The following is a 115343-nucleotide window of genomic DNA, read 5'->3' on the forward strand; positions in this document are numbered from 1 at the left end:
CCAGCAGACCTTGTCCCGATGAAGAGGGAACTGAAAGTGTTCTCAAAGCGGGAGGATTATTAGGACAAGCCTGCCCAGCAGACCGTGTCCCGATGAAGAGGGAACTGAAAGTTGATGGGAAAGCGGCTGGACGTGATGGGCGGTGACCAGTAGACCTTTGCCTAGGGACAAGGCCAAGGACATAGCAAACAACCTCGGGACAAGCCAAACCCCGTGCGATGGATTCATCGCCACTTTGGTCTTGATGCATAACGGTCGCGAGAAGGTTCTTACCCCTTCAATGTGGATAGAGGTGAAGGCAATATGTTGTCTCTAATGATACCTCCATTGCCATCAGACGCACAAACGCATCGTGACAATGATCGGATCAGCATCCAAGTAATCAGACAGTTGTGAAAACGAACCAACCCTCCATCTTGCCCCCATAAATGCCAAGCCACGCTTGGAAACGCCCTCCCCAATTCACCACAGCAGGTTTCGATGCATCCTTGGTCACATCACAAGAAATGCGCGCTTCACGATTTCCGTCATCCACAATCATGCGGTCAATACCAGCGACGACCACCTCTACATGAGGATCCTTCTCAGCGCATGCCAGTATGTGGGCGCCGCCCGCAGTCGTCAAAACCAGACTACCCATACCGATAACCTTGAGAAAACCTCCGCGAGATCATATGTGCGTGTTCGTCCCATTCTCTCGATCCATACCCAATAGGGTGCGGTAGGCATTCCGCGAACACCACGTGCACTCGGACTCGGGCTGCTGAGATTTTTTATCAGCCTTGAAAGTCCTCCTTTATTTTCGGCTCAATGTGACCAAAACCGGCACTGTCAGCCTGAAAACCATCGTAAAAACAACCACATCCACAAAAGGCGAACCAAGGATTCCACCCCCAGCATCACCAGGAAGGGTTTCACAGGGGTCCTTAACAACCCAAACAAAACTCCCGACACCACAACAGACACCCAGGGGACAGCCAAAACGCCGCCCGGTATTCATAGCCGAGGGCTCCGCCATCTGGCGACGGAACGACACCATCCCAGAACAGGTAAAAAATCACCCAAAAACAGCCAAGGAGCACTGGCCGAAACTCAAAGTGCTATAAAAATTCCAAGAAAACTCATAGCCCATCCAAGGGGGACCCCACAAGCCTGCACCGTCGCTTGGACAAGAAGCCTAGCATGGAAAGGCAATCGAAAAACCTGAACAATCGTAATCGGAAGGCCAGGCAGGAACAGGACGGGAGCCCCAGTCTACACCAGCATGTAAATCAAAGGAGCCAAGGCGCCATAGCTTTCAATCCATGCCTCAAGGATGTCCCGTTCCAGATAACGGCTTAGCTCTACGGCGTGAAGACCAAAGACCGCCACGGTCAGTACGGCCGCAAGCACTAGGGATTTCCACCAGGAAAAGCCGCTTTTCGGAGCCTCCCCTTGATCGGTCCGCTCCCGTAGGTGGGCGCCGGTGTACCTTCGCCTCAAGGTTTCTTTGAGCCGCAGCCTTTTCCAATAAGTAAAAGGTGAGCGGGACACCCGAGCCCGTCCCGCTAAGGCTGCATCACCATCGAGCAAAAGGTCCATGATATGGATGGCATTCATGGTACGGCGCAATTGCCCGACACAGCCCGCACAGTACGTGACCACAGGGCGTTTTCCAGCTTGCTCGCGCCGCTCCACCCTCCATTGACGCGCGAGTTCCGGCGCGACAGAACCCACACCTCCTCCCTCTCCACAGCACAGCGTGCGCTGCCGACTGCCGGGCATTTCCTCCACCTCAAGCCCAGCTGTGTCCACCAAGGTTCGAACAGCCTTCTGAACCGCCGCTTCATCGCGCATGACGCAGGGATCATGAATGGTGACCGTTCCCTTAAGATGCACCTGCGGCAGCGCCCTGTCCTCAGCAAAGACCTCATAGATGGTCCGAACCTGTAGTGGAGCCCCGTAGCGTCGAAAGACCTTATAACAATTGGGACACGCCACCAGCACGGTGCTCACGCCCTGAGCCATCAAATAATTCTTCATCTCGCCAAACATGGCCAGAAAATAGGCATGGCGTCCAAGGTCGTGGGAGGGTTTGGTGCAGCAATCCAGCACAACACCTAGATTGGGAATGATGCGGTGCACGTGTTCCTGAATGGCAAGTACCGCCTCGGATCGGGTCCCGGCAAAGGTGCATCCGGGAAAAAAGACCGTGGTGCACCCATCAGGAATGGCATAAAGGGAATAGCGTCGAGACGTGCCTTTGCGCTCATAGGCTAAAAGTCCCCGATGTTCGGGAAGATTTGCCACTCCTCGAAGGACCGCTTCCCGGCGCAGTTCCAAAAAAAGCTCCGACGGACGCACTCCAAAGGGGCAAACCGCCTGGCACAGACCACACAAGCTGCATTCAAAAGCCTCCACCAAACCACGAATGTTTCCTCCATGACGACTGGAGGCGATGGCCTTGGGCGTTCCGTACCGCTGAAGAAAGACGCAACGCTTCACGCACAGGCCGCATTCCGTGCAATCAGCTTCGATGGCTCGAAGGATCTCTTGCAGTTCTCGGCGTGCCCACGTTTCAGGGGTGCACCCCTCTTTGATTTCTTTTGGGCGCCTGAATTTGATCTTCAGCGTCACTTTACGCCTTTGTCTCTATTCACACGTCCGCGCGCTTTCTTTTAACATGTTTTTGGACTAACGATCGCAGCCGCTAACACCCCTTGCCAAAGGGGCAGTGGGGAAAGTGGCATTGAGGGCAGTCTCGGCACAGGCCGCCGTGTCCCATAAGCGCCAGTTGGGTCTTGCCGACCTCTTCCCCAGCGAGGATTCTTGGCAGCACCAGATCCAAAACGGTCACCTTATGATGCAAAGCGCAAGCTGGAACCCCCAAGACCGGCACCGAGCCAATCCAGGCCGTAAGGAACATGGCCCCCGGCAAAACGGCCGAGCCGTAATGCATGGCACGGGCCCCCGCCGCCGCAATGCCCACTCGTGTCACGTCGTCGGGATCCACGCTCATGCCCCCCGTAAGAAGCAACAAATCACAGCCTTGCTCCAAAGCATCATGAATCGCGGCACAAATTTTTTCTGCATCATCGGGAAGGTAGCGAAGAAATCGAACACTGGAGCCCAAGTGTTCCAGTTTGCTTTGTAAAATAGGTGCGAAGCGGTCTTGGATCAGGCCATGATAGACTTCGCTTCCTGTGATGATCAGGGCAGCGGAAGCCGCACGCAGGGGTCGCACGGACACCACGCCCCCATGGGCCGAGGCAATGGCTGCCGCTTTTTCAATAACGCCCCGTTTCATGACCAATGGAATGGCTCGAGTGGCCGCCACCAAGTCGCCTCGGCGCACAAGGGTGCCGTTATGCAGTGTGGCACACATGACCTCGTCGACCATGTTAAAGGCAGCCAGAGCGGCTACATGAACGCGAAGGAGCCCATCGACGGCGGCGACCAGTTTGATTTTTCCTTCTCGAGGGGCGTTGTCCCAGGTCACATTGTCTCCGGCCAACGCGTGGGCTAACACAGCGGCCGCTTCATCTTCGTGAATCTCATCCTCTTCCAATTCCAAAACGTACAGGTGGCTCTTGCCCAGCTTCTGCAAATGGCAGACGTCCTGGGCACTCACACGGTGCCCGCGGTGAAAAGCCGCCCCTTTAAATTCTCCGGGACGGATTTCAGTGATGTCGTGAGCTAGTTCTGTTCCCACAGCCTCTTCTACGGGAATGATTTTCACCCTCATGGAATCCCCCTTATTCCGTATTAGTCCTGAACCGGGAACACGGCAATCCCTCGACGTGTTGAAGCGCGGCCGCAACTGAGATCTGGCGCACGAGCTGAAAGTACCCGCCCGTTGCGCACGGAACACATAAGGGTCCTTGAGGGCCGGTCATTTCCTTGCCGTCTCGAACCACCTGACCACAGCGCACACACACGACCTTGCGCCGTGTCGGCCCCGGCAGATCCCATTCCCGTAGGGGCACCACGACTTCCTGCACATGAAACAGGACCTCATCGGGCATGCGACGATAGGCGACCAGCTGCTGAGCGCTCTTGCCGTCGATTTCCGGAGCGTACACGGCGGCGAGATTCCGAGCCTCTTCCGTGGAAAGGACGCGAAAGGCTCGGCCGCTGTCCAGGTTCACAAACGTAGCCGCCATGATGCCGTAGTCCATAAACTTCAAGCTGCGACGCCCAAGCTTGACCCCCGTCACGTGGGCCACGGCATCCGCGGCGCATCGGTCCATCTCCACATAAACCAAAAGTTTCTTAATTTGCGAGGGATGGCTCGGGTCGTCCAGTCCAATGAGCCGACAGCCCAGCATAGCCATGCGCACACCGATAACCTGGCCCGGACACAGATGGCCGTGGGCTTTGACCGATTCTTGCAAAAGGGTCTCAAAGTCCTTCATGGAAGCCCGTCTGAACGTTTTTTTGGTTACCGTCGAGTGGAAGCGCCGCATGGGCGAACCCATGAGGGCGCCGACCTAATGTGGGGCTCTGACCCTTTAAATTCTGCCCGCACCCGCTTTTTATTGGCGTTGGTGCAGGCCCGCATCTTTCCACGGATGGAACGCGTTCATTGCGGTTCGCACATTTCCGGATGCGTCGAAGCGTGTCTTCCCGATCCCACGCGCTCACTTGATTGCTCTTTGCGGGACCCGCTCTTGCCGGCAGACATGTCGACCGACGGCCAGTCGGCTGTCCCTCTGAAAACGTCAGTGCGAACATGCTTTCCCTGTATACAAGAACCCTTCGGCAGCGAGCTCGAACGGCCGCCTCATCAGACGCCACTCCAAGCTCACTTCCCGTAGGAGCGGCGCGAGCACGACGCCTGATCGCGCCTTGCAGCGCTCCTACAGAAGGAAATGCAATGGGCCCAAAAAGCCATTCTTGAACAGGCTCCGCAACAGGGATTTTATACCTTGATGAGTTTCACACGGCTCTGGTAAAAGACAGCGCTCCCGCCTACCGTATCCACAAGTCCCGTATTTTTCAACACAGGATCCACACGCATGCCGGCATTGCCATGAAAACCTGTGGCCCGTCTTGAATCCGCAGGAATCCGCTGACCGTCGATGACCACTTCCGTCGCGCCGTAGGCCCAGTGGCCGTGTCCCAGGGAAAACGCAATGACGCCGGGCCGAATGCCTTCCATGATGCGGACGCGGCCGATCATGGGTTTTCGAAGGCCGTGGCCCAGATTCCACTCCCCTTCCGGGTTGGTCGGGGAGACGATCCGCACGCGATCGCCTTCCTTGAGTCCCAGGCGCTGGGCGTCAAAAGTGGAGATATCCACCATGTTTTCAGGATAAATGGCTTGCAGCCAGTAATTGCCTGAGGTTCGGGACTTGGTTTGCGTGATGGTCTTGGTTGTACAGCGCGCTGCGGCTGATGCCCAGCTTTTGAGCGGCTTTTTTCTTGTTACCCTGAGCGCTTTCCAGAGCTTCGGCGATGGCCTGCCGCTCGCGTTCTTCCATGGTGGCAAGCCCTTCGGCTGAGGGGTTGGTCGATGGGCTGCGAAAGGCCGAAGGAAGATCCCAAATGTGAATGATGTCGTTTTTGGCCATCAGAACGGCGTGTTCCACGGTGTTTTCCAGTTCTCGAACGTTGCCCGGCCAAGGGTGTTCGAGAAAGAGGCGCAGCACATCACGGTGAAAATCTTTCACGTCCTTTCTGTGAATCTGGCGATATCTTTGAAGGAAATGGGTTGCGAGCAAAGGAATATCCATGGGACGGTTCCGCAAGGGAGGCAGTGTGATGGGAATGACATTGAGGCGATAGAAGAGGTCTTCGCGAAAGCGGCCGTTTTTCACTTCTTCCAGGAGATGGCGGTTCGTCGCGGCCACCACACGCACGTTGGCTGTCAGGGTCTTTTCGCCGCCTACCCTTTCGAATTGATGGGTCTGAAGCACGCGCAAAAGCTTGACTTGCGCTGCCGCCGGAATATCCCCCACTTCATCGAGAAAGACGGTGCCGCCTTCGGCTTGTTCAAAGCGGCCTTGTCGAAGGCGGTCGGCCCCTGTAAAGGCTCCCTTTTCATGGCCGAACAATTCGCTTTCAATGAGCGTGGAGGGATAGGCTGCGCAGTTGATGATCACAAAGGGAAAGCTGCTTCGCGGGCTCAGCTGATGAATGGCCTGCGCCACAAGCTCTTTGCCCGTGCCGCTTTCGCCTTGAATGAGCACCGTGGCATCGGAGGCGGCCACATTTTCCACGAGACGAAAGACATTTTGCATGGCGGGATCCCGACCTACGATGCCGCAAAAAGCGGCGCGAGGGTTTGAGAGCCTGTGCAAGGAGCGCATTTCCATTTCGTGAGCCACGGCCCGTTGAAGAACCCTGGAGGCTTCACGAATCATGGCGCCGACGAGTTCCAGGGCATCGGCAGGGCATTGGCAGCGGTTGCCACAGCGAATGATCAGGGTTCCGAAAGCCGAAGGGGCTTCGGTGCTGATGGGTACAAGGACGCAGGGGACTTTTTCGGTCCACAGCACATTAAGGATGGGTTCAGGCGGGGTTGGATGCAGTGCGGAGCGGACACCGGCGGCCTTGATGGTATCCAAAAAGTGCGCGAACCACCCCAAAGCCTTGGGGTCTCCAAGGGTTTTCAAAGTCTTTTCGTCGAGCGCGATGAGAACTTCGCGAGCATCATCAAAAAGGAGGAACACGGCCTTGTCGAAATGCAGCGCATCGCGAAAGCGGCTGATGAGAAAGGCGCCGATGTCCTGCAGCGAATGGAGCGCTCCGATGTTCTGAACGATTTCGCAAAAAGCCTTGGTCTGCTGCTGGGCTGTGGCCAATTCCTGCGCCTGATGTTCTAAACGATGGGTATAGTCCTGCAGGCGTTCCATCATAATGTTGAAAGATTGGGCCAGAACGGCAATTTCCCGATCCCCCGAGTCGGGTACGCGAACGGTGAGTTCCCCTAGACTGGCGCGTTCCACGGCGTATGTCAGGCGGCCGAGGGGCGCCAGGATTTTCTTCATCACTAGGGAGATGGCGCCGACGGCCAGCAAGATAATGATGCCTGTGATAGCGCCGATTTGGATCCACAGCTGGCGCATTTGGTGTTCGTAGGCCTTTTCGGAAAAACCCAGCCGCAGGTAACCGGCTCGACCTTCAAAAATGGGCACGGCGACATCCAAAAATCGTTCACGTGCCTCTGAAACCACTTTCTGGGCGGCGATGCCTGGAGGATTCTGGAGCCGATGCACCTGCAGAAGGTTTATGGGAAAACCGCCGTCAAAGGAATGGGCGAGAACTCTGCCGTCCTTGACCACGAAGAGGTAGGCGAGATCCGGGTGAATGGCTTTTTGGTGTTGGATCATTTTTTGAAGCGCCACGACGTCGTTGGTGAGGACGAGGTCCGCGGCTTCTGCAGCCAGGGAATGGCCCAAGAGAAAGGACTGGTCGCGCAAGGATTGCATGAGGCCCTGGCTGTATCGGTAGGTGGCCAGCGAGGCCACGGCCAAAGCGCTGATGAACACAAGCCCGACAGCGCCTGCGAGCAATTTAGTGCTGAGCCGGTTCCAGGCCATGAATGGAGATTCCGTTGTCCTGCAAGAAGGCGATCAGTTTTTCTGTTTCTTGATACCACGAGGGGTCGGGCACGACAAACCGATCCATGCCCAAGGCGTCCAGAATCCTTTGGCCTTCGGCGTTCTGGTGCATGGTGAGAAAGATCTGGCGCAAGGTTTCCTGAACTTCGGGGGAAAGCTTCGAAGAGACCACTACGGGGGGAATGCCGAAAGGTTGCGAGCGACGAAGGATTTTGGTTTGAGATGTCCAGGAGGGATTGTGCTTCTGTTCGTATTCCCAAACCAGACTGTCCACGGCGGCGCCGTCCACCAAGCCCTTGGCGACGGCGAGAATGGAATTGTCGTGGCTATAGGTGTAAAGCAACTGGGAAAAGAAGGCCTCGGGCGTGGACCCGGCCTCCACAACCCATGCCGTGGGGACCAACCGTCCTGTGTTGGAATGGGGATCCGTAAAGGCAAATGTTTTGTGGCGTAAATCCGTCAGGCTTTCGTAGGGCGCGTTTTTGTGAACGATCAAGTAGGACTGGTACGTGGTTTTGCCGTTGACCTGGGGCGCGGCCAAGAGTTCCCAACGGGTGTGATCGCGATGCAAGACGTAGGATCCGGTGCACACAAAGGCCAGATCCACTGAACCCTCCGCGAACAGCTAGCTGAGCTGCCCGTACGTTTTCTTTTGCACCAGCGACACCTCGCGATGCATGTGTCGGCCCACATAGTTGAGAAGCTCTCGGTAATGGCGAAGGGTTGCCTTGGGGGAAACCATGGCGGCAACGGCGACGACCAGGCCTTTTGAGGATGCCGGTGCCTCCTGAACGGCGGCCGTGGGTATGCGCACGGAAAAATCCACCACCACCGGGTTCCTGTCCTCGGAACAGCTCCACAGGAGCGCGAGAAAGCAAAAAAGGATGAACCTTACCTTGCCCATGGCCTTTTCCGCATCTGATATTCCCAGACGAATCGCATGTCCGAAAAAAAGCTTTATTTCCGTTCGCCCACGCCTTATTCTCGCCTGGCGGCTCGAGGATCGCGGGAGCTTCTCAGCACGCGCGTTCCCTTTTTATAAAGTGGCCTCTACAGGCGGTGGCAGGCTGCTTTCAGTAGTTAACTCATGCGAAGGAAAATTCCAATTCCGTCTCATGCTTGCCATGGTGGAGGTGTATGAATGAGCGCATGGGCGAGTTGGGGGATTAAGAACGTGCATGCATCGATGTCGGTCACGAGCCCATCTTCATGGCCGTCCATTGAGACCTCTTGGACCGTGCGTTATAGAAACCCTCGCTGTGGGCGTTCGGACCTTGGGGCAAGTCTACCGTCAAGTGATGCCTTCTTGTTGGGGTGGCGGGCGAAAAAGCCCTCGAAGTCGCTGCCGATGGCCAAACCAAGGTTTTTGGACTTTGGGGCCGACAGTGTAAAATGGGCATGACGACTGCGGCCGCTTGCGCCTTTAATTCATGGTGGCTGCCATTGGTTCGAGCGGAACACCTGGTCCAGCGCGTCAAAGGTCTGTAGGGCGCTGGTAAAGGTGGGATCGAGAAAGTAGCGGCCGTGTCGCGGAAGTTCTTTGAAGTCATAGTGAATCCGCTTGTACGAAAAGGCCAGAGCATAAGCATGAAGGTAGGTGCGCTCGGGCACGAGGAGAGAGGATGGACGGCGGCCGTAAAGAGAGTCCCCAAGAATAGGAGCGCCCAGACATTTCATGGCCACGCGGATCTGGTGGGTTTTTCCCGTTTCTGGAAAGAGGGCAAAGAGGCGCAGGCCCGGCCTCATGGAGCGGCTGATAAAGCGCGTCACGGCTGGAGCCTCTTGAGACTGGCACATTTTCCATCGGCCGTCTCGAGAGCGGGCCATGTCCCCGATGACGAGACCTTGTTTTTTGTGAGGCTTGCGATCCGAGAGGGCAAGGTAGCATTTGCGCACAGCGCGCTCTCGAAAAAGGGTGGTGAGCGCCCGAGCCGCTTCGATGTTCTTGGCCAAAAGCCATAAGCCCGAAGTGATCTTGTCCAGCCGGTGCACCGGAATCAGGCTCGAGGAATCAAGTTGGCGCCGCAGCCGAGCCAAAAGCCCTTTGTCGGAGCTGTTTCGGGTCACGGCGCAATCCGGAGGTTTGTGGACGACCAGAAAGTCTTCATGGTCGAACACCACAGAAACAGACATGTTTTCAAGCTCTGTAGCGTGCACGGTATTTTTCTTCTTTGCAAACAACTAACGGGCCTGTTTCTGAACATAGGGGCTGCACCCTTAGCGTCAGGGCCCCATCCTCTGCCGGCGAAGCACCTAAGGACGCGAGGGCCCTTGGCGGCCAAAGGTATTTTGGTGACGTGCCAGGTGCCTTCTTCCTTTGAAGCCTTTGCATTTTGCTGATCTTTAAGGTATCTGTAAACCTTAATTTCAAGGTGGATTGACAAATGGCCTTTGTCCCTACACGCTGAGACATATGCCCAAGGAGGCGTCCGAGAACTCGTTTTCGCCCCATGGCGATCTAGCAATTTCAGCTAGTTAGGGGGCGGAAACTGGTCAGAATCGGCATTGTCGGACAGGCTCCCAAGGAGCCTGTCAGAAAATGGCTTTTGGGGGCCGGGTGCATTTCATTCAGTAGGAGCGTCGCAAAGTGCGATCTGGCGTCGCGGCGTGCGCCGCTCCGACAAGCTCAAGCTGAAACGACTCGACCAAACCATTCTCGGACAAGCGCATAGATCGGCGGCCCACAAGGCGGATCGGCATGAAACGGGATCGGAACGCTGCAGCTTCTGTCGCCATAATTATCGTTCTGTGCATGCTTTTTTCCCATTCCGCTAAAGCGGCGAACCCTGAGCCTGCCGCGGCCCCTGGTGCCGAACTGAAAGCCGACGCCGCACCCGGTACACTCACCCATGCCCTGCAGACGGCTTTGTCGCAACATCCCAAAATATCCATGGTGACCTCACAAACCCAAGCCGTTGAAGCCGGCCACAGGGCGGCTCGAGCCGGGTATTTTCCCAAAATCAGCCTTTCCCATAAAATCCTTCGTAGCAACAATCCGGTTTTCGTTTTTGGTTCTCTTTTGGAACAAGCCCGGTTCGGTGTGGAACACTTCGACCCCGCCTTCTTAAATGCTCCAGCCCCCTTGACCAACGCGCGCACTGAAGCCTTAGCCGCCTTGCCCGTGTTTGATCAACTGTTCACGGCCACGCGCGTCGCCGAAAGCCAGGGGGCTCAAAGCAAGGCTCGATTCCTGGAAGAATGGGTAAGGCAGGAAATTTTTCTCAGCGTGATTCAAAGGTTTTACGGGGTCATTGTGGCGCGCGAACGGGTTTTTGTGGCCCAAGAAGCGGTCCGGGAAACGGAAGCGCAGGTGCGGCGCATTCAGGCTTTTTTTGAAAACGGCCAGGTGGTGCGTTCGGACCTTTTAGCCGCCCAGGTGCAGCACCTTGAATTTTCCCAGCAACTCGTGGAGGCTGAAGGCGAATATCACGCCGCGCAGGAGGCCTTTCAAACGGCCTTGGGCCGGCCTTTTCCGCCTTATCCCGAGCCGACCCAAAAAATGCCCAGCCTTCTGTTCCCCTTGCATTCCCTGACCCAGTACACCGAAGAGGCCCTAGCGTCTCGGCCCGATGTGGCCATGGTTCGGGAAGACCTTCACGTGGCGCGGCTGCGGTTGCGGGAGGCCCGCGCGCGTTATCTTCCCCGGGTGGATGCGTTTTCTTCCTACGGTGTGAGCGGTCCCGATTGGGAAAGCGGCAGTTCGGACTACACGCTGGGCCTGAGCTTTAGCTGGGATCTCTACGAAGGGCGGCGTCGGCCGGGCATCGACCAGGCCCTGGCCCTTGTAGCCGCTGCAGAAGCTCAGGTGCAGGAAGCCGAACACGAGGTGCGCTTGCAGGTGGTGCAGGCTTATGAAAGCCTGCAGGCGGCCCGACAACGCCTCAGTTTGTCCCAACAAGCCGTGGCGCAGGCTGGTGAAGCCCTGCGGATCGTCAAAGACCGGTACAGTGAAGGGTTGACGACCATTACAGAGGTCTTGAGGGCGGAGACGGCGTATCGCAGAGCGCAATGGATGGATCTCGGCGCCCGCTACGACCATGTGGTGCGCTATGCCGAACTCCTGTTCCGCACCGGCCGGCTGCAAGATGTTGCCCCTTTTGAAGGATGAGGGCCCATGAGCGCGTGTCATCGGAAAAGGTGTCTTCCGGTTTTCTCAAAAAGGATGAAGATCTTGTCCGTGCTCTGTGCCGTTCTGGTGGGCATGGTGACGGGGTGTCGAAAGGAGCCGCCGCTCAAAGCTAAATCATCCAAGCCTGTGAGCGCTCCCATCGTAACGGTCGCCACGGAAAGCATTCAGGAGATCCTGGAACTTTCCGGTACGGTGCGTGCGGCGCAGGTCATTGTGCTTTCGTCCAAAGTGCTCGGGCGCATCACGGCGATTCCGGTCCGTGAAGGGGATCGTAAGCCCAAGGGGCAGGTGCTGGTGCGCATCGATGATCGGGAAACGGCGGCGGGGGTGGCGCAGGCGCAAGCTTCTGTGCGGCAGGCTCAGTTTGCGGTGGAAGAAGCGGACAAGGCCCTTCGCATGGCTCAGGCCGATCGGCGCGCTGCGGAAGCCCGGTACGAAGTGGTTCACGCCACGTACCAAAGGTTTCAATCCCTGTTGGCTCGGGAGTCCATCAGCCGCCAGGAATTTGACGAAATGCAGGCAAAAGATGCGTCTGCGGCGGCCGATGCGGATCGAGCCCGCCAAGCCGTCAAAGCTGTGACAGCCAAGAAGGAACAGGCTTTGGCGGCCCTGCGTGCCGCACAAGCCGCCTTGGAAGCCGCCCAGGCTCTGCGGAGCTACGCTGAGGTGACGGCGCCCATGGATGTTCTGGTCACGGCCAAGCACGTGGAAGTGGGGCAAATGGCCACGCCCGGTCTTCCCCTGCTGACGGTGGAAGACCCTTCGGTGTATCGGCTGGAGGTTCCGGTACCCGAGGGTGTGTTGTCCAGCGTGCATGTGGGCGATGCGGTCCCGGTTTTTGTGGAGCCGAGGCAAGTTCCGGTGACGGGGCGTGTGGTGGACGTTCTTCCTTCCGTGGATCCCCAGACCCGGTCCGGACTCGTCAAGATGCACCTACCTTCACCGCCCGTCGACCAAGGCCGAAACGTTCAGTGGCGCACGGGCACATTCGCTCGCGCCCGCTTTACAACGGGGTCTCGAGAAGCCCTTTTGGTTCCTGCTGCCGCCGTGGTTCAGCGAGGCCAACTGACGGGCGTCTTTGTAGTGGACGAGCAAGAGGTATGCCGATGGCGTTTGGTCCGCACGGGGCGTTCCGTGAACGGTCGGGTGGAAATCCTTTCCGGGTTGCAACCTGGGGAACGCATCGTGGCGCAGGTGGTTCCAGAACTACAAGACGGTTCCCGCATCACCGCCGACTGAGAGGGCCTTCATGACAAGCCCGCATCTTGGACTGGCTGGTCGTGTCGCCAGAGCCTTTATCGATTCCAAGCTGACTCCTCTGGTTATTGTTGCCTCCCTGCTCCTGGGCATAGGCTCCGTGCTCTTGCTGCCTCGGGAAGAGGAGCCCCAGATCGTCGTTCCCATGTTGGATATTTTTGTGAGCATGCCCGGTGCTTCAGCCAAGGAAGTGGAGGAACGCGTCACCAAGCCCATGGAAAAGCTTTTATGGGAAATTCCCGGCGTGGAATACATTTATTCCACCTCCTCGGCCGAACGTTCTTTCGTAGTGGTGCGTTTCAATGTGGGGGAAGATGAAGAAAAAAGCATTGTTCGCCTCAATCAGAAGATGTTCGCCAATTTCGACCTCATTCCTTCCGGTGCAAGCCCGCCCTTGATCAAACCCCGTTCCATCGACGATGTGCCTATTCTGGCCGTGACCCTATGGAGCAAGGAACTGGATCACTTTGCCTTGCGCCGCCTGGCGGCTCAATTGCACGACCATGTCAAGCAAGTGCCCGATGTATCCGAAGTGCATTTAATTGGAGGGCAGCGCCGTCAGATGCGCGTTCTGCCGGATCCTGCCAAAATGGCCGCTCACGGCCTAGCCGCCGACGCGCTGCTCTACCGGCTCAGCCAAGCGAACCGCTCTCTAGCTTCCGGCCGCATGGTGGCCAACAATCGGGAAATCCTTGTGGAAACGGGTGAATTTTTGAATTCGGCCGAGGATGTGGCGGCGGTGGTCGTTGGCGTTCATGCAGGACGGCCGGTGTTTGTGAGGGATGTGGCCGAGGTGGTGGACGGTCCGGAGGAGCCCGCGGATTACGTTTTTTTCGGGGCTGGCCCGGCCTTTAGCGAGGAGGCGTCATCGGAAGTGTTTCCCGCCGTGACCTTGTCCATCGCCAAGCGCAAAGGAACGAACGCCATTCACGTGGCCCACGCGGTGCTTCGGAAAATCGAAAGCCTCAAAGGCCGCCTGATTCCCGACAATGTCCAAGTGACGGTCACACGAAATTATGGGGAGACCGCTCGGGAAAAGTCCGACGAGCTTTTGTGGCATATGACCATTGCCGTCATTTCTGTGACCCTTTTGATCCTTCTGACCTTGGGGGTGCGCGAATCCGGTATTGTGGCCATCGCCATTCCTGTGACGTTGGCCCTTACCCTGGCTGTGTTTTACCTGGCGGGTTACACGCTGAACCGAGTCACCCTTTTTGCTCTGATTTTTTCCATCGGTATTCTCGTCGATGATGCCATCGTGGTGGTGGAAAACGTGGTGCGCCATTACCGCATGCCACAGAATCGCGGCCGCAATCCTTTGGAAGTGGCTGTTGAAGCCACAGCCGAAGTGGGCAATCCCACGATTTTGGCCACCTTTGCTGTTATTGCCGCCATTTTGCCCATGGCTTTCGTGCGAGGCCTCATGGGCCCGTACATGCGCCCCATTCCTGTGGGAGCGACGGCGGCCATGTTGTTTTCTTTGGGCGTGGCCTTTGTGGTAACGCCGTGGGCCAGCGTGCGCCTGATTCGCCCGGAAGCGGAAGCGAAACACGAAGCCGAAGGCTGGACTACCCAGCTGTATCGCCGTGCCATGCGACCCCTCATTCATCGTCCTTTATGGCGCTACGGATTCTTGGCTTTTGTGGTGATCCTGCTGTTGGGAGCCATAAGCCTGGTGGCTTTGAAGGCCGTGCGGGTCAAGATGCTGCCCTTTGACAACAAGAGCGAACTGCAGGTGATCATTGACATGCCGGAAGGAAGCACGCTGGAACAGACGGCGGCGGCCACGCGGCACATGGCTCAAGTGATTGCCGAAGTTTCGGAAACCGTTCATTATCAACTCTATATCGGCACGGCGGCGCCGCATAACTTCAACGGTTTGGTGCGCCATTATTTTCTGCGCCGAGGTCCCAACGTGGCCGATATTCAGGTAAATCTCGTACCCAAGGGAGATCGCACTGCGCAAAGCCACGACATTGCCAAAAGGCTGCGGCCGGCCGTTCAGCAGGTGGCCAAGCTCTACGGAGCCAATGTAAAGATCGTCGAAATTCCTCCGGGACCTCCCGTGTTGCAGACCTTGGTAGCGGAGATCTACGGCCCAAACGAGGCCGGCCGACTGGCGGTGGCTCGACAGGTCAAGGACATTTTTGAAAAGACCGAGGGCGTAGTGGATGTGGACTGGTATGTGGAAGACGACCAACCCAAGATCATCATCACGGTGGACAAGGAAAAAGCCGCTTATCACGGCATTTCCACGGCCACTATCGCGGAGACCGTCACGGCCTTGGTCCAGGGGAAGGGGGTGGGGCTGGTGCACATGAGCGAAGAAAAGGAAGATGTACCCATTTGGGTGCAACTTCCTCTGGCGTCGCGATCCCGGTTGGAAGACCTTTTGGCTTTGAAGGTCGCCGGTGCGGACGGTCGGCTGGTTCCTTTGTCAGCCCTCGTTCAGGTTCGCGGGATGATGCAGGACAAAAGCATCTATCATAAAAACCTTATGCCTGTGGTCTATGTCACAGGAAATGTGGCGGGAAAAGAAGAAAGTCCCGTGTACGCCATTCTCATGATGAACAAAGCTCTGGACCAGGTAGCGGTTCCGGAAGGGTTTCGTCTGGAACGTTACGTGGCGAACCTGCCGCCCACGACGGAGCGCTACGCCATGAAGTGGGACGGGGAATGGCACATCACCTATGAAGTTTTTCGGGATCTGGGCACTGCCTTTGCCGCGGTTCTTGTTCTGATTTACATACTCGTTGTGGGATGGTTTGAATCTTTCCTGACTCCCTTGACCATCATGGCCGCCATTCCTTTCTCACTGGTGGGAATTCTGCCTGCTCACGGACTTTTCGGCATCTTTTTCACCGCGACCTCCATGATCGGTTTCATTGCGGGGGCCGGCATTGTCGTGCGCAATTCCATCATCCTTGTGGACTTTGTGGAACTGCGCCTCAAGGAAGGCATGCCCTTGGAAGATGCGGTGGTGGACGCCGGTGCGGTGCGGTTTCGCCCTATGGTGCTCACGGCCGCTTCACTGATCGTGGGTGCCGCCCCCATGCTTTTGGACCCCATCTTTCAGGGGCTCGCCCTGGCGTTGATGTCCGGTGAAGTGGCTTCCTTGCTCTTGTCTCGTGTGGCCGTGCCCATTATTTATTTTCTGAGCCGCCGCAAAACGCTCTAAAAAAGTTTCTTTCGCCATGGGCTGTGCCTTTCCTTTCCGTTCTCTCGGGAATGATCCTCATGAGCCCCCCGCGGAAACGGAAAAAGCCCCGAATCGGTATGGCGTCCGCGGACAGACATGCCGCACGGCACCCTGAAGGCGCCGTTCCCCCCTGGCGGCCGCCGCTACAAAAGGCTTTCCAGAGGAACATGCTCCAGTCCATGGGCTTCGGCAACACCGGCGTGGGTGACCCGGCCTGCGATGACATTGGCGCCTCTGGCGATTTCCGGATTTTCTTTCATGGCTCGGCGCCAGCCTTTGTTTGCGATTTCCAGGGCATAGGGAAGGGTGGCGTTGGTCAAAGCCAAGGTGGAGGTTTTGGCAACAGCCCCGGGCATATTGGCCACGCAGTAGTGCACGATGCCGTCCACAGTGTAGATGGGCTCTTTGTGGGTGGTGGGTTTGGAGGTTTCAAAACATCCTCCTTGATCGATGGCCACATCCACGAGAACCGCCCCTTTTTTCATGGTAGACAACATGTCGCGTGTGACCAGTTTTGGTGCCTTGGCACCGGGAACGAGCACGGCACCGATCACCACGTCGGCTTTTTTGACAAGGTCACGAATGGCGGCCGGAGAGGAAGCCAAAAGAAAGCAGTTGGAAGGCATGACATCGCTCAGGTAACGAAGCCTTTCTAGGTTCTTGTCTAGAACGAAAACCTTGGCCCCCAAACCGCAGGCCATCTTGGCTGCGTTGGTCCCCACGACGCCGCCCCCAAGAATCACCACCGTGGCTGGTTCCACGCCGGGCACTCCCGACAACAAAAGGCCCCGGCCGCCGTAAGTCATTTCCAAGTACTTGGCGGCTTGCTGCACGGCCATTCGTCCGGCCACTTCACTCATGGGGGTGAGCAGCGGTAGAGACCCATCGACTTTCTGAATCGTTTCGTAGGCAATGTTGATGGAGCGACGGTCCACAAGCGCGCGTGTCAAGGTGGCATCAGCGGCCAAGTGAAGGTAGGTGAAGATGATTTGATTTTCTTTGATGAGATCGTATTCGGGGGCCAGAGGCTCCTTCACGTGCATGACCATGTCCGCTCGAGCATAGATTTCAGCGGCATCGTCCACCACTATGGCGCCCATACGCTGGTATTCTTCGTCGGAAAACCCACTGCCTACGCCGGCACTCTTTTCCACAAGCACGGTATGGCCATGCTGAGAGGCGACTTCGGCACCCGATGGGGGTCATGGAAACGCGGTTTTCTTCGGTTTTGATTTCTTTAAGGACTCCGATGATCATCCGTGCGGCTCCTTTCGCTCTCAGCTAAGGGAAGCCAAAGGTCACAGGGTTCGGTAAAGGTCATGGGCCTGGTAAGAACTGCGCACCCACGGTCCAGAAGCCACCTGGTGAAAACCCATGGACAGGGCCTTGGCCCGCCAAGCGTCAAATTCTTCAGGGGGCACATAACGTGCCACGGGAAGCAGGTGAGAGGCCGGCTGCAGGTATTGGCCTAAGGTCAGAAGACGGCAGCCGGAGTCCAAAAGCTCGTCCAGGGTGTGCAGCACTTCGTCGTGGGTTTCTCCAAGACCGAGCATGATTCCGGATTTCAAGGGAACATGTGGTGCCATGGTGAAGGCGGTCCGCAGGAGAGCCAGGGATCGGCGATAGTCGGCTTGAGGCCGAACGGTGCCGTACAGTCGAGGGACTGTTTCGATGTTGTGGTTCAAGACGGCCGGACCGGCCTGCAGCACCACTTCAAGGGCCGCGAAGTCCCCCTGAAAATCGGGAATGAGCACTTCCACGAGAGCGCCGGCAACGGCTTTCCGGACCGTGTGAATGGTGTGTGCGAAGACCGAAGCCCCACCGTCGGAAAGATCGTCTCGCGTCACGGATGTGATGACCACGTAGCGAAGCCCCAGCCTCCGAACCGTCTTAGCGATGCGGGCGGGTTCTTCAGGATCCACCGGCTGCGGCACGCCGTGTCGCACGGCGCAGAATCGGCATTGACGAGTGCACACATGGCCGAGGATGAGAAAGGTGGCGGTCTTTCGAGAAAAGCATTCCCAATGATTCGGACATCGAGCTTCCTGGCAAACCGTGTGGACGAGCGCAGTGCGCAATAGAGCGCGCACTTCTTGGTACGGTTCCAAAGGCGGCAAGCGCTTTCGCAGCCAAGGAGGTTTTGGCAGCTTAGGGGCTGTGGGAAGTTCAAGGACGGCCATGAAGAGTCTCCCCCCTGTCGAGTTGCAGCGCCGATAGATCCATCCGCTCGAAGCACACACCAAGCACAGCCTGGGCGCATGCCGTGAACACCTCTTTGACTTCCTGCATATCTAACATGGTTCGTGCTTCCAAAGCCAGAGATGTGACGGCCACATCGGCAAGGCCGCAGGGATGGATCCATCCGAAAGGTTCTAGGTCGTTGATGACATTCAAGGCCAGACCGTGAAAGCTGATGCCGGAGCGCACGGCAATGCCGATGCTGCCCAGTTTCTTTCCGCGGACCCACACACCGCGGTTGCGAGGGTCTCGCGCGGCCTCAACGCCGAAACGGCGGGCCGTTTGAATCATAACCTCTTCCAAAGCGGAGACCCATGCCACCGCCTTCCATCCGGCCGAGTGCAGATGCACAATGGGATAGGCCACCAGCTGCCCCGGCCCGTGGTAGGTGATGGATCCCCCGCGTTCCACCGAAAAGAGGGGGATGCCTTGAGCGTCCAGTATGCTTGGCGGGACACACAGGTGTTCTGCGCCGCCTCGGCGCCCGCATGTGAACACGGAAGGATGTTCCACAAGAAAGAACACGTCATGGCTCCACAGACCTCGCCGGCGTTGTTCCACACACGCGTGCTGAAGGCGCCATGCGTGGGCGTAGTCGAGAAGACCCAGATCCACGAGTTTCCAGGAACGCACCATAGGGCTGAAGACCCCCTCAAAAAATGAGAGGCGCGGCACGCCGCGCCCCTCATTTTCAGCGCTTTTAAGCAGGAAAGGCGATCATGTTTAGAGAAGATACACCAAACGGAAGGAGGACTGCCGCCTTAGGCGCGGATTTCCTCCTTGACACCGATAGCCACCTTGTAGAGCACCGCCATGATGAGAAAACCTGTCGCCCACACACCCAGCGTGATGGCCAGTTCCGGAGCAGTCGGCACATAAGGGGTGACCTTGTCAAAGACATTGGGAATGAAGCCCGTGACCACCAGCCCCACACCTTTTTCCAGGTAAAGACCAAAGAAAACGGCTAGACAGGCGAGCTTAAGCAGTTTCTCGTTGTTTCGATACTGGGGCGGCACCAGAAGGATCAGCGCCGTGACTGAGAGAATCACCGAAAGCCACATGAAAGGCACCAGCTCGCCGTGGCCTTCATAGCCGGCAAACTGGTAGATGAACCCATGCATGTGTCCGGGGACCTTGCTGTAAAAGGCGGTAAAGATTTCCAACAGCAGGAAGAACACACTGGTGATCATGGCATAGGTGACAATCTTGGAGAGCTTTTCAATGGCCGACGGACCTGGATCGAAGTTGGTGCGTTTGCGAATGAGGAAGCACAGGAGGATGAGCAGGGACGGGCCCGAAGCAAAGGCCGAGGCCAAGAACCGGGCGGCCATGATGGCCGTCAACCAGAAATGCCGCCCCGGCAGGCCGGCGTAGAGAAACGCCGTAACCGTGTGAATGCTCACAGCCCAGGGGATGGAAACGTAAATGAGCGGTTTGACCCATTTGGGGGGAGGCATCTCCTTGCGCTCAGCGCTCAGCACGGTCCAGCCGATGACAGCATTGAGAAAAAGGTATCCGTTCAGGACCACCATATCCCAAAACAGAATCGAGTTGGGTGTGGGGTGCAGCAGCACGTTCAGAAGCCGCATGGGTTGGCCGAGATCCACGATAATGAACAAAAGACACATGGTCACGGCACTCACCGCCAGGAATTCACCCAAAATGGTGATGCGGCCGAACTCCTTGACGTGGTGCAGGTAGTAGGGAAGCACCACCATGACCGCCGATGCGGCCACACCGACCAGGAAAGTGAACTGGGCGATGTAAAAACCCCACGACACGTCTCGGCTCATGCCGGTGATTTTTAGGCCTTGGTTGAGCTGGAGCATGAAGCAGGCAAAGCCGACCCCCGAAAGGATTGCCAGGCCCAGCAGAAGGCTCCAATACTTTTGTCCGCCTTTGAATGCCTTTTCCAGCATGTCGTCCCCTCATTAGATCAGGTAGTAAACATTGGGCCCAGTGCCCAGCTCGATCTTTCGGCGCAAGCTGTAATGGCCGGAGAGAATCTTGCGCACTTCGGACTGAGGATCCGTCACGTCGCCGAAGATCAAAGCCTTCACTGGACACGCTTCCACACACGCCGGCGGAAGCCCTTCATCGATGCGCTCGTAGCAGAAGGTGCATTTTTCCACCACGCCTTTACGCCGGGTCGGGTACGTCATGTTGATGTCTTCGGTCTTGAGATAAGGTCGCGGATCTCCCCAGTTAAAGCTTCGAGCGCCGTAGGGGCAACCCGCCATGCAGTAACGGCACCCGATGCAACGGTGAAAGTCCATCATGACAATGCCGTCTTGGGAGCGTTTGAACGTGGCCTTGGTGGGACACACGCGCACGCAGGGCGGATTGGTGCAGTGGTTGCACAGCAGCATAAAGGGGCTTTCCTTGACCTTTTCCGGAGCGTATTCGTGAGCCTGGTCCGGAAAGGCGTGCTTGTATTCTTCCAGCCAGATCCATTTGATTTCCCGTTTCGGGTCGGGAATGTCGGGAACATTGTGGGTCTTGTGACACGCGAGAATACAGTCCTTACACTGGCGTTTTTCCTGCTGTTCCCAGCACTTCTTCATGTCCACGATCATGGCCCACTGAGCCCCCTTGAGGGCCTTGGGGTCGGGTTTGTATCGAGGCCCTTGTTCTTGGGCGAGCGCCTGAAAGACAGGCAGAGCACTCAGCCCCAGGACGGATATTCCGCCTATCTTCAGGAATTCACGGCGATCTCTTTCCATCACATGTTCTCCTTAGGCTCGATGTGGCACTGCCAGCAATAAGGCTTGACCCCGGCATAGTTGTGGCACTGGTCGCAGAACTTGACCTTGCTGGAATGGCATTTCATGCAGGAGTTCTGTAGACTCATGAAATGCTCTTTGCCGTCGGGTCCCACCCAGAGTCTGTTGGCGTCACGAACCACCAGATCCCGCCACTGGTTGAGTAGTACCATGTGTTCCGTCTTCATAAAGGCCGTGTCCATGACACAGACTTTTTCGGTCTTGGGCAGCTCGGGTTTGGGCGCAGGGGCCGCCTTCCCCAAGTTGGACCACAGGGGGAAGGTGAACAGCACCACGAAAATGAGAATTCCCGGAATGATCTTTTTTGCGTCATACATCTTCAGCCTCCTCCTCTTCTTCCATCCCCGGCAGGGGTTCATAACGGAGGTCGGTGGTTCTCTTCTTTTCGCCCTTCATGACCAAGGCGTTCCCGACGAGTTCATGAAGCCCGGTCACATCCACGCCGGGCACCCAATATTTCATAAGTGGGGGTAAGACCGCACGGTCAATGGCGCAGATGCAGGCCAACATGTTGACACCGTATTTTTCATGAACATAGCGGACGGCGTTGGCTCGAGGCAATCCACCGCGCATGCGCATTTCCATGAACTCGTCGGTGTTCAGGCCGGATCCCGAGCCGCAACAGAAGGTTTTTTCCCGAATGGTGTTTTCCGGCATCTCGTAGAAATGATTGCACACGGCCTTGAGCACATATCGGGGTTCTTCAAAAAATCCCATGCCGCGAGCGGTGTTGCAGGAATCGTGAAATGTGACGATTTTGTTGTCATTTCGGCTGGGATCCAGATTGAGTTTGCCGTGGCGGATGAGGTCCGCCGTAAATTCGGCGATGTGGACCATCTTGGTGCTCCTGGCGTTTTCAAAGACGGTCCCGGTGATGGGGGACTTGGGCACTTCCAGAAAGTCCGCAGGCCCGTTCATGGTGTCCATGTACTGGTTGATGACGCGCCACATGTGGCCGCATTCGCCGCCCAAAAGCCATTTTACCTTGAGGCGTTTGGCTTCGGCGTACATCTTGGCGTTCAAGCGCTTCATCATTTCATGAGACGTGAAGAGGCCGAAGTTGCCGCCTTCCGAAGCGTAGGTGCTCCAGGTGTAGTCCAGCCCGATTTCATGGAACAGCATCATGTAGCCCATCAGGGTATACGTGCCGGGGTCGGCAAAGACGTCCCCCGAGGGCGTGATGAAAAGTACCTCAGCGCCCTTGCGGTTAAAGGTGGGCTCCACGCGCACGCCCGTGACCGCTTCGATCTCGTCCACGAAGAACATGATCATGTCTTTAAAGGCGTGAGGCTGAATGCCTAAGTGGTTGCCGTTCAGGTAACAGTTGGCCACAGGGCCCATGATCCAGTCGATGCCGCAGCCCAGTTCATTGAGGAGCTCACGGCCCATCATGGTGATCTCCGCCGTGTCGATGCCGTAGGGACAAAACACAGAGCAGCGCCGGCATTCGGTGCACTGATAATAGTAATAAAACCATTCTTTGATGATCTGTTCCGTCAAGGCTCGGGCCCCGGCGTATTTTTTCAAAACCTTTCCGCTGCCGGTAAAATAATAGCGGTAAATGGAGCGAATGAGCTCCGCGCGCAGCACCGGCATATTCTTGGGATCCCCGGACCCGATGAAGTAATGGCACTTGTCGGCACAGGCACCACATCGGACGCAAATGTCCATGAAGAGCTTAAAGGAGCGGAATTTGTCCAGGCGGTCCTTCATGCCCTTCAGGGTGATGTCTTTCCAGTCGTCGGGCAACTTCCAGTCTTCATCCGTGGGGTTCCATTCGCGGGGGTTGGGCAGGCCCACCACTTCAAGGTTCTTGGCCTTGGCAGCGTAACAAAACGTGCCGGGCCGAAACTCCGGGAACGTCTCGGTCCACGGCCTCTGCGGCGGCCGATGGTCCACCTTGCCAAGTTCGCTGGGTTTCGGGACGGTAGCCATGTTTACTCCTTCTTTTCCACTGGAAGACCAGCTTCAATCATCTTTTCCCTGAACTCATCTTCATATTCTTCATAGGTGTGCACCTTGACCGGGTAATTCCACGGGTTGATATGGCGCATCATGCGGCTGTTGTTGGGAAGGTTCCTTGTGGGGCTGAGAAAGACTCCCGCCATGTGCACCAGTTTGCTGAAGGGGAAGTAGGCAAAAAGCATACTGACCAAGAAAAGATGGATGTAGAAAATAACGCCGATTCCTTCGGGTACAACCGGATGAAAGGTGGCCAGCCCCATGGTCAGTTTCTTGACCCCGACGATGTCGACTTTGTAGATGTAACGCATCAAAACGCCCGTCGCGGCGATGGCAAAGATGAGAAACAAGGGGAAGTAATCGGAGGGCAAGGAGATGTATTTAAGCTGCGGAATGGTGACGCGGCGCAGGAAAAGGTAAGCCACACCGGCCAGTAGCGCGAGTCCGGAAATGTAGAGCCGAGGCAGCCCCACTTCCAGAAAACCGTCCACGCCTTCCAAAAGTGTCACCAGGGGCGTCACGGGCTCCGTAAAGAACCGCAGATGCCTCAAAAAGACCACCAAAAAGGAGTAGTGAAAGACGATAGCGCCCAGCCACAGCCATTTGGCTGAAGCGTAGCGAATCTTAGGCCCGTCGTAGAATTCCAGGCGGGTGTTGCGAAACAGGGATCGGAACAGCAGGACTTCAAGGATCATGCGCAAGACCACACCCTTGGTGTCTGTTGGATTGTCCAGGGGGTCGGCCTTGATCCAAGGAAAGCTCTTCTGCTGTCCACAGGTGGTCGGAATGCGAAAAGGGACCGGAGACCGGGCCCACCGCACCACGCGCGCCACAATCCCCACAAAAAACAGAGCAACGGCCACATAAGGGATGATGACCCCAAAGAGCGACGTCATTCCGGCCGTCACGCCGATCAGGGGAAGGCACACGAGGATCCCGACGGCGACAAGGGAAAAAACCATGGCTTGTGATGCGTTCATAACCACCCCACCTCGTTTTGGTTAATAAAATGGTTAGGATTCCTCCGGGGAGCCGTCTTCCTTACGGCGACTCTCCCATATGGCATTGGCCCGTTCCAAAAGCCGTCCGGTCCGGTTCTTGATCTCATCCACCCGCAGCTGATAGAGTTTTTCACGGCATTCCATGTAAATGTTAAAGGCCATGAGGGCTGCTCGATCCACCGTGCGCTCGAAGCCGACCAGGTCGGCTGCATACTGGGCCGTGAGGCCGTCCTTGTCCGTTTGGGACCGCACCACGTCTTTTAAGGCAAACATGAAAGCCACCGCCTGAGCCGGGGTGAAGTCCTGGACGGCACGCACGCGCACGATGCGGTCCAAAAAAGGCAGCACCTCGTCTGAAGGCAAGCCTCCAAGAATCTGCATAAAAATCCCCTCAATTCCTTCAAGAATGGAGCTTCCCACAGGATTGGTAAAGGGATCTCTTTCTTTTTTCAAAAACCTGGCGGTTTCTTCCGGATACGTTTCCACCACGGCCTGAAACCACTCTTTGAGGATGGCCTTTTGATTCCGCTGCAGGTACTGGTCAAAGCTCATGGCGCCACCGTCTGTGCTCAAGGCTGGTTTGGCCGAAACAAACCCCACCCCCTCAACGGGCGACTCCAAGGCCGCTTCGGCACTCATCTTGTGAAGTATCTCACTTTAAAAAAAAACACAAGAGCGTGTCAAGCTTTGGAAAAGCCCCGGCCCCCGATCACTAGGGGAACCTGAAGGCTTCCTTTCCATATCCTTGTGCGGCAAGCACCAACGAGCTTGTCCGAGAACTCAATTTTGACAATTGGCGCCCTTGCAATTTCAATAAGTTGCAAGGCTCCATTGGCACGAAATCAGCATTGGCAGACATGCTCCTACGAGCGTGTCCGCGAGAGGCTTTTCGAGGCCGTTTTCGTTTCATTCTCTCGGAGGGCCGCAAGGCGCGATCAGGCATGGCGGCTCGCGCCGCTCCGACGGAGAGTGTTCTTGGACATGCTCCTCTGGAGGTGTTGGCTCCGGCATCGTCATGGCGAATAAAGAGAAGAGCGCTGCGCTCATTTTCCGCCAAACACGGCTTTTCGCCCGTTCTCTGCAGATCGCAAGATGCGGGAACCTTTAGCGGGCAGCGAAAAGGCCCCGCCCCTTTGAAAAACCTGTGTTCCCTTTCAACGCAGGACTCGCGGATTATAGGAACCGGGGTCTATAAGGGTCAAGGATTTTCCGGCGTTTTGTGAAAAAAGGCGCGACATCATCTGGCCCTCATAAAGGCCGCTGTGTTCGTTATCGGAATAAGGCCCCCAGAGCGCGCTCAAAGAGCTCCACAGCGCAGTCCACCTCGTCGGCCGTCACGGTCAAAGCCGGGCAAAAGCGCACGGTGTTTTCGCCGCATCCCAAAAGCAACAACCCCCTTTGAAAGGCTTCCTGAATCAGGCGGTTCCGCCACTCGACGGCCCTTTCCTTGGTGTGGCGGTCCTTGACCAGTTCCACGCCCACCATGAGTCCCAAGCCGCGCACATCGCCCAGACATTCCCATTCCTGTTGCAGTCGGCGCAGACCCTCCAGAAGCCGACGGCCCATGAGGGCGGCATTGTCCATGAGATGGGATTCCACCAGGGCCAGCGTCTCCAAAGCCGCCTGGCACGCCAAGGGGTTTCCGCCGAAGGTGGAAGCATGGGAGCCGGCCTCCCAGGTCATGATGCTCGTTGGGGCCATCATGGCTCCCAAAGGAAGCCCGGAGGCGATCCCCTTGGCCAAAGCGAAGATGTCCGGCACCACGCCGAAATGCTCCATAGCGAACATCTTGCCCGTGCGACCGATGCCCGTCTGGACTTCATCGGCCACGTACAAAATGCCGTATCTGTGGGCGATGGCGTGCAATCGCCGGTGAAATTCCGGCGGGGGCACAATGTAGCCCCCTTCGCCTTGAATGGGTTCCACAAAGAAGGCAGCCACCTCCTCCGGAGGCATGGTGGTGCGAAACAGAGTGTCTTCCACCCAGCGCACGCACTCCAGATCGCAGGACGGATAGACGAGGTTGTACGGGCATCGGTAGCAGTAAGGGTAAGGAATGTGCGTGATCCCTGGAACGAAGGGATGGTAATGGCGCTTTTGAATGGTTTTGCTGGCCGTCAGGGACAAAGCTCCCATGGTGCGTCCGTGAAAAGCGCCGAAAAAGGCGATGTTCAATTCCCGACGCGTGTGCCACCGGGCCAGCTTAAAGGCCGCTTCCACGGCTTCGGCGCCCGAATTGCCGAAATACACCTTGAAGGGGTCTTCCTGGGGCAAAAGCGAAGAAAGTTTTTCCGCCAGCCGAATTTGGGGAGTGTAATAAAAATCCGTTCCCGACATGTGCAGCAGCCGCTGCGCCTGCTCTTGCACAGCGCGGACCACTTGCGGATGACAGTGGCCAGTGGCGCACACGGCAATCCCCGACGTAAAATCCAAAAACCGATTGCCGTCCACATCCTCCACCCAAACCCCTTGACCCCGTTCGGCCACAAGGGGGTAGATGCGCGTATAGGACGGAGACACATACAGATGGTCCTTAGCGATAAGGGCTTGGGCTTTGGGCCCGGGAAGGGGCCCGCAAATCGTGGGGCGTCGCATGCCGCACCTCCTGCCTTGGGTTTTCTTGGCTCTATACCCTCGGGTGCCGCCCTTGGGCAAGGGATCGGTTGACAAGCGGCCCTCAGATTCTGTAAAAGTGACCACCTGGTCATTATTGCGCAGAAGGTGTTGCCCAAGGGGGTGGGCGATGGGTATGGATCGTTTCATGAGGCTCCAGGCGCCGAAGCGGGAAAGGATCGTGGAGGCTGCGGTTGAGGAATTTTCCCGCCATGGCTTTCGCCAGGCGAGCCTTAACCGACTGGCCGAATCCCTCGGTATCTCAAAGGGATCCTTGTTTCAGTACTTCGGCAACAAGGAAGGTCTTTTTCTTTTCATCTTTGACCATGCGGTGGATTTAGTGCGCCAGAGGCTGGCTCAGGTGAAGCAGCACACGGCGGAAAAGGATTTCTTTGAAAAGATCCGTCAAAGCCTGCTGGCCGGCGTTGACTTCATTCAGAGGCATCCTCGGGTCTACCGCATTTATCTCAAGATGCTGTTTCAGGAAGATTTTCCGCTGCGGGATACGCTCTTGCAGCGCGTACGCTTCTTTTCTGCCGAATATTTGCGCCCGATCGTCCTTCGGGGCATGGCTCGAGGCGAGCTGCGTTCGGATGTGGACCCGGATTGTGTGGTGTTTTTTTTGGATGCCGTCATGGATCGGTTTCTGCAGGCCCATTGCGTGTCTTTTTTAGACGGCGGCACAGGCTTGTACGAAGGGGCTCGAGACGTGACGGAGCGGGTCATTGACGACTTCATCAAGGTGTTGCACGGCGGATTGGCGGGGGATGGTGTGACTTCGCACGCAGAGGGGACCGCACATGCTTCCCATATCGGTGTACCGGCATTTGGGTCTTGAAGATGTCGTGCACAAGGTGATGGACAGGCGGCGCTTGAGCCTGGAAGACGGGCTTCGGCTCTTTCAATGTCCGGATTTGGTGGCCGTCGGGGCTTTGGCCCATGAGGTGCGCCGCCGTTTGCACGGGCTAAGCACTTACTACGTTATCAACCAGCACATCAACTACTCCAACATCTGCGTGAACGGGTGCCTGTTTTGTGCCTTTCGGCGTCGAAAGGGTGAACCCGGCGCCTTTGAACTCACGGTGTCGGACGTGGCGGCCAAGGTGCGGGAGCGGCTTTCGGATGGCGTCACGGAGGTGCACATTGTCGGGGGGTGTCATCCGGAACTGCGACTGGAAACCGTTGAAGCGATGGTTCGGGCCGTTCGGCGGGTTCGGCCGATGGTGCACATCAAAGCCTTTACGGCGGTGGAAATCGCCCATTTTGCGCGCCTGGAAGGCCTTTCCATTCGAGATGTGCTTGTGCGGCTCAAGGCGGCGGGTGTGGAAATGCTCCCCGGCGGAGGTGCCGAAGTGTTCAGCCCTCGTGTGCGTGCCCTTTTGTGCCCTCAAAAGCTGAGTGGTGAAGGGTGGCTGCAGGTGATGCGGGAGGCGCATCGGCTGGGGATCAAGAGCAATGCCACCATGCTTTTTGGGCATAAGGAAACCTTGGAAGAACGGCTGGAGCATTTGGATGCGCTGCGCCGGCTTCAGGATGAGACACAGGGCTTTGTGTGTTTCATCCCTCTGCCCTTTCAGCCAAAGCACACGGAGGTGCCGGGCGCTCTGGGCCCCACGGGTGTGGATGAACTAAAAACCATCGCTGTTTCCCGCCTCATGCTGGATAACATTCCGCACATCAAAGCCTATTGGGTCATGCTTGGCGTGAAGCAGGCGCAGGTGGCCCTTTATTTCGGCGCGGACGACCTGGATGGGACGGTGATAGAAGAAAAAATCGGGCACATGGCCGGGGCCGAATCCGAAGCGTGCCTCACCAGGCAGACCCTGGAACACCTCATTCAGCAGGCGGGTTTTGAGCCCGTGGAGCGCAATTGCTTTTTCGAGCATGCCGCGGCGTCGGCTGTGCCATGAGGTTTTGTGGGGCGGTTTCCAAGACGGGCATGAACCTTTTTTAAAAAATGGGCATGGAAGCAATGGGAGGCATTCCCAAGGTTCGGTCGGCGCATGCGGAATGGCTGGAGGCCGTGGCGGAAGGGGGCCGGCGTCTCAGTTGGCATGAAGCCCGAGAGCTTTACCTTCATGCGGACTTTCATTGGCTGGGTTATGCGGCCCATCGTGTGCGCCTCAGAAAGCACCCGGAAAATGTAGTCACCTACGTGGTGGATCGAAACATCAATTATTCCAACATCTGTGTGTGCGGTTGTCGATTTTGCGCCTTTTTTCGTCATCCTGGCCATCCGGAAGGCTATGTTTTGGAGAGAGAGACCCTTGCTCGCAAAATCGAAGAAACCCTGGCCATGGGCGGCACGCAGATCCTCCTTCAAGGAGGGCACCATCCGGATCTTCCTTTGAGTTTTTACGAAAACATGCTGCGGTTCATCAAGGACCGTTATCCCGTGCACGTGCATGCCTTTTCCCCGCCGGAAATCGTCTTTTTCGCCCGCCGGGAAGGTCTGGATGTGGCCACGGTCATTGCCCGGCTGAAAAACGCCGGACTGGATTCCATACCCGGCGGAGGGGCGGAAATCCTTGTGGACGCGGTGCGCCGCAAAGTTTCCCCCAACAAGTGTTCCGTCCAAGAATGGCTGGGGGTCATGGAAGAGGCCCATCGGCAGGGACTGCGTACTACGGCGACCATGATGTTCGGGCATGAGGAATCGTTGGAGGATCGGCTGAGCCATCTTTTTGCGCTGCGGAATGTGCAAGATCGAACGGGAGGCTTTACGGCCTTCATTCCATGGACGTTTCAGCCGGGAAAGACGCCCATGGCCAGGCCGCCGGAAACGGCGGTGGCGTACCTACGCCTTTTGGCCTTGTCACGCCTTGTCCTGGACAATTTTGACAATCTGCAAGCCTCCTGGGTCACCATGGGCCCCAAGGTGGCGCAGGCGGCTCTCTTTTTCGGCGCCAACGATTTCGGGTCCACCATGATCGAAGAAAACGTCGTGGCCGCCGCAGGGGTTCATTACCGTCTCTCTGTAGAAGAGATCCGCCGCCTCATTGAGGACGCCGGCTTTGTGCCTAAGCAGCGGACCATGGCCTATGAGTGGATTGAAGCCACCTGAAAAGGACGGCCTCGAGGGCGTGCACATCCATCGAGCGCCCTGGATATTTTCCGGCATCGGCCCGGCCGTGGCTGACGGTGCTGTGGTGGTGGCCAACGGCCGAATCCTGGCATCCGGTCCGTTTCGACACCTAAAAACTTTTTACGGCGGCGCTTCCGTGCGGGTCTGGGATCATGAAGGTGCGGCGCTGGTTCCCGGAGCCGTGAATGCGCACACCCATCTGGATTTCAGCCTTCTTTGCCCGCCCAAGCCTTTAAAGCCTCCGGGTTTTTTCCGGTGGGTGTCGGGAATGTTTGAGGCCAAAAAACAGCTGACGCCTTCGCGGCGAAGGGAGGCTCAGGACGTCGGGCGTGCCCACGCTTGGCAAGCGGGCACCCTGTGCCTGGCCAATGTGATCAATCCGCCGCTGGATCGTGATTTGAAGGTGTCCGGCCTTCCCCACGAGTACCAATTCGTGGAGCTTCTGGGATTTCACTGTCGGCATCTTCAAGAGGTCTTTTCCGGTGAGGAGGTAGCCCACACAGCTTTCGTTTCCCTGGCGGCCCATTCTCTTTACGCCACGTCCTGGAACCTCGTGGTGCAGGCGAAAGCTTGGTGCCGATCGCGCGGGTTGCCCTTTTCCATTCATGTGGCCGAACACCTACCGGAGGTCCACTTCGTGCGCCACGGCACCGGAGCGTGTCGGCTTCTTTTGGAGTCCTTGGGCCGATGGGATGCCACTTGGCGTCCCCTGGGGGCGTCTTCCGTGAGGACCTTGCAGCTTTTGGGGGTTCTGGATTCGCGAACCCTCATGGTCCACATGGTCCATGTGAACGACGAGGACTGGGACCGGGTGGCTCGAAGCGGTGCGGCCGTGTGTTTTTGTCCCCGGAGCAATCTGTGGATTCAAGGGCGGATGCCCAACATCGAAGCAGCCCTGAAGCGGGGCATTCCCTGTGGGTTGGGGACGGACAGCCGGGCCAGCAATGAAGACCTCAATCTCTTTCGAGAAGCCGCCACCGTTCTGGAAGCCGAGCCCAGCATCGACCCGGCAGCGGTCTTGCGCATGGCCACGTTGGGGGGTGCCCGCGCCCTTGGCCTGGCATCATCCATTGGTCATCTGGGTCCTGGAGCAAGCACGCCTTTCTTGGCGGTTTCAATTGGCGGCTCCTTTTCCGTGGAAAGCGATCTGGCGGAAGCGATCATTCATCAAGCAGCCCAGGAGCGATTGGCATGGGTCGGCACAGGGACGGCAGACTGAAGCTCGGAAAAATCGACTACTTGAATGTTTGGCCGGTGTATTACGCCATGGAACACGGGCATACGCCCAATCCGTGCCACATTGCGGCCCGTACGCCCTCCGAACTGAACGCCATGGTGTGTCGCGGGGAATTGGATCTCAGCGCGGTTTCTTCGGTCACCTATGCCCGGTATCCGGACTTGTTCAAAATCATTCCTGGCTTGGCGATTGCCTGCGACGGGCCGGTGCGCAGTGTGTTGCTTTTGAGCCAAAAACCTTTGGAGTTTCTGGACGGCGAAGATATTCTTTTGACGCGTCATTCCGACACGTCGGTGGTCTTGCTGAAAATCCTGGTGGAGAAATTCTGGGGATTGCTCAACGTGCGCTATCACCGCGGAGCGCTTTCGCACGCCCTGTCCAACGGATCGTCCCCCACAGCTTTTTTGGCCATCGGCGATGAAGCCTTGCTCTGGAGCCGGCACGCCCCTTATCCGTATCGTTATGATTTGGCGGAAGTGTGGCATGGCTGGACGGGACTGCCCTTTGTGTTCGCCTTGTGGGTTGTGCGCCGGGACGTGGCGGCTCGAGCGCCGGAGCTGGTCCGGGAGGCGGCGCGGTGCCTGTGGGAATCCAAGTCCTGGGGGCTTCAACATTTGGACCTTTTGTGTCGCGAAGGCGCCCGTTCGGGCTTTTTGGATCCCGTGGCCTTGCGGTGTTACTACGACACCTTCATTTTTGACCTTCATGAAAAGGCCGTGCAAGGCCTACAGCTTTTCTACGGGCTCATGGCCGACATGGGCGATATTCGAGCCTGTCCCTCTTTGGATTTTTGGACTCCAGAGGATTCGAAAGGGATTGGCGTGGACAGAGCACAAGGTGGCGAAGGAGACGACAAAGGATGGGCGGCAAGACTTTGAGGTTACGGCGCTTTTTTGCCCGAGGCGACGGACGCCTGGTGCTCTTTCCCTTGGACCATGGCGTCAGCTGTGGTCCCATACGTGGTCTGGAGGACATGGCAGCCGTCATGCGATACGGCATCCACTCGGGGGCGGACGGACTGGTGCTGCACAAGGGCATGATGGCTTACTTGAAACGTCTCTCTGGGCGTCTTCCAGGGATCTTCATGCATCTTTCGGCCAGCACACAGATCGGTCCCGCCTTTCAGCACAAGGTTCTGGTCGGGTCCGTGGAAGAGGCCATTCGCCGAGGAGCCGATGGCATCTCCGTCCATGTGAATTTGGGAGACGACAGTGAACCGCAGATGCTCAAAGATCTCGGGCTTGTGGGGGAAGCCTGCGCACGATGGAATCTGCCTCTTCTCATCATGATCTACGTGCGCGGTGCGCATGCTCCCAAGCCGGTGACCGATGACGCGATAGCTCATGCGGCGCGAGTGGCTGCCGAATTGGGCGCGGACATTATCAAGATTCCGGCTCCACAGCACGTGGAGAGTATGGAACGGATCGCGGTCGGTGTTCCTGTGCCGGTGGTCATGGCCGGTGGCCACAAGGAAGCGGATGAACGGGCTTTCTTAGGGAAAATTCAGCAGGCACTTCAGGCCGGCTTTGCCGGTGTCGCCGTGGGGCGAAACGTTTTTCAGCATCCAAATCCTGAACGCTTTCTGTCGGCCATTGTGTCTTTGGTTCATGAAGGACGAACAGTGGAGGAGGTCCGAAGCCCGTGAACACCCTTCCGGTCATCGTGGCGGTGACGGGGGCCAGCGGAGCGCCCTATGCTCAGCGGCTTCTTCAATGCTTGGCCGATGAGGGTGTTCCGGCCCACGTGGTGGCTTCTGCCGCCGGGCGGCTTGTGTACCGTCTGGAGACGGGAAGAAACCTTAAGGAAGACCTTCCGAATGGAATACCTCTTTACGGTGAAGAGGAGTTCAGCGCACCCATTGCCAGCGGTTCCTTTCGCACGCGAGGCATGGTCGTGGTGCCCTGCACCATGGGAACCCTGGCTGCCATCGCCAACGGGCTGGCCAACAACCTGATTCATCGAGCCGCGGACGTGTGCCTCAAGGAACGCCGGCCGCTCATCGTGGTGCCTCGAGAAACCCCGCTCAGCCTCGTGCACCTGAAAAACATGGTGGCGCTCACCGAAGCCGGGGGCCTCGTGCTGCCTCCGGCACCGGGTTTTTACCACCAGCCTCGTCGTGTGGAAGACCTGGTGGATTTCATCGTGGGGCGCATTCTGGATCACCTGGACCTGCCCCAGCAGCTCGTCCCTTCCTGGCAGGGTCTTTCGACGTAAGACCGCCTGGATTGCAAGCGGTCTTGCTTGCATCGCCCTGTGTAGGGTCTCTAGTGCTTAAAGGCCCTTTGGCCCGTGAACACCATGGTGGCTCCCGCTTCGTTGCAGGCTTCGATGACTTCCCAGTCCCTCAGAGACCCTCCGGGCTGCACCACGGCGGTGACCCCTTGACGAAGTCCCACGTCCACGCCGTCTCGAAACGGGAAAAAGGCGTCGGAAACCATGGTGGATCCCACAAGGCCGGCCTTGGCTTCGCGCACCGCTGCGTCGATTTCTTCCCGATCCTTTCGAGGGCGTTGTCCTGTTGCCACGGCGCGCTCCAACTCCTTGTAGGAGATACCATATTTTTCAAAGCAGAGCGCATCCCCGTAGTTGCGGTACGCCTTGTAGACGGCCAGTTCAGCCACTCCAACCCTGTCCTGTTCCCCGGTACCAATGGCCACGGTGCACAAGTCCTTGACGTAAAGGACGGAATTGGATGTCACGCCTTGTTCCACATACCAACCGAACAGAAGATCCTGCATTTCCTTTTCGGTGGGCAACCTGTGAATGCGGTAGGTTTTGCCTTCGTGAACGGCTTCCGCGGGTTTGAGATCCTGCGGGCCTTTGACGGCGCATAGCTGGGATTGTTGCACAATGAGGCCGCCGTCCATTAGGGACTTGAAATCCACGAAACGCAGATACCGATATTCTTTCAAGCGATCCATGCGCCGTACCTGAACGATGCGCAGGTTCGCCCGTTTCTTGACGATTTCCAAGGTTCCTTCCTCAAAATCGGGGGCTGCCAACACTTCAAGGTAATTCTGTGCCGCCAGTTCGGCCGTATCCTTGTCCAAAGGTCGATTCAGCACCAGACAGCCTCCAAAAGCGGCAATACGGTCCGCGCGGTTGGCCCGCTCATAGGCTTCCGCCAGAGTCTGTCCGTGCGCGACGCCGCAGGGGTTGTTGTGTTTGAGAATGACCGCGCACGGGCGGTCCATGAGATATTTCATGATGTTCAACCCATTGTCCAGGTCCGTCAGGTTGATCTTTCCCGGGTGTTTCCCCGCCTGCACCATATCCTCCTCGGTGATGGCGCTCACAAGGCCGCGTCCCGGTTCGATGAATCGACAGTCCCCAAGGGTCAGGTTTCCGGCAATGAGTTCGTAAAGGGCGGCTTCCTGCCCCGGGTTTTCGCCGTAGCGAAGGCCTTTTTCGATGAGTTCACCTGTTTTTTCGTCGGGAAATTTCCATGTTCGCTTGCGATAGACGAGTTCTTGATGACCAAAGCGGATGGAGAGCTCTTCCGGGAAATGATCGTCCATTACTGTGCGGTACATTTTCTTAAGATCCTGCGTCATACGTTTTCTCCTTTTGAAACTAGTGAAAGTCGTGTCGGTTTTAAAGCTCACCGGGCGGCAAGGGCGGGAGGGCTTGTGGTTGAAGGTCTTTGCGGTTCAAGAGCACCCGAGACTGGGAAGGGCCTCGGAGTTGCAGGGTTGAGCCAAGGTAGCGCAGGACTTCCAGATCTTGCGCATTCAGCTGGTCCAGCGCAGCAAAGACCTCGGAAATGTTAAAAAAGACGATGAGGTTGTGGGGTTGGAGAAGATTGATGTCGTCAATGAGGCGGTTATGCTGGGTATCGTACACATGCACGATGCTTTCCATAAATTTCAGAAGGCGTCCGAGGCCCGAGCTGCGCCCGTCGCTTCGGGGTTGGTCGGCGCGGGGCGGCAGTGCGATGCCACGGCGGGCGAAGTATTCCCGAATCACGCTGTAGTGAATTTTCCATACATTTTCACCCGGGCGAACCAAGCGGACGCCGTAATAAATGGTGCGTTGAGAAGGTGTTCCGCTAAGGCCGGAGGGCATGGGCTTGGGAACGTAGCCTCCAAGGGCGATGTCTTCGGTTCCGCGGGCTTGAGGGGCCCCGGGTGCATGCGGCGTTTGTGAGGCTTGAGCGCCGAGACGCCGTTGGATCTCTTCCACCGTCCATTGTCGGCCGTGTGCGCTGAAGGGTTCTTGGGCCTGCACCACATGATCCACACTGGTCTTGAGGCCAAAGGCTTCCTTGCGCTCGTGCTGCGACGCCTGTGGGGAAACTTCCGGATAAGTGGATGGAGCGGCTTCCAAGGAGGTTGGCGCCGGCGGCACCGCCTCGACAACGGGTACGGGCTTGCGCACCTGTTCGACACCCATCGAGACGGCTCCTTGGGTGAGTTCGCCGAGCCTTTGCGCCGAAGGTGAAAAGGTCTTCAAGGAAAGCCGACCCATGTTCACCAGCACGTAGATCGTACCGGCAGTGAGGACACACAGCACGATGAGCAGAATCCACAGGAATTTCTTATTTTCGGCATTGCGCTCAGGACTTTTGTAAGGGCTTGACCCCATCGTCTCCTCCACAAGCCGCGCAACCCTGTTTGACGAGGATGCCGGGCTGTGCTAGACGAGGAGAGGAAAGACGGACAAAGGAAGAAAGCCGCAGCACCCACAAATCCCTAAAGATATACGACTTATAAAACTTACACTTTGTGGAGGGACATGGCAATGGAACTTTTTGAACCAGCAGCACGGGCGACCCTGGTGGGCAGCCTGCCGCACACGGACCCCGAACGGGCTGTGCGAGTGGTTTTGGAAACCATGACGGAGATTCCCGTCTGGCCTCAGTTAACCAAGTATGCCGCCGAGCAGATGATGGTCCAGTATCTGGAGGGCCTTCCGGGTGTGCGTCGGAAGGAGGCCCGATTGTGGGTGGACACGGATGATTCGGACCAAGAGATCTTGGCCTTTTATGAGGACTATTTGGAAGTGGAAACAAAGCCGTCTCTCCTGGACTCATCCCGGTTTGTCATGGGGAAGGCGACGGGGCGGACCTTTCGACTCTTCTTGGACCGTCTGGCCCAAAAACTCGACGGCGTCAAGGCCGTCAAGGGACAGATCGTCGGTCCTTTTACGCTTTTGAGTGGCCTGACGGACCAGCATCGGCGCGCCCTGCTCTTTGACGACCGCTTTCGGGACATTGTGGTCAAGCATTTGGCCATGAAGGCTCTGTGGCAGGTGCATCATTTGCGTCGATACGGTAGACCTGTAATCCTTTTCCTGGATGAACCGGGGCTGGCGGGTTTTGGCACCTCGGCCTTCATTACCGTCTCGGCGAACGACGTCAAGGCCTTGATCACGCAGGTTGCCGAGCCTTTGAAACAGGCCGGGGCGTTGGTGGGCGTTCATGTGTGCGCCAACACCGATTGGGGACTCATGTTTGAGTGCCCACTGGACATCATCAATCTGGATGCCTATCAATTTTTCGACCGTTTCGCCCTCTATCGAAAACAATGTCTTGAATTCCTGCAGCGGGGCGGCATCGTGGCCTGGGGCATGGTGCCCACTTCGGAAGAAACGCTCATCGACATGGTGTCGGCGGAATCCCTGGCTCAGCGATGGAGGGAACACGTCAAGAGCCTGTTCGGTTCTGAAATGTCGGAAGCGTCGGTGGTGCGGCGAAGCTTGGTGACGCCGAGCTGCGGGTGCGGCACGTTGAGCGAGCGGTATGCGGAGCGCGTGGCGGAGCTCACGCGGGATCTTTCAAGAATCTTGCGAAGCTTGTGAGAAAAGCCTGAGCAAAGAGATTTCCTTGCCCCAAGGGTTCGCCGTAGGAGCGCGGCGGGAAAAAAATTCGACGGCAACAGCGGCCGGGAACCCGGTTTTGCCATTGACCTTTGAGAAGGATTCCCTTATAAGGACGCGCGCTGCGAGCCTTGGAGGGGCACATCTCGCGGTTTTCCATGTCCACGCGTGACGGAAAAATTTCATGGGGAAGAAGGTTGATTCTTCGATCAGAGTCTGTTAGGAGATAAATGTCATCAAGGCATTGTCGTCGCATCTCGAAAAATTCCCGAAATTCGTGAGCTGACAACATACTTTCAGCGACCCCCTTTGCAGGGAAGGTTCTGGCCATCAAAGGCGCCGCACAAGGGCAAAGCGCATCATGACAAGGGGATGTGCCGACGCGCCCTATTCTTTTCCCTTCGTATACGGCTGAAGTGTGTTCATGCGGTGTGGTCTTCAAGAAGGATACGGGGGTTGATCTCAAAGCTGTTCATGTGAGGAAAGGAAACCAAGGATGTTTATCAGAAAGGAACGCGCTATGGATGTCGAGTACAAGAACATTGATCCGAAACTGATCGTCAATGAAATCCGTAACGGCCGCTCCCTGGAAGCGGTGCAAAAGCTCTTTGGGCTTCGTTTGAAAAGCGAGGTTCAGGATCTGTACCTCAAGGGCCTGATGGAATTGGGTGAAATTCCCCAGTTGGGTTTTGGCAAGAACCGGGCTTCGGAGCCGGCGCCGCACCGAAACGCCCGACCGGTGACACAACCCCGCGTTCGAGAGAAGCTTCAGGAACGGCCGGAACCTGAAATCATCACCAAGCCCATGGTTCGGCGACGTCCCAAACAGCCGGAAGTCCAGGCGCCGTCGGTGGTCATCAAGACCACGAACCATCGCACCATTGGTCAGAGCGGAAGCATTACGCTCAACAAAGCCCTCCTTATTGATCAACTGGGCTTTTCCGTCGGCGATTCCTTTGAGATCTATCGTGAAGATGATCGCGTCATTTTACGCAAGCTTCCGGAGCCTCTGCTCTAGATCGCGGCGACGCTGTGATGTGCCGGAGAAGGCCTTTGGCGCCGCCTGAAATCTTCGCCATAAACATGCGGCGGCTCAAGGCTTGATGCCCGGTGCGGGTTCTGATGCCGATTCCAGGTACAGCGCCTTGAGGACGTGCCAGAAGCGCCATAGGGCGGTCAGATTGGTGCCGACAGCCAAAACAAAGAGAATGACCATCAGGAAGGCGTCTTCGGCGGAGGCGCTGAAAGGCAAGCGGGAGAGCTTGTTAAAGGCCGGGTTGGCGATACCGCCGAGTCCGAGCAGGATCACGCGCTCCCCGCGCTGCAGCAGGCCGACCAGGCATTTTTGTCCGAGTCCTTCGGCGCGCGCCCGGGTATAGCTCACCATCAGGGAGCCGAAGAGAATGCAGAGCATAAGCAGGGAAAGCACGGGTTCCGAGGCGCCTTTGCGCCAGAAATAACCCCAGATGCCTAAATAGATAAAAAACTCCGAATAACGATCCAAAACGGAATCCAGAAAGGCGCCGGCGTTACGGGCTTGGCCAGTGCTGCGCGCCAGACTGCCGTCCAGAGTGTCCACCAGGCCGGCCAGGAGTACGAGAACCCCGCCCCAAAAGGGCTGCACGAGAAACGCCAGGCCTGCCGCAACGCTCAGACCAAATCCCAAAGCGGACACCTGGTTAGGCCGAAGCTTGCACCGCACAAGAATTGGAACGAGAAAGGTCTGCAGGACCTTGTAGTATTGCTTTTCGACATATGTGCCTTTGAGCATGGATGGTATCCCCTTTGTGCTTGAGAAATCGAGCCCGCACTATACACGCTCCAGGCGTCCTTGAATAGAGTCATGTGCGCCGACATCAGAACCAGGCTCTTCAACGAGCCGGGAAAGGCGCATCTCCAGACTGCGAAGGGCGTTGCCCTAGAGTCTTGAAGGCGTTTGGACAAACTGAGGTGGGCGCGCTCACAAAGCAACGGCGACTCTTTTGGCGAATGACGTTGAAACCGACGCGCCAAGGTCATTTTCGAACATGGCGCCAGGCGTCGCAAGAAAGGTTTTGGGCGTCCGACTCCAGGGCACTGCCCATGAGGTGTCGGGCGCAAATCAAGGTTTCTGCCTCGAGGGTGCTGCCTTGTGCAGGGACCAGAGTGTAGGCGTTGGTTTTTGCAAAAGCCGCCAGAGAAAGCGAGGATTCCTGAGGTTGTGGATCAAACCACAGGGTCTCCTGACGGCACACGAGGCGCCCCGGCACCGCTCGCACCCCGCGTCCTTTTCCTGATATAGGGCGGCTGAGCTTGGCCCACATGGGAGGAAACCACGGTTCTTTCATGCCATACCAGCGGGAAAGCATCGGCATGAGAAGTTCGTGAAAAATCACCTGGGCGGCCCATGGGGATCCGGGCAAGGCCCAATACAGCACGCCCTTTCGGTGTCCCAACGCCACGCCGCCCCCGGGTTTCATGGCCACCCTTTGAAAAACGGGAACAATACCCAGTTCGGCCCAGACGTCAAAGATGAAGTCCTGATCCCCCCCTCCGGTGCCTCCGGTGGTGATCACCGCGTCCCCAGGCGGCTCATGGAGAAGGGCCGCCATACGGGCGGCATCGTCCGGAACGCATCCCATATGCACCGGCACGGCGCCGGCGCACAGCAGCAGAGCTGCCAAAAGGTATCGCGTGTCCGCGTAGGACATGGCGGATTCCAGAGGGGTTCCAGGTTCTTGGATTTCGTTTCCTGTGCTGACCAGGGCCACTCGACACCGAACGACCACGGGAACCCGATTGCAGCCCAAAGCGGCCGCGGCGGCGAGACGTGCCGGGGTCAAAAGATGCCCGGATGGAATAACCACGGCACCGGGTTGCATCCATTCCCCTTGGGAAGTCACCCACCGGCCTGGGGGCAGTTCCGTATGGATGTAAAGCGTTTCGCCGACCCTCTGCACATCCTCGTCGGGCACAACAGCGTCGGCCCCTTGAGGCAACACGGCGCCGGTAAGAATGCGGCACGCCGTTCCAGGCTCCACAATCACGGAAGGCACCATGCCCGCGGACAAGGTGGGCTCGAGGCAGCGAACGGTTCGGGGTTGTGTTTGCGAGGCCCTCCTGGTGTCCGCGGCCCTTACGGCATAGCCGTCCATGCGCGATCGCGCTTCACCGGGCAGGGGGAAAGGAGCGATGAGATCCTGAGCCAGAATGCGGTGAAGGGATTCCGTCAAGGCCACCCATTCGGCCGAAGCCGGCCGGACGCATTGAGCGGCCAAAGCAGCCGCCTCCTTGAGCGGTACGGCTCCACGGGGGCGTGTCATGTCTCCAGGGCTTTCCCAGCGGAACGGTCCGGCTCAGACTTGCTGCCCTGCTCCAGCAGGCACTGCCAATCTTCCGGCGTGTTGACGTTCCAAAGACTTCTGCCTTCGGGATCATAGCGGCGCCATTGCGATTCTTCCACGGCATGAACCCGAACGCTTCGGTAGAAACTGATGATCTGTCGTCGATCCGCTTCAATGCATCGCCGAATATGGGCCAGACAATGCCCATGGTAAAGGGCCATGAGGGGTTCGAAGTTTTCCCCTTTCTTGAGCACAATGACCTCCGCTGGCGTCGTGTGCGTCAGGGAAATCATGGCCTGTGCCAAAGAGAGGTTCAGAAAGGGCATGTCTGTGGCGCGCACGAAGACCCAAGGGTGAGGAGAAAAATACAGAGCGGTGAAAATGCCGGCAAGGGGTCCGAAGCGAGGCACCACGTCGCGCACCAAAAGAACGTCCAGGTCCGCGTAGGGTGTGAGGTCGTTGGCCACCACCATGATCGGATCGCATAGAGCCTTGAGGTTTGTGACGGCGCGATCGATGAGGCGAACCCCCTGAAAAAGTTCCAGAGCCTTATTGCGTCCAAATCGGCGGCTTTCCCCGCCTGCTAGCACAGCTCCAGCAATCACACGTCGTCTCCCAAGGTGATCGTGACGCGCAGCTGCTTCGGGCGTTTCCAGCCTCGAAGCTGGCTCACCATGCCCAAAAGACCTCCGGCGATGAAGTCTTGGACGAAATCCTTCATAGGCAGCTTTTTACCGTCCAGTTGCACCAGCACTCGAGGCCGCTTTCGATCTTTGAGGTAGCGGGATTCTAGGAAATGGGCGACACCTTCGACGTCGTCAAAACCGAAGCGAGGGACGTCCGCTTCTACCGGCGCGTCCGTGACCAAGGCGATGAGGTTGTCGGCAGAGGAGCACAAAGGCTGTGGCTCGATGGCCGATCGAAAAACTTCGATCTTTGGGAAAATGGAGCGCTTGAACCCTTCGGCAAGCACCAGGTCTTCGTCCCAGAAATAGCGCGCCACCACATCCTCCAGAGGCAGTTCGTGCGGGACGGTGCGAATGGAGGCGACCCGCTCAGGGGAGGAAATAGCAATGGTTTGAGCGCCCGCTCGAGCGTGCCGCCACGTGTCCTTGCCTTCCCGGTCCATGTCGAAGCCATGCACGTCGTGCTTGACCGTCCCGACAAGATACCCGCGCCGTGTGAGAGCGGGAATGAGTTTTTCCAGGAAGGTGGTTTTTCCTACATTGGAGGCTCCAACAACACAGACGATGGGAACCATGTTTCGCCCCTCTAACTGTAATCGAGGTAAATGGTTTTCAATTCCGTAAAGGCTTCCACGCCAAAGCGCGATTTTTCACGACCCAGCCCGCTTTCCTTCATGCCTCCAAAGGGGGCTTCCGGCAAGGCCTGGTGCACACCGTTGATCCACACGCTGCCGGCTTCCAGGCTGTGAGCCAGGCGCAGCCCTTTGGCCAGGTTTTGGGTGAACACATAAGCCGCCAAGCCGTAGGGAGACCCATTGGCCTTGGCGACCGCTTCGACTTCGTCGTCAAAAGGGATGAGAAAAGTCACGGGGCCGAAGATTTCTTCGTGAAGCGGGCTTGCATGAGGCTCCACGCCTGTCACGACGGTTGGCGGAAAATAAAATCCTTGGCGCAGTTCTTGCCGCAACGGGGCCTGAAGCACGGTAGCCCCTGCCTGCTGCAGCCGGGAAACTTGTTCGCTCACGCGCCGGCGAATGCCTTCATGGTTGAGCGGCCCCAGTTCGGTTTTCGGGTCGGCGGGATGGCCGACGCGAAGGCGCATCACCCGCGTGGTAAACTCATCGAAAAAAGGCTTCCACAAAGTTCGAGCCACATAGAAACGGGTGATGCGGTAGCAGTACTGCCCAGAGTTCTTGTAGGCTTGAGCGACCATATGGGACAGATACCTGCGCCAGTCCGCATCGTGGCACACGATGGCCGGGCACGAGCCGCCCAGCTCCAGAATGAGGCGTTTGACGCCGCCGGCGGCCCGCCTTTGAATCTCCTTGCCCACTTCCGTACTGCCGGTGAAGGTGATGCCTCGCACATCGGGGTGATCCACCAGAGCGGCTCCGGTGACGGGCCCGGGCCCGGTCACCACCTGCAGCAGGCCTGAAGGCAGGCCGGCCTCGGAGAAAAGTCTCGCCAGGGCCAGAGTGGACAGGGGCGTGTGTTCATCGGGTTTGGCCACCACGGCGCAGCCTACGGCCAGGGCTGGTGCCACTTTGCACGCTAAAGTGCTCAGGGGGTAGTTGAAGGGTGTGATGGCGCCCACCACGCCCAAAGGTTCTCTGACGACCAAGGTGTGTCTTTGGGGATCCCCCAGTCGGGGAATAAGTCCTGACAATCGATAGCCTTCTTCGGCAAAATAGTCGATCAATTGCGCCGTGTTGTCCACTTCCGCCGTAGCCGCCTGCTTCGGCTTGCCGGTTTCCCGGCTGACCAGGTGTGCCAAGGATTCCCGGTGAACTCGAACGCTTTCGGCCAGGGATCGAAGCACATCGCGCCGATGTTGCGGCGCCGTCTCTTTCCAGAGCTTCTGGGCTTTCGTTGCCCCAAGGACGGCTCGATCCACGCAGGCGGCGTCGCAGACGGGCACAACGGCTATTGGCTCTTCCGAAGCCGGATCCACAACGGCCATCCGCGACTCGGCCCATTGCTCAGCCCCGTCCATCCAAAAGCCGAACTTTTCTTTCACGTTCTCGTGTGCCTTGTTGGGACTCAAACCCACCGTGCGTCATCCCGCCGGCGTGTGCTTCAATCCAGCGCCAATCCGAAAGTGTCGCGGTCTTCACCCCTTGAAAAAACCGCTTGAACAGCGTTGACTCTATGCCACAGTGCCCCTCGAGTGTCAACGCACGTGCCCGAGTGAACCAGCAGAGCGCGCTGTAGAAAAGGCCAAGCGGCGTTGACGCCCACAGCACCCCTGTGTTTATATGGCCCTGAAAGAAAGGAAGATGCATCATGATTCCCTATCCGCAGATCCGTCCTGAAATCATCACTATCGGGCCCATCAGCGTGCGCTGGTACGGGTTGATGTATGTGCTGGGGTTCCTGAGCACGTATTATTTGGCACCAAGGCTGCCAAAAGCCAGGGATATCGGACTGACGTCGGAACGGATGCAGGATCTGATTCTTTACCTGGCCGTGGGCTTGGTGCTGGGAGCCCGATTGGGCTTTCTGGTCTTTTATCAGTACGACAACTGGTCCTTTTATTTGAGAAATCCCCTAGAAATCATCGCCACATGGCACGGCGGCATGTCCTTTCACGGCGGGTTTATAGGCAGCGTTGTTGCGGGATGGATCTTTTGCCGGCGTACAGAGCTACCCTTTTGGGGTCTGGCGGACTGCGTAGCCGTGACGGCCCCCATCGGGCTGGGATTGGGGCGTCTGGGCAACTTCATCAACGGAGAATTGTATGGCAGGCCGAGCACTGTGCCCTGGGCCATGATCTTTCCCGACGGCGGCCCCTTCCCTCGGCATCCCTCCCAAATCTATGAAGCTTTGGGCGAAGGGGTGGTCCTTTTCGCCATTCTATGGTGGATGTCCCGCCGCCCTCGAGAAAACGGGGTGGTTCTGACGGCTTTTCTCTTTTTTTACGGAGCCATTCGATTTTTTCTGGAGTTTTTCCGTGAACCCGATGAAAACCTGGGTTTTGTGTGGAGGCAATGGACCATGGGACAGGTTTTGTGCACGGCGATGATGCTGGTCGCTGTTTTCCTTTATTGGCAGCGGCGAATACGGCGAAGACCGTCGGCAGATGTGAGGAAATAAAGCCCATGAACGACACACTGAACCATATGGTGGATTCGGGCGCCAAGGATTGGCGGGAACGATGGCCGAAGAAGGTCAACGACACGCGCCAGGCTTTTCGAGCCCTAAAAAGAGGTCAAAGAATTTTCATTGGGTCGGCCTGCGGGGAACCGCAGCACCTTGTTCGGGCTTTGGAGGAAACCTTGCCCAAACTGGCGGACATTGAAGTTCTTCATATTCTCAGTTTGGGTACCCACACCTTCCTGGAAGAAAGCTACCACGACAAGTGCCGTCTGAAATCGTTCTTTGTGGCGGCCGCTTCCCGTAAGGCCGTGGCGGAAGGGCGCGCCGACTACACGCCCATCAATCTGGGGGATGTCCCGGAATTGTTTCGCAGTGGAGCACTTCCCATTGATGTGGCCCTCATTCAGGTGTCTCCCCCGGACAAGCATGGTTTCTGTTCACTGGGTATTTCCGTGGACATCGTGAAGGCGGCTGCAGAAAACGCCAAGATGGTCATCGCGCAAGTCAATAGCCTCATGCCACGCACCTTGGGCGATTCATTCATTTCTGTGGATGAGATTGATGTGCTGATTCCATGGGATGAGCCGTTGCTGGAAATGCCTCCATCTTCCATCACCCCTGAGGCTTCGGCTATCGGTATGCAAGCGGCCAAACTCATCGAAGACGGCTCCACAATCCGTGTCGGCGTAGGCTCCATTCCCAGCGCCGTTCTTTACGCCCTGGAAGACAAGACAGACCTCGGCGTTCATACGGACATGCTCACCGATGCCTACCTGCATCTGGTGGAAAAAGGGGTCATCACCAACGCCAAAAAGACGCTGCACCCGGGAAAGATTATCGCCAGCTTTTGCATCGGCACGCGAGCCCTCTTTGACTTCGTCCACAACAATCCCATGGTGGCGCTGCATCCTGTGGAATACACCAACAACTACCTGGTCATTTCCCAAAACGAAAAGATGGTGTGTGTCAATTCCGCCCTGGAAGTCGATCTGACCGGCCAAGTGTGTTCGGATTCCATGGGCTATCAGATCTACAGCGGCGTGGGGGGGGCTGTGGATTTTCTGAGGGGAGCCCGAAATTCCAGGGGAGGCAAGATCATCACGGTGCTCACATCCTTGACGGAAGACGGTCGTTCCCGCATCGTGCCGACCCTTACCCTCGGCGGTGGCGTGGTGACCACTCGAGGTGGTGTGCAATTGGTGGTGACCGAATATGGTATCGCCCAGCTCCAGGGCAAGAGCCTTCGAGAAAGGGCTTTGGCTTTGATTGGGATCGCCCATCCGGATTTTCGCGAAGAACTGACACGCCATGCCTACCGCATTCAGTTGCTGAAAAGAGAACAGTTCGCCATTCGAGCCGCCAAGGCGATTTATCCTGAGGAGTTGGAAATCACCCAGATCTTTGACGAGACCACAGAGGTCTTTTTCCGGCCGGCAAAGCCGACGGACGAGCGGATGCTGCGGGAGTTTTTCTATTCTTTACCCAAGGACGAAGCCTATATTCGGTTTCTCTCCACCATGAGAGTGTATCCTCAGGTGGACATTCATCGCTTGGTGAATATCGACTATGACAAGGAAATGACCCTGGTGGGTGCGGTGGGCCACATGGACGAGCAGAGAATCGTCGCCGTGGGTCGGTTCATCGCCGACGAAGAGTCTCCGGGAGCAGAAGTGGATTTTGCCGTGCATCCTGACTATGGCCGGCGAGGCATCGCCTCGTTTATGATTCAATACCTTTCAGAAATCGCCGTCAAAAGCGGTATCCGCCAGTTTCGGGCCTACATTCGACCGGGCAACGAAAGGGTCTTTGGCATCTTTCAACGGTTGGGATATCTTGTGGATAGTTCGTACATGGAAGGCTTCTACGAAATCCGCGTCCATTTCGACAAGCCTGTGAATGCGTGCCTCACCGAGGTGGCATCGTAATGGGGGACAAGGAGTGGGAAGCCATTCGCGAGCTGACCGAGCGGCTGGATCGATTGCAGCACGAGCTCTGGGCTCTTAAGGCGTCCCAGGCCGGGTGGGTGCACCCTGTGGAGAGGGCTTTGAGCCAGAGGGGACTTCCCGTGGTGACGCATGGGGACACCTCTCAGGTGATGGTGCCGCCCCAGGCACCCCAAGAAGCGGTGGACCGGTTTTATGCACTGTTGCGCCGTTATTCCTTTCGCTTGTTTCTTCGGGATCTCATCCGCACGTCGCCGGAAAACTCCTTGGAACCCCTCATGCGCTATTGTTCCCTCACGACAGTGCGCCGTTACCTGAGGGAACTGGAACAGATGGGCCTTGTTCGCGTGGACGCTCAGTGGCGCTGGCAGTGGCTTCAACCTCCGGTGCCCAGTTTCGGCCCGACCCTGGAATGGTTTGTGTGGCAGATCTTTCAGAGGGAATTCCTGGCCCCCGCCCTGTTCAACGTGCGTCTGGATCGCACGCGGCATGGAGGGGACTACGACGTGATCGCTCTTTTGAATCAGCGCCTGGTGGTCGTGGAAGTCAAGTCGTCTCCGCCGCGGGGTGTGGAGATGCCGGCCGTGAAGGCCTTCCTGAACCGATGGAAAGACCTGCAGCCGGATGTGGCCGTGTTTCTGGTGGACACTGAACTGCGCATGCGCGATAAGATCGCTGTTTTGTTCCAGGAAGCCCTCACCGATTTCGGTGAGGCTTCAGAGGACCGGGATGTGTCTCGGCTGGTGCACGAGCTGTTTCATATCGGCCACAGCATTTATCTCATCAACAGCCGAAGAGGAATCTACAGCAACCTGCGTGTGTGCCTTCGCGATGCCTTTCGATGGCATGCCCACTCCAGCCGATGGCCCGGCCGCGAAGGGCGTCGGCACGCGTCCGGAGTCTAGGAGCGTGGCTGAGAACACCTTGTGGAGGAGCGGCGCACGCCGCGATGCCTGATCGCGCCTTGCGGCGCTCTTACAGAAGGCAACGAAAACGGCCCCCAAAAGCCATCCTCGGACGGCCTCCTAGAAAAAACCGGTGGGATCGGCCCTTGGAGCGGCCGAATGTTTGAACGTGGAAAAGGAAACCGGAGGGTCAACGTCGCATGTCTTTGCCGAAGAACTTGTACATCTATCCTTGGGACAGCTACACGGAAAACAACTGCAACAGCTTCCTGATTGACGGGCCCGTAAGAATACTCATTGATCCCGGGCACGCCCACCTGTTGCATCACTTGGAAGCCCGCATGGTTCGGGACGGATTCAGCCTCGAAGACATTCACGTCGCACTGGCCACGCATCCCCATCCCGATCATTGTGAAGGGTTACTGAAACTCAAGGAATTGGGCGCGCTCATCGCCCTGCATGAAGAGGCCTTGGCCTTCCTGGGGAGCTTTCAAGCCCAGTGGGAGCAAATGACGGGGCAAAGGATGCCCGACTTTCCTGTGGACTTTTTCGTCAAGGAGGGTCGGTTGGAATTGGGTGCAGAAGTCTTGCAGGTGCTGGAAACGCCGGGGCACGCGCCGGGGTCGGTCTGTTTTTTTTGGCAGAAACCGGGGGTGCTCTTTTCCGGGGATGTGGTGTTCTATCAGAGCGTGGGGCGCGTAGACCTGCCCGGCGGGCATGCGGGTTTGCTGGCCCGCAGCCTGGAAAAGCTCATGGCATTGGAGACCCTGGTCTTATGCCCGGGGCATGGACCCGTGTTGGAAGGCCGCGGCGCCGTGAAAGAGAATTTTTATCTCATTCGCCAATACTTTTTCGGCCCTCAGGCGTCGCCGTCATGGCCGCAGTGACACCGTCTCGTTGCCTTTCAAGAAACGTCAAGGCCCCGAAAATCAAAGGGACCGCTTGCCCGCAGTGACCAAAAAGTTCCAAGGCATGACGTGCGCGGGGCTTGCCCCTTGCAAAGCGGCAACCACGACAGGCCCCAGGACCTCTAAGGCGCAACAGGACCGGTTTCGGCAAGGGCGGCGAGCCACTGGGCCTTGAGGGTTTGCAGGGTGTGGGCCGCAGCGTGGAGGGATTCCTGCCATTGGAGATCCAGGGCGGGGGTCACGTGCACGGCGTCACCTCGAACACCTTTTTCGGCCAGCTGGGCCAGTAGGCGATGGCGTCGTGTGTCCCATGAGCGGTCGGCATCGGCATTTTCGGCGGCGAGACGCGCCAGCCGGTCCACAAAGGGGGCGTCCGCCGCAGACGCCAAGGCATGGAAGGCGGAAAGGAATTTTTCCAGGGATGCTTCCTCGTTCAAGAAGCCCAAAAGCCTTTGAATCATGCTTCGGCGCGCCTCTTCCTGGTATTGCTCGGGCATGTTTTTCCAGGATTCCACCATCTGGTCCAGAGTCCAGGTCCCATCCATAAATCGCTGCACCATGCCGGGAACCTTTTCCAAATGTTCCCGTCGCTCCATGGCGCGTCGTTCTTCAGGGGTGAGCACCAGATGCTTGGTCTTTTCCAAAACGATATCCAATGTGCTCTTGATTTCCGCCATGAGCTCTCCTCTTTTTTTTCGATGCCCCATGCTGCCGTTGCTCGGCACATCTTTATAGCGTCTTGACAGGAGAGAAGCAATCTCCTAAGAAGAGCACGTTCTCTAAGCGATATCAAATGGATAGGCAATGCTAAAAAAACGTTCTTCATCCGCCGTCTTCTTTTATAATGACAGAGGCTGAGGAGAAGCCCTGATAGGCCCTCGTGAGCGGTGGTCTCGATCACATTTGGAGAGCCGGAAGGAATAAGCCATGCGAAAAGGGAGCAGAAAAGCGCAGTTGGTCATCATGAGCGTGTGTGTGGCCTTGGCGGGATGGATGGCGTTGAGGGCCATGGCGACGGGGGCTGAAAAGGGTGTTTACGAGCAGCTTCGGCTCTTTAGCGATGTCATGAACCTGGTGCAGGATCATTATGTGGAAGAGGTGGACTCCCAGAAGCTCATCTACGGGGCCATCAGTGGCATGTTGCGGGAACTGGATCCCCACTCGTCCTTTCTGCGCCCGGAGGACTACAAGGAGTTGGAAATTGAAACCAAGGGCAAGTTCGGCGGCATTGGCATTGAAATCACCGTTCGCAATGGTGTGCTGACGGTGGTGGCGCCACTAGAAGGAACGCCGGCGGACAAAGCCGGCATTCAGGCCAACGATCAGATCATCAAAATCGATGGCGCGCCCACCCAGGAAATGAGTCTCATGGAAGCCGTGCAAAAGATGCGGGGTCCCAAGGGCACAAAGGTCAGGCTCACGATCATGCGCGAAGGGCAGCGCAAGCCGCTGGAATTTGAGCTGACGCGGGACATCATTTCGGTGCAGAGTGTTCGAACCCGATATTTGGAAAAGGGTTACGGGTATGTGCGCATTTCCAGTTTTCAAAGCGGCACGGGGCGGGATTTGCGCAAGGTGTTGGAGAAGCTGGAAACCGAGGAAAGACCCTTGCAGGGTTTAATCTTGGATCTGCGCAACAATCCCGGGGGCTTGCTGGATCAGGCCGTGGCCGTGGCGGATGAGTTCTTGGACTCGGGCCTTATCGTCTACACGGGCGGTCGTCATAAAAATCAGCAAATGCGCTTTGAAGCCACTAAGAACACCGTGCCTCACGCCTATCCCATTGTGGTTTTGGTGAACGGCGGCAGTGCCAGCGCGTCGGAAATCGTTGCGGGTGCGCTGCAGGATCATCGCCGAGCGGTGGTGGTGGGTGAGCCGACCTTTGGCAAAGGTTCTGTGCAGACCGTGATCCCGCTCAACGATGGATCGGCGGTGCGATTGACCACGTCCTTGTATTACACGCCCAATGGACGATCCATTCAGGCCAAGGGCATCATCCCGGACATTGTGGTCAAACGCATAATGCCCAATGCGGAAAACGGCAACGAAGAGGCGGCCCGACGGCTTCGAGAAAAGGATCTTCCTCGCCACATGGAAGCGCCGGGAAAGGGTGAAGATCAAGACAAGGGGGCGCCGGAGATGCAGCCGACGGAGACGGAAAAATGGCTGGAGGGGGACAATCAGGTGCGCCATGCCTTGGAGTTGCTGAAAAGTTACCGCATCATGGCCGAGACGCGCTACAAATAGCGTCCAAGGAGCGGCATCCTCATGACGGCAACCCAGGGAAAGCGGCGATCCACAACGGGGCCTCGCACGAGAATCGGATCGAGGCGAAGGCCGCGCACGGGCGCCTCTGCATCGTCCGCTCGAAAGCCGGGGAAAGAAAGCGTCTCTGTTCCCCTTTTGACCGTATGGATCGTGGCCTTGTTTCTTCTGGTCACCCTTGTGTTGTGGACCAAGGGCAATCCTTTTCACCGGTCCGCCAAGAGCAGCAAGGAAACTCGAACGGCGGCGATTTCCCTTCCCTCTTCTCAGGGGCCGACCCCGCAGGAGAAAAAGCCCGCCATGCGGGAGCGGCCTCTCCAGGAAGAGGCTTCTCAGACCGCTCGACCCAATGGCAGGGTGCAGGAGACTACAGCGGCGGCGTCGGTGCCGAAAGCGCCCCCCGGCCCTGTGATACCTCCCACTGTTCCGAGAAAGCCTCCCATAGGCCGCGTGGCTTTAGTCATTGACGATTTCGGCTATGATCTGGCCATGGCTCGCAAATTCATTGACCTGTCTTTGCCCGTGACGTTTTCCGTTCTGCCCCATTTGCCGCACACTCGGGAAGTGGCGGCTTTGGCGGCGGCCCATGGGCACGAGGTTTTGCTGCACATGCCCATGGAACCGCAGGACTATCCCAAGACGAACCCGGGTCCAGGCGCTTTGCTGGTGGGCATGACGCCGCAGCAAATGGTGGCCGAAATTGACAAGGCCTTGAGGGAAAATCCCTATGCACGCGGCGTCAACAATCACATGGGGTCCAAGTTCACCGAGGACCTCGAGGCCATGAGGATTGTGCTGCAGCATTTGAAGTCCAAGGATTTTTACTTTCTGGACAGTTACACCAGCGGGCGCAGCGCGGCCTTATCGGTGGCTCGAGAGCTGGGGATTCCCTGCACCCAGCGGGATATTTTTCTGGATCATGAACCGACGGAGGGCTTTGTGCGCCGCCAGATTGCCGAACTCATTCGACGCGCCAAGCTGCAAGGGCAGGCCGTGGCCATCGGCCATCCACATCCCGTCACTTTAAGGGTGTTGCAGGAGGAGGCGGACAGCTTTGCCAAGGAAGGCATTGAGGTGGTGCCCTTGAAGAAGCTCCTGGAAGAATCTTCGGGAAAAAACAGCGCCGAGTCCGGGGTGTCTTAAGGGAAAGGAAGTCATGAAAACACAACGCTCGGGCATCGTGCACAAGGCGGCTGAACCCACGGGAAATGGCCGAAGGTGTGGTAAGGCGGGCCTGGGCGGCCAGGGGCGTCTGGCAGCGCGGTTTTTTTCAATAAAATGCCGTGGGTGGATTCTGGCCGCCGTTTTTCTGATGTGGCAAGCCGTCACGGCGTCGGCCGCTTCCGGTCCTTTGGCGGCCGAGGCCGCCAAGGAACAGTATGGTCCTCGAATCGCCGTTGAAAATCCAGTGGCGGATGCCGGTGATGTGATGGAAAACGGCGCTATCTCTCACGACTTTGTGGTGCGCAACACCGGCTCGGCGCCTTTGACCATCGAACAGGTTCTCCCGGGGTGAGGCTGCAGCGTGGCCCGTTTCGACCGGCTGATCCCTCCAGGTGGAGAGGGAAAAATCACATTATCGGTCAATCTTGCGGGATATCGGGGAAAGGTCACCAAGGGTGCTACGGTGTATTGTAACGATCCCCAAAACCCGAGGGTTTCTCTTGCCTTGAGCGCCAAGGTGGTTCCTTTGATCGATGTGCGCCCTGGGGATACAGTGGTGTTTCGAGGGCCGGCGGCGCAGATCAAGCCTCAGGCAGTGGAACTGGAGAGTTCAAAGGGCCCGATGCACATCGTGCGTGTGGAAAACGGCTTGGAAAAGGTAGTGCGCACTCGAGTGGAAACCCTGGCGGAGGGCAAGCGGTACCGAGTGGTCCTTGAAAATCTGGCCGAACAGGGGAGTTATTCCGGGTATGTGCGTCTGCTGACCGATCACCCCCAAAAGCCTGAGGTGCTCCTTTCCGTGCGAGGCATGGTGGAGGGCCCCATTGGGATTCGCCCCACAAGCCTTTTGGTGGGAAAAACCTCAGGAACCCCGGAGATCCGCGTGGGCCGCGTGCTGGTGGTGCACCATGGCGGGACGGCTTTTCGCATCACCAAGTTGGATTACGACGCGCAACTCTTGGAGGTGACGGCAAAGCCTCAGGAGGGTTTATCCGCGTATGTGTTGGATGTGGCGGCCAAGTTGGAGGCCGTGCCACTGGGAACTCGAAAGCTCACGGCCTTAAAAGTCCAAACGGACCTTCGCCCAGAAGACCGCCTTGAGGTTCAAGTGGTTGTGGTGCATCAGTAAGAATCGTCGGCCTTTTCACACGCGCGCTCTCGGCTTCCAGCGGTGTTCGGAATCGGCGCTTTGGGTTTGTAAAGGCAGAGGGGCTCTTCGGCCATGTAGTCGCCGGTGGCTTCATAGGCTCGAGCTCGACAGCCACCGCACACGCGCACATATTCACAGCGACCGCATTTTCCTTCCAAGGCCCTGAAGTTGCGAAGCCGCTGAAACACCTTGGAATTTTCCCAGATTTTCGGAAAGCTTTCCTCCCGAACATTGCCGCAGTTCACTTCCAAATACCCGCAGGGTTGAACGTCCCCCACGTGGGATATGAAGCAAAAGCCCGTGCCGCCCAAGCAGCCGCGCGTCATGGCGTCCAGGCCGAAGGTCTGCCTATCCACGGAGCGGCCTTCCTGACGAGCCCGTTGTCGAAGAATACGGTAGTAGTGGGGGGCGCAGGTGGCCTTGAGCTGCAAGGGCACCTTGTCGCGTTGTTCGTAGAACCAGTGCAGTGTTTGTTCATATTGTTCCGCATTGATGGATTGTTCTTGCAGGGTTTTTCCGCGCCCCACGGGAACGAGAAGAAAGATGTGATGCGCCATGGCACCGAGTTTCACGGCCAGTTCCTGAATGCGGGGCAGTTCTTTGAGGTTGGATGCCGTGATGGTGGTGTTGATCTGAAAGGGAAGATCCGCTGCCTTGGCATGGCGGATTCCCATCAAGGCACCTTCAAAAGCCCCCGGGACTTGGCGAAAGGCGTCGTGGCTGGCCGCATTCGCCCCATCCAGGCTGATGCTGATTCGCTGAATCCCCACCTCTTTCATGCGGCGGGCCGCCTCAAGGGTCACCAGTGTGCCGTTGAGGGCCATGGTCATGCGCAGACCCTTGGCGTGCCCATGGGCGGCCAGGTCAAAGATATCCGGCCGGAGCAGGGGTTCGCCGCCGGTAAGAATGACAATGGGCGACCCCAAGGTGGCGATGGCCTCCAAAAGGCGAAGTCCTTCTTCCGTGGTGAGTTCATCGGCATAGGGCCTGTCCATGGCCGCGGCGCGGCAGTGCACACAAGAAAGGTTGCAGCTGCGGGTCACTTCCCAGGCCACGAGGCGCAGAGTCCATGCATGGCCTTTTGCGTGAGGAGGTGTGGTGCCATGAGGTGCGCTGGAGGGGGCATGAGCTGAAGAGCGATCCATGAAAAGCCCTTTCTTAGGAGGCCAACAGTCTGGCGGCATCTTTGGCGAAATAGGTGATGATCTGGTCCGCTCCGGCCCTGTGAATGGCAGTGAGCACCTCCAGCATGACTCGTCCTTCGTCCAGCCAGCCGTTAGCAGCGGCGGCCTTGATCATGGAATATTCCCCACTCACGTTATAGGCGGCCACGGGCCAGTCGAACTCCTCCTTCACCCGCCGAATGATGTCCAGATAAGCCAAGGCTGGTTTGACCATGACGATGTCGGCTCCTTCCTCGATGTCCAGATGGATTTCCCGAAGCGCTTCGCGAGCGTTGGGTGGATCCATCTGGTAGGAGCGCCGATCGCCGAATTGGGGCGCCGAATCGGCCGCCTCTCGAAACGGGCCATAAAAGGCGGAACAGTACTTGGCCGAATAGGCCATGATGGCCGTGTGGTGAAAACCTTCCTCATCCAGGCTTTCCCGAATGGCTCCCACGCGGCCGTCCATCATGTCCGATGGGGCCACCATGTCGGCTCCGGCCTGCGCATGGGAGACGGCGATACGGGCGAGAAGGCCGAGCGTGGGGTCGTTGTCCACTTCTTGACCGTGCAGCACACCGCAATGGCCGTGGCTTGTGTATTCACAAAGGCACACATCGGTGACGACCACCAGATCCGGACAGGCGTCTTTGATGGCTCGCACCGCTTCCTGCACCACGCCGTTGGGGGCATAGGCTTCGGATCCTGTCTCGTCCTTCTGTTCCGGCAATCCAAAAAGGATCACGGCGGGAATGCCCAGCCCGTGAACCTCTTTGGCCTCCTGAACCACTGTGTCCCGCGACCATTGAAAGACCCCGGGCATGGACGGCACGGCCTGTCGAAGACCCCGGCCGCTGCGCACGAACAATGGATAAATGAACAGGTCCGGGCTCAGCCGCGTTTCCCGAACCAAACGCCGCAAGTTTTCCGTGCGTCTCAGCCGCCTCGGTCGGTATTCCGGAAACCACATGTGTGCAACCCCCTTGCCTCAAGCGGATGCCAGGCCGATTTCTTCGTCCGTCAGATAGCAGGCGGGATCCGGAGCCCAAAGATCCCCTGTGGCCGCTTCGGCGCGCACGCGAAAATTGCCGCCGCATACGGACAACCATCGGCATTGAGCGCACCGTCCGGTGACGTAGCGTTTTTTTTCTTTGAGCCGAGCCATGAGGGGATTGGACAGATCGGTCCAAATGGCGCTGAAGGGCCGCTGTCGCACATTGCCAAAGGAATAATGCCGCCAGAACTGATCCGCATGGACCTCCCCGTTCCAGCTCACACACCCGATACCGCGGCCGGAATTGTTCCCTTCGTTCATTTCCAGAAGTGTGAGCACATCCGGTGCTCGAGGTGACCCTTCGCGTAGCAGGCGCAGGTACACATAAGGGCCGTCGGCGTGGTTGTCCACTGTAAGCACTTCCTTGGGTTTTCCGCGCCGATGCAGATCGGCCGTGCGGTCAATGATGAGATCCACCGCGCGGCGCGTTTCTTCATGGGAAAGATCGTCTTCCATGAGCTTAGAGCCGCGGCCGGCATAGACCAGATGATAAAAGCAGACCCTGGGAATATCTTGGGATTCCAGAAGATCAAAGATGGCAGGAATTTCCGCCGCATTTCGCCGATTCATGGTGAAACGCAATCCCACCTTGATCCCCGCTTCCCGGCATGCCGCAATGCCATCCAAGGCTTTGTGAAACGCGCCCTTGACCCCTCGAAACCGGTCGTTGACCGATTCCATGCCGTCCAGGCTGATGCCCACGTAGGAAAGCCCAATGCATTTCAATTCTTGAGCCATGCGGGGTGTAATCAGGGTGCCGTTGGTGGAGATGACGGCGCGCATCCCTTTTTGTACGGCATAGGCCGCCAACTCCACGAGGTCCGGTCTCATGAGCGGTTCTCCGCCTGAGAACAGGACCACAGGGCACCCAAAGGCCGCCAAGTCGTCCAGCAAAAGCTTTCCTTCGGCCGTGGTCAGCTCATCGGGAAAAGACCGATCCAGGGCCTGAGCGTAGCAGTGGACGCATTTGAGGTTACACCGACGGGTCATGTTCCAAACCACGACGGGTTTCTTGTCCAGGGAAAATTGTAAAAGATGGGAAGGAAGTTTTCCGCTGCGGCGACCGTAGCGCAGAGCGTCCGAGGGTTCCACGGTGCCGCAGTAGAGTTTGGAGATGCCGATCATGCCGGTGATCCTTTCTGCGGGGGCACAGCCTCCGAGGACAAAGGGTGCTTGCGGTATGTGTCTCGTATGAGCTCATCCAGGTAGGCTTCCGGAGTGTCCACGGCGCCTTTGGGCAAAATGAACTGAATCTGCCCACTCCTTTCGGCCACCAGCCGAAACGCATAATCGTAGTCCCGCGAAATGTCCCGGCACACAGCCGTGGCCGTTTTGTCTTCCGCCAAGGCCTTGAACATGATGCCCGTGATGGCATGGTCGTCAAAATGGATTTTAAATCCGTGCTGTTCGTGGAATTCTTCTTCAAAGACCTTGATCTGGTTGTAGAGCGTGATCAAGACGTCAAACAATCCTTCGATGGGCTCCCCGGTCTTGACATGCTGTTCCACCAGGAGTTCCAGACGTCCCGGCGTAAACACAAAGGGGTAGTTGTGCACGTAGTGTTTCTTTTTCCTGAGCACCTGCTGGCGCACGGCGTCCTTTTCTTCACGAACCATGCGATCGTAGAGTTCCCGTTGCTGCGGCGATTCCGGATCCTTGAGAAGGGCCTCCAGGGTTTCGTGTGGGTGCAGGACCAGCTCTTTGGTCACCACCAGATGCCGAATGGAGGTGGAAGGTAAGCGTTTTTCAAATCCCATGAGCACCCGTTCGATGACACGGACCAATCCACGTGCCCCCGTCTTTTCCTCATAGGCCATTTGCGCCAGGGTCCACAGGGCTTCATCTTGAAACTTGAGGTCGATGCCGTAGCACCGAAAATCCTCTTTCTTGGCTTGAATCACCGGGCTGTTGGGATTCTTGAGAATGTGGTAGAGATCCTCCACTTCCAAAGGTTCCAGGACGGCGATGACGGGAAGGCGCCCCACAAACTCGCTTTCAAATCCGTATTGCATGAGATCTTCGGCCTTGACGTACTGCAGGAACTTGTGGTCGTCTGTGCGGCTATGAACAGCCGCCTTGAACCCCACACCCTGTTGCTGAATGCGCTTTTTGACGATGTCGGCGAGACCGTTGAAGGCGCCGCTGACGATGAACAGAATGTTTTTGGTATTGATCGTTTGTTTATCCCGCTTGCCGGTTCGGCGGTATTGTTCGATGGCCTGCAGTTGCGAGACGGGATCGTGGGGCACGCGCAAATCCACGTCCGTTTCTTCCATGGGTTTGAGCAAGGCGCGCTGCACACCGGTTCGCGACACGTCAGGCCCGATGAGGTGCGACGAAGAGGCGATTTTGTCAATCTCATCGATGTAAATGATGCCGTATTGGGCCAGTTCCACGTCGTCATCGGCGGCTCGCACCAGGTCTCGCACCAGATCTTCCACATCCCCGCCCACATATCCCGTTTCACTGAACTTGGTGGCGTCTCCCTTGACGAAGGGAACGCCGATCTTTTGGGCGATGAGCTTGACAAGGTAGGTCTTGCCCACCCCGGTGGGTCCCATCAAGATAATGTTGTTCTTAATGCGCCCGATGGATTGGGCGTGACGGTCGCCTCGTTCCATGCGCCACTTGATGCGATGATAGTGGGTACAGATCTTGGTCGCCAGAATGGCCTTGGCCTGGTCTTGCTTAACCACATATTGGTCCAGGTAGGCTTCCAACTCCTCGGGTTTCATGTCAAACTGGATCTTGCGCACGGAGTCCGAGGGTGACTTCTTGGATTCGGCTCCCTTGGGCTGGGCCACCATCAAAGGTGAAATAACCCGGACCGGACGTCCATATTTTTTGGAAAGGAATTCGCTGAGTTCTCTTTCCAGTTCTTCTTGATCGGGAAACTTTTGACACTGGTCACTCATAGAGCCCCTAACCTTACGCGTTGTCTGTATGATCGGTTTCATGTCGCGACACCCCTTGATGATAAGCTGCCGAGGGCGCTTTTTCAAGAAACGGTGCGAAGCCATCAGGACAAAGCGGTCCGAGGCCCTTTCGCCGAGCCCGACCGATCGTGTTTTGCAAAGGCCCAGCGATGGCTAAGAGAGTGCCGTTTTATTATGGCGAAAGCCCTAAATCTTATCGATCAAGGGGCAGCGCCCCCCTTGTCATATTCCAGCACCGGTTTGAAGGCCCGTTCATGGAGACCCGCGCAGTATGGGTCATGATGAAACGAAGCGGCAGGAAAGATCGTCCTTCGGGGTCATTATGTGGGGCCGGCTGCGATGGCAAAAATATTCAAGGCCGCGTACAAACATGCCGATGAATACAGTGGTTGGTACGGCGCAAGGCATGGCGACCTGGGCATGGAGGAACCATCGATGACGAACAAAGAAAATCTCCTGGAAGAACTTAAGGATCTGGAAGAAACGTTGGAACTGACAGGGGTTTTTGACGATCAGGCGGTCGTGCGAAAAACCTTTCGCGTTCCCGTGAACGAACAAACACCAGTCACCTTTTTGATCAACGGCGTTTCTTTCCGCGTGGCCAATATCAGTGAAGGCGGTATGGGGTTTTTGGCGGAGTCCGGCGATGTGGCGGAGGTGGGTCAGAGCCTGGAGGGCTTGGAACTGCACTTCGGCGGCAGGTGCCTTCAGGCGAAGGGTACTGTTCGCCACGTGACGCCCTTGGAAGATTCCGGTTTTTTATACGGCCTTTCTTTGGATCTAAGCAGCGAAGACGATCGAACCTTCATGGTGGATTTCGTGCAAAGGGCCAGAGAGCGGTTTTTTGAACAGCACTGAGGCCCAAGGCCATGAGGTCCTGTCCCTTACGGTGCGGACCTCTCGAACCGCCAAGAGTGCACGAACATGGGCTAATCCTTGTTGGGTTTCGAAACGTTGGGGTGCACAGGAGGTATTTCGGTGGCGCCGTATCGAAAGGAGGAACCGATGGACATCATGGGGGCCTTGCTCAGGGGGGAAGCGCCCCAGGTGACCACGGAAGAAAACGACATCATTGAGCGGCTGGCTTTTTATTTGAGGCGCCTGGAACACCGAAGCGCCACCGTTGAACCCGAAGAGCGCCATGGAGCTCGGACTCGGCCCAAGGACACGCGGCCGAAAAAGAAGGTCACGTATTATTTGACTAAACTCATCATCCAGCACCTGGAAAAGGCCCAGCAGGGGTTGCTTGAAGCCTTCGACGGCGAGTCCAAGCCAAAAATTTCCAAATCCGTGGTTGTGGAAGCGGCTCTTCAAACAGCCCTACAGGAATTGGACGCCAAGGGACCGAAGAGTCGCCTGTTTCAAATGCTTCATGAAGTCTGCCTCAAAACCAAGGAGCCCAACCGGGCTACCAAGACGGCATCGGGGGGAAACGTTCCATGATTATTGTATGTCCTAGCTGCAATCGACAGCACAAGGTGGATGAGACGCGCCTTTCTGAAAAGGTGAAGGCCGCGAAATGCGTCTTTTGCGGGCACCGGTTTCCCATACTACGGCCCGCGGCTGCGGAATCGGAAACACCCAAGCCTGACGAGGCGACCCAGCTCGTTCAGAGCCCGGAATGGCCCAAGCGCCGCATTGCGGTGTCCTTGAGCAAAGGGGGCGTGGGTAAAACGACCACGGCGGTCAATCTGGCGGCAGGCTTGGCATTGGCTGGCTTTAAAGTGCTTTTGGTGGACACCGACACCCAGGGACAGGCGGCCTATATGCTCGGTGTGAAACCCAAAGCGGGATTAACGGAACTCATGACCGGCGAAGTCATTTCCGACGAATGCTTAGCCAAGCCCCGGGACCGCCTCTGGCTTTTGGCCGGCGGTCGTTCCTTGGCGGGTGTCAAACGGCTTATCGCACGCAAGGATTTTCGTGGAGAAATGACTTTGTCGGAAGCCTTGACGCCCATTGATGATCGCTTTGATTACGTGATAGTGGACACGTCCCCAGGCTGGGATGTCCTGACCATTAATGTGTTGTTTTATGTACAGGAAGTGCTGATTCCGGTGAGCCTTGAGGTGATGGCCATTCAGGGCCTGTTGGAATTCAATCGCAGCCTGGCCTCCGTCCAGAACTATCATAAGGATCTCGCGCTCAAGTACGTGGTGCCCACATTTCTGGACAAGCGGGTCAAGCAATCGGAAGAGATTCTCAACCAGTTGAGCACGCATTACAACAGTCGGCTGTGTTCTCCCATTCGCTACAATGTGCGTTTGTCCGAAGCGCCGGGCTACGGCAAGACCATATACGAATACGCTCCGGGTTCTCCGGGAGCCAAGGACTATCGCGACTTGGTTCGACGCGTGGCGGGCGATGAGACGCTTTTGAGCTGAGCGGGCACGGGTCGTCGGTGGTTCATGGCGTCCCGCCCGTGGCCCCTTCGCTTTTTGAAGGCACGGCCAAAAGACGTTTGCCCGAAGAACATGGACCGTTGTTCCAACATTTCCTGCAATTTCCTGCTTCCTTTTGCCTTTTTTGGGTTTGTGCCGACTTTTCCGCTGCACCGCATCCGCTCTTTTTCGGGCCTTTTGAGATCCCTTTCAAGGCCGACATGAGGCCTTGGTGTCGGCGTTTTTCGGCAACATCACCACAGGATACCATGCAGCGCCGTGTTCTGGGCGTCGTTGCCGCTATGGCCTATTTGGGATTCCCACGACCAGGGATGGGCGCCTAGGTTCGCAAGGATGTTCCATTGCGAACGATGGACGCCTGTGTTACAAGGCAGGCGCTTTGCCAGGGAAAATCTTTACCGGCCTGAGCCGGTCGAAACGGATGCGAGGAAGAGGGTCATGGACAGCCGATACAATCCGAAAAGTATTGAAAAAAAATGGCAAGATTACTGGGAGCGGGAACAGCTTTTTCGAGCCTCGGAAGATCCTGCCAAGAAAAAGTACTATCTTTTGGAAATGTTTCCGTATCCATCAGGCCGCATTCACATGGGCCATGTGCGCAATTATTCCATCGGGGACGTGGTGGCCAGGTTCCTTTCCATGCGCGGCTATAACGTGCTGCATCCCATGGGATGGGACGCTTTTGGCATGCCGGCCGAAAATGCGGCTATCAAGGCCAAGACCCATCCGGCCAAGTGGACTTACGAAAACATCGACTACATGCGCAGCCAACTCAAGCAGTTGGGCTTTTCCTACGACTGGTCCCGGGAATTTGCTACCTGTGATCCGTCCTACTATCGATGGGAACAACTGTTTTTTATCAGAATGTATGAAAGCGGACTGGCCTACAAGAAAAAATCCTATGTGAATTGGTGCAACACCTGCCAGACCGTGCTGGCCAACGAACAGGTGGAAGACGGCGCGTGCTGGCGCTGTGATCAGCCCGTCGTGCAAAAGGAAATGGAGCAATGGTTTTTTAAGATCACCGACTATGTGGAAGAGCTCCTGGAGTGGTTGGATAAGCTTCCCGGATGGCCGGAGCGGGTCTTGACCATGCAGCGCAATTGGATCGGCAAGAGCTTCGGCAGCACCATTCGGTTTCCTCTAGCTTCAGGCGAGGGGTTTATTGAAGTCTTTACCACCCGGGCCGATACGCTGTTTGGAGCCACCTTTATGAGCGTGGCTCCGGAACACCCCATGGTGGCGGCCCTGTGCCGAGGACATGATCAGGAACAGGCCGTGCTGGACTTTGTGGAAAAAGCCAAGCAGGCCAAGCGGGGAGAACGTGCCGTGGGGCTTCTGGAAAAGGAAGGCATCTTCACGGGATCCTACTGCATCAATCCCATGACCCAGGAGCGCATGCCCATTTATGTGGCCAACTTCGTGGTCATGGAATACGGCACGGGCGCTGTCATGGCGGTACCGGCCCATGACCAGAGGGACTTTGAGTTTGCCCGCAAATATGGCTTGCCCATCAAGGTGGTCATTAAGGAAAGCGACACGGCCGAAGTGTTCCATCCGGACCAACTGCCCCACGCCTATGAGGAGGACGGTGTGTTGGTCCATTCCGGCCCATACACGGGAATGAGCTCGGCCCAAGCCCGCGCGGCCATCACGCGGGATCTGGAAACAAGGGGGCTGGGAAGCCTCACTGTCCAATACCGGCTGCGGGACTGGGGCATTTCGCGCCAGCGCTACTGGGGCGCTCCCATTCCCATCGTGTACTGTGAGCGGTGTGGGACGGTTCCCGTCAAGGAGCAAGATCTTCCCGTGATTCTTCCTTTGGATTTGGAAATGCCGGAAAATGGCGCGTCGCCGTTGCCTTTGAGTGAGGCCTTTGTGAAGACCACATGTCCTCGATGCGGAGGCCCGGGACGACGCGAAACGGACACCATGGACACCTTTGTGGAGTCGTCCTGGTATTTTGCTCGGTTTGCCTGCGCCGACTACACCGAAGGGCCTCTGGACCACGGCCGTGTGCATTATTGGATGCCCGTGGATCAATACATCGGGGGTATCGAACATGCCGTGCTTCATCTGCTCTATTCCCGTTTTTTCACCAAAGTGCTTCGCGACATGGGGTACTTGGAGGTGGACGAACCCTTCACGAACCTGCTCACGCAAGGCATGGTGATCAAAGACGGCGCCAAGATGAGCAAGTCCAAGGGCAATGTGGTGGACCCCGATGATATGATTCGCACCTACGGAGCCGACACGGTCCGTCTATTCTGCCTCTTTGCCGCACCTCCGGAAAAGGAACTGGAATGGAGCGACCAGGGTGTGGAGGGGGCCTACCGGTTTCTTGGGCGCGTGTGGCGGCTTGTGGCGGAAAATCTGGAAAAGCTCAAAGCCGTGCCGCCTTATGACGGCCGTGACCCACTGCCGCAGCTCCTTCAAAGCCTGCATCGCAAGACCCATCAAACCATCAAGAAGGTCACGGAAGATATTGAGCAGAGGTTTCATTTCAACACGGCCATTGCCGCCATCATGGAACTGGTCAACGAAATTTACGGCCTTCTGGACAAGGCCAAGGAAGATGTGACGGCCTGGCCTGTGGTTCGAGAAGCCGTGGAAGCGGTCATTTTGATGCTTTCGCCTATGGCGCCTCACATCGCCGAGGAACTGTGGACTTCCTTGGGCATGCCGGCCAGTGTGGCCAAGAGGCCGTGGCCGACCTATCGAGAAGAAGCGCTGGCGGTGGAGACCGTTCTCGTGGTCGTGCAGGTGAATGGGAAATTGCGAAGCCGCCTGGTGGTTCCAGCGGACATTTCCGAGGAGGCGTTGAAGGAGGCGGCTTTGCAGGATGCCAAGATTCAAAATTTTCTGGCCGGCAAGCCCGTGCGCAAAGCCGTGGTGGTGCCTAAGAAACTGGTCAACATCGTGGTGTGAACCGTCTCGGGGCGAAGAGCTCGTCTGAAGCGACTTGTGGGGGCCGCTTTTGTTCCATTCTGGAGGAGCGCCGCAAGGCGCGATCTTCGCATGGACCTGTATGGCCACGGAACCCCCGCGGGCCCGGGGTCGCGGCTGACGCCGCTTCGAGAGCATCGGGCTGCAAGGACGTGGCCGAACCATTGTCGAACAGGCTCTTTGAAGGCCTTTCGAGCATGTCAACTTCGGTTGATTTGGGCCCCATAAATCGCTGCAATGGCTAAAGTTCCAATGGGCCAAAACGAGTTCTCAGACGGACTCTGAGGGACGATCATGAGCCGATACCTGCGAAACCTCATTGCACTAAGTCTTTTCCTGTGCTGTGGCGCGTGCGGGTATCGGTTGGCGGGAGACGGCGCCCAACTGGATCCGCGCATTCACACCGTGGCGGTGCCCGTTTTTGAAAACATGACGGCGGAACCGGGAATCGAAGCGGTTTTCACGGGCGCCTTGCGCCAGGAGTTTCTCACAAAGAGTCCGCTTCGCGTGGTGCCGGAATCCCAAGCGGACGCCGTCTTTATCGGGCGGATTCGCCGGCTTTGGACCGCTGATGTGGCCCACCGCGCAGCCCAGGACACCGTCCTCACCCGCCTGACCGTCACCCTGGATGTGCGCTGCGTGGAGCGAGAAACGGGCAAGATTTTATGGCAAGATCCAGCCCTGACCTATTTTGAAGACTATATGCAAAACCCGAAGGCCGTGGTTTCTTTTCAGAATCGCCAGGCCGCTTTGCAGAGGGCGGCTCGGGAAACGGCCGCCAGGATTTTTGATCGTTTTATGAGCCAATTTTAGCCTGCCATGGACAGCCGCCTTTTTTTCAAACACCTGCGCGAGGCTCCTCCTAAAAATATTTATCTTTTTCGAGGTGATGAAGCGGCCCTGATGGACAAGGCGTGGGAAGCGGTGCTGCAAGCCGTGCGCGACCTCGAAGGCCCATCGATTCAGGGGGAACAGTTGAATGCCAAGGAATCGTCCGTGCATGAGGTCGTAAGCCGGGCGCGCACGGCGCCCCTGTTCGCGCCGCGGCGGGTGCTTCGCGTGCGGGATGTGGATCTCTGGCCCAAAGAGCAGCGGGAGGTGCTGGAGCGCTATGCGGCGAACCCCAACCCTCGAACCCATTTCGTCTTGACAGTGGGGTCCAAAAAGAGCTGGAAGGGCCTGGAAAAGGCCGTGGAGGCGCAGGGTGTCATCGTGGATTTTCAACCCCTTCAGGAACGCCGACTGCCAGCCTGGGTTCAAGAAAAAGCGGCGGCATGGAACAAGACTATCACCCCATCGGCGGCCTCTTTGCTAGTGGAAGCCGTGGGCACAGATCTGCACGCCTTGGAAAAGGAGATCGAGAAACTGTGCCTTTACGTGGGGGAAGCGTCACAAATTACAACGGATGACGTGGAAGCCGCCTGCAGTTCCATGCGGTCGGAGCATGTCTTTAAGCTTATGGACCATGTGGCCGAAGGGCGGTGCGCAGCTGCCTTCGCCGTTCTTCGGCAAGCGCTGCAGAGAGGGGATGCGCCGCTAGGGCTTCTTGCTTTGATGACGCGCCATGTGCGCTTGCTGTGGCAGGTCAAGGACGGCCTTGCTCGAGGAGAAACGGTGCCGACCTTGGCTAAAAAACTGAGTCTTCCTCCCTTTGTCGTGGAAAAAACCGCCCGTTATGCCCACCACTTTTCTGAAGAGGCCCTCATGCAGCTGCACGGGACCCTCATGGCGACAGATCTTTCCCTGAAAACCACAGCCTTGGACCCGGAAAGGGCCCTGGAACTGCTCGTGTACCGTATGGGCGATTTCAGGGCGCAAAAGAAGGCGGCCGCCCCTTTGGGCCCGCCTTGTTAAATCCTGGGCACGCACAACAGAAAAAGTCCGGTTGTCTTGATAAGAGCGAAAGGCGATGTCAAGCGCTTTGCGCGGCCTTGAGCATATTGACTTTCTTGCTCAGCCTGGAAATCTTGCGCGATGCCGTGTTCCGGTGAATGGTGCCCTTGGCGGCGGTTTTTGCAATGATGGACGTTGTTTCTCGAAGCCGTTGCTCAGCCTCAGCCACGGCATTGGCGCGAATGGCTTCTTCCAGCTTCCGGATCGCCGTCTTCATGCGGCTTTTGCGCGCGCGGTTGCGCATGCGGCGTGCTTCACTCTGCTTGGCTCTTTTCAGGGCGGATTTGTGATTAGCCAAAACCTTTCCCTCCTTGTGTTGATCAACCGTCATGATGCCCCGAAAGCGCTCATGGTGCCTTTGGGGAAGCGATGCTTTCTAGCCGCCTTCAGGTTTTCTGTCAAGATGGTTTGCGCCTTTCACGGACGGATTTCCACGATTTCCAACTGGCGAAGGCCTTTGGGCGTCCGCACGGAGACGATGTCGCCTTCTTCCTTGCCGATCAAGGCTCTGCCCAAAGGCGAGCTGACGGACAGCGTGCCCGCTTGAATGTCCGCCTCGTAAGGGCCGACGAGCTTATAAGTGAGTTCTTCACCGCTGTCCAAGTCTTCCAGGACCACGGTGAGTCCAAACATGACCCGTCCTCCGTTGGAACCGTTGGTTTCGACGATTTCCGAATGAGCCAGTTTTTCCTGAATGTCGGCAATGCGCCCTTCGATGAGGGCCTGCTTTTCCTTGGCGGCTTCGTATTCGGCGTTTTCCGAAAGATCCCCGTGCCCTCGCGCTTCTTCAATGGCCTTGATCACCTTGGGGCGTTCTTCCTTTTGCAGCCGCTGCAATTCTTGACGCAATTTTTCATAGCCGTCCCGCGTAATTGGAACCCTTTCCATACCATGCCTCCAGGTTCGATAATGTCTCCGTCAAAACCGTGCCGCCCGTAAAATGAAAAAACGCACCCCCTGCCCTTCGAAGGGCGTGGGCACACGTCGACCAGAAAAAAAGAACGCACGGCTCTGAGGTGCCGATTCATTTATCGGGATTGGCTTTCAGAGTCAAGGTCCCTATCGTCATCAAAGGCTTCGGATTTTTTTTCACTTTTCAGGACGAATCATGGTATCTTTTTTAAAAAATCGCATGGGGTCTTGGGAAACGCATTGAGGATGTGCACATGGCCTTTTCGAGAAAAGACCTTCTCGGCATCCGGGATTTAGAGGTGGATGAAATTGAAACCATTCTCGACACCGCTGAATCCCTCAAAGAAATCAACACACGGTCCATCAAAAAGGTTCCCACCCTTCGAGGCAAGACGGTGGTGCATCTGTTCTATGAGCCCAGCACTCGAACGCGCACGTCCTTTGACATTGCAGCCAAGAGGCTCAGCGCTGACACCTACAGCATCGCCACTTCCACCAGTTCCATGGTGAAGGGGGAAACCTTTTTGGACACACTCAAGAATCTAGAAGCCATGCACCCGGATGTGTTCATCATTCGCCATTCGGCTTCGGGCACGCCCCACCGCATTGCGCAGCGCACCACGGTGTCCGTGATCAATGCCGGGGATGGCATGCATGAACATCCATCCCAAGCCCTCCTGGACATGTTGACCATTCGCCAACACAAAGGCCGGCTGGACGGTCTGACGGTGCTCATTGTCGGGGACATCGCCCACAGTCGGGTGGCTCGATCCAACATCTGGGGCCTGACCAAAATGGGGGCTCGTGTTCTGGTCTGCGGCCCACCCACCCTGCTGCCTGCGCACATGCAAGAGCTTCCCGTGACGGTGTCCGTGCGTTTGGAACCCGTGATTCCCTTGGCGGATGTCATCATGGTGCTTCGCCTGCAGAAGGAAAGGCAAAGGCAGGGGCTGTTGCCGTCCCTGCGCGAATACGCCACGTACTACGGCATTGATCGCAAGAAACTGGCGCACGCCAAACCCGATGTGCTCATCATGCATCCAGGCCCCATGAATCGCGGCGTGGAAATCAGTCCTGAAGTGGCCGATGGACCCCATTCGGTCATTTTGGATCAGGTGAGCAACGGGGTGGCGGTACGCATGGCGCTGCTGTACCTGTTGGTGCAACGAGAGGAATCGTCCGTGGGAACGGGCTGAAATGCCTGAGGATGACAAAGGAGGGAGCTGTGAAGATCGTCCTTCGTGGCGGTCGCCTTTTGGATCCGCAACGGCGCGTGGACAGGATCGGAGACCTGGTTGTTCGAGACGGCGTGATTCAGGCCGTGGTGTGGGAACCCTGCAACGTGAGGCCTTCTGCAGAGATCCGTGTGATCGATGTCAGAGGCAAATGGGTGACGCCGGCATGGGTGGACATGCACGTGCATTTGCGGGAACCCGGCGAAGAATACAAAGAGACCATCGCCACAGGGACCGCCGCGGCGGTGGCTGGAGGATTCGGCGCCGTGGCCTGCATGCCCAACACCACGCCGGTCAACGATTGTGCGGCGGTCACCCAATTTATTCTTCGCCGCGCCTCAGAACAAGGATACTGCCGCGTTTACCCCGTGGCGGCCATCAGCAAGGGACTCAGAGGCGAGGAGATGGCCGAGTTTGGAGAGCTTCGGGAAGCGGGTGCGGTGGCCGTTTCCGATGACGGCCGTCCCGTGATGAACGCAGCTTTGATGCGCAGGGCCCTGGAATACGCCAAGGCTTTTGACCTGGTGGTCATCAGTCATGCTGAAGATTTGACCTTGTCCCATGGAGGCCACATGCACGAAGGGCTTGTGTCCACGAAACTCGGACTGCAGGGCATTCCTGCCGCCGCGGAAGCCTCCATGGTCGCCCGCGACGTGCTTTTGGCCGAACTGACCGGCGGTCGATTGCATGTGGCCCATGTGAGCACGGAAGCTTCAGTGTGGATTCTTCGCCAGGCCAAGCGCCGAGGTCTTCCTGTGACCTGTGAAACCGCGCCCCATTACTTCACCTTGACCGACGAGGCCTTGGAAGGTTTCGATACCGTCTACAAAGTGAACCCCCCTTTGAGGACGCGCCGGGATGTGGAAGCCATCAAGGAAGCTCTGGCCGATGGCACCATCGACGCCATCGCCACAGATCATGCGCCGCACAGCGTTCTGGAAAAGGACACGGAGTTTCAGGACGCGGCCAACGGCATGATCGGCCTGGAATCTGCTCTGCCTCTGGTGCTGAACCTCATTCGAGAAGGGGTTGGCGATCCCTTGAGCATCTTGGCCAAAGTCACCTGTAATCCTTTGAAAATCCTTGGTGTTCCTTGCGGCGGATTGGAACCAGGTGCGCCGGCGCATGTCACGGTCATCGACCCCGATGCCGAATGGGTCGTGGAGCCGGAAAGCTTTCTTTCCAAAGGGCGCAATTGCCCGTTTCGAGGGTGGTCCGTCAAAGGGCGGGCGGTCATGACCTTGGTGGATGGCCTCGTGCGCTATCCCGTAGCTTAAGGAGCGCAAAGCCGCATGCCACACCATGCCGATAGGCGTCGAATCCTTGTGGTGGACGATGAACGCAGTATGCGGGAGTTCCTCGAAATCATGCTCCAAAAGGACGGCTATGCCGTCCGATGTGCGGCCAGCGGCGCAGAGGCCCTGAATCTTCTCAAGGAGCAGTCCTTTGATTTGGTCATCACCGATATTCGCATGAAACCCGTAGACGGATTGGAAGTCCTCAGACAATGCAAACAACTGTCTCCGTCCACGGTGGTCATCATGATTTCGGCGTATGCCAGCACGGAAACCGCTGTGGCCGCCATGCGCGAAGGGGCCTACGACTATTTGCCCAAGCCCTTTAAGATCGATGAAATGCGCCGGGTCATTCAAAATGCCCTGAAGACCCAAGGCCGTGGAGTGCCCCCCCATGTGCGTCAGGGTCCCTTGCATTTTGGATGCATGATTGGGGAAAGCCCAGCCATGAAGAAGATCTACGAGCTCATTGAAAGGGTGTCGGCCACCACGAGCAATGTGCTGATCACTGGAGAAAGCGGTACAGGCAAGGAGTTGGTGGCCAAAGCCATTCACAAGAGGAGTCCTCGAGGGGAAAAACCTTTCGTGGCCGTCAACTGTGCAGGTGTTCCCGAAGCGCTCATCGAAAGTGAACTCTTCGGCTATCGAAAAGGCGCCTTTACAGGGGCCACCATGGATCGCAAGGGGCTCGTGGAAGCCTCCCAGGGTGGCACACTTTTCTTGGACGAAATCGGGGAATTGTCTCCCAGCCTGCAGGTCAAGCTTCTGCGCGTGGTTCAGGAAAAGACCATTCGCATGCTTGGGGATACCGCTGACATTCCTGTGGATGTGCGCATCATTTCGGCTACCAATCAGGATCTTGAGCGCATGGTCATCGACCGTCAATTTCGGGAAGACCTCTATTTCCGGCTCAACGTGATCCATCTGCACATCCCTCCTCTGAGGGAACGCCGCGAAGATATTCCCCTGCTTGCCGATTACTTTCTGGCCAAGTTTTCCAAGACCTTCGGCAAGGACATTCAAAAGATTTCCTCCTATGCCATGGATATTTTGAAGCAATATGATTTTCCGGGGAATGTGCGTGAGCTGGAAAACATTATTGAACGAGGCGTGGCCCTCGAATCTTCGAGCATCATTTTGCCGGAAAGCTTGACCATTGCCACCTCGCGCAGGAAGCGCGAGGATGACCAGGAACCGTTCTGGCCCATCCTGCCCCCCCAGGGCATGAATCTTCCCAAGTACCTGGCCGATCTGGAAAAGAGTTTGCTCCTTCAAGCACTGGAGCGGTCCGGAGGCTCCAAGCATAAAGCCGCGCAACTTCTGGGACTGACCTTTCGATCCTTTCGCTATCGGCTCTTCAAGCACGGCCTCTCCTCCGAAGAGGACGACGATCTGTCAGGGCGTAAACCCCTCTGATGCCCGACCCCACACCGAGTGCTCGCCCGTTTTTTACCGTCTTTTGCATCCTCGCGGTACCCCTGAAGCGTGTCCGAGAATGGCTTTTGGGGGCCGTTTTCGTTTCATTCTGTGGGAGTGCCGCAAGGCGCGATAAGACGTCGCGGCTTGCGCCGCTGCTGTTGATGGAGTTTTCGAAGAGGCCCCCTTGGGCCATGTCGTTTATCCGTGAAAGGAGAGCAGCAGGGCGTAGGTCCAACCGGAGACCAAGGTCAGTAGGGACGTGGCGGCGGCGGCCAGTTGCGTGTCCCCACCAAGCTCCAGGGCCATGATGTAGGTCACGGTGGCCGGCGGGGCCGCCGTGAGAATGAGCACGGGGGTGTGAAACGCTGCAGGCACATGCCACCAATGCATCAGCCCGTAAGCGATCAAAGGAAAAAGAAAAAGCTTCAGAAGCCCGATGACACTCATGGCCGGAAGCAGCTTGGTGAATGCGTGAAAGGAGAGCGAGGTGCCGATGAGCAGCAGAGCCAAAGGGAGCGCCATGCCGGAGAGGATTTTTAGGGATTGCGAGATGGCGGGATGTAGGGAAAGGGAAAGGTAGGAAAACACGGTGCCCGCGGTCACCGAAACGATGATGGGGTTGGTGGCGACGCGCTTCAGGGTCTCCAGAAAATCAAAGCGGTCGTGGCCGAAAGAGGCGGGGTTTTTCGGCTTGTAGTAGGCAAAGACGCAAACGGCCAACAGGTTCTGGGCCACAATAAGAAAGCTGCTCAGAATGGCGGTTTGCGCAAAGGATTTTTCTCCCAAAGCATAGAAAGCGATGGCGTAGGCCATGTAGCCCAGATTGCCGTGAAAGGTGCTATGGACGAAAGTGGCCTTAAAGGAGGCAGGGCGGTGGGTGAGGTGCGCCAGGCAGAACCCGATGGCGGTCACCACGCCAAGTCCGGCCAGCATGGAAACAACAGCGATCCCATCAAAGTTTTCTGAAAAGGACGAGCGCGCCACTTCGTGAAACAGCATGGCGGGAACAGCCACGTAATAGACGAGCCGATTGGCTGAGGCGATGAAGATGTTTTCGACGAATCGCCGATGCATGAGCACGTAACCGAGACCGATGATGGAAAAGACGGGAAGAATGTGGGTGACGAAAACCTTGAGCATGGGCAACCTCCAAGCTCCGGACGGGGTTTTGAGTTTCTCACGGGAAAAGGCTTGACCTGCACCCGACTCGGTTTTAATAGGTTCGAGACCTTATGGGGTAAAGCTCAGAATGACAATGGAGAACGCCGATGGCCAAAGACATGGACAAAGACGAATTGATGGAAGATTACGAAGACGACAGCCTGGACTTTGAAGGCGGTGGAGATTTGGATTTTGAAGACGAAGAGGACGGGATTCTCATCGAAGATGAAGACGATGTGATGCCGTCCGTGCTTCTCAAGGGAAGCCCAAAGCCCAAAACGGAAGAAGATTGGCGTGCCCGTCTCCTGGAAGCCAGCCGGGAAGGGGTTCCTGAGTACAATATGGCCGATGTGTACAAAGAAGGGGACTTGATCTGGCATCCCGTTTTTGGACTGGGCGTTGTGAGTCATGTGATCACGCCCAGGAAAATGGAAGTGGTGTATGAGAACAGCAAGAAACTGATGGCCATGAACATTGTTCCTCCCGCCTTCCAGGCCAAGGACGCCTAATCGCGCGGCCTTGACCCTTGAGGATAAAGGGTACCGCCTATTATGGAAGCCGCTGTTCCGGAACGCGGGGCAAGAGCCTCGCGAAAAGGCTCGACTTTTTCCATAAGAAACCGGTGGACCACAGGAGAGCCGGCCACGATGTGGCCGTTTTCCAGGTACGCCGAAGTGCCCCAAAAGTCCGTGACCCAGCCCTTTGTTTCTTGAATGAGCAAGGCCGCAGCGGCCATGTCCCAGGGTTTCAGTCCGGTTTCCCAAAATCCCTGGACGCGTCCAGCCGCCACATACGCGAGATCCAAGGCGGCGGAGCCGGCTCGTCGAATCCCGCTGACCTTCGAAAACACCCCCTTGAAAACTTCAAGGTACGCGTCCAAAAGATCTTTCGAGCGAAAGGGGAATCCGGTGGCCACCAGAGCTTCGTGCAAGGGTGTCTGCGGTATGGGGCAAAGAGGGCGATCGTTGCACCAGGCTCCGGTGCCTTTGTGCGCCTCAAAGAGTTCACGGCGCAAGGGGTCATAGACCCACCCCATGACGACGGTCCCTTGAACCGCCAAAGCGATGGAAATGGCGATCATGGGAAATCCATGAATGAAGTTGGTGGTGCCGTCCAACGGATCCACAATCCAGACGTGGGAGGCTGAACGCCTCTCTACAGGGCGTTCTTCAGACATCAAGGTGTGGTCGGGAAAGGAGCGGCGTAGGCGGTTCAGGATGAGCTCTTCGCACCATCGATCCACCTCGGTGACATAGTCGAAAGCCCCTTTGCTTTCGATGGCCGGCGACACCTGGGACTGAAATTTTTGGCGAATGTGCGCCCCGGCTTCAAAGATAGCCAATCGCGCGGTGGTGCGGGCCAAGAGGGCTTCTCGGGGTGAGAGCAGGGAGCTGAGCGACGGGCTGTGCTGGGAATTTTTCACCGTAGCCTCCTTGAAAGCGTCTGCGTTACATTGCCGACCGTAATATTTTCCATGTCCTTATCCCTGAAAGGGGCAGCCCATGACAATAGATTTTCATGTGCACACTTTTCCTCCGGACATCGTGGCCGATCGGGAGCGGTACTTTGATGCCGAGCCGGCCTTTAGAGCGCTTTACGGGCATTCTAAGGCTCGGCTCGTGGACACGGACAAGCTCCTGGAATTCATGGATCAAAATGGTGTCCACGCTGCGGTGATCTTTGGATTTCCTTGGAAGCAGGAGGATACGGCCCGCCGCCACAATGATTACGTGCTGGAATCGGCGGCGCGGGCTCCACAGCGCCTGATTCCTCTCGCCTGTTTCGATCCTCTTGCTCCCTGGGCCGTGAAGGAAGCGTCCCGATGCCTTGAGCTCGGGGCGGCGGGGTTGGGAGAATTGGCCGTCTACGAGGGGTGCGAGGAAGACCGGGCCGTGCGGGCCTATGAAGCGCTCATGGCGCTATGCCGCTCCCCAAAAAGGCTTGTGCTTCTGCATGCCAATGAACCCGTGGGGCACGCTTATCCCGGAAAGGCGCCCTTTGGCGTGCGTTTCTATTATCAACTGGCTGCTCTGTGCCGCGACGTCCCTCTTATCCTGGCCCATTGGGGTGGAGGGCTGTTTTTCTACGAATTGCTCAAGAAGGAAGCTCCGGAGACACTGGCCCATGTCTTCTACGACACCGCCGCATCCCCTTTCCTGTATCGCAGCGCCGTGTATCGACAGGCCATTGACATTGTGGGCTTCGAACGCATCCTCTTCGGCAGCGACTATCCTTTGCTTCCACCGAGCCGGTATGAAAAGGACATGGATGAGGCGGGGTTAAACGCGGGGGAGAAAGCGGCCATTCTCGGAGGCAACGCGGCGCGGCTGCTGACCCAAGAGGATCTCGCCTTGCCGTCAAGGTTAGGGGTTTCGTTGGCGCACCCCTGACGCCCATGGCCCCCCTGTTTCGCGGCATGGTGCTGGGCCGAGGAAGCCTTCGCGGAAATGCGTGGGGCGTGGTCCTTTGCAGACAAGACGTTCCTTATAATCATAGGGTATTCTTTGCCTAGGGAAGGTTCGTTGATGCCATGGGGCATGCCCTTTGCAGCCTCGATGGGCGCGCTGCCGTCGATGCGGACATTCAGGAACGCTGGCTTGCGGCGCTCCTCCTGAAGGCGTTTTCGGATGGGCTCATGCGAGGTTGCCCGAGAACGTCTTCTCTTGGCATTCATCAAGCCCAGCATGTGGCGGTGAAGGGAACGCGTTCATCGAGGACCGCGCCATTGGGAAGGACCGGCTCCTGTCGGTCCGCAGTTTCCCAAACCCGGAAAGCACTTCTCGGCGAGGGAAGGCCATAGGGGACGCGCAGAAGCGCGTCCCTCCGTCACCGGGGATCGTCCCTCTTTTCACCTAAAGCCAGGCCGACAATGGTTTGGCCGCGCCCTTTTGGCTTGAGGTCGTGAGAGCACCGCAAGGCGCCATGAAAAAGTGCGGCTTGCGCCGCTTCGAGTGAAGGTTTTCTCGAGCACGTCTTTGAGAGCGCGGTTGAGAATCCGGGTTGCGGCCAAACGGAGCCTTGATGTTCATCGGTAGTGCTGGGCCGCACACCGAGGGAAACACGTTTTCAGACACGCTTTTCAAATGCCAATGGCCTCTCCCCCGGCGGGCCCACCGTGTGGGCTGCCGGGTTGCATTTCATGAAGCGTCTATGAGGCTTTCCTGAAGAAGTTCCAAATCTTCCACTTCTTCTTCCAGGTACGCTTTGAGCTTTTTCTTCAAGCGGCTTTCGATTTGTCGAATCCGCTCTCGACTGATACCGAACTGATCTCCGATTTCCTGCAGGGTCATGGGTTCATCGGTCAGCAGCCGATGATCGAAAATGACGGCTTCCTTATCCTTGAGTCCTTTTCGAAACCTTTTGAGCTTTTCCTGAAGAATGGCTTTGGCTTCTGCGTCGGCGAGCCTATCGTCCACGGGAATTTCTCGAGACGGCAAGAAAGCCTTGTGAGTGTCCGTGGAATCGTAATCGATCGGTGCATCCAAGGAAATTTCTCCGCTGGCCAAACGCATGTCCATTTCAGTGACTTCCGATTCCTTGACGTCCAGCCGCTGGCTGAGCAGCTTGGGGCTGGCTTCGATGCCTTGCGCTTCCAGACGTTCCTTTTCTTTGCGCAGATTGAAAAAGAGTTTTCTTTGGGCCTGAGTTGTTCCGATCTTGACCAGTTTCCAGTTGTCCATCATGAACTTGATGATATAGGCCTTGATCCAGAAAGAGGCGTAGTAGGAAAACTTGTAGCCTCGGTACGGGTCGAATTTCTTGACCGCCTGCATGAGGCCGATGTTGCCTTCCTGAATGAGGTCCATGAGGTTTTGCATCCAGTGCCGCTGAAAATCCATGGCGATTTTCACCACAAGGCGCAAATTGGATGTGACCAGCTTGTACGCCGCTTCCAGGTCGCCTTTTTCCTTGTAACGAATGGCCAGCTGGGTTTCCTCTTCCCGGCTCAGCAGCGGGTACCTCTTGATTTCCTCAATGTAAGCCCGCAAAGGGTCGTAAACCTGAGGCCAGTCTCGGCTGGGTGTTTCCGGGGCCGGTTCGTCCTGAACAGAAAAGTCTTCCGTCTCCAGTGTCGGATCTTCTTCGTGAAAGCTCTCGGTCGGTAGGTCTTCCTCGAGCGTGGGTGTTGGGCGTTGTTTTTTTGTGACCATCTCCTTGTCCGCCTCCCTTTTTCGCCGGCGCTCGGCGCCATCGACCGATGGTTCTCATCCCCCTGAAAGGAACCGCGACGGCAGGGCGTCGAAACGCCTCCCTCTGCCCTTCGAGCGCCATTTAGAACATATTACCAGAACCGCTTCAAGACGCCACAAAACCTTGCGTTTTGAGCGTCTGTTTTTTATAAGCTTGAGCTGCATGACCTATCAGCCCACGGATGATGAAAGGAGCCAATCCTGTTGATCTCGCACTTGGTGCCGCCGCATATTGCCGCCATTGAGCCGTACCCTCCCGGAAAGCCCATTGAAGAGCTGGAGCGAGAGCTCGGGATCACCAATTCCATCAAATTGGCCAGCAATGAAAACCCGTTGGGCCCTTCTCCAAGGGCTTTGGAAGCCGTTCGAGAAAAGCTCACTGGTTTGCACCGTTACCCGGACGGCAGTGCGTTTTATCTGCGCCGAAGAATAGCCGAGAAATTGAACGTTCCCATGGAAGGGGTTGTGCTGGGCAACGGGTCCAACGAAATCATTGAGTTGGTCATTCGCACGCTGATTCGATCCGGCCTGGAAGTGATCATTCCCAACCCCTCCTTTCTGGTGTATCAGCTGGCCGTGCAGACCGTGGGGGGCACGGTGGTTGCCGTGCCATTAAAAAACTTCACCATCGATCTGGACGGCATTTTAAAAGCGGTGACCGAGCGCACTCGCCTCATCTTTATCAACAATCCCAACAATCCCACGGGCACCGTTTTATCCGAAAAATCTTTTCGAAACTTCTTTCAAAAACTGCCCAGCGACGTGGCGCTGGTCATTGACGAGGCCTATATCGAATTCACGCCGCCACAGAGCACCTTCAACGGGTTGAACTTCGTGAACAGCCAGGGGCCATGGGTTGTGACGACGCGAACCTTTTCCAAAGCTTACGGCCTGGCGGGACTGCGCGTGGGCTACGGTGTCATGGATCCGCAACTGGCATCCTTTCTGCATCGCGTGCGTCAGCCGTTCAATGTGAGCACGCTGGCCCAGGCGGCGGCTCTGGCTGCTTTGGACGATGACGACTTTCTGGAAAGAAGCCGTGCCGTCGTCCAGGAAGGTTTGGAATTTTTGTACCGAGGATTGGATGCTCTTGGCGTTCGTTATCTTCGCACGCACACCAACTTCTTTCTTATCGCCGTGCCCGTGGATGCTAAAAAAGTCTATGAAGCCATGCTGCACGAAGGGGTGATCATTCGAGCCATGAACGCTTACGGGCTCGACCGTTACGTTCGCATCAATGTGGGACTCCCTGAAGAAAACGAGCGATTTCTCAGGGCCTTTGCCAAGGTTTTGGAACAATTTGACCAATGATCATCGCCATTGACGGGCCGGCAGGTTCCGGAAAGAGCACGATCGCTCGGTGTGTAGCCGAAAAGCTCGGAGGTGTTTATTTGGATTCCGGAGCCATGTACCGTGCCGTGGCTTGGGCTTTGAGCTGCGAGCGTCTTCTGGATACCGACGACGCCGTTTTGGAACGTGCCCTGCCGAGCCTGCCCCTCGAGTTTGTGGTGCGCGACGCCCGGTTGCAAATCCTCTGGCGCGGCGCTCCTCTGGGGCTAGAAATCCGCACGCCGGACATCGCCCGCGCCGCTTCCGCCATCGCTCAAAAATCACCCGTCCGCCGATTCCTACTGCAACATCAAAGACGGTTGGCTCAGGATACCCTTGTGGTGGCCGAGGGCCGGGACATGAGCACGGTGGTTTTTCCCAACGCCGAGGTCAAGGTGTTTCTCACGGCCAGCCCCGAAGAGCGGGCGCGGCGTCGCGTGGCCCAATACCATGAGCAGGGAACGCACGCCGATTATCAGGTCGTATTAGAGGCTTTAAAGGCGAGAGACCACGCCGATGCTCATCGATCTCTGGCGCCGCTGAAGCCTGCAGATGGGGCTGTGGTGGTGGATACCTCGGGCCTGAGTGTTCCCCAGGTGGCCCAGGTGGTGATGGATCTTGTGGAGTCCGCGAAAAGCAAAAACGCTCGAAGGAAAGGATCTCGTGCAGATTAGCGTTGTCAAGGGTTTGCGCGTCTGCTATGGTGCGCACCCAGTAAAGACGGCATGTGCCGAAATTCGGTCAAGGGGGTAGCGAGTTCAATGGTCACGAAAGACACCGCGGAAAATTTAGAAGTACAACAGCAACAACCACAGGAAGCCGTTGCGGAACGAGAAGTCGACACAGACGATGTGGACGGCGACAGCTTTGAGAAATTCTATGCCCAGAGTTTCAGCAACATTCAGGAAGGCGAAGTGGTTCGAGGAAGGGTGGTCCAGATTTCGGACGATTATGTCATGGTGGATATTGGCTACAAGTCCGAAGGAGAGATTCCTATCGCCGAATTTAAGGACGAAAAGGGAAATCTGGAAGTGGCCATCGGCGACGAGGTGGACGTGCTTTTGGAGTACCACGACGACGACGAAGGAACCGTCTTCCTTTCCAAGGAAAAGGCGGAAAAGATAAAAGTTTGGGACGATATCAGTCGGGTCTACACCGAAGACGGGGTCATTCAGGGCAAGGTGGTATCCCGAGTCAAGGGAGGCCTGGCTGTGGACATCGGCATTCAGGCTTTTGTGCCGGGTTCTCAGGTGGATCTGCGACCCGTGCGCAACCTGGACGCCCTTATCGGCAAGACCTTTGACTTCAAAATTCTCAAATACAACAAGAAGCGCCGCAACGTGGTGCTGTCGCGACGCGTGCTTTTGGAAAAGGAACGTGAACGCCAAAAGGGCCAGACCTTGTCGCTTCTGGAAGAAGGCAAGGTCATGGAAGGTGTGGTCAAAAACATTACGGATTACGGTGTCTTTGTGGACCTTGGGGGCATTGACGGGCTGCTGCACATCACCGACATGAGCTGGGGCCGAGTGGGGCATCCTTCGGAGCTGTGCCAGATCGGGGACACCATCAAGGTCAAGGTGCTCCATTTCGACCGCGAAAACGAGCGCGTTTCTTTGGGTCTCAAGCAGCTGCAACCCGATCCCTGGACCCATGCTGCCGAAAAGTATCCCGTGGGCACTAAGATTCAGGGCAAGGTGGTGAGTCTCACCGACTACGGCGCCTTTGTGGAAATTGAAGAAGGGATCGAAGGCCTCATTCACGTGTCCGAAATGTCTTGGACGCGCAAGATTCGGCATCCGTCCAAAATCTTGAGTGTGGGGGACAAGGTGGAGGCTGTGATTTTGAGCATCGACCCGGGCCGCAAGCGCATCTCTTTGGGCATGAAGCAGCTGGAACCCAATCCATGGAGCGTCATTTCCGAGAAATACCCTGTCGGCACCGTCATCTCCGGCAAGATCAAGAACATTACCGACTTCGGCATCTTCATCGGCATTGACGAAGGCATTGACGGCCTGGTGCACATCTCGGACATTTCCTGGATCAAGCGCATTCGGCACCCTTCGGAAATCTACAAGAAAGGGCAAGAAGTTCAGGCAATTGTTTTAAACATCGACAAGGAAAATGAAAGGTTTTCTCTGGGGATCAAGCAATTGGAGCCGGATCCGTGGGAGAGTGTGGCCCAGCGTTATCCCGTGGGCAGCGTGATCACGGGACCGGTGACCAACGTGACGGACTTCGGCCTCTTTGTGGAACTGGAAGAAGGCATTGAAGGGCTGGTGCACGTGTCGGAAATCGGCAAGGAAAAGGCCAAAGGCGCGCCGGACGAATACAAGGTCGGGGATCAAGTGACCGCCAAGGTGATCAACATTTCGCCCAAAGAGCGAAAGATCGGCCTGTCCATCAAGAAGGCCGAAGAACACGAAGAACGCACCGACTACAAGGAATACCTCAACAGTTCCAAAGCCGCCACCACAAACCTGAGGGAAGTGTTGGAAGCGGCGCGTCAAAACGCGGAAAATACGCAGGACGAATAAAACTCGGGACTTTCCCGGGGCCTGAGGGTCGTGTTCTCTCACCTTAGGGGCGTCAAACACCCGGCTTAGTGGCATGCCGGGTGTTTGCTTTTAAGGGAGCAGCGCATGTTCAAGAAAATCCTCAAAGTTTTTCTCGTCATTGGCCTTGTGGTGCTTGTACCGTTTTTCGGCCTCTATTTGTGGTTTCTGGCGCCGCAATGGGAATGGACCAAGGAACCCAACCGCATCGGCGTGGTGGAAATCGAAGGGCTTTTGAGGGATGCTCGACCGGTGCTGGATTCTTTGGCCAAGTTTCGTCGGGATACCTCCGTCAAGGCTGTGGTGCTGCGGGTGGAATCCCCTGGTGGCGGCGTGGGCGCGAGCCAGGAAGTGTATCGAGAGGTTCGGCGCACGGCCATGGAAAAGCCTGTGGTGGCCTCTTTAGGGGGCATTGCCGCTTCGGGCGGTTATTACGCTTCCGCGGCGGCCACCTACATCATCGCCAATCCAGGCACACTCACCGGAAGCCTCGGCGTCGTGGCTCATTTGCCCAATTTGGAGGGTCTTTTTGACAAGGTGGGCTACCGCACCGTGACCATCAAAAGCGGCCAGTTCAAGGACGTGGGGAATCCAGGACGGGCCATGACCGACGCGGAAATCGCCCTGTTGCAGGAAACCCTTGATGGGATGCATGGGCAGTTCATCAAAGATGTGGCCGAAGGACGACGGCTGCCCCTTGAGCAGGTGCGAGCCGTTGCCGACGGACGAGTGCTCAGCGGCGAAAAGGCTTTGGAACTCAAGCTGGTGGATGCTTTGGGGAACTTTCAAGATGCTGTGATCAAGGCTAAGGATTTGGGAGGCGTCGTCGGGGAGCCCCGTATTGTGTATGCGGACAAGGAGCGCCGCAGTCTCCTGCGCCTGCTTCTGGGAGCCGCCGGGCTCAAGGCCCTGGATCAGGTGCTGGACCCGGCCTTGTGCCCGGTGCGCTATGAACTGCTCTTGGGGCAATAGCCTACGACGTTTGAAAGATTTCCACGTTGCCGCTCCCTTCTCGTAGGACTTCGGGAACGTCTTCGATAAGGGAAATCACGCTGGAAGGGCGTCCGGAAACGGGGCCCCCGTCCACGATGAGATCCAGAGAATGGCCCAAAACATCTCGAATTTCTTGGGGTGTTTCCAGAATGCGGCCGTTTTCCGGATCCGTGGCGGTGGTGCTGATGACAGGGTGCCCCAATTCCTTGACGATGGCGGTGCAAATGGGATGATCCGGCACGCGAATCCCCACGGCTTTGCGTTTGGTGAGCATGATGCGAGGGACAAGCCGGGAACCTTCCAAAATGAAAGTGTAGGGGCCGGGAAGAAGCCGTTTCATGGTTTTGTAGGCATAGTTGGTCACCTGAGCGTATTCGCTGATGCTTTTGAGGTCGCTGCAGATGAAGCTGAAAGGCTGCTGCGGAGATTGTCGTTTGAGTTTGTAGATTTTTTCGATGGACGGCTTGTTGAATAGGTCGCATCCGATGCCGTAGTAGGTGTCCGTGGGGTAGGCGATGACACCTCCCTTGGAAAGGATTTCAGCCACTTGTCGAATCTTGCGCGGTTCCGGATTGCGGGGGTTGATTTCCAAGATCATCGGCATTCCTCTCCTTCTTGTGGTGAAGTGCGTTGGAAGCCTTTTGGCGGATGTCGGCCCACTCGGCCGATCCCCCTGAAAATCAAGTAAACACAAAGGAAGCAAAAAGACAACGATGTCCCCAGCCTTTTGCGTGGAAAGTGGTCATGAAGCGCCGTGGGGTCTATACGGCGCCGTGGACATCGGATCCCATACTGTTCGCATGGTGGTGGCGGAGTGGCGCGACGACGGCCGCGTCTGCCCTGTACACCATGAGCGGCACGTAACGCGGCTGGCTCAGGGCTTTGGGGAAAAGGGCATGCTGACCCAAGAAGCCATGGAGCGCACGGAGGCCGTTCTGTCGGGCATAGCTTCTCGCTTGCGCGACTTCGAGCCGCGGGTGGTGCGCTGCGGCGCCACAGGTGTGGTGCGCCGGGCCGCCAACGGCCCGGACTTCCTGCGCCGCGTCCAAGATATGGCCTCCTGGAAAGCCTCCATTCTCTCGGAAGCCCAAGAGGCGGCCTTGTCGCTTCGAGGCATGCTCAGTGTCCTGGAACCTCCGGAGGACTTTGTTGTGTGTTTCGACCTTGGAGGCAGCTCCACGGAATTGGCCCTCGTGGATCGGCGCAACCCCTCGCCCTTGTGGATCGGCAGTGTGTTTGTGGGGGCTGCGACCCTAACCGAGGCCTATCTTCAGGAGGCTCCCACCTCCTTTGAGCAATTGTCCCGAGCGGCTCGGCACGCGCGTGGCGTCCTGAAGCCCGCGGTCGAAAACATTTGTGAGGAACTCCGTCGATATGCCGGGTCAGCCAAGGGGGTTACGGTGGCCGGAACGGCCGGCACCGTCACCACTTTGGCGGCCATGGAAAGCCGCATGGAGCGGTACATTCCCTACTGCATCAACAACCGAAGCCTAACCAAAGCATGGATTGCCGAAACGCTTCGGTCCCTGGCTGGCATGGGGCTCGAGGAGCGGGGCGGCATTGTGGGGCTGGAGTCTGGCCGTGAGGATATTATTGTGGGCGGAACCGTCATTGTGGAAGAGATCTTAAACAGTTTCGGCGTCTCCAGCCTGCTGGTTTCCGATGCCGGTCTGCTGGAAGGGCTTCTTTGGGACGGCATGCAAAGCTGTACGGCCCCGTACGATGTCCCGTGGCAATGGAGCGCCCAAAGTGCGTCAGGATGCAAAACGGCGATCACGCGGTCGGTGAATGCTCAGAACAGGGAGAAAGATTATGGATGAAAAGCTCATACGTCAGATTCCCGAAGCTCTGACCTTTGACGATGTCCTCATCGTTCCCGCCTATTCGGAAGTGTTGCCCACGGAAACGGACGTGAGTACCGTCTTGACGGCGGGCATTGCCATGCACCTTCCTCTGCTCAGTGCCGCCATGGATACGGTCACGGAGGCGGAGACGGCCATCAGCATGGCCCGAGAAGGTGGAATCGGCATCATTCATCGGAACATGAGCATCGAACGGCAGGCGCGGGAAGTGGACAAGGTCAAAAAGTCGGAAAGCGGTATGATCGTCGATCCCATCACGGTCCATCCTGATCAGCCTATCGGCGATGTCATGGAGCTCATGGCCCAGTACCGCATTTCCGGCGTGCCCGTGGTCAAAGGCGACCAGTTGGTGGGGATTATCACGAACCGAGACCTGCGCTTTGAAACGGATCCGACCCGGCCGGTTTCCGAACTCATGACCAAGGACAATCTGGTGACGGCGCCCATGGGCATTTCCTTGGAAGACTCCAAGAAGCTTTTGCAGGAAAGGCGCATTGAAAAGCTGCTCGTGGTGGATGACACCGGACGACTTCGCGGCCTGATCACCATCAAGGACATCATGAAAGTCAAGAAATACCCCAATGCCTGTAAGGATCATTTGGGGCGGCTGCGTGTGGGCGCCGCTGTGGGGGCTGGTTCGGACACTCCGGAGCGCGTTCAAGCCTTGGTCAAGGCGGGGGTGGACGTGATAGTGGTGGACAGTGCCCATGGCCACTCCAAGAACGTTCTGCGGACCGTCCAATGGATCAAGACGGAACACCCTCAGGTGCCTGTGGTGGCCGGCAATGTGGCCACGGCCAGCGGGGCCGAAAGCCTCATTGAAGCGGGTGCCGATGCGGTCAAGGTGGGCGTGGGGCCGGGGTCCATCTGCACCACGCGCGTCATCGCCGGCGTCGGTGTGCCTCAGATCACCGCCATCATGGATTGTGCTCGCGTGGCCCGTCCGCGCGGTATTCCCGTCATCGCCGACGGCGGCATCAAATACAGTGGCGACATTGTTAAGGCTTTGGCCGCTGGAGCCGACTCGGTCATGATCGGCAGCCTTTTTGCCGGAACCGACGAAAGCCCTGGCGAAACCGTGCTTTATCAGGGCCGCAGCTACAAGGTGTATCGAGGTATGGGCTCCTTGGGCGCCATGAAGGAAGGCAGCCGGGATCGGTATTTTCAGGATCAGGTGCAGGAAGCCACCAAACTGGTGCCGGAAGGCATTGAAGGCATGGTGCCCTATCGAGGTCCTTTGGCCTCCACGATTCATCAGTTGGTGGGAGGACTGCGTGCCGGCATGGGCTATGCCGGATGCCGTACCCTGAAGGAGCTGCGCACCAAGGCGCAGATGGTGCGCATCACCAGTGCGGGCTTGAAAGAAAGTCATGTGCACGATGTGATCATCACCAAGGAAGCACCCAACTACCAGGTGGATTTAAAATAAAGAAACGGAGTCCTTATGGACTGGCATTCTTTGCATCCGGACCGGGTGCTCATTCTGGATTTCGGATCCCAATACACGCAACTCATTGCCCGCAGAGTGCGGGAAAGTCATGTGTATTGCGAAATTCATCCCTGTACCATGGATCTGGAAGCGGTGCGCGCCTTCGCTCCAAAGGGCATCATCCTGTCCGGGGGCCCTTCTAGTGTCCATGATCCCAACGCACCCCAAGCGCCCCGGGCTCTTATGCAATTGGGTATTCCCGTGCTGGGCATCTGCTATGGCATGCAGCTCATGGCCCACCTGCTGGGCGGTGAGGTCGAACGGGCCGAAAACCGGGAATACGGCCCGGCTTTGCTGGATGTGGTGGATCCTGGGGTGATTTTTCAAGACATCGAGGCCAAGGATGTGCGCGTCTGGATGAGTCATGGGGACCGCATCGTGCACATGCCCGCGGGCTTTCGCATCCTGGCTCAGAGCGCTAATTCGCCGGTGGCGGCCATGGCCGATCCGGCCCGAAAACTCTACGGCGTGCAGTTTCACCCGGAGGTGGCTCATACGCCATGCGGCCGCACTCTGCTGGACAATTTCCTATTTCACATCTGTGGCTGCAAACCTACCTGGACCATGAAGAGTTTTGTGGAATCGGCCGTCATGGCGATTCGGGAAAAAGTGGGATTCGACCGAGTGCTGTGCGCCTTGAGTGGCGGCGTGGACTCTTCGGTGGTGGCGGTGCTGTTGCATAAGGCCATCGGTGACCAACTGCAATGCATTTTCGTCAACAACGGCCTTTTACGCAAAGGCGAGGCCGAAACCGTGGAACGCGTGTTTCGGGATCATTTTGAAATTCCACTGGTTTCCATCGATGCCACGGACCTCTTTCTGGACCGCCTACGCGGCGTGACGGACCCTGAACAGAAACGCAAAATCATCGGCAACCTTTTTATTGAAGTCTTCGAACGGGAAGCCTCCAAACTGCAAGGCACCCGCTATTTGGCTCAGGGAACCCTCTACCCCGACGTCATTGAAAGTGTGTCTTTTAAGGGACCCTCGGCGACCATTAAGACACATCACAACGTTGGGGGGCTTCCCGAACGCATGAAACTGGAACTCATCGAGCCGCTGCGGGAACTTTTTAAAGACGAAGTGCGTCAGCTGGGACGGGAACTGGGATTGCCGGAACGCATCATCATGCGACACCCATTTCCGGGACCGGGTTTGGCCATTCGCATCATCGGGGAAGTGACCGCGGAAAATCTGCGCATTCTGCGTCAGGCCGACGCTATCGTGTTGGAAGAACTGGAAGCGGCCAATTGGTATGATCGCGTCTGGCAGGCCTTTGCTGTCCTATTGCCCGTGCGGTCCGTAGGGGTTATGGGCGATGAGCGCACCTACGAACAGGTGGTGGCCGTTCGCGCCGTGGAAAGCGTGGACGCCATGACCGCCGATTGGGCCCGCATGCCCTATCAGCTTCTGGCCCGCCTTTCCAATCGCATCATCAATGAAGTATCCGGAGTCAACCGCGTGGTCTACGACATTTCTTCCAAACCACCTAGCACCATTGAATGGGAATGAAATGAGCGGCTTCGGGCGGGTTCACCGGTTCTATCGGAATTACCACAAGTCGGGTCCTGGTCATGTCTTTCGCGTCCAGGTGGAACAAACGGACCTGTGGGTGCGGGCCGACACCGACCTTTCCCGCCAAACCCATGATCTGGTCCTGACGTATCGACGCCAGATCCTTCAGTACGGCCGAACGGTTCCCGCCTTCTTGACGTCCCTGGTGCCATTGCCTGAGGACCGTATGGCCCCTGAAATCGTGCAACGGATGTACCAGGCCGGCCTTCAGGCTCAAGTGGGCCCCATGGCGGCGGTGGCCGGCGCCATCGCGCAGGCCGTGGCTGAAGGATTACTGCCGTGGACCGCGTCCGTGATCGTCGAAAACGGGGGAGACTGTTACGCGGTGGCCAAGGAAGACCTGGTGGTGGCCGTGTATCCGGGAGAGAACTCCCCCTTCCGAAATCGATTGGCCTTGAAACTGGCCGCAGAAGACCTGCCCATGGCTGTCTGCACCTCGTCGGGCACCTTGGGCCATTCCCTGAGTTTCGGCCGTGCGGAGGCCGCCACGGTCCTGGCCAAAGACGCCGCTTTGGCTGATGCCTGTGCCACCGCCTTGGGAAACCGCATCCAACACCCAGACGACCTTGAAAGGGCTCTGGCCTGGATTCAATCCGTTCCCGGCGTTCTGGGCGCCCTGGCGGTGGTGCAGGATCGCTTGGCCGTCTGGGGTCATATCGTTTTGACGGCGCCGTGAAAGCCAAAAAGGCCTTGTATTTCCTCAGTGCGGCTGGTATATCCTCGAATAACCATTGAAATTAAAAGCATTTTTTGAAAACCGAGCGGTCTATGACGATGAACATTGTGGTCCTTTCCGACACGCATCTCACCCGCGTGACGCAAGAGCTGCAAGCCTTGTGTGCGCGCTATTGCGACGCGGCGGACCTGGTGGTGCATCTCGGAGATTGGACCGCGGGGTGTGTATTGGATTATTTCGAGCAGTACCGTTTGGAGGCGGTCTGCGGCAATATGGATGATCTGGCGGTGCGTATGAGGCTGCCCACAAAGAAGATTTTTCGCGTGGGTTCCCACTGCATTGGGCTGACCCATGGGTGGGGATACGGCGGCGATATTCAGGCGCAGCTGCTGCAGGCATTTGACGGGGTCGACGTGATTCTTTTCGGGCACACTCATCGGCCGCTTGTAGAAAGAGTGGACGGGCGGTTACTGGTGAATCCGGGTTCGGTTTTTTCGGGACGAGGTCCTCAAGGGCGGACGTTGGCCTGGTTGAGGGCCGGCACATTGTTGCACGCGGAGATCATCGAGCTGTAGGAGCGGCATCATGCGGAATCTGTGGGCGCCGTGGCGTATGGAATACATTTTGGGAAAAAGGGAACCGTATTGCATTTTCTGCCCGGAGGGCGGTGGACTGAGTGATGCGGAACGCCTGATTCTTTATCGAGGCCGATGGACCATGGTGATGATGAACAAGTATCCGTACAATAACGGTCATCTCCTTGTGGCGCCGTGGCGTCACGTGGCCGGACTGGAAGATCTGACGGAAGAGGAAATGAGCGACCTCATGAAGAAGATGCAAATGGTCATCAAGATTCTGCGCCGCCTCATGCATCCGGACGGCTTCAATGTGGGGCTCAATTTGGGGGCGGCAGCCGGAGCCGGCGTGGAGAGCCATTTGCACTTTCATGTGGTGCCCCGCTGGGAAGGGGACACCAATTTCATGACGGTTTTTGCGGATGTGCGCAGCATTCCCGAACACCTACATCAAACCTACGAGAAGTTGCGACCGCATTTCGACAAGGAGAAAGCCCATGAAACTTTTTAGGCTCGTGACCACCCTGTTGCTTGTGGCCGTGATCGTGTTGTTTGTGCGACAAAACATGGCCACCTTTCAAAGGGATTTGGACTTTAGTCTCTATCTTTTTATTCGAGAAGACGTGCGCTGGACGCTCAAGGTGTCCACCGTGATCTTCTTGGCTGGCTTTGTGGGTCTTTTGGTGGGCCTGGCCTTAATGTTTCGACCCTTCAATCAGACACGCAAGGTCCTGCAGGCGGAACGGTCCGAAAAGGAACGGCTGTTGGCGGAAAGAGCCATGGCCGCGGAAGACATGCCGGCACGGCTCCCGGACGAGCCGCAGGCTCAGAGGCGGCCTGTGTCCGAGCCCCCGTCCAACACGGATGCGCCCGCCTAAGAAGCTGACTGGAGGCAGTGGGCAGAGGATGGAGGGCCGACAGCGTCCGGGCAACTGAGTGGGTTATGAACAAGATCACCCCCATGATGCAACAGTATCTGGAAATCAAGGCGCAGCACCCTGAAGCCTTGCTGCTCTACCGCATGGGGGACTTCTACGAGCTGTTCTTTGACGATGCGGTCACGGCATCGCGTCTCCTGGATATCGCCCTCACGTCCCGAGACAAAAATGCGGAAAACCCGGTGCCCATGTGCGGCGTTCCTTATCATGCCGCCGAAAGTTACATCGCTCGGCTGGTGCAGGCGGGGCACAAGGTAGCCGTCTGTGACCAGGTGGAGGATCCCAAAAAGGCCAGGGGATTGGTCAAGCGGCAGGTGACCCGCGTCATCACGCCGGGGCTGGTGCTGGAGAGCCACAACCTGTCCGCCAAAGATCCCAATTATCTGGCGGCGGTGGCTCGAAGAGGGGACCGATGCGGTTTGGCCTATGTGGATGTTTCCACAGGGGATTTTCAGGTGGTGGAAGTGGAAGGGCGCGAGGCGCTGCTGCGGGAACTTTCGCGGGTGAGCCCTAAAGAGATCCTGGTGGCCGACGAACAGGAAACTTCATGGATTTCTCAGGGAATAACTGGTGTGGCGGTCACGGTGATGGATGAATCGGCCTTTGATCTGGCTCGATGCCGGGAGCGACTGCTGGAGCATTTTCGCGTGTATTCCCTGGAAAGTTTCGGCATCGGGGACAACAACCCCTTGATTGTTCGCGCGGCGGGAGCCATCCTGGACTACCTTCGGACCAATTGCCTGGACGCCTGTGCGCATCTTCGAAAGATCACGCCGTATCAGCCGGGCGATTACATGGCCTTGGACGAAGCCACACTCAGGAATCTGGACGTGCTGCAGGCGGCCTCCACACAGAACCGCAAGGGCTCGCTGCTGCACGTGCTCGATGAAACCCTGACGCCCATGGGAGCTCGCCTGCTGCAGAAATGGATTCGCTATCCTCTGGTGGATGTGTCGGCCATCGTGCAAAGGCAGGACGCCGTGGCCGAACTCATGGACAAGGGGAGCATACGGGCACAGCTACGGGAAATTTTCGAAAAAATGGCGGACATGGAGCGCATCGTCGCTCGAGTGAGCGTGGGAACGGCAGGGCCGAGGGATCTGGCGGCGCTGCGTCGATCCTTGGAGATGTTACCGGCGGTGCGGGAACACCTGGGGCAACTGTCGTGCGCCTTTTTTTCGGCGCTGGCTCTCGACTGGGATTCCCTGGAAGAAGTGGCGCAGCACATTGCAGAAACCCTCGTGGATGATCCCCCTCATACCTTGGGGTCTGGAGGCGTCATTCGTCACGGCGTGGATGCGACGTTGGACCATTACACGCGCCTGGCCCTGGACGCCAAGGGCTGGATGGCGGAATATGAAGTGAAGGAAAGGGCCCGCACCGGCATCAGCTCCCTCAAGGTGCGCTACAACAAAGTGTTCGGCTATTTTATCGAAATTTCCAAAGCCAATCTGGCCCTTGTGCCCGACGATTACATGCGCCGCCAGACCTTGGTCAATGCGGAACGCTTCATCACCGAAGAGCTCAAGAACTTTGAAGACCAGGTGCTGCATGCGGACGAAAAGCGCCGCGAACTGGAAGAACAGCTCTATGAAGCCCTTCGGGCCTGGGTGGCGCAACATGCCGAACGGATTCTTAAAACGGCTCGGCAGATCGCGCATCTGGACGCCCTGGCTTCCTTGGCGGAAACAGCATCCCGTTGGGGATACTGTCGACCGATGGTGGATGACAGCGACGTGATTGATATTCGAGAGGGCCGACATCCCGTGGTGGAACGTTTCTTGGCCGACGGCGCCTTCGTGCCCAACGATGTGCATCTGGATTCTCAGGACCACCAGATTCTCGTCATCACCGGACCCAACATGGCAGGAAAATCCACCATTCTGCGCCAGACCGCTCTTTTAGTGCTTATGGCCCAAACCGGCTCATTCATTCCGGCTGCTGAGGCCCGCATCGGCATTGTGGATCGCATCTTTACACGAGTCGGGGCTTCGGACGACCTAGCTCGAGGCCGTTCCACCTTCATGGTGGAAATGCAGGAGACCGCCAACATTTTGCACCAGGCAACCCCAAGAAGCCTCATCATTTTGGATGAAATCGGCCGTGGCACGTCCACTTTTGACGGCATGAGCCTGGCCTGGGCCGTGGCCGAATACCTGCACGACCTACATGGGGTCGGAGTCAAGACCCTGTTTGCCACGCATTATCATGAACTGACCGAACTGGCGGAAAGACTACCTCGCGTTAAGAACTACAACGTTGCGGTCAAGGAATTTGAAAGCGACATTGTTTTCTTTCATCGTCTGCTTTCCGGAGGGACCAACAAGAGTTACGGGATCCATGTGGCGCGGTTGGCCGGGCTTCCCAAGGACCTTATCGTGCGGGCTCAGGAAATTTTGAGCCAATTGGAGGCGGGAAGCCATCGTCCTCCCGAGCGGCTGAAGGATGTGCCTCGCCCTGTGCCCCGACGCAAATCCCGAGCGGGGTTTCAGATGAGCTTGTTTCCACAGGGGGAAACGTGGCTTCGGGACGCCATCATGGGTTTGGACCTGGACCGCATGACCCCCCTGGCGGCCCTCAAGACCCTTTATGGACTCCAAGAACAAATCAAAAAGCGCCGAACTGCAGAGGGGCTCAAAAACAAAGAGACATAAAGTGGGGGAAGGCCTTTGAGTCACGTGAGCTTGACGGATGGGCAAGGCGAAGGTTCCCGATTCCCAGGTGAAGAGGATGCCGGGGATGCGCCGCGGCGCATCCCCCGGCCGCGGGGTGGAGAGGCGCCATGAGAAGGCGTGGTTTTAGAGCCAAGGGTTTTTGTATTGTGCTGCTTTTCGTGGCAACGACGGGCGCGCTTGACGCTATGGCCCATGGTGCGGCAATGCCGGATCTGGAAAGCCAATACAGCAAAGCGCGCCGTCAGTACCAAAGGCTGCTCAACCAGTTGCAAGACCCTCAAAGCCAGGCGCTTTTTCGAAAAAACATTGAAACATTTCAAGAAATTATCCGACAAGATGCCAAACAGCAGCTGACCGATCGATGTCTTTTCATGATCGCCCAGTCCCATCACCGCCTTCACGACGTGCTCAAATCCGAACACGATTATCGGCAGGCTCTCGCCTTTTACAAACGGCTGGCCCTTCGGTTTCCTCAAAGTCCCTTGGCGGATGACGCCCTTTTTCTTTCGGGCATTCTTTTGGAAGCCAAAGAACCTGCAGAAGCTTACCTGGAATTTTCCAGGCTCTGTGTCCTGTTTCCTCAGGGCGACTGGACACCAAAGGCTCGACAGAAAGCCGAAGCCTTGGCTAGCGCATTGAGCGGAACGGCTTCCATCGGTCCTTCGGCACCTTCGCTGACGGCGGCCGAGGACGGCAAGGCTAAGCCGGGAGGAAAGGGTGCGAGCTCAGACCAAGGGGCAAAGACTGCGCCAGACCGCTCGACGGCGCCCATGTCTTTGAAGGAACCCAAGGTGACTGTGGAAAAAATCCGGCACTGGTCCGGGGACGACTACACGCGCGTGGTGGTTTATCTCAGCGGCCCCGTGCGGTACAGCCGCAGCGAATTTCCGGCCGATCCAGAAAAAAAACAACCCCAGCGCATTGTTCTTGAACTGGAACGCTGTGGTGTGGGGCCCTCCATCAAACCCGTGATCCCCATCATGAACGGGTTTTTGCGAGATGTCCGGCTCAAAGCGTCTTCCGACGAAAAAACCCAGGTTATTGTGGACCTTCAGTCGGTGGAATCCTATCGCGTTTTTTCTCTGGCCGATCCCTCTCGCGTCGTCATCGACGTTCAAGGCAAGAAGAAGCCCACGTCCCAAGCGACAGCACAACCAACCACGCCAACCGCGTCGCTCCCTGCTCCCACGGCCAAGCCCGTTCTCCAAAAAGGCATGCCCAGCATCGTGGAACAGTTGGGCCTTACGGTTCGACGCATCGTGATCGATCCCGGCCATGGCGGGAAAGACAAGGGCGCCATCGGACCCGGCGGCGTGTACGAAAAGGACATCACCCTGGCCGTGGCCAAGGAATTGAAAAAGGTTCTGGAAAAGGAAGGCGGCTACGAAGTCTTTCTCACCCGGAACACCGACCGATACTTGAGCCTGGAAGAGCGCACGGCCATTGCCAACACCAAGAAAGCCGATCTTTTCATTTCCATCCACACCAATGCTCACGAAGATTCCAATCTGGGCGGCATCGAAACCTATTTTCTGAATTTTTCCAAGGACAAGGAGTCCGCGCGTTTGGCCGCCTTGGAAAATGCCACCTCAGCCAAGCCTATCAGTGACTTGGAGGCTATTTTGAACGAACTGTTGCGCCACACCAAGATCAACGAATCCTCGCGCCTGGCTCGTGAGATTCACCAGGGCATGATGCGGGGTTTGGAAGCTCACCCGAATCTGCGCGACCTGGGCGTGAAACAGGCTCCGTTTTATGTGCTCCTGGGTGCGCAAATGCCCAGCGTCTTGATCGAGGCCTGCTTCATTTCCAACCCTCAGGAAGAGCGGCTGCTCAAGCAACCCCAATTTCAGCGTGCTTTGGCCAAAGCCATCTCCAAGGGGATTCGTTCCTACAGGGACCGGCTTGCTCACGTCAGCCGTTTAGGGGAAGATGCATGAATCCATCTGAGGTGAGTGGGGTGAGCCCTGGGACGGTGGTGGAATTTTTTGAAGCCAAGGAATTGCTTCTTGGCGTCTGTCTGGCCGTCAAGGATCAAAAACTGCACGTGCTCACGGAAGCCAACCGGGAAATGGGCCTGGTGCTTCGGCGCGTGGTGTCGGCTTCGCCGAACAAATTGAACCCGGCCCAGCATCGAGACGACCTGTTGCGGGGGCTCAAAAGCCTTCGGCACCTGCGGGAGAGCCTGGCTGCCCAGGTGAACGTGGAGGAACTGTGGTCGGTGCTGGAGGGAGAATCCGAAGCCTATGGCCCTCAGGACTTGGCCGAACTGGTGTTTGCTTCCCAGGTGACCGATGACCATGTGGCCGCCGTGCAAAGGGTTTTGCTGGCGGACCGATTGTACTTTCAGTTCAAAGACGGCCTTTTTACGGCCCGAACGGCGGCACAGGTGGAGCGCCGCCGTGAAGAAATGGCTCGGGAAGCGGAAAGGGAGCGTCTTTTGGAGGAAGGCGCTCAGTGGGTGCGCCGAGTCTGGCAGGCAAAATCCGGGGCACGACAGGAAATCTTTGATCACACGGTTCTGGAAAAGATAAAGGACTTCGGTCTCTTTGGACAGGAATCGGAAAACGCCGCCTTTGTCAAAGAACTTTTCGGCCGTGCCGGAATCCCTGTGCAACCCGCTAGCGCCTTTCGGCTGCTGGTGCGTTTGGGCGTGTGGTCCGAAAACGAAAATCTCTACCTGCACCAGCAGGGATTGAGCTCGGAGTTTTCGGATAAAGCCCTGGCGGCCGCCGAGCGGGCCAAGGAACTTGTGAAAGGGGTCTGGACGGGTGAAGAACGCAGCGATTTTCGATCCCTGGAGGTTTTCACCATTGACAGTGCGACCACGCGGGACTTTGACGATGCCTTGAGTTTTCGCCCTTTGGGCCAAGGGCAGTGGGAAGTGGGCGTCCACATTGCCGATGCCGCCCATTTTGTGGGTTATCATGATGTGCTGGACGAGGAGGCCGCGTCACGGGCGACATCCATTTATCTGCCGGATCGGCGTATTCCCATGCTGCCTTCGGCCTTGTCCGAAGAAGCCTGCAGTTTGTGCCTGGGCAAGGATCGAGCCACGCTGAGTTTCATCATGGAAGTGGACGAGACGGGACAGATTCATCGATGCCTGATTCGGCCAGGGGTTGTTCGCGTGACCCGGCGTTTGACTTATGACCAGGTGGACGGCTTGGTGGAAACCGAGGAAGCGTTCAAGGTTCTGTGGCACTTGAGCGAGCGGCTTCGGGAACAGCGTCGGGAAAGAGGGGCCGTGCTTTTGCCGTTGCCGGAAATCCACGTCAGCGTCAACGACCACGGCATGGTTCAGTTGGTTCGCTATGAAAAGGAAAGCCCGAGCCAGATGATCGTCTCGGAATGGATGATCGCGGCTAACGGCCGCGCCGCCGCGTACCTGGCGGAAAAAAATGTTCCCGCCATTTATCGGTGCCAGGCGGAATGCCGTCCCGAAACGGATCAGGTGCAAAGCGACTATCCCATTTTTCACATCTATCGGCAGCGCCGCCTCTTTGCCCGGGCCGAACTGGAAACGCGACCGGGTCCCCACTGCAGCCTCGGCATGAACCCCTACACCACCGTCACGTCGCCCATACGCCGTTACATCGACCTTGTGGTGCAGCGACAAATCAAAGCCGCTCTTCTCGAGGGGCGCCTAGTGTATGCGGAAGACGAACTGGAAAAGCTGGTGACCCGGGTGCGCGTGCAACTGGGCAAAATCGCCCTTGTGCAACGCAAATGGACGCGCTACTGGATTCTTCGATACCTGGAGCAGGAAGATATTCAAACGCTGCACGCCATTGTTTTGGACAAGAACGCCAAGTTCGCCCACCTGCTCCTGCCCGATTTCCTCTTGGAAGTGCAGGCGCCTCTGCCCACGGACCATCCCGTCGCTGCCGGAGAAATGGTGCGCTTGAAGATTGAGCGGCTACATCCTCGAGACGATGTGCTGCGCGTCCAGATCGTATGAGGCATCTGCGCATTAGCAAGGCTTTGAAAGATTCCCGCCTTAGAAGCCTTTTGGTTGAGCCCGCACTGCTTTTTGGGCATCTGCACCATGTGCGTCGACCATGGTGAGGGTGGGGGTGGAAAGATTTTCGCTATGGCTGAGCGGATGGCCGTGACGCGTCCCTTGGAAAGACGGCCACAGGGCCGTCCTTCAAGAGCCGGGAAACTGGGGAGAGCCTTGAGTAAGGAAGAAAGGCTTTTGGGCGGCGCCCTTGCCGTTTGTGCCATGTCAGAGGGGGTCAGAAAGATGCGGCGGGCATAGAGGATTGAGCTTGAAGCTGATGGAACAGAAAGGCCTCCATGAAATCGTCCAGTTCGCCGTCCAGCACACTGTCCACGTTGCCTTTTTCCACCTGCGTGCGGTGGTCCTTGACCAGCCGATAGGGCTGTAACACGTAGGATCGAATCTGGTTTCCCCACGCGATTTCATCCAGGTTGTCGTGCAGCTCCTGCATCTCCGCTTGCTTTTTCTGCATCTCCCTTTCGTAGAGTCGGGCCCGCAGCACCTTCATGGCGATGTCGCGGTTTCGGTGCTGTGATCGTTCGTTTTGGCATTGCACCACGATGCCCGTGGGAAGGTGCGTGATGCGCACGGCCGAACTGGTCTTGTTCACGTGCTGGCCCCCGGCGCCGCTGGAACGATAGGTTTCCACCTGAAGGTCCGAGGGTTTGATGTCGATGACGACGGAATCATCCACTTCCGGGTACACAAACACAGCGGCAAAGGATGTGTGGCGGCGTCCACTGGCGTCAAAGGGGGAAATCCTCACCAGGCGATGCACACCGGATTCTCCTTTGAGCAGCCCATAGGCGTAAGGGCCGGTGACCGTGAAGGTGGCGCTCTTGATGCCCGCTTCTTCTCCTTCCAAAAGATCCACCACTTCGGTTTGAAAGCCGCGGCGTTCACACCACCGCAGATACATGCGTAAGAGCATTTGCGCCCAGTCCTGGGCTTCCGTGCCGCCAGCCCCTGCATTGATGCTCACGATGGCGTTGCGAGCATCGTTTTCACCGGCCAGTGTCTGGCGAACTTCCAGTGCCTTGATTTTCTTCTGGATTTCCTTGGCCTTACGCGCCACGTCCCGGATTGTGTCGCCGTCGTCTTCTTCAAGGGCCAGGTCGAAAAGCAGTTCGTTGTCTTCCAGTTCGGTTTTCAGGGCGTCGTATTCTACAACGATTTCCGAAAGCTGGGCTCTTTCCTTAAGCACCGTTTTGGATTTTTCGGGGTCCTCCCAAAAATCCTGCGCGGTCATCAAACGATCCAACTCCTGAAGCCGCCGGCGTTTTCCCGCAATGTCAAAGATAGCCTCCCAGCGTGTCCACCCTTTGGTGCAGATCTTTCAAAGCGCCTCGAAGTTCCGTGGTTTCGATGACCATAATGTTGTCCTCCTTGTCAACCGTCCTGAGACCGTATTTTTAATAATAACACTCGGAAAAGGTGCTTTCCAGGAGGCTGTCCAAGAAGACTTTCTGGAGGTCCTGCCAGCCCTTGTCACGATACATGTAACCCAAGTTTTCCGGGGAGCAGAGCAAGAACGCCTTCCGTCGGAGCGGCGCAAGCCAGCATTCCTTATCGCCCCTTGCGCCGCTCTGCCGTCTCAAGCCGAAAGGACGCGGCCAAACTATTCTTGGACAAGCTCCAAAAGGCGTCTTTTGAAAAGCGCCGTCGTCGAGCGCGCTCCCCATACACGACACAGAGCAGCGCCGTCAAGGTGCAGCCCCACGCAAAGACATCCCCGTAGCGCACATAAAAAGAAGGCGTTTTTGTTCCGGGGAAAACGGCGGCCTTGGCGGTGGCGGCCACGTTTAACGGCAGAGCGGTCACGGTTTTACCCGTGGCATCAAAGACGGCGCTGATTCCCGTATTGGCACAGCGCACCAAAGGCACACGGGTTTCCACGGCGCGCCAGCGCGCGATGTCCAGATGCTGGTATGGAGCGGCCGTGCGACCGAACCACGCGTCGTTGGTCAAGTTCACAAGCACTCGAGCGCCGTGTCGTACGGCGTCCCGGGCCAATTCCGGAAAGATGGCTTCGTAACAGATGAGCACCCCGACAGAGGTGTCCTTGAAGGGAAAGACCGAAGGGCCTTTTCCAGGCACGAAATCCCCGGCGGCGACCACGAGTTTTTCCACAAAGAAGAGCACGCGCTTCAAGGGCACGTATTCTCCAAAGGGGACCAGGTGGCGTTTGGCGTAGAAAGCCACAAGACCGTGGTCGGGATGCAGCAGCACGGCGCGGTTTTGCAGGCGCGGGGAGGCGCCGTCGGGGATCACCCAGGGGATACCCAGAAGAATGGGCACATTGACAGACGTGGCAATGTCATGAAGCTTTCGCGTAGGGATGTCTTCGTAGCCGTAGAAAAAGGGGGCCGCCGTCTCCGGCCAGACCAAAAGGTCCACGGGTTTGTCCTGGACAGCCGCCTGCGAAAGATTCTCGTAAATGTTCAGGGTCGCTTTTTGATACTCCGGGTCCCATTTGACGGACTGGTCGATGTTTCCTTGAACAAGGGCGACTTCCAGGGGCTGCGGAGGGTCCTGACGGGGAATTTCAAAAGATTTTTGGCGCCACAGGCCGTAGCCCACAAAGAGCATGGCGCACAGAGCGGCGGTGCACACATGGCTGAGGGCAAAGCGTCTTGTGATAAGCCTTGCCAGCACCGTATTGCCCAGAACCACAAGCCAGCCCACACCGTAGACGCCTGCCAGATCGGCCGTCTGCAAAAGAGGGGTCAACGTCGTTTGCGTGTAACCCACATTGGTCCAAGGAAAACCCGTCAACAGATGGGCTCTCCCCCATTCCAGCGCGATCCACAGACAAGGAAGCCCCCAAACTTCCAACCCTTGAGATCTTTGCCAGCGCTGAGCGGCGGCAAAAAAGAGCGCGTGATAGAGGGCGAGATAGGCGCACAGAAGACACAGCACCGCCGTAGACAAAGCTGCGGGCAGGTTACCATAGCGGCTCACCACATAGGTGATCCAGTAGAGCGTGGTCAGGTGATGAAGAAACCCGGCAAGAAAACCCAGGGAAAACGCCGTACGAAAAGAGACCTTGTCTAGATGGACCAGAAGGGGAACCAGAGCAATCCAGCCGGCGAAGGCATAATGCCAGGAAGGAAAGCCTGCCGAGAGCAGCAGGCCCGTGGCGCACGCGGCCGTCCAGGGGGAGCCGAGCAGGCCCATCAGGGGAGGGATCCCTCTCAATGGGAGGATTCCGATTCCGCCGAAGTGCTTTCCAGAAGCCCTTCATGGCGGCGGATTCGAACCTTTTGCACCTTACGGCTGTCGGCGGCTTCCACAATCATTTCCAGGTTCTTGAACACGACCTTTTCATGGACGACGGGCACCCGGCCCAACCGGCTGATGATGAAACCGCCCACGGATTCAAACTTGCCCTCAGGAAACTCCAAGTCCAGATAATCCTCCAGCTCTTCCACATCGAGCCGAGCATCCACCAGGATGGAGCCGTCTTCTTGTTCCACCAGCCAGTTCTCTTCCGCGTCGTACTCATCCATGATGTCACCGATGATTTCTTCGATGATGTCTTCCATGGTGAGGACGCCCGCCGTGCCGCCGTATTCATCGATGACGATGGCCATGTGCGACTTGCGATGCCGAAGATCCCGCAAGACTTCACTGATTTTCTTGGATTCGGGAATGAAATAGGGCGCTCGAAGGATCTTTTGCAGATCCAGCTCGGTCTTGCCCCAGTGTTGCAACAGATCCTTGGCATGCAAGATGCCGATGATGTTGTCGATGGAATCCTGATAAATGGGAATGCGCGAGTGACCCGATTCCACGATAAGGGCGATGAGGGATTCCACGGTGGATTCCTGGGGAGCGGCGACGGTGTCCGTGCGCGGTACCATCACCTCGCGAGCCACCGTGTCCCGAAAGGAAAAGATCCCTTGAATCATTTCCCCTTCGTCTTCAGAGATGAGCCCGCGCTCTTCGCCCTCGTCAATGAGCTGCTGGATCTGCTTTTCCAAATCCCTGGGTTGGTCGATCCGCGCAAGGCGGCGCAGAGCTTTTTTCAGCCAGCGCGACAAGCCTTTGGCAGGTTCTTCTTCCAAATCGTTCCCTCTACCTTGCAACACGGTCCCTACAGCCGAAATCCTCTGAGGATCGGCAGACACCCATGATCTTACGCAAATCTAACAAGCGCCGTCAAAGCTTGTCTAGAAAAATATGGGCGAGGATCTTGTGGACCAATCGTGCGGCAAGAAAATCCGGGGCCACCATGCCCGGAATGGGGCACAATTCCATGACATCGAAGCCCACAACGCGCCTGTGCGACGTCACTGCTCGAATGATGGACAGAAGATCATACCAGCCCAACCCTCCCGGCTCCGGTGTCCCCACCGCGGGCATAATGGAAGGGTCCAGCACATCCAAATCAATGGTCACATACACATCGGGGCCCAGAGCGTTGAGGATTCGAGACACCGCCGAGGCGTCTCGGACCACTTCCTCGGCAAAAAAGGATGGCATCGCCCTGCGCCGAACAAGGTCGTGTTCTTCCCGGGTCATGGAACGCAGACCCGCCTGGACCAGAGTCGCCATGTCTAACACGTGGCGCATGACACAGGCATTGCTGAACGGGGTGTGCTGGTAGGATTCCCGAAGGTCAGGGTGCGCGTCCAGATGCAGCACCGTGAGAGATCCAAAGTGTTCGCAAGCTGCCTGAATCATGCCCAAGGACATGAGGTGTTCGCCGCCGAGGAGCACCGGGATCTTTTCTGCGGCAAACAAGGCCGTGCCCACCGCTCGCACCCTTTCCACCATGTCTCGAGGAGAAGCGGCCGTGACCTGAATTTCCCCAAGGGTGGCGATACCCTGTCGATACGGTTCCGTGCCCGTGTCTTCCTCGTAGCACTCCAGTTCCCGCGACGCCGCAAGGATCGCTCGAGGCCCCTCGCGCGTGCCGGATCGAAATGTCGTGGTGCCATCGTACGGCGCCGCGACAATCACGGCCCGCGCCTTCTCCACGGATTGGCTGTATTCGGGCAGTCCCAGAAAAGACAAACAGGGACCGATGTGCTGCATCACCTCGGTCCCCAGCCCATGCGCGGTGTGCTTCATGAACGGTCAGCGGCTCCGCTGGCGCAGCACGCGGTCCATGCGCACCACGTGTGTGGAATCTTCAATGGTGTTAGGAAATTCCTGTCCCCGATCCAAGACGTTGATTTCGCACTTTTGAATGCGAAACCGTTCCTTGACGGCCGCCACCGCTTTGTCGGTATCGAAAGGCTTGCAGGAAAACATGTCCAGGCTGAGATACCTCTTTTCGGGGAAGGTATGAATGCTGATGTGGCTTTCCGCGATGAGCACGAACCCGGAAATGCCCCAATCCTCAGGAACCGTCCCGTTGTAACGAAAGACATAAGGGGGCATGATCTTGGTCATTTCCATCTCTTGGGGATACTCGTCCAAGAAATTGTAGATCACGTTGATGTCCTGCAAAACTTCAGGATCACATCCGTACCCGTCCAGCATCAGATGGACCCCGAAGCCGAATTCCGGTTTTTTCATCTTCATCTCGTGCACCTCCCCGACCTTTCCATCCATCGACCCGGAAGCCCAAAGCCGCCCGTGACGGCAGAGCTGGATCTTCACTCCAGAGACCTCAAAACCGGGACTGGCTCACCACCCACAACAGATGGGCTTCACCCCGGCCGGCATTTTCCACCCAGTGCCGCGTGGAACTCTTAAAGTAGAAACAATCGCCCACGTTGAGCCGATGGGGTTTGTTGTCAAACCACAGCGTGATCGATCCCTTCAGGACCAAGCCGAACTCTTCCCCCTCATGAGGGGTGTGCTCCAAGGTTCGGGCCCCTTTTTGCAACCACACCATCACCGGATCCATGATCCGGCCTTGGGCTCGGGGCAGCAAAAAATAGATGGCGCACTCCTGCGTCGATTCAGAACTGAGCACCCGCGCTTTCTTGCGAGCCACCACCGAAGGGCTCGGCATGTCTTGGAAAAACTCGGCCAGATCCACTCCCAGCACGTCCAGAATGCTTTTCAAAGTGGCGATGGACGGGGACGTCAGGTCCCGTTCCAGCTGGGAAATGAATCCCTTGGTCAAATAGGCCCGATTGGCCAGTTCCTCCTGGGTCAAGCCGTTTTCCATGCGAAGCCGTCGAAGCTTATCGCCGATCCTGAGGCCGTCCTCCATGGTTTACCTATATTAAACAGAAAGTTTAAAAAAGCGCGCTTTGTATAAGAGCGCGGACCGACAATGTCAAGAAAAAATTCTGAGGCCAATTGCAGAGCCAAGAACGCCGTTCACTGGCGGAATCGGCGGTGCAGGCGGGTTCAGCGAAGGGATTGAAGGGGTTTGGCGGTTGGGGCGCAAGCGCTATCGGGGGGCTTGTCGCTGTCGCCGTTCAGGCACAGCCGGTTGCCGCCCAATCCCTTTTTGGCTCGATACTGGGCCTTGTCGGCCCTGTGAATCATGTCGTCGATGCTTTTTTGCACGTCGCCGTCCAGGTATCGGAACTGGGCGGCTCCAATGGAAAGGCTTGTGGGGGTGGCGTCCAGAGCGGCGTAGCGCCTTTGAATGCGTTCCACCACCAGGCGCACTTGTTCGGCATTGAGGTGCGGCAGCACCACGGTGAATTCGTCACCACCGTAGCGAAAGGCCGAATCCACGTGTTCGCGAATGCACTGTTGCAAGATGGTGCCCAGCTCAACGAGCAGTAAATCTCCGGCCTGATGCCCTTCTTGATCGTTGTACTGCTTGAAGAAGTCGATATCGATGAACACCAGAAAGAGCGGATGACCGTAGCGCACCGAACGGACCGCTTCCTGCAGCAAAACGCTGCGAAGATGTCGGCGGTTGAACAGCCCGGTCAAGGGATCTCGAATGGCCAGCTGCTCCAGTTCCCGCCGCAGGAAACGCTCGCGCAGGAGCCGCCGAATTTTGGCTTCCAGTTTGTCCAACCCAAAGGGCTTGGTGATGAAATCCGCGGCTCCGGCCCTGATGACGTCCACGTATTTGTACTTGGTGGCATGCCCTGTGATGGCGATGACATCCGTGTTCGGGTAATGTTGTTGAATGTGCTTAATGAGCTCCATGCCGTCCATGCGGGGCATATCCATGTCGGTGATGACGATGTCATAGGTATCGTTTTTGAGCTTTTCACAGGCATCCACGCCGTCGGCGGCCAGATTCACCTGGTGGCCGATATAATTTAAGCTTTCCGCTACCAATTCCCGCACGCTGTGCTCATCATCCACCACCAGGATGCGCTGCAACCCGAAATGCTGATCTTGCAATGGGGGTCTCATGCGTTCTTTTCCCACGAAGCGTTTGCACAAGTTTGATTTTTACATTACGTTGTTTGGGCAGATTTGGCAACGGATTTTGCAGGTCCCTGAGGCGTCTTGTTCAGGAACGCCTTTTGGAGCAAGAGTGCCGGCGGACAGGTCATGGAGAGGATTCTCATCATTCATAAAAAAGGTCGTCCCGATGCCGCCCGACTGGCCGAGGATCTTGCGGCGTGGCTTAGCCGCAAGGGCTTTTCCGCCACGGCTCGAGAAAACCTCCCCGACACGGGAACCTTCAGCCCTCCGTCTCCGCCACCCATGGATGCCGATGCCGTCGTGGTGCTCGGCGGTGACGGCACCCTGCTCAGCGTAGCCCGCCAGATGGGGGACCGAAACATTCCCATCGTGGGCGTGAATCTAGGCGGGCTGGGGTTTCTGACGGAAATCAGCCGCGAACGGTGTTTTCGGGACCTGGACCACGTGTTGTCCGGAGCTCACGAGATCGAAGAGCGTATGCGGCTGCGGGTCTCTGTTCAGAGGCAGGGGCACGAAGTCTTTGTCCAGACGGTTCTCAACGACGCAGTGATCAACAAGGGGGCGCTCGCCCGCATTGTGGATTTGGATACCCACATCGACGAGCGCTACCTCACCCATTACCGCGCCGACGGCCTCATTGCCGCCACCCCCACGGGATCCACGGCCTATAACCTTTCGGCCGGCGGCCCAATTGTTTATCCCACCGCCCAAGCCGTGATTCTCACCCCCATCTGCCCCTTTACCTTATCCAACCGCCCCATCATTCTTCCGGCATCCTCGGTCATTCAAGTCAGGCTGGACGACAAAGCGCAGGACGTGACGCTGACCTGCGACGGGCAGGTGGGCCATCGTCTGGCCCCCAACGATGCCATTGTTATTGCCAAGTCCCCTCATAGCCTCAAGCTCATCAAAGCCGCCAGCATGGATTACTTCAACATTCTGCGCACCAAACTCAAATGGGGTCAGAGCTGTGCGGGTTAAGGGACAAAGCCGGCCAGAGCGCCTCACAACGCCCGCATCCATTCCGGCTTCAAAGGCACCCGTCGGTCCAAGGCGGCATCGATGAGCGCCAAGCCCTTTTCCTTGTCTGAGGGCATTTTCACCTTAAGGGGCAAGTAGTTGGAAGCGTGGTTGGAAAGAAACAACCCCCGGGACATGTGCGTGTGCGCCAGCATTTCCCGCAGTTCCTTGAGGAGTTCCAGGGGCGTGAGCAGGGGAAATTCCCCGCGCCGCACCTGTTCGCCCAGGGGCGTGTTGGGCAGCACCATCAGGGTCAGGGCACCCACATAATGGGGATCCATGGCCGTCAGCAGGGATCCGGTCGCCTGCGCATGCTCCAAAGATCGATCACGGCCCGCGATGCCCAAAAGGACGGTGACCGAGAGTTTCATTCCGGCTTCGCGAACCCGCTGACCTGCCTCGATCAATTTCTCCCGAGACACGCCCTTTCGAATGGCGTGAAGGGTTTGTGGATCGCCGCTTTCCACCCCCAAGTACACAATGCCCAAGCCCAGATCCTTGAGTTCCGCCAGTTCCTGAGGTGTCTTGCGCAAAATGCTCTTAGCGTTGCCGTAAAGGCCCACCCTTTGAATCCACGGCATGGCGCGGCGGATCTTTTGCAAAATGCCGACGAGCCGAGGCTGGGGCACGATGAGGGCGTCGCCGTCGGTGAGGAACACGCGGCGTAAGAATGGAAAATGCGTTGCCGCGTAGGCGATGTCCTGGTCAATGCTGTCCTGGTCCTTGATCCGAAAACGCACGCCTTTATACGTGCCGCAGAACGTGCACTTGTTGTGGCTGCACCCGACGGTGACCTGCAAAAGAATGCTCTCTGCTTCACTGGGCGGCCGAATGATCGTGCCTTCGTAATGCATGCCGTCCACGAATCAGCGTCTCCTCCTTTGCATGTTTGGCCGAAACGGTGCGTACAAAGACGGGTCATTGAGCGTTTGAGATTTGCAAACGGTTCCTTTATAGTAACTCGCTTAAAAATTTTCAAGTCAGGAGGCTTTCTTGATGACGGAACGAGACATGATCCTTTACGAACCTTTTACCGCCAGCATGGGACGCCGGTTTCGGGTCCGGCGCGTGATCCACACACAAAAGACGGCTTTTCAGCTCGTGGAAGTGGTGGACAGTCCCGATTTCGGTGTCACGCTTTTTCTAGACCGCCGTTTTCAGACCTCGGAAAAGGATGAGTTTTTTTACCATGAATCCCTGGTGCATCCGGCCATGATGCTCCATCCCGATCCGCAGCGCGTGCTCATCATCGGAGGTGGCGACGGAGGCGCCATGGAGGAAGTGTTGAAGTACCCGTCGGTGCGCAGCGTGACTATGGTGGAATTGGACGGGGAAGTGGTGGCCATTGCCAAGGCTTATCTACGCAGCATCTGCGGCGGGGCTTTTGAGGACCCTCGCGTGCGGCTCCTCATCGGGGACGGCCGCCGGTTTGTGGAAGAGACGGCGGAAACCTTTGATGTCATCTTGTTGGACCTCACCGATCCCATGGAACCATCCAAATATGTGTATACCCGAGAATTCTACGCTCTGTGTGCCGCACGGCTGCGCCCAGGGGGCATCCTGGCTTTGCACAACGATTCCCCGTTTTTCTTTCCCGAAGCCTACAACGTCATCACCAAGACTTTGGATGCCGTCTTTCCTTATCGGCGCCAGTACGCCGCCTATATTGTGGGCTACATGCTGGATTTTGCCTTTTCCGTCTGCGCCATGGACGATGTGCTGAACGTGGAGGAAACCGAACTGGCACGGCGCGCCGCCGACCGCGGCATTCATGACCTTATGTCGTATACGCCTCAGCTTTTGGAAGGGTTTCGCACCCTGCCCGGTTATATGCAGCGGATTCTGGATCAGCCCTGTGCCGTTTCCACGGATGCGGCACCCTTTGTCATTTCCACGGAACCCTCTGACGACTGAAAAGTCGAGGACCAGGATGAACGCAGGAGAAACAAGGCCGCTTCCTGCATCGGCCAAGTGCACGCGGTGCCGGCAGCGGGCCGTTATCGCTTTGCCCAGTCATCATGCGAATTTTTGTGAGGCGTGCTTTGGTCTTTTCTTTCGCCGTGCGGTGCTGCGCGCCATGAAAAAATTTCCCATAAAAGCCCAGGAGCCCATTCTGGTGGCCGTGTCGGGCGGCAAGGATTCCCTGGCTGTCTGGTCGGTCCTTCACGATCTGGGGTATGCCACCAAGGGGATTCACTTGGACCTGGGGATTCCCGCCTTTTCCGAAGTCTCCCAAGAAGCCATTGCCGCCTTTGCGCATCGAAAAGGTCTTTCGTGGACGAGCTATGCGCTCAGGGACCTCATCGGCTATTCCATTGAAGAGATTCGACGAAAAACCCGCCGCCCCATCTGTTCCGTGTGCGGTATGATCAAACGACGGCTCCTGAACCGCATAGCGGTCCAAGAAGGGTTTCGCCTCATTGCCACGGGCCACAACCTGGACGACGAGGCCGGAAGGCTTTTGGGAAATCTCGTGCGACACCGCCGGGAATACATCGAGAAGCATTACCCGTACCTCCCTTCGGTGCACCCGCGGTTGCCGGAAAAGATCAAGCCCCTGTATCGGGTTTCCGCTGAAGAAATCCGCACCTACTGTCGCGTGGAAGGCATCGAATACTTGGAAGGCGCGTGTCCTTTGTCGCGGGGAGCCACAAGCCACATGTTCAAGGAAGCTTTAGACGTGCTGGAAGGCAGGATGCCGGGCACGAAAAGGGATTTCTTGTTCGCCTACATTGAGGCGCGTTCCGCGCCGAAACCCGTGGACGATTTCGGCACATGCGACCGCTGCGGGGAACCGTGTTACGGAACCCGCTGCAGTGTCTGCGCTCTGGTGGAGCGCCTTCAAAAGCCGCCCCGAAAGGAGTCCTGAAGCCTCTGTGGGCGCAGGAGACCCCTGAGCGCCTCCTAAGCGCTAAGCGCTCAGGGGACGCGGCATGATGAAGGGACTGTTTTTCGTTCGGGAAGAACGAGGTTCAGCACCACGCCGCTGATGCCCGCCGGCCCGATGCCTTTCATGGTGAATTCCCCCGCCGAGATGGGCATGCCCCCGATGGCGAAAACCATCACCACGGCCACAATGGCCATGTTTCGCGGTTCCATGAGGTCTTCGCTGGCGCGCACCAGGGTATTCAATCCCACCACGGTGATGGCACCAAAGAGCAAAATGAGAATCCCGCCCATGACGGGAACAGGTGTGGTCTGCAGCAGGGCGCCCAACTTGGCGATGCAGGCCAAGGCGATGGCGCACAAAGACGCCAGGGTCATGATGGCTGGGTTGAACACCTTGGTGAGCGCCACGGCGCCCGTGACTTCCGAATAGGTGGTGTTGGACGGCCCCCCTAAAAAAGCGGCGAGGGCTGTGGCCAATCCGTGCCGGCGGAAGCCAACCCGCACAGGGTTCCGGGAACGCCCCATGTTTTCACCCCGTAGATGATGGGCGCGATGAAGGCGAATGAGGACGCCAAAAAGATCGGTACTTTTCCCCGCGTGATGAGCTGAAACAACAAGGTACTGGCGCCGGCGGTAAAAAGAGCCACGTTGGGGTCGAGGCCCGTCAGGAGCGGTACCAGGACCAAAGCACCAAAGGCCACAAAAAGCATTTGGGCTCCAAGGACCATATCCCTCGCCCTTAACCGGTACTCCGTGGAATGGACATTAGGGAGAATGTCACCGTCCGCGTTGACCTTCTCGTCCACGGCCGCCACATTGACATCCACGTCCGGATGGGCCGCTTCCAAGCGGCGAATCCCCTCGGGGGCCGCCACGAGGAAGATGCCGCGAATATTTCGGCAGCCGGCTTCCTTCAAAAGATCAATGGTGATGACCAAAGTGCCGCCGGTGGCCAGCATGGGGTCGAGGATCAGAGAGATCCGCTCACGCATGTTTCCGGCCGGCTTCACATAATAGCGCGCCGGCTCCAGCGTGCTTTCATTGCGGTACAGTCCCACCACGCTCACCTTGGCGCTGGGAATAAGGTCCAGAACCCCGTCCATCATTCCAAGACCTGCTCGAAGAATGGGCACCACCGTGATCTTTTTCCCTTTGATCCGTTCTACCTCCACAGGGCCGCTCCAGCCCTGGATAAGCCTCTTTTCCGTCTCCAGGTCCTTGGTGGCTTCGTAAGTCAAAAGGCGGGCCAGCTCGGATGCGAGTTCCCGAAAGTCCTTGGTGCTGATATTATGTTTGCGCATGAGGCCCAGTTTGTGGCGGACCAGTGGATGATTGACGATGTGTACGGGCACGGGTGGCTGCTTTCTGTTTTACGAATCGTGGGGTTGTCGCCTTGGGCGGAGCCTATAGAAGAAAGGCAGGGGGGTGTCAAGAAGGCGCCATGGCGGTGTGGAGTGATCTGGCGGAATCTTGTGGGTTTTGGATAGGGGCGCATCGAGGAGGAATGGCTCTGGGGCCGGAAAACACTCTGGAGACGGCCATGCTGGGTTTTCAATGCGGAGCCCATTTTTGGGAATTGGATGTGCAGTTGTCCGCAGACGGTGTGCCCGTGGTCATCCACGATAAGACCCTTCAAAGGACCACCGATGCCCCGACGGTGTATCCGAAACGACGCCCTTGGTACGTGTGGGACTTTACGCGAGCGGAACTGGAAAGCCTTGGTGCATGTTCGAGAAGAGCTTTTTCAGGAAACCCTGCGCCTGGGCGAACGCCTGTGAAGACATCACCCCTCCTGTTTTCAAAAGATTCGGTTTTGAACGCGCTTCTCGGCAAAACCGCCCTGAACGCACCGAACCCGGCGAGCCGCCCCGGGGCATTTCAAAACGTGAGCGAGCGCAAAGTGTCCGCTGTGTGCCGTATTCCGACACTGCGTGAGGCCTTGGACATGACCCGCAGACTTGAATGGCTGGTCAATGTGGAAATCAAAGGGAAAGCCGAACACCGTGACCGGCTGGTTCAAGAAACCCTGGCCCTGATCACCGAACTGGACATGGTGCCCCGCGTGCTTGTGTCCTCCTTTCACCTGGATGTGCTTTACCGAGTCCGAGCCTTGCACGATCAGGTGAAGATCGGGGTCTTGGTCAAGGAGGCCGTGAGCGATCCCGTGCAGCTCGTTCGCGATGTGAAAGCCTATGCCTTGCATCCCGCCCGAAGGCACCTTCGCCGAGAGGCTGTGCGGCGGTGCCGAGAAGCGGGGATTCCCGTTATCACCTGGACGGTCAACGATTCGGCTGAAGCCCGGCGGCTTCAGGGTTGGGGTGTTTCGGCCGTCATTTCCGATCGGCCGCAGGAACTCATCGGGGAAAAACAATCAAAGGAGGATGCTCCGTCATGGTGACCCTTTTGGACTACGGCGCCGGGAATGTGCGCAGCGTGGTCAATGCCATCAAGAACCTTGGATATGCCGTGCGCCTTGTGGAACGTCCAGAGGATATTTTGGCTGCAGAAAAGCTCATTTTCCCCGGCGTGGGCGCCTTTGGGTCCATGATGCGGGTGCTGCACCAAAAAGGATTTGTTCAGCCGCTTCGTCGGTACCTTGAGCAGGATCGGCCCTTTCTCGGCATCTGCCTGGGTCTGCAGGCGCTGTTTCAGGCGAGTGAAGAGGCGCCCGAAGAAGAAGGTCTTGGTTTCCTGAAGGGGATGGCGCGCCGGTTTCGCGTCGATCTGGCCGTGCCGCATATCGGCTGGAACGGCATCAAGCCCCGAAAGCCTTCCGCCCTTTTTCAGGGTTTGACAGGTGAGGAAAAGCTCTATTTTGTGCATTCCTACCATGTGGATCCCGAAGATGCAGGCGTGGTGCTCACCACCACAGACTACGGCGTAGAATTCGTGAGCGCCGTGCAAAAAGGGCGGGTGGCGGCCGTGCAGTTTCACCCGGAAAAGAGTGGTCCTACGGGGCTGAAGATTCTTCAAAATTTCCTGGAAGGCTCGCAGGCGCTCAGTGTGCTTCCGCCTAGAGCGCCTGCGCGAACGCATCTGACCAAGCGGATCATTGCGTGCTTGGATGTGCGCACCAATGACCAGGGTGATCTGGTGGTGACCAAAGGGGACCAGTACGACGTGCGGGAAAAGGGCCAAGTGCGCAACCTGGGAAAACCCGTGGACCTTGCACGACGCTACTACGAGCAAGGTGCCGATGAAATCACCTTTCTCAACATCACGGGTTTTCGGGATTTTCCCCTGATGGATGTGCCCATGCTGGAGGTGCTGCGCCGAACTTCGGAAAACGTCTTCGTTCCCTTAACCATCGGTGGCGGCATTCGGGACTACGTGGATAAAGACGGCACCGCCTACAGCGCTCTGGACGTGGCGGCGGCTTACTTTCGATCCGGAGCCGACAAGGTGTCCATCGGTAGCGACGCGGTGCTCATCGTGGAAGAGGTGCTGCGCACAGGAAAGGCCACGGGCCGAAGCGCCATTGAAACCATCTCGCGCATCTACGGCAGTCAGGCGGTGGTCATTTCCATAGACCCGCGAAGGGTCTATGTGCCGTCGCCCACCGCGGTGCCCCACCGCGTCATCGAAACGGCGCTGCCGGGCCCTCAAGGGGAACGCTACTGCTGGTATCAGTCCACCGTCAAGGGCGGGCGCGAAGGCCGTCCCCTGGATGCCATCACCCTGGCCCAGGTGTGCGAACAACTCGGAGCCGGGGAGATTCTTCTCAACTGCATCGACCGCGACGGCACCAATTCCGGGTTCGATGTGGAACTCATTCAGGCCGTGAAGGAAGCTGTCACGATTCCCATCATCGCCTCAAGCGGTGCCGGATGCGCCGAACACTTTCTGGAAGTCTTTACGCGCACCAAAGCCGAATCGGCTCTGGCCGCCGGCATCTTTCACCGCAACGAAGTGCCCATCGGGGCCGTGAAAGCGTACCTGCAGGGCAAGGTTCCCATTCGACCCGTTCCATAACGCCTTAAAAAACAAAAAACCGGCGGTGCCTTACGCAGCGCCGGTTTTTTTTCGGCTTCTGGACCCTCGTCTGGGCTTGTCTCGGTCAGTCCATTGTGGAAGGTTAGCTTTTTACGAAGACTTCTTCTCAGCGCTTTTCTTTCGAGCCCGCATATACCCGGCCAATCCCACAAGCCCTGTTCCCATGAGGAGCATCGAGGCGGGTTCAGGTGCGTGGTATTGCGGCGGAAGAGGCAGATTGACACTTTCGTAAACGACGTCGTTGGCGCAATTCACAGTAAACCCGATGCTGAGAATCCCGGCATCCAATTTAATCGTGTCAGTAGGAAAGACGAACGTAAGGGTGTTCGTTTGCCAGCCGGTAAAGTCCACATCCCCAAGGGAGCCGGTGGTGGGAGCGGCGGGTAAGCCGATGGGGTGGGCGTCCCGAATAAGGTAGCCTTGCCAGTAGTCAAATCCGTCCATGCCTGAGATGGCGTAAGCGGTTTTGTCGTTCAGAGCAAGATCAATGGCGTAAAGATTGTAATCCCACACCGTGGGTGTCGCGCCGTCCAACTTCTGCGGGTTGTTGTCCGCATAAACCACGTATTCCCAGTCGGTATCTTCATCGACGCTCAGGAAAAGATCCCCGGGCTCCAACTTGCCCCATGCCCCTCCGGTGCCCCAACGCTGCATATTCAATGTAATTTGCGTTAAATACCACTGGTCCAGCTGGACCGTACCCCCTGTAAAATCCGGAACCCCAATGGTGTCTTTTGAATCATCGACGGTGCCGTTATTGTATCCTGGCCAATATTTGGAAATGTCCCCAAAGGATATGATGTCCGCGTGCACCGACGACGTCCCCACAATGCCCAACAAAAACGCCCCCGCAACAAAAGATCCCAGTATGGCCCTTTTCATGCGCAACTCCATCTTCCCTTTCTCATCTCCGCACGAACAAGCCGCCGTTCAGCGGCGCACCTAGCGATCCTAATTATAGGCAAAAGGTCGGCCAAAAAGGCGCACGCGGACGCAGCAAATAAAAGATTTTCTTTTAGTGAAATCAAGAAGTTGATGGGATATGTCTCTGCCTCGGTTTAGGCGTCTCGGCGGAAAGGCCAAAAGGTGTGCAAAGGTGGAGCACGGAAGTGTGAAATAAACTGCACACTGTGAAATGTTTTGTCATGAAAAAACGCTGAGGCTTTTCTCGTGCGTGCTCGTGGCCGCTTGCCGTGTTTTTTAAAAGGCATTCTTTGGGGGGATTCTATGGCCAAAATTTCAAAAGGCTCATCCAGGCCACCAACAAAGAAAACCCCAGACCCATCGTCCACTGCAGCGTGGTGAACCGCTTGTCCATGGCTTCGAACCGCTTGTCCATGGCTTCGAAGCGCTTGTCCACCGCCTCAAACCGCTTGTCCGTGGCTGCAAAGCGAGCGGTTATTTCCCTTTGCAGGGCCTCAAAGCGCTTTTCGGTCACCTGGAAGTGGGCCGTCTGAACCTCTCGAAGGGCTTTGAGTTCCTCTTCCACGCGAACAACCCTTTCCATAAGGGCCAGTTCGCGGGCGCGGCGCTCGTTTTCAGTGACGAAAGCGGCAAGCTTTTGGGCAATCAGCTCATCGGCCCGTTCCCGAAAGACTTCGGCCACACTCTGGGCGATCCATTCTTTGAGTTCCGCTTCGCTGAAGGGAAAAGTCGATGCGGTCATGGTTCGGTCCCATGTGTCGTGTTGCCTGGTGCCCTTTTGTAGCACGGAGGAAAAGCCCTGGGCAAGGACGGGGCGCACAGGAAGCTGCTTTTGGGGCAACCGCCAAAGGCGTGCAAAAGGCCGTGAAAAGGCTCTTTCGACCGCGGGGATGGCGTCCCTTCGAGCTGGACCCGAGACCGACCCCCTGGCATCGGTGGCACGCGCTCTTGCGCGTCCTGCCAACGTGCGTACTGCGGTGAACGCGGTTCCCTCTATGGATCCATCCGCGCCCGAACCAATGGCAGGGAAGGCATGGTCGAACAGTGCACTACGCCGTGAGGTTGTGGGCAAGGGCGGCGGCTTCGGCCACCAAGCGACGCACCGGAAGGCCCTGAGGACATCGGGCTTCGGCGATTTGAACCCGTTCCCAGTTCAGATTTTCAAAAACCCGCAGATCGGCAAGCTGTGCCAGGGCTTCGCGGGCGGCTTGGGTGTCGCCGTAATCTCGGGCGTACATGAGGCCCCGCATCATGTCGGCGATGGGCACTCCGGCGGCGTTGCCACAGATTTCGGCGCATCCGGCGCAATAGCTGTGCCGGGTCGCTTCAGCGTAGCGGGCCAAGCCGTTCTTTTCGTCTTGGCTGAGCGTCGTTCGGTCGAGTGCGGCGGCCACATTGCTCATGAGAATGGTCATGGTGGGCATTTGCGAACACAGACTGCTGATGCGGTTATCTTCCCACACGAGCGTGATCTTGGCTTGTTTGTCCGTGAAACCTCGCGCCAGAAGCTTTTCGGCCAAAACCCCTTCCTCGGAAGCGTCCACTCGAAGGGGGCCGCCGCCTTGGGTTTTCATGGCTGTGAGGCCGATGCCGGCCGCCGTGCATAGGTCAATGGCCCGCTTCATGGCTGCATCGTGCATGAGTCGAAAATTGTACGTGAACATAATGCCGTCCACCCAGCCCAGCCGCGCCGCCCCTTCCAGGCACCGGGCCATATTGCCGTGTGTGCTGAAGCCGAAGAGACGGATTTTTCCTGATTTTTTCGCCTGCTCCGCCCATTGCCGCACATCTGGGCTGAGTTCTTCAAGGGAACCTACTGCATGCAGAAAATAGAGGTCGATCCAGTCCGTCTGCATGCGCTGCAGGCTGCGCTCCAGCAGCTTGGTCATTCCGGCTGGGTCTCGCGCATCGGATTTGGTCACGAGAAAAACGTCTTTTCGGGTTTCGGGAAATCGGGCGAAAAAGGCGCCGATTCCTTCTTCACTTCGGCCGCCTCCGTAACAGTCCGCCGTATCCCAGTAGGTCACCCCCCAGCGCAGAGCCTGCCGAAGCAAGACGTGGTTGGACCCCGTATCAAACATGCCGCCCAAAGACAAAATGGAAACAGGAATCTTGGAGGCACCAAAGGGCCGTTGCGGCACTTTGTGCGGCACGGGGCCGTCCTGGGCTATCGCCAGAGACGGAAGATTCAGGGCCGCGGCGGCACCGACGCCGAGTCCTACGGCGCCCGCCGCTTTAAGAAACACTCGTCGGGAAAGGCCGCTGCCCGGGCTTTGAGCTCTGTCCAAAGTTTTACGGTCCATAGGGCATCCTCCCGTGTGCAGATTCTCGGTCAACGGGAAACAAAACCTCAGGTGTTGGGGAATGTCTTTCCTGCAATCAAGGATCGCTCCGGATGACGCGACTCGTTTTCGGCTGACACTCGAATAGCCGGAACGCCCCGCACCGGGCATTCATGCTCGCAGATGCCGCATCCCACGCATCGTGTGTGGTCCACCATGGGCTTTTTGAGGCGCACGGCAAGAAAAAAGGGGCGCTTCGCAGTCGACATATCGGCGGCTTCGTCCTTTGTCTGGTCTGGTGCGAAATCTACGTCAATCCATCCTTGCCCCCAGGCTCGAATGGGCCATTGCAACGAAGAATCCGAGAAGTCGGCGACCAGCCACAGGTTTTCCAATGGCGGAGGCATGTCGGGCGGCTGAAAACCTTCCACAATCCAGCGGTGATTTTGGCGTTCGCCGAGGCACAGGAAAGGCCTGGGTAATTTTTCCAAGGTTTCAACGGTCTGAATCGCCTTGGGGCTTACCGGGCAGTTTTCTTCGCATACAATGCATGGCTTGCCAAAGGCCCACGGCAGGCATCGGCTGCGGTCCACAAAGGCGGCTCCGATGCGAACCGGCCCGCGGTCGGCAAACGCCCCGGTGCCGTGTTTTTCTTCCAGACTCAAAGGCCGAATGGCGGCCGTCGGGCAGACGCGGCTGCACGCCACGCACTGGTACTGACAGCCGCTGGTTCCGGCGCGAAAATCCAAAACCGGTGTCCATAACCCTTCCAGGCCCGCTTCCCATAAGGCGGGCTGAATGACGTTGGTGGGACAAATGCGCGAACATTGACCGCATTTGATGCAGCGGCGTAGAAATTCTGTTTCGGGCAAAGATCCCGGAGGCCGCACCACCAAGGGTGGAAACCGACGCTGGGCCAGACCTTCCAGACGGAAAACGGGTGCGGCGAAAAGGCCCAAGCCCAAGGCGGCTAAGACTCGGCGGCGGGACAGAAGCCCTTCGCCGGATGCGGCGGTCGAATTCGGTGAAGGAGCCCAGGTGTAGGTGATGGCCTTTTCCGGGCACACCACCAGACAGTTGCCGCACAAAGTACATTCGCCGGCAATGGGGTTCGATGAAGGGCGGCAGGCGGCATCGCAGACGGCCTCACAGCGTTTGCAGTCCGTGCAACGGTCGACAATTCGGGCCATGCGCCACAGAGAGCGTTGTCCCACAAGATGCATCAGCGCCCCGGCGGGACATAGGTATCGGCAGTAAAATCGAGGCTTAAGAAAATTCAATGCCAAGGCGGCGAAAAAAACGAGGCCGAGAAGCCAAGAGCCCTGCGTCCACCGACTTTCGGCGAGCCCTTTGGGCTGAAAAAGTCCCAGAGCAGGAAGCACCACCTGGTTCATGGACCTGTGGATCAGAGGAAAGGGATCCAATAACCCTGTTTGCAGCGATCCCACGGCGGCAGGGAATCGACCCAGAGCCAATCCCAAGGCAAAAAGGACCAGACCCATCAGCCCTTCTTGGATTCTTGAAGATGCACGTGAGGCCACGGGGTTTTCTTGAGCTGACATTCCCCAAACCAGTGCGGCCAATACTACAAAAAGGCCAAGGGTTTTTGCGGCCAAAGCCCAGTCTGTCCAGCGGGCGGGTGTCCACAGAGGACCGGACACCATGCCGAGAAAGAAAAAGAGAACATAAAATTTAAGGCGGTGAGCCCAATGATAGGCGTTGCCGGCCAGCTTTTGCGCAAAGCTTTTATGTCGAGCTCCTAGCCAGCCCAACGCCTGGTGCAGCGTTCCCAGAGGGCAGATCCACCCGCAAAAGAAACGCCCTACAAGAAACGTCCAAGAAAGGGTCACCACACCCCACAGAAGGCCGGCAAAGAGAGTTCCCGTGCCCAGAGCCGTGCTCACGGCCGTCAGGGGATCGAGCTGCAAAAGCCAGTTGACGGGCCAGGCGCGAATCTCTGTCCACTGAGTGCCCAGACGCGTGACGGCGCAGAAAAACACAAACAGGAACAGGAAATACCCTTGGCTGAGGCGTCGCACATGATGGATGCGCATGGAAAGCTCGTCTTAAACGCTGATGTGATGCAGGGCGATGGCATCGAGGTTTAGGCTGCCTGCTCCGAGCCTCTGAGCGTGGTGCAGATAGGGCAGCTTGTGCGGATCGATGTTCAAAATCCGGGCGCCCAGAGCATCCGCCGCCACGGGATCGGGGCTGATGATAAGCGTTCTCGCTTCTTTCACGTCGGCCAATGAGCCGCCCGTGGGGCCGTTGGTCATCATGGCGGTGATGCCGTCCAGTACAACCAGAGTCGGTCGGAACAAAGCCGCCAATTCCCCGATGACGACATGAACATTTTGGTGAAGCAGATTTCGAGCCCCCCCCAGAAGCCCGTACCAGTTCTTACAGATCATGGAGGCTCCCGCGCGATGATGATGCTTGACCGGGGCCAGGTTAATGACCTTGTCGGCCTTTCGAAAAGGGGCGGCCCATGCGGGCCATTGGTGTAAGTAGCGGCCGTCGGGAAGGGTCACCGATTGAAAACGACGCGATTCGGGAACCCACAGCTCCCCGCCACCCAATTGGACCGCTTCGGCGATCCCCGTTAAACGAAAGCAACTTGCCGGATCATTGATCGGATTGTCGGAAACGATCACGCGGGACGCTCCGGCTTCACGACAGTGACGCACCACCGCCTGCACCAGATCGGGATGGGATGTGGCGCCGAGGGACGGAGGACTGGCAAAGGCGGCATTCACTTTGATGAAAACGCGATCTCCCGAAGAGACGAATGTTTTAATGCCGCCAAGGGCCGCAACCCCTGCGGCGAAACACGCAGCTCGGTCCAATCCTGTCACCACGGCCACCGCTTTTGGGGCGTGGGAAATGGACCAATCCCACGGTCCCACCAGGGCGTTGTCCCTTGTTATGGTTACTTTGGGGCCTATGCCGTCTCGAAGACTCAGACCCAAAGCCCACAGCGCCCCTAAGCCGAGGCCGTAACGCAGGGCGCAAAGCAAAATACGCCGTCGCGGAGGATACGTCACAGACGGCTCGAGATGATTTTCCATGCCCAGAACCCCATCCCAAAAGTCGATCCGGTTGCCACGCGCAAGACCATAAAGGCTTTTGAAGCCGCCGTTCCTTGCAAGATCATTCAAAGCCGTTTTGGAAAACCGCCTTTAGATTTTTCCTGAAAGGTCGGCCTCAAGGTTTTTCATGTGCTGCCACAGATGTCGCGCTGCTCGTTCCGCCACCTTCTGCTCCTGGGCCTCGTGGACGCCGGCCACCAATCCTCGATGGGGAAAGACCACTTCCACGAATCCGAAATGATCCAGCACCACCATGTCCCCTTCGG

General features: G+C 57.3%; 99 protein-coding genes and 3 pseudogenes (1 of these 102 running past the window's edge). 50 read left to right on the forward strand and 52 right to left on the reverse strand.

Going from position 1 to position 115343, the window contains the following annotated elements; translation table 11 throughout:
• Window positions 1-1254: 1254 nt before the first annotated feature.
• From ACUVSA_RS01500 to ACUVSA_RS01535, 8 genes are all read right to left on the reverse strand, one after another.
• Window positions 1255-2616 carry a (Fe-S)-binding protein gene (locus tag ACUVSA_RS01500; RefSeq protein WP_445893529.1) on the reverse strand — a complete coding sequence of 454 codons (1362 nt, stop codon included), beginning with the start codon at window positions 2614-2616 and terminating at the stop codon, window positions 1255-1257.
• A 73-nt stretch (window positions 2617-2689) separates the two neighbouring features.
• On the reverse strand, window positions 2690-3724 hold the full coding sequence (locus ACUVSA_RS01505) for a molybdopterin-binding protein (RefSeq protein ID WP_445893530.1): 1035 nt from the start codon (window positions 3722-3724) through the stop codon (window positions 2690-2692).
• A gap of 10 nt (window positions 3725-3734) precedes the next feature.
• Window positions 3735-4394 carry an FmdE family protein gene (locus ACUVSA_RS01510; protein WP_445893531.1) on the reverse strand — a complete coding sequence of 220 codons (660 nt, stop codon included), beginning with the start codon at window positions 4392-4394 and terminating at the stop codon, window positions 3735-3737.
• A 506-nt stretch (window positions 4395-4900) separates the two neighbouring features.
• Window positions 4901-5347: a molybdopterin dinucleotide binding domain-containing protein gene (locus tag ACUVSA_RS01515; RefSeq protein ID WP_445893653.1), complete on the reverse strand. Its 447-nt coding sequence runs from the start codon at window positions 5345-5347 to the stop codon at window positions 4901-4903.
• Window positions 5289-7523, reverse strand: coding sequence for a sigma 54-interacting transcriptional regulator (locus ACUVSA_RS01520; protein ID WP_445893532.1), 2235 nt, complete (start codon window positions 7521-7523; stop codon window positions 5289-5291). The genes ACUVSA_RS01515 and ACUVSA_RS01520 overlap by 59 nt, the downstream gene beginning before the upstream one ends.
• A complete protein-coding gene (locus ACUVSA_RS01525) occupies window positions 7498-8169 on the reverse strand; it encodes a substrate-binding domain-containing protein (RefSeq protein WP_445893654.1) in 672 nt (223 codons plus the stop codon). The genes ACUVSA_RS01520 and ACUVSA_RS01525 overlap by 26 nt, the downstream gene beginning before the upstream one ends.
• Window positions 8170-8448, reverse strand: coding sequence for a hypothetical protein (locus tag ACUVSA_RS01530; protein WP_445893533.1), 279 nt, complete (start codon window positions 8446-8448; stop codon window positions 8170-8172).
• Window positions 8449-8972: 524 nt separating this feature from the next.
• Window positions 8973-9677 (reverse strand): TIGR01621 family pseudouridine synthase, encoded by a 705-nt coding sequence (locus ACUVSA_RS01535; protein ID WP_445893534.1) that lies wholly within the window; start codon window positions 9675-9677, stop codon window positions 8973-8975.
• Window positions 9678-10242: 565 nt separating this feature from the next.
• Here ACUVSA_RS01535 and ACUVSA_RS01540 point away from each other — a divergent pair.
• From ACUVSA_RS01540 to ACUVSA_RS01550, 3 genes are read left to right on the forward strand one after another with little or no spacing between them, the layout of a single operon-like run.
• Window positions 10243-11652, forward strand: coding sequence for a TolC family protein (locus tag ACUVSA_RS01540; protein ID WP_445893535.1), 1410 nt, complete (start codon window positions 10243-10245; stop codon window positions 11650-11652).
• A 54-nt stretch (window positions 11653-11706) separates the two neighbouring features.
• Window positions 11707-12912 carry an efflux RND transporter periplasmic adaptor subunit gene (locus tag ACUVSA_RS01545; RefSeq protein WP_445893536.1) on the forward strand — a complete coding sequence of 402 codons (1206 nt, stop codon included), beginning with the start codon at window positions 11707-11709 and terminating at the stop codon, window positions 12910-12912.
• Window positions 12913-12922: 10 nt separating this feature from the next.
• A complete protein-coding gene (locus tag ACUVSA_RS01550; RefSeq protein WP_445893537.1) occupies window positions 12923-16108 on the forward strand; it encodes an efflux RND transporter permease subunit in 3186 nt (1061 codons plus the stop codon).
• Between the two features lie 164 nt (window positions 16109-16272).
• Here ACUVSA_RS01550 and ald read toward each other — a convergent pair.
• The 10 genes and pseudogenes from ald to ACUVSA_RS01600 all read right to left on the reverse strand — a co-directional run bounded on the left by ald (window position 16273) and on the right by ACUVSA_RS01600 (window position 26708).
• Window positions 16273-17386 (reverse strand): annotated as a pseudogene (gene ald / locus ACUVSA_RS01555) (alanine dehydrogenase).
• A 41-nt stretch (window positions 17387-17427) separates the two neighbouring features.
• Entirely contained in the window at window positions 17428-18309 is an 882-nt protein-coding gene (gene lipA, locus ACUVSA_RS01560) for a lipoyl synthase (RefSeq protein ID WP_445893215.1), read from the reverse strand.
• Complete coding sequence (lipB, locus tag ACUVSA_RS01565; protein ID WP_445893538.1) at window positions 18296-19042, reverse strand: lipoyl(octanoyl) transferase LipB; 747 nt, start codon at window positions 19040-19042, stop codon at window positions 18296-18298. The genes lipA and lipB overlap by 14 nt, the downstream gene beginning before the upstream one ends.
• 86 nt (window positions 19043-19128) lie before the next feature.
• Window positions 19129-20286 (reverse strand): sulfate reduction electron transfer complex DsrMKJOP subunit DsrP, encoded by a 1158-nt coding sequence (gene dsrP / locus ACUVSA_RS01570; RefSeq protein ID WP_445893539.1) that lies wholly within the window; start codon window positions 20284-20286, stop codon window positions 19129-19131.
• 12 nt (window positions 20287-20298) lie between these two features.
• Entirely contained in the window at window positions 20299-21090 is a 792-nt protein-coding gene (dsrO, locus tag ACUVSA_RS01575; RefSeq protein ID WP_445893212.1) for a sulfate reduction electron transfer complex DsrMKJOP subunit DsrO, read from the reverse strand.
• Window positions 21090-21467, reverse strand: coding sequence for a sulfate reduction electron transfer complex DsrMKJOP subunit DsrJ (gene dsrJ, locus ACUVSA_RS01580; protein ID WP_445893211.1), 378 nt, complete (start codon window positions 21465-21467; stop codon window positions 21090-21092). The genes dsrO and dsrJ overlap by 1 nt, the downstream gene beginning before the upstream one ends.
• Window positions 21460-23085 (reverse strand): sulfate reduction electron transfer complex DsrMKJOP subunit DsrK, encoded by a 1626-nt coding sequence (dsrK, locus tag ACUVSA_RS01585; protein WP_445893540.1) that lies wholly within the window; start codon window positions 23083-23085, stop codon window positions 21460-21462. Before dsrK ends, dsrJ begins: the two co-directional genes overlap by 8 nt.
• 2 nt (window positions 23086-23087) lie before the next feature.
• The gene (dsrM, locus tag ACUVSA_RS01590; protein WP_445893541.1) at window positions 23088-24092 is read right to left on the reverse strand and encodes a sulfate reduction electron transfer complex DsrMKJOP subunit DsrM; all 1005 of its coding nucleotides are present in this window, start codon (window positions 24090-24092) and stop codon (window positions 23088-23090) included.
• 33 nt (window positions 24093-24125) lie between these two features.
• Window positions 24126-24752 carry an RsbRD N-terminal domain-containing protein gene (locus ACUVSA_RS01595; protein WP_445893208.1) on the reverse strand — a complete coding sequence of 209 codons (627 nt, stop codon included), beginning with the start codon at window positions 24750-24752 and terminating at the stop codon, window positions 24126-24128.
• A 630-nt stretch (window positions 24753-25382) separates the two neighbouring features.
• On the reverse strand, window positions 25383-26708 hold the full coding sequence (locus ACUVSA_RS01600; protein ID WP_445893542.1) for an acetyl ornithine aminotransferase family protein: 1326 nt from the start codon (window positions 26706-26708) through the stop codon (window positions 25383-25385).
• A 154-nt stretch (window positions 26709-26862) separates the two neighbouring features.
• Between ACUVSA_RS01600 and ACUVSA_RS01605 the strand changes: the two genes are divergently transcribed.
• From ACUVSA_RS01605 to ACUVSA_RS01635, 7 genes are all read left to right on the forward strand, one after another.
• Window positions 26863-27564 (forward strand): TetR/AcrR family transcriptional regulator, encoded by a 702-nt coding sequence (locus ACUVSA_RS01605; protein WP_445893073.1) that lies wholly within the window; start codon window positions 26863-26865, stop codon window positions 27562-27564.
• Window positions 27527-28636, forward strand: a complete 1110-nt coding sequence (mqnE, locus tag ACUVSA_RS01610) for an aminofutalosine synthase MqnE (protein WP_445893074.1) — start codon at window positions 27527-27529, stop codon at window positions 28634-28636. Before ACUVSA_RS01605 ends, mqnE begins: the two co-directional genes overlap by 38 nt.
• Before the next feature lie 62 nt (window positions 28637-28698).
• Complete coding sequence (gene mqnC / locus ACUVSA_RS01615) at window positions 28699-29790, forward strand: cyclic dehypoxanthinyl futalosine synthase (protein WP_445893655.1); 1092 nt, start codon at window positions 28699-28701, stop codon at window positions 29788-29790.
• Between the two features lie 19 nt (window positions 29791-29809).
• On the forward strand, window positions 29810-31030 hold the full coding sequence (locus ACUVSA_RS01620) for an amidohydrolase family protein (protein WP_445893543.1): 1221 nt from the start codon (window positions 29810-29812) through the stop codon (window positions 31028-31030).
• Complete coding sequence (locus ACUVSA_RS01625) at window positions 31003-31926, forward strand: menaquinone biosynthetic enzyme MqnA/MqnD family protein (RefSeq protein WP_445893076.1); 924 nt, start codon at window positions 31003-31005, stop codon at window positions 31924-31926. Before ACUVSA_RS01620 ends, ACUVSA_RS01625 begins: the two co-directional genes overlap by 28 nt.
• Entirely contained in the window at window positions 31908-32693 is a 786-nt protein-coding gene (locus tag ACUVSA_RS01630; RefSeq protein WP_445893544.1) for a 2-amino-3,7-dideoxy-D-threo-hept-6-ulosonate synthase, read from the forward strand. The genes ACUVSA_RS01625 and ACUVSA_RS01630 overlap by 19 nt, the downstream gene beginning before the upstream one ends.
• Window positions 32690-33262, forward strand: a complete 573-nt coding sequence (locus tag ACUVSA_RS01635) for a UbiX family flavin prenyltransferase (RefSeq protein WP_445893545.1) — start codon at window positions 32690-32692, stop codon at window positions 33260-33262. The genes ACUVSA_RS01630 and ACUVSA_RS01635 overlap by 4 nt, the downstream gene beginning before the upstream one ends.
• 50 nt (window positions 33263-33312) lie before the next feature.
• Here ACUVSA_RS01635 and ACUVSA_RS01640 read toward each other — a convergent pair whose 3' ends face one another.
• Window positions 33313-34602, reverse strand: a complete 1290-nt coding sequence (locus ACUVSA_RS01640; protein WP_445893546.1) for an IMP cyclohydrolase — start codon at window positions 34600-34602, stop codon at window positions 33313-33315.
• Between the two features lie 40 nt (window positions 34603-34642).
• A complete protein-coding gene (locus ACUVSA_RS01645; RefSeq protein WP_445893547.1) occupies window positions 34643-35632 on the reverse strand; it encodes a hypothetical protein in 990 nt (329 codons plus the stop codon).
• A 150-nt stretch (window positions 35633-35782) separates the two neighbouring features.
• Between ACUVSA_RS01645 and ACUVSA_RS01650 the strand changes: the two genes are divergently transcribed.
• Together ACUVSA_RS01650 and ACUVSA_RS01655 are read left to right on the forward strand one after the other, a co-directional pair.
• Window positions 35783-36847 (forward strand): hypothetical protein, encoded by a 1065-nt coding sequence (locus ACUVSA_RS01650; RefSeq protein WP_445893548.1) that lies wholly within the window; start codon window positions 35783-35785, stop codon window positions 36845-36847.
• A gap of 514 nt (window positions 36848-37361) precedes the next feature.
• Window positions 37362-37883 carry an AbrB/MazE/SpoVT family DNA-binding domain-containing protein gene (locus tag ACUVSA_RS01655; protein WP_445893082.1) on the forward strand — a complete coding sequence of 174 codons (522 nt, stop codon included), beginning with the start codon at window positions 37362-37364 and terminating at the stop codon, window positions 37881-37883.
• A 75-nt stretch (window positions 37884-37958) separates the two neighbouring features.
• Here the strand turns inward: ACUVSA_RS01655 and ACUVSA_RS01660 are convergent, their stop codons facing one another.
• The 5 genes from ACUVSA_RS01660 to ACUVSA_RS01680 all read right to left on the reverse strand — a co-directional run bounded on the left by ACUVSA_RS01660 (window position 37959) and on the right by ACUVSA_RS01680 (window position 42891).
• Complete coding sequence (locus ACUVSA_RS01660) at window positions 37959-38636, reverse strand: CDP-alcohol phosphatidyltransferase family protein (protein ID WP_445893083.1); 678 nt, start codon at window positions 38634-38636, stop codon at window positions 37959-37961.
• 244 nt (window positions 38637-38880) lie between these two features.
• Complete coding sequence (locus ACUVSA_RS01665; RefSeq protein WP_445893549.1) at window positions 38881-40167, reverse strand: molybdopterin molybdotransferase MoeA; 1287 nt, start codon at window positions 40165-40167, stop codon at window positions 38881-38883.
• Window positions 40164-40793 (reverse strand): molybdenum cofactor guanylyltransferase, encoded by a 630-nt coding sequence (gene mobA, locus ACUVSA_RS01670; protein WP_445893550.1) that lies wholly within the window; start codon window positions 40791-40793, stop codon window positions 40164-40166. The genes ACUVSA_RS01665 and mobA overlap by 4 nt, the downstream gene beginning before the upstream one ends.
• A complete protein-coding gene (gene mobB, locus ACUVSA_RS01675; RefSeq protein WP_445893551.1) occupies window positions 40790-41449 on the reverse strand; it encodes a molybdopterin-guanine dinucleotide biosynthesis protein B in 660 nt (219 codons plus the stop codon). The genes mobA and mobB overlap by 4 nt, the downstream gene beginning before the upstream one ends.
• An 11-nt stretch (window positions 41450-41460) precedes the next feature.
• On the reverse strand, window positions 41461-42891 hold the full coding sequence (locus ACUVSA_RS01680) for an aldehyde dehydrogenase family protein (protein ID WP_445890716.1): 1431 nt from the start codon (window positions 42889-42891) through the stop codon (window positions 41461-41463).
• 266 nt (window positions 42892-43157) lie between these two features.
• Here ACUVSA_RS01680 and lgt point away from each other — a divergent pair, with 266 nt between their 5' ends.
• The 4 genes from lgt to ACUVSA_RS01700 all read left to right on the forward strand — a co-directional run bounded on the left by lgt (window position 43158) and on the right by ACUVSA_RS01700 (window position 47705).
• Window positions 43158-43967: a prolipoprotein diacylglyceryl transferase gene (lgt, locus tag ACUVSA_RS01685; RefSeq protein WP_445893552.1), complete on the forward strand. Its 810-nt coding sequence runs from the start codon at window positions 43158-43160 to the stop codon at window positions 43965-43967.
• A 5-nt stretch (window positions 43968-43972) separates the two neighbouring features.
• The gene (locus ACUVSA_RS01690) at window positions 43973-45895 is read left to right on the forward strand and encodes a GNAT family N-acetyltransferase (RefSeq protein ID WP_445893553.1); all 1923 of its coding nucleotides are present in this window, start codon (window positions 43973-43975) and stop codon (window positions 45893-45895) included.
• Entirely contained in the window at window positions 45895-46818 is a 924-nt protein-coding gene (locus ACUVSA_RS01695) for a hypothetical protein (protein ID WP_445890713.1), read from the forward strand. The genes ACUVSA_RS01690 and ACUVSA_RS01695 overlap by 1 nt, the downstream gene beginning before the upstream one ends.
• 200 nt (window positions 46819-47018) lie before the next feature.
• A complete protein-coding gene (locus ACUVSA_RS01700) occupies window positions 47019-47705 on the forward strand; it encodes an MBL fold metallo-hydrolase (RefSeq protein ID WP_445893554.1) in 687 nt (228 codons plus the stop codon).
• 143 nt (window positions 47706-47848) lie between these two features.
• Here ACUVSA_RS01700 and ACUVSA_RS01705 read toward each other — a convergent pair whose 3' ends face one another.
• A complete protein-coding gene (locus tag ACUVSA_RS01705; RefSeq protein WP_445890711.1) occupies window positions 47849-48403 on the reverse strand; it encodes a hypothetical protein in 555 nt (184 codons plus the stop codon).
• Window positions 48404-48653: 250 nt separating this feature from the next.
• Between ACUVSA_RS01705 and ACUVSA_RS01710 the strand changes: the two genes are divergently transcribed.
• From ACUVSA_RS01710 to ACUVSA_RS01725, 4 genes are read left to right on the forward strand one after another with little or no spacing between them, the layout of a single operon-like run.
• Window positions 48654-49973, forward strand: coding sequence for a S41 family peptidase (locus ACUVSA_RS01710; protein WP_445893555.1), 1320 nt, complete (start codon window positions 48654-48656; stop codon window positions 49971-49973).
• A gap of 21 nt (window positions 49974-49994) precedes the next feature.
• Complete coding sequence (locus ACUVSA_RS01715; RefSeq protein WP_445893556.1) at window positions 49995-51134, forward strand: divergent polysaccharide deacetylase family protein; 1140 nt, start codon at window positions 49995-49997, stop codon at window positions 51132-51134.
• 13 nt (window positions 51135-51147) lie between these two features.
• A complete protein-coding gene (locus ACUVSA_RS01720) occupies window positions 51148-51507 on the forward strand; it encodes a hypothetical protein (RefSeq protein ID WP_445893557.1) in 360 nt (119 codons plus the stop codon).
• Window positions 51508-51516: 9 nt separating this feature from the next.
• Window positions 51517-52284 carry an OS_HP3 family (seleno)protein gene (locus tag ACUVSA_RS01725; RefSeq protein WP_445890707.1) on the forward strand — a complete coding sequence of 256 codons (768 nt, stop codon included), beginning with the start codon at window positions 51517-51519 and terminating at the stop codon, window positions 52282-52284.
• On the opposite strand, the gene ahbD is transcribed toward ACUVSA_RS01725, so the two are convergent.
• From ahbD to ACUVSA_RS01745, 4 genes are read right to left on the reverse strand one after another with little or no spacing between them, the layout of a single operon-like run.
• A complete protein-coding gene (gene ahbD, locus ACUVSA_RS01730) occupies window positions 52278-53450 on the reverse strand; it encodes a heme b synthase (protein ID WP_445890706.1) in 1173 nt (390 codons plus the stop codon). The genes ACUVSA_RS01725 and ahbD overlap by 7 nt on opposite strands.
• A 13-nt stretch (window positions 53451-53463) precedes the next feature.
• Window positions 53464-54438 (reverse strand): porphobilinogen synthase, encoded by a 975-nt coding sequence (gene hemB, locus ACUVSA_RS01735; RefSeq protein ID WP_445893558.1) that lies wholly within the window; start codon window positions 54436-54438, stop codon window positions 53464-53466.
• A gap of 18 nt (window positions 54439-54456) precedes the next feature.
• Window positions 54457-55647, reverse strand: coding sequence for a 12,18-didecarboxysiroheme deacetylase (gene ahbC, locus ACUVSA_RS01740; protein WP_445890704.1), 1191 nt, complete (start codon window positions 55645-55647; stop codon window positions 54457-54459).
• Window positions 55644-57437, reverse strand: a complete 1794-nt coding sequence (locus ACUVSA_RS01745; RefSeq protein WP_445893559.1) for an AAA family ATPase — start codon at window positions 57435-57437, stop codon at window positions 55644-55646. The genes ahbC and ACUVSA_RS01745 overlap by 4 nt, the downstream gene beginning before the upstream one ends.
• A 456-nt stretch (window positions 57438-57893) precedes the next feature.
• On the opposite strand from ACUVSA_RS01745, the gene ACUVSA_RS01750 reads away from it, so the two are divergent.
• The 6 genes from ACUVSA_RS01750 (at window position 57894) to holA (ending at window position 64660) form a co-directional block, all read left to right on the forward strand.
• On the forward strand, window positions 57894-58316 hold the full coding sequence (locus ACUVSA_RS01750; RefSeq protein WP_445893560.1) for a PilZ domain-containing protein: 423 nt from the start codon (window positions 57894-57896) through the stop codon (window positions 58314-58316).
• A 147-nt stretch (window positions 58317-58463) separates the two neighbouring features.
• Window positions 58464-58901 (forward strand): hypothetical protein, encoded by a 438-nt coding sequence (locus ACUVSA_RS01755; protein WP_445893561.1) that lies wholly within the window; start codon window positions 58464-58466, stop codon window positions 58899-58901.
• Window positions 58898-59842: an AAA family ATPase gene (locus tag ACUVSA_RS01760; protein WP_445893562.1), complete on the forward strand. Its 945-nt coding sequence runs from the start codon at window positions 58898-58900 to the stop codon at window positions 59840-59842. Before ACUVSA_RS01755 ends, ACUVSA_RS01760 begins: the two co-directional genes overlap by 4 nt.
• A 456-nt stretch (window positions 59843-60298) precedes the next feature.
• The gene (leuS, locus tag ACUVSA_RS01765) at window positions 60299-62788 is read left to right on the forward strand and encodes a leucine--tRNA ligase (RefSeq protein WP_445890699.1); all 2490 of its coding nucleotides are present in this window, start codon (window positions 60299-60301) and stop codon (window positions 62786-62788) included.
• 312 nt (window positions 62789-63100) lie between these two features.
• On the forward strand, window positions 63101-63619 hold the full coding sequence (lptE, locus tag ACUVSA_RS01770; protein ID WP_445890698.1) for an LPS assembly lipoprotein LptE: 519 nt from the start codon (window positions 63101-63103) through the stop codon (window positions 63617-63619).
• A gap of 6 nt (window positions 63620-63625) precedes the next feature.
• Entirely contained in the window at window positions 63626-64660 is a 1035-nt protein-coding gene (gene holA / locus ACUVSA_RS01775) for a DNA polymerase III subunit delta (protein ID WP_445893563.1), read from the forward strand.
• A gap of 58 nt (window positions 64661-64718) precedes the next feature.
• Here holA and rpsT read toward each other — a convergent pair whose 3' ends face one another.
• Complete coding sequence (gene rpsT, locus ACUVSA_RS01780; protein WP_445890696.1) at window positions 64719-64997, reverse strand: 30S ribosomal protein S20; 279 nt, start codon at window positions 64995-64997, stop codon at window positions 64719-64721.
• A 119-nt stretch (window positions 64998-65116) separates the two neighbouring features.
• Window positions 65117-65587 carry a transcription elongation factor GreA gene (greA, locus tag ACUVSA_RS01785; RefSeq protein ID WP_445890695.1) on the reverse strand — a complete coding sequence of 157 codons (471 nt, stop codon included), beginning with the start codon at window positions 65585-65587 and terminating at the stop codon, window positions 65117-65119.
• A gap of 278 nt (window positions 65588-65865) precedes the next feature.
• Here greA and ACUVSA_RS01790 point away from each other — a divergent pair, with 278 nt between their 5' ends.
• From ACUVSA_RS01790 to ACUVSA_RS01800, 3 genes are read left to right on the forward strand one after another with little or no spacing between them, the layout of a single operon-like run.
• On the forward strand, window positions 65866-66807 hold the full coding sequence (locus ACUVSA_RS01790; RefSeq protein ID WP_445890694.1) for an aspartate carbamoyltransferase catalytic subunit: 942 nt from the start codon (window positions 65866-65868) through the stop codon (window positions 66805-66807).
• 11 nt (window positions 66808-66818) lie between these two features.
• Window positions 66819-68123 carry a dihydroorotase gene (locus tag ACUVSA_RS01795; protein ID WP_445893564.1) on the forward strand — a complete coding sequence of 435 codons (1305 nt, stop codon included), beginning with the start codon at window positions 66819-66821 and terminating at the stop codon, window positions 68121-68123.
• Window positions 68124-68138: 15 nt separating this feature from the next.
• A complete protein-coding gene (locus ACUVSA_RS01800) occupies window positions 68139-69557 on the forward strand; it encodes a sigma-54-dependent transcriptional regulator (RefSeq protein ID WP_445893565.1) in 1419 nt (472 codons plus the stop codon).
• 201 nt (window positions 69558-69758) lie between these two features.
• On the opposite strand, the gene ACUVSA_RS01805 is transcribed toward ACUVSA_RS01800, so the two are convergent.
• A complete protein-coding gene (locus tag ACUVSA_RS01805; RefSeq protein WP_445893566.1) occupies window positions 69759-70700 on the reverse strand; it encodes an AEC family transporter in 942 nt (313 codons plus the stop codon).
• Between the two features lie 128 nt (window positions 70701-70828).
• Between ACUVSA_RS01805 and ACUVSA_RS01810 the strand changes: the two genes are divergently transcribed.
• On the forward strand, window positions 70829-71230 hold the full coding sequence (locus ACUVSA_RS01810; protein ID WP_445890690.1) for a hypothetical protein: 402 nt from the start codon (window positions 70829-70831) through the stop codon (window positions 71228-71230).
• Here ACUVSA_RS01810 and ACUVSA_RS01815 read toward each other — a convergent pair.
• On the reverse strand, window positions 71227-72144 hold the full coding sequence (locus tag ACUVSA_RS01815) for an inositol monophosphatase family protein (protein WP_445893567.1): 918 nt from the start codon (window positions 72142-72144) through the stop codon (window positions 71227-71229). The two genes, ACUVSA_RS01810 and ACUVSA_RS01815, sit on opposite strands and share 4 nt — an antisense overlap.
• Before the next feature lie 79 nt (window positions 72145-72223).
• On the opposite strand from ACUVSA_RS01815, the gene ACUVSA_RS01820 reads away from it, so the two are divergent.
• Window positions 72224-73111 carry an amidohydrolase family protein gene (locus ACUVSA_RS01820; protein ID WP_445890688.1) on the forward strand — a complete coding sequence of 296 codons (888 nt, stop codon included), beginning with the start codon at window positions 72224-72226 and terminating at the stop codon, window positions 73109-73111.
• A gap of 747 nt (window positions 73112-73858) precedes the next feature.
• On the opposite strand, the gene ACUVSA_RS01825 is transcribed toward ACUVSA_RS01820, so the two are convergent.
• Window positions 73859-74872 carry a sigma-70 family RNA polymerase sigma factor gene (locus tag ACUVSA_RS01825; RefSeq protein WP_445893568.1) on the reverse strand — a complete coding sequence of 338 codons (1014 nt, stop codon included), beginning with the start codon at window positions 74870-74872 and terminating at the stop codon, window positions 73859-73861.
• Between the two features lie 243 nt (window positions 74873-75115).
• Between ACUVSA_RS01825 and hisC the strand changes: the two genes are divergently transcribed.
• From hisC to sppA, 4 genes are all read left to right on the forward strand, one after another.
• Window positions 75116-76222: a histidinol-phosphate transaminase gene (gene hisC, locus ACUVSA_RS01830; protein WP_445893569.1), complete on the forward strand. Its 1107-nt coding sequence runs from the start codon at window positions 75116-75118 to the stop codon at window positions 76220-76222.
• On the forward strand, window positions 76219-76914 hold the full coding sequence (gene cmk / locus ACUVSA_RS01835) for a (d)CMP kinase (RefSeq protein WP_445893570.1): 696 nt from the start codon (window positions 76219-76221) through the stop codon (window positions 76912-76914). The genes hisC and cmk overlap by 4 nt, the downstream gene beginning before the upstream one ends.
• Before the next feature lie 87 nt (window positions 76915-77001).
• Window positions 77002-78774, forward strand: coding sequence for a 30S ribosomal protein S1 (locus ACUVSA_RS01840; RefSeq protein ID WP_445893571.1), 1773 nt, complete (start codon window positions 77002-77004; stop codon window positions 78772-78774).
• Window positions 78775-78879: 105 nt separating this feature from the next.
• On the forward strand, window positions 78880-79764 hold the full coding sequence (sppA, locus tag ACUVSA_RS01845; protein ID WP_445893572.1) for a signal peptide peptidase SppA: 885 nt from the start codon (window positions 78880-78882) through the stop codon (window positions 79762-79764).
• A 1-nt stretch (window position 79765) separates the two neighbouring features.
• On the opposite strand, the gene ACUVSA_RS01850 is transcribed toward sppA, so the two are convergent.
• Window positions 79766-80383, reverse strand: a complete 618-nt coding sequence (locus ACUVSA_RS01850; RefSeq protein WP_445893656.1) for an L-threonylcarbamoyladenylate synthase — start codon at window positions 80381-80383, stop codon at window positions 79766-79768.
• Window positions 80384-80516: 133 nt separating this feature from the next.
• Here ACUVSA_RS01850 and ACUVSA_RS01855 point away from each other — a divergent pair, with 133 nt between their 5' ends.
• The 10 genes from ACUVSA_RS01855 (at window position 80517) to ACUVSA_RS01900 (ending at window position 93536) form a co-directional block, all read left to right on the forward strand.
• Window positions 80517-81605 (forward strand): Ppx/GppA phosphatase family protein, encoded by a 1089-nt coding sequence (locus ACUVSA_RS01855; RefSeq protein ID WP_445893573.1) that lies wholly within the window; start codon window positions 80517-80519, stop codon window positions 81603-81605.
• Entirely contained in the window at window positions 81598-83076 is a 1479-nt protein-coding gene (gene guaB, locus ACUVSA_RS01860) for an IMP dehydrogenase (protein WP_445893574.1), read from the forward strand. Before ACUVSA_RS01855 ends, guaB begins: the two co-directional genes overlap by 8 nt.
• A 15-nt stretch (window positions 83077-83091) precedes the next feature.
• Window positions 83092-84648: a glutamine-hydrolyzing GMP synthase gene (guaA, locus tag ACUVSA_RS01865; protein ID WP_445893575.1), complete on the forward strand. Its 1557-nt coding sequence runs from the start codon at window positions 83092-83094 to the stop codon at window positions 84646-84648.
• A 1-nt stretch (window position 84649) separates the two neighbouring features.
• Window positions 84650-85387 (forward strand): UPF0280 family protein, encoded by a 738-nt coding sequence (locus ACUVSA_RS01870; protein WP_445893576.1) that lies wholly within the window; start codon window positions 84650-84652, stop codon window positions 85385-85387.
• Window positions 85388-85479: 92 nt separating this feature from the next.
• Window positions 85480-85962 (forward strand): metallophosphoesterase family protein, encoded by a 483-nt coding sequence (locus ACUVSA_RS01875; protein WP_445890678.1) that lies wholly within the window; start codon window positions 85480-85482, stop codon window positions 85960-85962.
• A 10-nt stretch (window positions 85963-85972) separates the two neighbouring features.
• A complete protein-coding gene (locus tag ACUVSA_RS01880; protein WP_445890677.1) occupies window positions 85973-86473 on the forward strand; it encodes an HIT family protein in 501 nt (166 codons plus the stop codon).
• Entirely contained in the window at window positions 86460-86840 is a 381-nt protein-coding gene (locus ACUVSA_RS01885) for a hypothetical protein (protein WP_445890676.1), read from the forward strand. The genes ACUVSA_RS01880 and ACUVSA_RS01885 overlap by 14 nt, the downstream gene beginning before the upstream one ends.
• 65 nt (window positions 86841-86905) lie before the next feature.
• Window positions 86906-89554 (forward strand): DNA mismatch repair protein MutS, encoded by a 2649-nt coding sequence (gene mutS, locus ACUVSA_RS01890; RefSeq protein ID WP_445893577.1) that lies wholly within the window; start codon window positions 86906-86908, stop codon window positions 89552-89554.
• A gap of 128 nt (window positions 89555-89682) precedes the next feature.
• A complete protein-coding gene (locus ACUVSA_RS01895) occupies window positions 89683-91515 on the forward strand; it encodes an N-acetylmuramoyl-L-alanine amidase (protein WP_445893578.1) in 1833 nt (610 codons plus the stop codon).
• Window positions 91512-93536, forward strand: coding sequence for a ribonuclease catalytic domain-containing protein (locus ACUVSA_RS01900; RefSeq protein ID WP_445893579.1), 2025 nt, complete (start codon window positions 91512-91514; stop codon window positions 93534-93536). Before ACUVSA_RS01895 ends, ACUVSA_RS01900 begins: the two co-directional genes overlap by 4 nt.
• A 277-nt stretch (window positions 93537-93813) precedes the next feature.
• On the opposite strand, the gene prfB is transcribed toward ACUVSA_RS01900, so the two are convergent.
• From prfB to ACUVSA_RS01935, 7 genes are all read right to left on the reverse strand, one after another.
• Window positions 93814-94951 (reverse strand): peptide chain release factor 2 gene (gene prfB, locus ACUVSA_RS01905; RefSeq protein WP_445890672.1). Its coding sequence is split into 2 segments (ribosomal slippage): window positions 93814-94872 and window positions 94874-94951, totalling 1137 coding nucleotides; the frame shifts between segments, so codons are not numbered across the junction.
• A 193-nt stretch (window positions 94952-95144) separates the two neighbouring features.
• A complete protein-coding gene (lnt, locus tag ACUVSA_RS01910; protein WP_445893580.1) occupies window positions 95145-96755 on the reverse strand; it encodes an apolipoprotein N-acyltransferase in 1611 nt (536 codons plus the stop codon).
• 17 nt (window positions 96756-96772) lie between these two features.
• The gene (locus ACUVSA_RS01915; RefSeq protein WP_445893581.1) at window positions 96773-97645 is read right to left on the reverse strand and encodes a hemolysin family protein; all 873 of its coding nucleotides are present in this window, start codon (window positions 97643-97645) and stop codon (window positions 96773-96775) included.
• Window positions 97646-97739: 94 nt separating this feature from the next.
• Window positions 97740-98654, reverse strand: coding sequence for an agmatinase (gene speB / locus ACUVSA_RS01920; protein ID WP_445893582.1), 915 nt, complete (start codon window positions 98652-98654; stop codon window positions 97740-97742).
• Between the two features lie 6 nt (window positions 98655-98660).
• Window positions 98661-99110, reverse strand: a complete 450-nt coding sequence (gene speD, locus ACUVSA_RS01925; RefSeq protein ID WP_445890668.1) for an adenosylmethionine decarboxylase — start codon at window positions 99108-99110, stop codon at window positions 98661-98663.
• An 88-nt stretch (window positions 99111-99198) separates the two neighbouring features.
• The gene (locus ACUVSA_RS01930) at window positions 99199-99750 is read right to left on the reverse strand and encodes a helix-turn-helix domain-containing protein (RefSeq protein ID WP_445890667.1); all 552 of its coding nucleotides are present in this window, start codon (window positions 99748-99750) and stop codon (window positions 99199-99201) included.
• 140 nt (window positions 99751-99890) lie between these two features.
• A complete protein-coding gene (locus tag ACUVSA_RS01935) occupies window positions 99891-100865 on the reverse strand; it encodes a diguanylate cyclase (protein WP_445890666.1) in 975 nt (324 codons plus the stop codon).
• 141 nt (window positions 100866-101006) lie between these two features.
• On the opposite strand from ACUVSA_RS01935, the gene ACUVSA_RS01940 reads away from it, so the two are divergent.
• Complete coding sequence (locus ACUVSA_RS01940) at window positions 101007-101861, forward strand: NAD(+)/NADH kinase (RefSeq protein WP_445893583.1); 855 nt, start codon at window positions 101007-101009, stop codon at window positions 101859-101861.
• Window positions 101862-101884: 23 nt separating this feature from the next.
• On the opposite strand, the gene ACUVSA_RS01945 is transcribed toward ACUVSA_RS01940, so the two are convergent.
• Entirely contained in the window at window positions 101885-102754 is an 870-nt protein-coding gene (locus tag ACUVSA_RS01945) for a radical SAM protein (protein ID WP_445890720.1), read from the reverse strand.
• Between the two features lie 142 nt (window positions 102755-102896).
• Between ACUVSA_RS01945 and speE the strand changes: the two genes are divergently transcribed.
• Together speE and ACUVSA_RS01955 are read left to right on the forward strand one after the other, a co-directional pair.
• The gene (gene speE, locus ACUVSA_RS01950; RefSeq protein ID WP_445893584.1) at window positions 102897-103814 is read left to right on the forward strand and encodes a polyamine aminopropyltransferase; all 918 of its coding nucleotides are present in this window, start codon (window positions 102897-102899) and stop codon (window positions 103812-103814) included.
• Window positions 103815-103830: 16 nt separating this feature from the next.
• Window positions 103831-104769 carry an ATP-binding protein gene (locus ACUVSA_RS01955; RefSeq protein ID WP_445890663.1) on the forward strand — a complete coding sequence of 313 codons (939 nt, stop codon included), beginning with the start codon at window positions 103831-103833 and terminating at the stop codon, window positions 104767-104769.
• 50 nt (window positions 104770-104819) lie between these two features.
• On the opposite strand, the pseudogene ACUVSA_RS01960 reads toward ACUVSA_RS01955, so the two are convergent.
• Window positions 104820-105517, reverse strand: a pseudogene (locus tag ACUVSA_RS01960) (solute carrier family 23 protein).
• A 33-nt stretch (window positions 105518-105550) separates the two neighbouring features.
• Window positions 105551-106141, reverse strand: a pseudogene (gene upp, locus ACUVSA_RS01965) (uracil phosphoribosyltransferase); the annotation flags it as partial.
• Between the two features lie 89 nt (window positions 106142-106230).
• On the opposite strand from upp, the gene ACUVSA_RS01970 reads away from it, so the two are divergent.
• Both ACUVSA_RS01970 and hisF read left to right on the forward strand, forming a co-directional pair.
• Window positions 106231-107187, forward strand: a complete 957-nt coding sequence (locus tag ACUVSA_RS01970; RefSeq protein ID WP_445893585.1) for a glycerophosphodiester phosphodiesterase — start codon at window positions 106231-106233, stop codon at window positions 107185-107187.
• Window positions 107181-108761 carry an imidazole glycerol phosphate synthase subunit HisF gene (gene hisF, locus ACUVSA_RS01975; RefSeq protein ID WP_445893586.1) on the forward strand — a complete coding sequence of 527 codons (1581 nt, stop codon included), beginning with the start codon at window positions 107181-107183 and terminating at the stop codon, window positions 108759-108761. The genes ACUVSA_RS01970 and hisF overlap by 7 nt, the downstream gene beginning before the upstream one ends.
• A gap of 111 nt (window positions 108762-108872) precedes the next feature.
• Here hisF and ACUVSA_RS01980 read toward each other — a convergent pair whose 3' ends face one another.
• From ACUVSA_RS01980 to ACUVSA_RS02005, 6 genes are all read right to left on the reverse strand, one after another.
• Window positions 108873-109664, reverse strand: a complete 792-nt coding sequence (locus ACUVSA_RS01980; protein WP_445893587.1) for a PEP-CTERM sorting domain-containing protein — start codon at window positions 109662-109664, stop codon at window positions 108873-108875.
• 343 nt (window positions 109665-110007) lie between these two features.
• Window positions 110008-110448 carry a hypothetical protein gene (locus ACUVSA_RS01985; protein ID WP_445890659.1) on the reverse strand — a complete coding sequence of 147 codons (441 nt, stop codon included), beginning with the start codon at window positions 110446-110448 and terminating at the stop codon, window positions 110008-110010.
• 307 nt (window positions 110449-110755) lie between these two features.
• Window positions 110756-112009 carry an aldo/keto reductase gene (locus ACUVSA_RS01990; protein ID WP_445893588.1) on the reverse strand — a complete coding sequence of 418 codons (1254 nt, stop codon included), beginning with the start codon at window positions 112007-112009 and terminating at the stop codon, window positions 110756-110758.
• A 47-nt stretch (window positions 112010-112056) separates the two neighbouring features.
• On the reverse strand, window positions 112057-114042 hold the full coding sequence (locus tag ACUVSA_RS01995) for a 4Fe-4S binding protein (RefSeq protein WP_445893589.1): 1986 nt from the start codon (window positions 114040-114042) through the stop codon (window positions 112057-112059).
• A 12-nt stretch (window positions 114043-114054) separates the two neighbouring features.
• Window positions 114055-115056, reverse strand: coding sequence for a DUF362 domain-containing protein (locus ACUVSA_RS02000; protein WP_445893590.1), 1002 nt, complete (start codon window positions 115054-115056; stop codon window positions 114055-114057).
• A 111-nt stretch (window positions 115057-115167) separates the two neighbouring features.
• Window positions 115168-115343 carry the 3' portion of a DUF6599 family protein gene (locus tag ACUVSA_RS02005; RefSeq protein WP_445893591.1) on the reverse strand. The gene runs 862 nt beyond the window's last position, so 176 of the gene's 1038 nt are visible here — the last part of the coding sequence; the start codon falls outside the window, past its right edge; it ends in the stop codon at window positions 115168-115170.

This window comes from Desulfosoma sp., assembly GCF_052743555.1.

What these genes read in the sequence shown, in the direction of transcription:
- holA (WP_445893563.1), top strand. Translation starts at nt 63,626, where the DNA reads ATGGACAGCCGCCTTTTTTTCAAACACCTGCGCGAGGCTCCTCCTAAA.
- ACUVSA_RS01970 (WP_445893585.1), top strand. Translation starts at nt 106,231, where the DNA reads ATGGCGGTGTGGAGTGATCTGGCGGAATCTTGTGGGTTTTGGATAGGG.
- ACUVSA_RS01640 (WP_445893546.1), bottom strand. Translation starts at nt 34,602, where the DNA reads ATGACGCAGGATCTTAAGAAAATGTACCGCACAGTAATGGACGATCAT.
- ACUVSA_RS01530 (WP_445893533.1), bottom strand. Translation starts at nt 8,448, where the DNA reads ATGGGCAAGGTAAGGTTCATCCTTTTTTGCTTTCTCGCGCTCCTGTGG.
- ACUVSA_RS01665 (WP_445893549.1), bottom strand. Translation starts at nt 40,167, where the DNA reads ATGACACGCCCCCGTGGAGCCGTACCGCTCAAGGAGGCGGCTGCTTTG.
- ACUVSA_RS01840 (WP_445893571.1), top strand. Translation starts at nt 77,002, where the DNA reads ATGGTCACGAAAGACACCGCGGAAAATTTAGAAGTACAACAGCAACAA.
- dsrP (WP_445893539.1), bottom strand. Translation starts at nt 20,286, where the DNA reads ATGCTGGAAAAGGCATTCAAAGGCGGACAAAAGTATTGGAGCCTTCTG.
- ACUVSA_RS01755 (WP_445893561.1), top strand. Translation starts at nt 58,464, where the DNA reads ATGGACATCATGGGGGCCTTGCTCAGGGGGGAAGCGCCCCAGGTGACC.
- ACUVSA_RS01540 (WP_445893535.1), top strand. Translation starts at nt 10,243, where the DNA reads ATGAAACGGGATCGGAACGCTGCAGCTTCTGTCGCCATAATTATCGTT.
- mobB (WP_445893551.1), bottom strand. Translation starts at nt 41,449, where the DNA reads ATGGTTCCCATCGTCTGTGTTGTTGGAGCCTCCAATGTAGGAAAAACC.
- ACUVSA_RS01825 (WP_445893568.1), bottom strand. Translation starts at nt 74,872, where the DNA reads ATGGTCACAAAAAAACAACGCCCAACACCCACGCTCGAGGAAGACCTA.
- dsrM (WP_445893541.1), bottom strand. Translation starts at nt 24,092, where the DNA reads ATGAACGCATCACAAGCCATGGTTTTTTCCCTTGTCGCCGTCGGGATC.
- mqnE (WP_445893074.1), top strand. Translation starts at nt 27,527, where the DNA reads ATGCTTCCCATATCGGTGTACCGGCATTTGGGTCTTGAAGATGTCGTG.
- ACUVSA_RS01645 (WP_445893547.1), bottom strand. Translation starts at nt 35,632, where the DNA reads ATGGGGTCAAGCCCTTACAAAAGTCCTGAGCGCAATGCCGAAAATAAG.
- ACUVSA_RS02000 (WP_445893590.1), bottom strand. Translation starts at nt 115,056, where the DNA reads ATGGAAAATCATCTCGAGCCGTCTGTGACGTATCCTCCGCGACGGCGT.
- ACUVSA_RS01650 (WP_445893548.1), top strand. Translation starts at nt 35,783, where the DNA reads ATGGCAATGGAACTTTTTGAACCAGCAGCACGGGCGACCCTGGTGGGC.
- ACUVSA_RS01710 (WP_445893555.1), top strand. Translation starts at nt 48,654, where the DNA reads ATGCGAAAAGGGAGCAGAAAAGCGCAGTTGGTCATCATGAGCGTGTGT.
- ACUVSA_RS01880 (WP_445890677.1), top strand. Translation starts at nt 85,973, where the DNA reads ATGCGGAATCTGTGGGCGCCGTGGCGTATGGAATACATTTTGGGAAAA.
- ACUVSA_RS01690 (WP_445893553.1), top strand. Translation starts at nt 43,973, where the DNA reads ATGAACGACACACTGAACCATATGGTGGATTCGGGCGCCAAGGATTGG.
- ACUVSA_RS01605 (WP_445893073.1), top strand. Translation starts at nt 26,863, where the DNA reads ATGGATCGTTTCATGAGGCTCCAGGCGCCGAAGCGGGAAAGGATCGTG.
- ACUVSA_RS01695 (WP_445890713.1), top strand. Translation starts at nt 45,895, where the DNA reads ATGGGGGACAAGGAGTGGGAAGCCATTCGCGAGCTGACCGAGCGGCTG.
- ahbD (WP_445890706.1), bottom strand. Translation starts at nt 53,450, where the DNA reads ATGGATCGCTCTTCAGCTCATGCCCCCTCCAGCGCACCTCATGGCACC.
- ACUVSA_RS01720 (WP_445893557.1), top strand. Translation starts at nt 51,148, where the DNA reads ATGAAAACACAACGCTCGGGCATCGTGCACAAGGCGGCTGAACCCACG.
- ACUVSA_RS01810 (WP_445890690.1), top strand. Translation starts at nt 70,829, where the DNA reads ATGGCCAAAGACATGGACAAAGACGAATTGATGGAAGATTACGAAGAC.
- ACUVSA_RS01980 (WP_445893587.1), bottom strand. Translation starts at nt 109,664, where the DNA reads ATGAAAAGGGCCATACTGGGATCTTTTGTTGCGGGGGCGTTTTTGTTG.
- lnt (WP_445893580.1), bottom strand. Translation starts at nt 96,755, where the DNA reads ATGGGCCTGCTCGGCTCCCCCTGGACGGCCGCGTGCGCCACGGGCCTG.
- speE (WP_445893584.1), top strand. Translation starts at nt 102,897, where the DNA reads ATGACGGAACGAGACATGATCCTTTACGAACCTTTTACCGCCAGCATG.
- ACUVSA_RS01510 (WP_445893531.1), bottom strand. Translation starts at nt 4,394, where the DNA reads ATGAAGGACTTTGAGACCCTTTTGCAAGAATCGGTCAAAGCCCACGGC.
- ACUVSA_RS01795 (WP_445893564.1), top strand. Translation starts at nt 66,819, where the DNA reads ATGACAAAGGAGGGAGCTGTGAAGATCGTCCTTCGTGGCGGTCGCCTT.
- ACUVSA_RS01885 (WP_445890676.1), top strand. Translation starts at nt 86,460, where the DNA reads ATGAAACTTTTTAGGCTCGTGACCACCCTGTTGCTTGTGGCCGTGATC.
- ACUVSA_RS01655 (WP_445893082.1), top strand. Translation starts at nt 37,362, where the DNA reads ATGTTTATCAGAAAGGAACGCGCTATGGATGTCGAGTACAAGAACATT.
- ACUVSA_RS01820 (WP_445890688.1), top strand. Translation starts at nt 72,224, where the DNA reads ATGACAATAGATTTTCATGTGCACACTTTTCCTCCGGACATCGTGGCC.
- ahbC (WP_445890704.1), bottom strand. Translation starts at nt 55,647, where the DNA reads ATGATCGGCATCTCCAAACTCTACTGCGGCACCGTGGAACCCTCGGAC.
- ACUVSA_RS01945 (WP_445890720.1), bottom strand. Translation starts at nt 102,754, where the DNA reads ATGCATTACGAAGGCACGATCATTCGGCCGCCCAGTGAAGCAGAGAGC.
- greA (WP_445890695.1), bottom strand. Translation starts at nt 65,587, where the DNA reads ATGGAAAGGGTTCCAATTACGCGGGACGGCTATGAAAAATTGCGTCAA.
- ACUVSA_RS01660 (WP_445893083.1), bottom strand. Translation starts at nt 38,636, where the DNA reads ATGCTCAAAGGCACATATGTCGAAAAGCAATACTACAAGGTCCTGCAG.
- ACUVSA_RS01630 (WP_445893544.1), top strand. Translation starts at nt 31,908, where the DNA reads ATGGGCGGCAAGACTTTGAGGTTACGGCGCTTTTTTGCCCGAGGCGAC.
- ACUVSA_RS01940 (WP_445893583.1), top strand. Translation starts at nt 101,007, where the DNA reads ATGGAGAGGATTCTCATCATTCATAAAAAAGGTCGTCCCGATGCCGCC.
- dsrO (WP_445893212.1), bottom strand. Translation starts at nt 21,090, where the DNA reads ATGGAAAGAGATCGCCGTGAATTCCTGAAGATAGGCGGAATATCCGTC.
- sppA (WP_445893572.1), top strand. Translation starts at nt 78,880, where the DNA reads ATGTTCAAGAAAATCCTCAAAGTTTTTCTCGTCATTGGCCTTGTGGTG.
- ACUVSA_RS01900 (WP_445893579.1), top strand. Translation starts at nt 91,512, where the DNA reads ATGAATCCATCTGAGGTGAGTGGGGTGAGCCCTGGGACGGTGGTGGAA.
- ACUVSA_RS01705 (WP_445890711.1), bottom strand. Translation starts at nt 48,403, where the DNA reads ATGGCGGAAATCAAGAGCACATTGGATATCGTTTTGGAAAAGACCAAG.
- mqnC (WP_445893655.1), top strand. Translation starts at nt 28,699, where the DNA reads ATGGGAGGCATTCCCAAGGTTCGGTCGGCGCATGCGGAATGGCTGGAG.
- ACUVSA_RS01935 (WP_445890666.1), bottom strand. Translation starts at nt 100,865, where the DNA reads ATGAGACCCCCATTGCAAGATCAGCATTTCGGGTTGCAGCGCATCCTG.
- ACUVSA_RS01760 (WP_445893562.1), top strand. Translation starts at nt 58,898, where the DNA reads ATGATTATTGTATGTCCTAGCTGCAATCGACAGCACAAGGTGGATGAG.
- ACUVSA_RS01600 (WP_445893542.1), bottom strand. Translation starts at nt 26,708, where the DNA reads ATGCGACGCCCCACGATTTGCGGGCCCCTTCCCGGGCCCAAAGCCCAA.
- ACUVSA_RS01800 (WP_445893565.1), top strand. Translation starts at nt 68,139, where the DNA reads ATGCCACACCATGCCGATAGGCGTCGAATCCTTGTGGTGGACGATGAA.
- leuS (WP_445890699.1), top strand. Translation starts at nt 60,299, where the DNA reads ATGGACAGCCGATACAATCCGAAAAGTATTGAAAAAAAATGGCAAGAT.
- ACUVSA_RS01875 (WP_445890678.1), top strand. Translation starts at nt 85,480, where the DNA reads ATGACGATGAACATTGTGGTCCTTTCCGACACGCATCTCACCCGCGTG.
- ACUVSA_RS01750 (WP_445893560.1), top strand. Translation starts at nt 57,894, where the DNA reads ATGACGAACAAAGAAAATCTCCTGGAAGAACTTAAGGATCTGGAAGAA.
- ACUVSA_RS01790 (WP_445890694.1), top strand. Translation starts at nt 65,866, where the DNA reads ATGGCCTTTTCGAGAAAAGACCTTCTCGGCATCCGGGATTTAGAGGTG.
- hisF (WP_445893586.1), top strand. Translation starts at nt 107,181, where the DNA reads ATGGTGACCCTTTTGGACTACGGCGCCGGGAATGTGCGCAGCGTGGTC.
- dsrK (WP_445893540.1), bottom strand. Translation starts at nt 23,085, where the DNA reads ATGGCTACCGTCCCGAAACCCAGCGAACTTGGCAAGGTGGACCATCGG.
- cmk (WP_445893570.1), top strand. Translation starts at nt 76,219, where the DNA reads ATGATCATCGCCATTGACGGGCCGGCAGGTTCCGGAAAGAGCACGATC.
- ACUVSA_RS01805 (WP_445893566.1), bottom strand. Translation starts at nt 70,700, where the DNA reads ATGCTCAAGGTTTTCGTCACCCACATTCTTCCCGTCTTTTCCATCATC.
- ACUVSA_RS01550 (WP_445893537.1), top strand. Translation starts at nt 12,923, where the DNA reads ATGACAAGCCCGCATCTTGGACTGGCTGGTCGTGTCGCCAGAGCCTTT.
- ACUVSA_RS01990 (WP_445893588.1), bottom strand. Translation starts at nt 112,009, where the DNA reads ATGGACCGTAAAACTTTGGACAGAGCTCAAAGCCCGGGCAGCGGCCTT.
- ACUVSA_RS01625 (WP_445893076.1), top strand. Translation starts at nt 31,003, where the DNA reads ATGGGTCGGCACAGGGACGGCAGACTGAAGCTCGGAAAAATCGACTAC.
- ACUVSA_RS01520 (WP_445893532.1), bottom strand. Translation starts at nt 7,523, where the DNA reads ATGGCCTGGAACCGGCTCAGCACTAAATTGCTCGCAGGCGCTGTCGGG.
- ACUVSA_RS01995 (WP_445893589.1), bottom strand. Translation starts at nt 114,042, where the DNA reads ATGCGCATCCATCATGTGCGACGCCTCAGCCAAGGGTATTTCCTGTTC.
- lipA (WP_445893215.1), bottom strand. Translation starts at nt 18,309, where the DNA reads ATGGCCGTCCTTGAACTTCCCACAGCCCCTAAGCTGCCAAAACCTCCT.
- dsrJ (WP_445893211.1), bottom strand. Translation starts at nt 21,467, where the DNA reads ATGTATGACGCAAAAAAGATCATTCCGGGAATTCTCATTTTCGTGGTG.
- speB (WP_445893582.1), bottom strand. Translation starts at nt 98,654, where the DNA reads ATGAAGCACACCGCGCATGGGCTGGGGACCGAGGTGATGCAGCACATC.
- ACUVSA_RS01930 (WP_445890667.1), bottom strand. Translation starts at nt 99,750, where the DNA reads ATGGAGGACGGCCTCAGGATCGGCGATAAGCTTCGACGGCTTCGCATG.
- ACUVSA_RS01545 (WP_445893536.1), top strand. Translation starts at nt 11,707, where the DNA reads ATGAAGATCTTGTCCGTGCTCTGTGCCGTTCTGGTGGGCATGGTGACG.
- speD (WP_445890668.1), bottom strand. Translation starts at nt 99,110, where the DNA reads ATGAAGATGAAAAAACCGGAATTCGGCTTCGGGGTCCATCTGATGCTG.
- ACUVSA_RS01850 (WP_445893656.1), bottom strand. Translation starts at nt 80,383, where the DNA reads ATGATCTTGGAAATCAACCCCCGCAATCCGGAACCGCGCAAGATTCGA.
- mutS (WP_445893577.1), top strand. Translation starts at nt 86,906, where the DNA reads ATGAACAAGATCACCCCCATGATGCAACAGTATCTGGAAATCAAGGCG.
- guaA (WP_445893575.1), top strand. Translation starts at nt 83,092, where the DNA reads ATGGACTGGCATTCTTTGCATCCGGACCGGGTGCTCATTCTGGATTTC.
- ACUVSA_RS01715 (WP_445893556.1), top strand. Translation starts at nt 49,995, where the DNA reads ATGACGGCAACCCAGGGAAAGCGGCGATCCACAACGGGGCCTCGCACG.
- ACUVSA_RS01595 (WP_445893208.1), bottom strand. Translation starts at nt 24,752, where the DNA reads ATGAGTGCCGAAGCGGCCTTGGAGTCGCCCGTTGAGGGGGTGGGGTTT.
- ACUVSA_RS01745 (WP_445893559.1), bottom strand. Translation starts at nt 57,437, where the DNA reads ATGAGTGACCAGTGTCAAAAGTTTCCCGATCAAGAAGAACTGGAAAGA.
- ACUVSA_RS01985 (WP_445890659.1), bottom strand. Translation starts at nt 110,448, where the DNA reads ATGACCGCATCGACTTTTCCCTTCAGCGAAGCGGAACTCAAAGAATGG.
- ACUVSA_RS01870 (WP_445893576.1), top strand. Translation starts at nt 84,650, where the DNA reads ATGAGCGGCTTCGGGCGGGTTCACCGGTTCTATCGGAATTACCACAAG.
- ACUVSA_RS01505 (WP_445893530.1), bottom strand. Translation starts at nt 3,724, where the DNA reads ATGAGGGTGAAAATCATTCCCGTAGAAGAGGCTGTGGGAACAGAACTA.
- ACUVSA_RS01535 (WP_445893534.1), bottom strand. Translation starts at nt 9,677, where the DNA reads ATGTCTGTTTCTGTGGTGTTCGACCATGAAGACTTTCTGGTCGTCCAC.
- ACUVSA_RS01700 (WP_445893554.1), top strand. Translation starts at nt 47,019, where the DNA reads ATGTCTTTGCCGAAGAACTTGTACATCTATCCTTGGGACAGCTACACG.
- hemB (WP_445893558.1), bottom strand. Translation starts at nt 54,438, where the DNA reads ATGTGGTTTCCGGAATACCGACCGAGGCGGCTGAGACGCACGGAAAAC.
- ACUVSA_RS01895 (WP_445893578.1), top strand. Translation starts at nt 89,683, where the DNA reads ATGAGAAGGCGTGGTTTTAGAGCCAAGGGTTTTTGTATTGTGCTGCTT.
- ACUVSA_RS01955 (WP_445890663.1), top strand. Translation starts at nt 103,831, where the DNA reads ATGAACGCAGGAGAAACAAGGCCGCTTCCTGCATCGGCCAAGTGCACG.
- lgt (WP_445893552.1), top strand. Translation starts at nt 43,158, where the DNA reads ATGATTCCCTATCCGCAGATCCGTCCTGAAATCATCACTATCGGGCCC.
- lptE (WP_445890698.1), top strand. Translation starts at nt 63,101, where the DNA reads ATGAGCCGATACCTGCGAAACCTCATTGCACTAAGTCTTTTCCTGTGC.
- guaB (WP_445893574.1), top strand. Translation starts at nt 81,598, where the DNA reads ATGGATGAAAAGCTCATACGTCAGATTCCCGAAGCTCTGACCTTTGAC.